This is a genomic window from Sphingomonas sanxanigenens DSM 19645 = NX02, from assembly GCF_000512205.2.
Classification (GTDB): domain Bacteria; phylum Pseudomonadota; class Alphaproteobacteria; order Sphingomonadales; family Sphingomonadaceae; genus Sphingomonas_D; species Sphingomonas_D sanxanigenens.
Map to the genome: position 1 here is coordinate 3566033 of NZ_CP006644.1, position 115343 is coordinate 3681375.

The 115343-nt window shown below is 66.2% G+C and carries 96 protein-coding genes, 1 tRNA gene, 1 pseudogene and 1 other annotated feature (2 of these 99 running past the window's edge); of the genes and pseudogenes, 46 read left to right on the forward strand and 52 right to left on the reverse strand.

The features are described from left to right. A protein-coding gene (locus tag NX02_RS16290) for a TetR/AcrR family transcriptional regulator (protein WP_025293267.1) crosses the window boundary here: on the forward strand, positions 1-185 show its 3' portion. It extends 460 nt beyond the left edge of the window; only the last 185 of its 645 coding nucleotides appear in the window; its start codon lies beyond the left edge, outside the window; the stop codon is at positions 183-185. A 65-nt stretch (positions 186-250) separates the two neighbouring features. Here NX02_RS16290 and NX02_RS16295 read toward each other — a convergent pair whose 3' ends face one another. Beyond that, a complete protein-coding gene (locus NX02_RS16295; protein ID WP_025293268.1) occupies positions 251-1570 on the reverse strand; it encodes an AtzE family amidohydrolase in 1320 nt (439 codons plus the stop codon). Beyond that, positions 1567-1746, reverse strand: coding sequence for a hypothetical protein (locus tag NX02_RS16300; RefSeq protein WP_025293269.1), 180 nt, complete (start codon positions 1744-1746; stop codon positions 1567-1569). Before NX02_RS16300 ends, NX02_RS16295 begins: the two co-directional genes overlap by 4 nt. A gap of 98 nt (positions 1747-1844) precedes the next feature. On the opposite strand from NX02_RS16300, the gene NX02_RS16305 reads away from it, so the two are divergent. Continuing rightward, on the forward strand, positions 1845-2510 hold the full coding sequence (locus NX02_RS16305; protein WP_211258221.1) for a riboflavin synthase subunit alpha: 666 nt from the start codon (positions 1845-1847) through the stop codon (positions 2508-2510). A gap of 3 nt (positions 2511-2513) precedes the next feature. Here the strand turns inward: NX02_RS16305 and NX02_RS16310 are convergent, their stop codons facing one another. The 11 genes from NX02_RS16310 to NX02_RS16360 form a co-directional block, all read right to left on the reverse strand. Further along, positions 2514-3668 (reverse strand): MFS transporter, encoded by a 1155-nt coding sequence (locus NX02_RS16310; RefSeq protein ID WP_025293271.1) that lies wholly within the window; start codon positions 3666-3668, stop codon positions 2514-2516. Continuing rightward, on the reverse strand, positions 3665-4837 hold the full coding sequence (locus tag NX02_RS16315) for a lipid-transfer protein (RefSeq protein ID WP_025293272.1): 1173 nt from the start codon (positions 4835-4837) through the stop codon (positions 3665-3667). Before NX02_RS16315 ends, NX02_RS16310 begins: the two co-directional genes overlap by 4 nt. Beyond that, positions 4834-5232 carry a MaoC/PaaZ C-terminal domain-containing protein gene (locus NX02_RS16320; protein ID WP_025293273.1) on the reverse strand — a complete coding sequence of 133 codons (399 nt, stop codon included), beginning with the start codon at positions 5230-5232 and terminating at the stop codon, positions 4834-4836. Before NX02_RS16320 ends, NX02_RS16315 begins: the two co-directional genes overlap by 4 nt. Beyond that, complete coding sequence (locus NX02_RS16325) at positions 5229-6347, reverse strand: acyl-CoA dehydrogenase family protein (RefSeq protein ID WP_025293274.1); 1119 nt, start codon at positions 6345-6347, stop codon at positions 5229-5231. Before NX02_RS16325 ends, NX02_RS16320 begins: the two co-directional genes overlap by 4 nt. A gap of 13 nt (positions 6348-6360) precedes the next feature. Next, on the reverse strand, positions 6361-7293 hold the full coding sequence (locus NX02_RS16330; RefSeq protein ID WP_025293275.1) for a bifunctional MaoC family dehydratase N-terminal/OB-fold nucleic acid binding domain-containing protein: 933 nt from the start codon (positions 7291-7293) through the stop codon (positions 6361-6363). Then, positions 7293-8465: an acyl-CoA dehydrogenase family protein gene (locus NX02_RS16335; protein WP_025293276.1), complete on the reverse strand. Its 1173-nt coding sequence runs from the start codon at positions 8463-8465 to the stop codon at positions 7293-7295. Before NX02_RS16335 ends, NX02_RS16330 begins: the two co-directional genes overlap by 1 nt. A 139-nt stretch (positions 8466-8604) precedes the next feature. Beyond that, positions 8605-10422, reverse strand: a complete 1818-nt coding sequence (locus NX02_RS16340) for a long-chain-acyl-CoA synthetase (RefSeq protein WP_025293277.1) — start codon at positions 10420-10422, stop codon at positions 8605-8607. Continuing rightward, positions 10419-11267 carry an alpha/beta fold hydrolase gene (locus NX02_RS16345; protein ID WP_025293278.1) on the reverse strand — a complete coding sequence of 283 codons (849 nt, stop codon included), beginning with the start codon at positions 11265-11267 and terminating at the stop codon, positions 10419-10421. The genes NX02_RS16340 and NX02_RS16345 overlap by 4 nt, the downstream gene beginning before the upstream one ends. Beyond that, complete coding sequence (locus NX02_RS16350) at positions 11264-12070, reverse strand: hypothetical protein (RefSeq protein ID WP_025293279.1); 807 nt, start codon at positions 12068-12070, stop codon at positions 11264-11266. The genes NX02_RS16345 and NX02_RS16350 overlap by 4 nt, the downstream gene beginning before the upstream one ends. Continuing rightward, entirely contained in the window at positions 12067-13866 is a 1800-nt protein-coding gene (locus tag NX02_RS16355) for an acyclic terpene utilization AtuA family protein (protein WP_025293280.1), read from the reverse strand. The genes NX02_RS16350 and NX02_RS16355 overlap by 4 nt, the downstream gene beginning before the upstream one ends. A 133-nt stretch (positions 13867-13999) precedes the next feature. Further along, positions 14000-14842, reverse strand: coding sequence for a helix-turn-helix transcriptional regulator (locus NX02_RS16360; RefSeq protein WP_025293281.1), 843 nt, complete (start codon positions 14840-14842; stop codon positions 14000-14002). Between the two features lie 292 nt (positions 14843-15134). Here NX02_RS16360 and NX02_RS16365 point away from each other — a divergent pair, with 292 nt between their 5' ends. From NX02_RS16365 to NX02_RS16375, 3 genes are all read left to right on the forward strand, one after another. Continuing rightward, positions 15135-17555 (forward strand): TonB-dependent receptor, encoded by a 2421-nt coding sequence (locus tag NX02_RS16365; RefSeq protein ID WP_025293282.1) that lies wholly within the window; start codon positions 15135-15137, stop codon positions 17553-17555. Between the two features lie 11 nt (positions 17556-17566). Continuing rightward, a complete protein-coding gene (locus NX02_RS16370; protein ID WP_025293283.1) occupies positions 17567-18373 on the forward strand; it encodes an SDR family NAD(P)-dependent oxidoreductase in 807 nt (268 codons plus the stop codon). A gap of 329 nt (positions 18374-18702) precedes the next feature. Then, positions 18703-21072 (forward strand): TonB-dependent receptor, encoded by a 2370-nt coding sequence (locus NX02_RS16375; protein WP_025293284.1) that lies wholly within the window; start codon positions 18703-18705, stop codon positions 21070-21072. On the opposite strand, the gene NX02_RS16380 is transcribed toward NX02_RS16375, so the two are convergent. After that, entirely contained in the window at positions 21042-21902 is an 861-nt protein-coding gene (locus NX02_RS16380; protein WP_025293285.1) for a sugar phosphate isomerase/epimerase family protein, read from the reverse strand. The two genes, NX02_RS16375 and NX02_RS16380, sit on opposite strands and share 31 nt — an antisense overlap. Then, positions 21899-22927, reverse strand: coding sequence for an alpha/beta fold hydrolase (locus NX02_RS16385; RefSeq protein WP_245648614.1), 1029 nt, complete (start codon positions 22925-22927; stop codon positions 21899-21901). Before NX02_RS16385 ends, NX02_RS16380 begins: the two co-directional genes overlap by 4 nt. A gap of 133 nt (positions 22928-23060) precedes the next feature. Between NX02_RS16385 and NX02_RS16390 the strand changes: the two genes are divergently transcribed. Then, complete coding sequence (locus NX02_RS16390; protein ID WP_053000661.1) at positions 23061-25079, forward strand: 3-hydroxyacyl-CoA dehydrogenase NAD-binding domain-containing protein; 2019 nt, start codon at positions 23061-23063, stop codon at positions 25077-25079. Between the two features lie 16 nt (positions 25080-25095). Then, on the forward strand, positions 25096-25650 hold the full coding sequence (locus tag NX02_RS16395; RefSeq protein ID WP_025293288.1) for a carboxymuconolactone decarboxylase family protein: 555 nt from the start codon (positions 25096-25098) through the stop codon (positions 25648-25650). Between the two features lie 189 nt (positions 25651-25839). On the opposite strand, the gene NX02_RS16400 is transcribed toward NX02_RS16395, so the two are convergent. After that, positions 25840-26805, reverse strand: a complete 966-nt coding sequence (locus tag NX02_RS16400; RefSeq protein ID WP_025293289.1) for an alpha/beta hydrolase — start codon at positions 26803-26805, stop codon at positions 25840-25842. A gap of 4 nt (positions 26806-26809) precedes the next feature. Next, positions 26810-27667 (reverse strand): LysR family transcriptional regulator, encoded by an 858-nt coding sequence (locus NX02_RS16405; RefSeq protein WP_025293290.1) that lies wholly within the window; start codon positions 27665-27667, stop codon positions 26810-26812. Positions 27668-27783: 116 nt separating this feature from the next. On the opposite strand from NX02_RS16405, the gene NX02_RS16410 reads away from it, so the two are divergent. From NX02_RS16410 to NX02_RS16430, 5 genes are all read left to right on the forward strand, one after another. After that, positions 27784-28857 (forward strand): 3-ketosteroid-9-alpha-monooxygenase, oxygenase component, encoded by a 1074-nt coding sequence (locus NX02_RS16410; protein WP_025293291.1) that lies wholly within the window; start codon positions 27784-27786, stop codon positions 28855-28857. An 872-nt stretch (positions 28858-29729) separates the two neighbouring features. After that, complete coding sequence (locus NX02_RS16415) at positions 29730-30392, forward strand: (2Fe-2S)-binding protein (protein ID WP_025293292.1); 663 nt, start codon at positions 29730-29732, stop codon at positions 30390-30392. Further along, a complete protein-coding gene (locus NX02_RS16420) occupies positions 30392-31408 on the forward strand; it encodes an FAD binding domain-containing protein (RefSeq protein WP_025293293.1) in 1017 nt (338 codons plus the stop codon). The genes NX02_RS16415 and NX02_RS16420 overlap by 1 nt, the downstream gene beginning before the upstream one ends. Beyond that, positions 31408-33579, forward strand: coding sequence for a xanthine dehydrogenase family protein molybdopterin-binding subunit (locus NX02_RS16425; protein ID WP_025293294.1), 2172 nt, complete (start codon positions 31408-31410; stop codon positions 33577-33579). Before NX02_RS16420 ends, NX02_RS16425 begins: the two co-directional genes overlap by 1 nt. Before the next feature lie 192 nt (positions 33580-33771). Then, positions 33772-35169 carry an MFS transporter gene (locus NX02_RS16430; protein WP_025293295.1) on the forward strand — a complete coding sequence of 466 codons (1398 nt, stop codon included), beginning with the start codon at positions 33772-33774 and terminating at the stop codon, positions 35167-35169. Here the strand turns inward: NX02_RS16430 and NX02_RS33615 are convergent. Genes NX02_RS33615 through NX02_RS16445 form a run of 3 tightly spaced genes read right to left on the reverse strand, consistent with a single transcriptional unit; the run spans position 35138 to position 39837 of the window. Beyond that, positions 35138-36127 carry a phospholipase C/P1 nuclease family protein gene (locus NX02_RS33615; RefSeq protein WP_025293296.1) on the reverse strand — a complete coding sequence of 330 codons (990 nt, stop codon included), beginning with the start codon at positions 36125-36127 and terminating at the stop codon, positions 35138-35140. The genes NX02_RS16430 and NX02_RS33615 overlap by 32 nt on opposite strands. Positions 36128-36142: 15 nt before the next feature. Beyond that, positions 36143-37318 carry a YdcF family protein gene (locus NX02_RS16440; RefSeq protein WP_025293297.1) on the reverse strand — a complete coding sequence of 392 codons (1176 nt, stop codon included), beginning with the start codon at positions 37316-37318 and terminating at the stop codon, positions 36143-36145. Further along, on the reverse strand, positions 37318-39837 hold the full coding sequence (locus tag NX02_RS16445; RefSeq protein ID WP_025293298.1) for a TonB-dependent receptor: 2520 nt from the start codon (positions 39835-39837) through the stop codon (positions 37318-37320). Before NX02_RS16445 ends, NX02_RS16440 begins: the two co-directional genes overlap by 1 nt. Before the next feature lie 117 nt (positions 39838-39954). Between NX02_RS16445 and NX02_RS16450 the strand changes: the two genes are divergently transcribed. Next, positions 39955-41067: an ROK family transcriptional regulator gene (locus NX02_RS16450; RefSeq protein WP_025293299.1), complete on the forward strand. Its 1113-nt coding sequence runs from the start codon at positions 39955-39957 to the stop codon at positions 41065-41067. Positions 41068-41232: 165 nt separating this feature from the next. Here the strand turns inward: NX02_RS16450 and NX02_RS16455 are convergent, their stop codons facing one another. The 4 genes from NX02_RS16455 to NX02_RS16470 all read right to left on the reverse strand — a co-directional run bounded on the left by NX02_RS16455 (position 41233) and on the right by NX02_RS16470 (position 45880). Beyond that, positions 41233-42063 carry a nuclear transport factor 2 family protein gene (locus NX02_RS16455; protein ID WP_025293300.1) on the reverse strand — a complete coding sequence of 277 codons (831 nt, stop codon included), beginning with the start codon at positions 42061-42063 and terminating at the stop codon, positions 41233-41235. Continuing rightward, complete coding sequence (locus tag NX02_RS16460) at positions 42060-43742, reverse strand: GMC oxidoreductase (RefSeq protein ID WP_025293301.1); 1683 nt, start codon at positions 43740-43742, stop codon at positions 42060-42062. The genes NX02_RS16455 and NX02_RS16460 overlap by 4 nt, the downstream gene beginning before the upstream one ends. Next, positions 43739-44380 carry a gluconate 2-dehydrogenase subunit 3 family protein gene (locus NX02_RS16465; protein WP_025293302.1) on the reverse strand — a complete coding sequence of 214 codons (642 nt, stop codon included), beginning with the start codon at positions 44378-44380 and terminating at the stop codon, positions 43739-43741. Before NX02_RS16465 ends, NX02_RS16460 begins: the two co-directional genes overlap by 4 nt. An 84-nt stretch (positions 44381-44464) precedes the next feature. Continuing rightward, the gene (locus NX02_RS16470) at positions 44465-45880 is read right to left on the reverse strand and encodes an MFS transporter (protein ID WP_245648615.1); all 1416 of its coding nucleotides are present in this window, start codon (positions 45878-45880) and stop codon (positions 44465-44467) included. Positions 45881-46186: 306 nt separating this feature from the next. On the opposite strand from NX02_RS16470, the gene NX02_RS16475 reads away from it, so the two are divergent. After that, on the forward strand, positions 46187-47107 hold the full coding sequence (locus NX02_RS16475; protein WP_245648616.1) for a ThuA domain-containing protein: 921 nt from the start codon (positions 46187-46189) through the stop codon (positions 47105-47107). A gap of 37 nt (positions 47108-47144) precedes the next feature. Here NX02_RS16475 and NX02_RS16480 read toward each other — a convergent pair whose 3' ends face one another. Beyond that, a complete protein-coding gene (locus NX02_RS16480; protein WP_158014045.1) occupies positions 47145-47522 on the reverse strand; it encodes a DoxX family protein in 378 nt (125 codons plus the stop codon). A gap of 219 nt (positions 47523-47741) precedes the next feature. On the opposite strand from NX02_RS16480, the gene NX02_RS16485 reads away from it, so the two are divergent. From NX02_RS16485 to NX02_RS16500, 4 genes are all read left to right on the forward strand, one after another. Continuing rightward, entirely contained in the window at positions 47742-48968 is a 1227-nt protein-coding gene (locus NX02_RS16485; protein ID WP_025293306.1) for an MFS transporter, read from the forward strand. 2 nt (positions 48969-48970) lie between these two features. Further along, on the forward strand, positions 48971-49981 hold the full coding sequence (locus tag NX02_RS16490) for a sugar phosphate isomerase/epimerase family protein (protein WP_025293307.1): 1011 nt from the start codon (positions 48971-48973) through the stop codon (positions 49979-49981). A gap of 14 nt (positions 49982-49995) precedes the next feature. Then, a complete protein-coding gene (locus NX02_RS16495; protein ID WP_025293308.1) occupies positions 49996-50388 on the forward strand; it encodes a C-glycoside deglycosidase beta subunit domain-containing protein in 393 nt (130 codons plus the stop codon). A 330-nt stretch (positions 50389-50718) separates the two neighbouring features. Then, positions 50719-51219, forward strand: a complete 501-nt coding sequence (locus NX02_RS16500; RefSeq protein ID WP_245648617.1) for a hypothetical protein — start codon at positions 50719-50721, stop codon at positions 51217-51219. 15 nt (positions 51220-51234) lie between these two features. On the opposite strand, the gene NX02_RS16505 is transcribed toward NX02_RS16500, so the two are convergent. Further along, on the reverse strand, positions 51235-51909 hold the full coding sequence (locus tag NX02_RS16505) for a TetR/AcrR family transcriptional regulator (RefSeq protein WP_245648618.1): 675 nt from the start codon (positions 51907-51909) through the stop codon (positions 51235-51237). Positions 51910-52037: 128 nt separating this feature from the next. On the opposite strand from NX02_RS16505, the gene NX02_RS16510 reads away from it, so the two are divergent. The 13 genes from NX02_RS16510 to dld all read left to right on the forward strand — a co-directional run bounded on the left by NX02_RS16510 (position 52038) and on the right by dld (position 67763). Beyond that, positions 52038-53165: an LLM class flavin-dependent oxidoreductase gene (locus NX02_RS16510; protein WP_025293310.1), complete on the forward strand. Its 1128-nt coding sequence runs from the start codon at positions 52038-52040 to the stop codon at positions 53163-53165. A gap of 52 nt (positions 53166-53217) precedes the next feature. After that, entirely contained in the window at positions 53218-53811 is a 594-nt protein-coding gene (locus NX02_RS16515; RefSeq protein WP_039996642.1) for an NADPH-dependent FMN reductase, read from the forward strand. Further along, the gene (locus tag NX02_RS16520) at positions 53808-56198 is read left to right on the forward strand and encodes a glycoside hydrolase family 3 protein (protein ID WP_245648619.1); all 2391 of its coding nucleotides are present in this window, start codon (positions 53808-53810) and stop codon (positions 56196-56198) included. Before NX02_RS16515 ends, NX02_RS16520 begins: the two co-directional genes overlap by 4 nt. Then, the gene (locus tag NX02_RS16525) at positions 56195-57097 is read left to right on the forward strand and encodes a VOC family protein (protein ID WP_025293313.1); all 903 of its coding nucleotides are present in this window, start codon (positions 56195-56197) and stop codon (positions 57095-57097) included. The genes NX02_RS16520 and NX02_RS16525 overlap by 4 nt, the downstream gene beginning before the upstream one ends. A gap of 3 nt (positions 57098-57100) precedes the next feature. Then, a complete protein-coding gene (locus tag NX02_RS16530) occupies positions 57101-58258 on the forward strand; it encodes an alpha/beta hydrolase family protein (protein WP_025293314.1) in 1158 nt (385 codons plus the stop codon). Further along, entirely contained in the window at positions 58255-59034 is a 780-nt protein-coding gene (locus NX02_RS16535) for a cyclase family protein (protein WP_025293315.1), read from the forward strand. The genes NX02_RS16530 and NX02_RS16535 overlap by 4 nt, the downstream gene beginning before the upstream one ends. Positions 59035-59044: 10 nt before the next feature. Next, positions 59045-60016, forward strand: coding sequence for a fumarylacetoacetate hydrolase family protein (locus tag NX02_RS16540; RefSeq protein ID WP_025293316.1), 972 nt, complete (start codon positions 59045-59047; stop codon positions 60014-60016). Positions 60017-60072: 56 nt separating this feature from the next. Beyond that, entirely contained in the window at positions 60073-60426 is a 354-nt protein-coding gene (locus NX02_RS32520) for a hypothetical protein (protein WP_158014046.1), read from the forward strand. 180 nt (positions 60427-60606) lie between these two features. After that, complete coding sequence (locus NX02_RS16545) at positions 60607-62802, forward strand: TonB-dependent receptor (protein WP_245648620.1); 2196 nt, start codon at positions 60607-60609, stop codon at positions 62800-62802. A 31-nt stretch (positions 62803-62833) separates the two neighbouring features. Beyond that, a complete protein-coding gene (locus NX02_RS16550; protein WP_025293318.1) occupies positions 62834-63601 on the forward strand; it encodes a TIM barrel protein in 768 nt (255 codons plus the stop codon). 25 nt (positions 63602-63626) lie between these two features. Then, a complete protein-coding gene (locus NX02_RS16555; protein ID WP_025293319.1) occupies positions 63627-64982 on the forward strand; it encodes an MFS transporter in 1356 nt (451 codons plus the stop codon). Between the two features lie 318 nt (positions 64983-65300). Then, on the forward strand, positions 65301-66029 hold the full coding sequence (locus tag NX02_RS16560) for a FadR/GntR family transcriptional regulator (RefSeq protein ID WP_025293320.1): 729 nt from the start codon (positions 65301-65303) through the stop codon (positions 66027-66029). A 12-nt stretch (positions 66030-66041) separates the two neighbouring features. Continuing rightward, the gene (dld, locus tag NX02_RS16565) at positions 66042-67763 is read left to right on the forward strand and encodes a D-lactate dehydrogenase (protein ID WP_025293321.1); all 1722 of its coding nucleotides are present in this window, start codon (positions 66042-66044) and stop codon (positions 67761-67763) included. Positions 67764-67886: 123 nt separating this feature from the next. On the opposite strand, the gene NX02_RS33005 is transcribed toward dld, so the two are convergent. The 8 genes from NX02_RS33005 to NX02_RS16600 all read right to left on the reverse strand — a co-directional run bounded on the left by NX02_RS33005 (position 67887) and on the right by NX02_RS16600 (position 75305). After that, positions 67887-68198, reverse strand: a complete 312-nt coding sequence (locus NX02_RS33005; protein WP_162232689.1) for a hypothetical protein — start codon at positions 68196-68198, stop codon at positions 67887-67889. 24 nt (positions 68199-68222) lie between these two features. Continuing rightward, positions 68223-69119, reverse strand: coding sequence for an ROK family protein (locus tag NX02_RS16570; RefSeq protein ID WP_039996645.1), 897 nt, complete (start codon positions 69117-69119; stop codon positions 68223-68225). Positions 69120-69584: 465 nt separating this feature from the next. Next, positions 69585-71009: a glucuronate isomerase gene (gene uxaC / locus NX02_RS16575; protein WP_025293323.1), complete on the reverse strand. Its 1425-nt coding sequence runs from the start codon at positions 71007-71009 to the stop codon at positions 69585-69587. Positions 71010-71015: 6 nt separating this feature from the next. Continuing rightward, entirely contained in the window at positions 71016-71786 is a 771-nt protein-coding gene (locus tag NX02_RS16580) for an SDR family NAD(P)-dependent oxidoreductase (RefSeq protein WP_025293324.1), read from the reverse strand. Then, the gene (locus tag NX02_RS16585) at positions 71776-72996 is read right to left on the reverse strand and encodes a UxaA family hydrolase (protein ID WP_211258222.1); all 1221 of its coding nucleotides are present in this window, start codon (positions 72994-72996) and stop codon (positions 71776-71778) included. The genes NX02_RS16580 and NX02_RS16585 overlap by 11 nt, the downstream gene beginning before the upstream one ends. Next, on the reverse strand, positions 72989-73315 hold the full coding sequence (locus NX02_RS16590; RefSeq protein ID WP_025293326.1) for a UxaA family hydrolase: 327 nt from the start codon (positions 73313-73315) through the stop codon (positions 72989-72991). The genes NX02_RS16585 and NX02_RS16590 overlap by 8 nt, the downstream gene beginning before the upstream one ends. Then, positions 73312-73965 carry an RraA family protein gene (locus tag NX02_RS16595; RefSeq protein WP_025293327.1) on the reverse strand — a complete coding sequence of 218 codons (654 nt, stop codon included), beginning with the start codon at positions 73963-73965 and terminating at the stop codon, positions 73312-73314. The genes NX02_RS16590 and NX02_RS16595 overlap by 4 nt, the downstream gene beginning before the upstream one ends. Then, positions 73962-75305 (reverse strand): MFS transporter, encoded by a 1344-nt coding sequence (locus tag NX02_RS16600; RefSeq protein ID WP_342671260.1) that lies wholly within the window; start codon positions 75303-75305, stop codon positions 73962-73964. Before NX02_RS16600 ends, NX02_RS16595 begins: the two co-directional genes overlap by 4 nt. Positions 75306-75456: 151 nt before the next feature. Here NX02_RS16600 and NX02_RS16605 point away from each other — a divergent pair, with 151 nt between their 5' ends. From NX02_RS16605 to NX02_RS16615, 3 genes are all read left to right on the forward strand, one after another. Beyond that, a complete protein-coding gene (locus NX02_RS16605; RefSeq protein ID WP_025293329.1) occupies positions 75457-76188 on the forward strand; it encodes a FadR/GntR family transcriptional regulator in 732 nt (243 codons plus the stop codon). Positions 76189-76246: 58 nt separating this feature from the next. Further along, the gene (locus tag NX02_RS16610) at positions 76247-77371 is read left to right on the forward strand and encodes an enolase C-terminal domain-like protein (protein ID WP_025293330.1); all 1125 of its coding nucleotides are present in this window, start codon (positions 76247-76249) and stop codon (positions 77369-77371) included. A gap of 422 nt (positions 77372-77793) precedes the next feature. After that, positions 77794-78078 carry a hypothetical protein gene (locus NX02_RS16615; RefSeq protein WP_211258223.1) on the forward strand — a complete coding sequence of 95 codons (285 nt, stop codon included), beginning with the start codon at positions 77794-77796 and terminating at the stop codon, positions 78076-78078. 211 nt (positions 78079-78289) lie between these two features. Here NX02_RS16615 and NX02_RS16620 read toward each other — a convergent pair whose 3' ends face one another. The 3 genes from NX02_RS16620 to NX02_RS16630 all read right to left on the reverse strand — a co-directional run bounded on the left by NX02_RS16620 (position 78290) and on the right by NX02_RS16630 (position 83038). After that, complete coding sequence (locus NX02_RS16620) at positions 78290-79699, reverse strand: amidohydrolase family protein (RefSeq protein ID WP_025293332.1); 1410 nt, start codon at positions 79697-79699, stop codon at positions 78290-78292. Positions 79700-79732: 33 nt separating this feature from the next. Next, a complete protein-coding gene (locus tag NX02_RS16625; protein WP_084717853.1) occupies positions 79733-81571 on the reverse strand; it encodes a DUF885 domain-containing protein in 1839 nt (612 codons plus the stop codon). 108 nt (positions 81572-81679) lie between these two features. Then, on the reverse strand, positions 81680-83038 hold the full coding sequence (locus NX02_RS16630; protein ID WP_025293334.1) for an aspartate aminotransferase family protein: 1359 nt from the start codon (positions 83036-83038) through the stop codon (positions 81680-81682). A gap of 97 nt (positions 83039-83135) precedes the next feature. On the opposite strand from NX02_RS16630, the gene NX02_RS16635 reads away from it, so the two are divergent. Together NX02_RS16635 and NX02_RS16640 are read left to right on the forward strand one after the other, a co-directional pair. Then, positions 83136-84047 carry a LysR substrate-binding domain-containing protein gene (locus NX02_RS16635; protein ID WP_047099803.1) on the forward strand — a complete coding sequence of 304 codons (912 nt, stop codon included), beginning with the start codon at positions 83136-83138 and terminating at the stop codon, positions 84045-84047. A 54-nt stretch (positions 84048-84101) separates the two neighbouring features. Next, positions 84102-84502 (forward strand): annotated as a pseudogene (locus tag NX02_RS16640) (transposase); the annotation flags it as partial. Continuing rightward, positions 84383-84499: a sequence feature (AL1L pseudoknot), on the forward strand. Its footprint overlaps the pseudogene before it by 117 nt. A gap of 615 nt (positions 84503-85117) precedes the next feature. On the opposite strand, the gene NX02_RS16650 reads toward NX02_RS16640, so the two are convergent. From NX02_RS16650 to lon, 3 genes are all read right to left on the reverse strand, one after another. Further along, a tRNA-Val gene (locus NX02_RS16650) sits at positions 85118-85192 on the reverse strand. 124 nt (positions 85193-85316) lie between these two features. After that, entirely contained in the window at positions 85317-85589 is a 273-nt protein-coding gene (locus NX02_RS16655) for an HU family DNA-binding protein (protein ID WP_025293339.1), read from the reverse strand. Between the two features lie 153 nt (positions 85590-85742). Then, positions 85743-88148, reverse strand: a complete 2406-nt coding sequence (lon, locus tag NX02_RS16660) for an endopeptidase La (protein WP_025293340.1) — start codon at positions 88146-88148, stop codon at positions 85743-85745. 277 nt (positions 88149-88425) lie between these two features. On the opposite strand from lon, the gene NX02_RS16665 reads away from it, so the two are divergent. Continuing rightward, positions 88426-89892: an NCS1 family nucleobase:cation symporter-1 gene (locus NX02_RS16665; RefSeq protein ID WP_025293341.1), complete on the forward strand. Its 1467-nt coding sequence runs from the start codon at positions 88426-88428 to the stop codon at positions 89890-89892. Positions 89893-89932: 40 nt separating this feature from the next. On the opposite strand, the gene NX02_RS16670 is transcribed toward NX02_RS16665, so the two are convergent. Together NX02_RS16670 and NX02_RS16675 are read right to left on the reverse strand one after the other, a co-directional pair. Then, on the reverse strand, positions 89933-93214 hold the full coding sequence (locus NX02_RS16670) for a TonB-dependent receptor (protein WP_025293342.1): 3282 nt from the start codon (positions 93212-93214) through the stop codon (positions 89933-89935). Between the two features lie 26 nt (positions 93215-93240). Further along, positions 93241-94341, reverse strand: coding sequence for a purine-nucleoside phosphorylase (locus NX02_RS16675; protein ID WP_158014049.1), 1101 nt, complete (start codon positions 94339-94341; stop codon positions 93241-93243). 196 nt (positions 94342-94537) lie between these two features. On the opposite strand from NX02_RS16675, the gene NX02_RS16680 reads away from it, so the two are divergent. After that, complete coding sequence (locus NX02_RS16680; protein WP_425424009.1) at positions 94538-95476, forward strand: 5'-methylthioadenosine/S-adenosylhomocysteine nucleosidase; 939 nt, start codon at positions 94538-94540, stop codon at positions 95474-95476. A gap of 204 nt (positions 95477-95680) precedes the next feature. Here NX02_RS16680 and rtcA read toward each other — a convergent pair whose 3' ends face one another. The 3 genes from rtcA to NX02_RS16695 all read right to left on the reverse strand — a co-directional run bounded on the left by rtcA (position 95681) and on the right by NX02_RS16695 (position 100585). After that, entirely contained in the window at positions 95681-96694 is a 1014-nt protein-coding gene (gene rtcA / locus NX02_RS16685) for an RNA 3'-terminal phosphate cyclase (RefSeq protein WP_025293345.1), read from the reverse strand. A 533-nt stretch (positions 96695-97227) separates the two neighbouring features. Further along, positions 97228-98451 carry an RtcB family protein gene (locus NX02_RS16690; RefSeq protein WP_025293346.1) on the reverse strand — a complete coding sequence of 408 codons (1224 nt, stop codon included), beginning with the start codon at positions 98449-98451 and terminating at the stop codon, positions 97228-97230. Positions 98452-99031: 580 nt separating this feature from the next. Next, positions 99032-100585, reverse strand: coding sequence for a vWA domain-containing protein (locus NX02_RS16695; RefSeq protein ID WP_025293347.1), 1554 nt, complete (start codon positions 100583-100585; stop codon positions 99032-99034). A 249-nt stretch (positions 100586-100834) separates the two neighbouring features. On the opposite strand from NX02_RS16695, the gene rtcR reads away from it, so the two are divergent. Further along, a complete protein-coding gene (rtcR, locus tag NX02_RS16700) occupies positions 100835-102427 on the forward strand; it encodes an RNA repair transcriptional activator RtcR (RefSeq protein WP_025293348.1) in 1593 nt (530 codons plus the stop codon). A 51-nt stretch (positions 102428-102478) separates the two neighbouring features. Here the strand turns inward: rtcR and NX02_RS16705 are convergent, their stop codons facing one another. Beyond that, positions 102479-103357, reverse strand: a complete 879-nt coding sequence (locus NX02_RS16705) for a PASTA domain-containing protein (RefSeq protein ID WP_047099804.1) — start codon at positions 103355-103357, stop codon at positions 102479-102481. Positions 103358-103561: 204 nt separating this feature from the next. On the opposite strand from NX02_RS16705, the gene NX02_RS16710 reads away from it, so the two are divergent. The 6 genes from NX02_RS16710 (at position 103562) to NX02_RS32535 (ending at position 109657) form a co-directional block, all read left to right on the forward strand. Continuing rightward, on the forward strand, positions 103562-104179 hold the full coding sequence (locus tag NX02_RS16710; protein WP_047099805.1) for a hypothetical protein: 618 nt from the start codon (positions 103562-103564) through the stop codon (positions 104177-104179). Positions 104180-104303: 124 nt separating this feature from the next. Next, on the forward strand, positions 104304-104816 hold the full coding sequence (locus NX02_RS30785) for a hypothetical protein (protein WP_158014050.1): 513 nt from the start codon (positions 104304-104306) through the stop codon (positions 104814-104816). 345 nt (positions 104817-105161) lie between these two features. Then, positions 105162-105800 carry a hypothetical protein gene (locus tag NX02_RS16720; protein ID WP_158014051.1) on the forward strand — a complete coding sequence of 213 codons (639 nt, stop codon included), beginning with the start codon at positions 105162-105164 and terminating at the stop codon, positions 105798-105800. A gap of 44 nt (positions 105801-105844) precedes the next feature. Continuing rightward, on the forward strand, positions 105845-106711 hold the full coding sequence (locus tag NX02_RS16725; protein WP_025293353.1) for an IS5 family transposase: 867 nt from the start codon (positions 105845-105847) through the stop codon (positions 106709-106711). A gap of 274 nt (positions 106712-106985) precedes the next feature. After that, positions 106986-108716 carry a DUF3696 domain-containing protein gene (locus NX02_RS31645; protein ID WP_039996649.1) on the forward strand — a complete coding sequence of 577 codons (1731 nt, stop codon included), beginning with the start codon at positions 106986-106988 and terminating at the stop codon, positions 108714-108716. A gap of 53 nt (positions 108717-108769) precedes the next feature. Continuing rightward, positions 108770-109657: a hypothetical protein gene (locus NX02_RS32535; RefSeq protein ID WP_158014052.1), complete on the forward strand. Its 888-nt coding sequence runs from the start codon at positions 108770-108772 to the stop codon at positions 109655-109657. Here the strand turns inward: NX02_RS32535 and NX02_RS31650 are convergent. Beyond that, positions 109654-110420 (reverse strand): IS5 family transposase gene (locus NX02_RS31650; RefSeq protein WP_158014053.1). Its coding sequence is split into 2 segments (ribosomal slippage): positions 109654-110102 and positions 110102-110420, totalling 768 coding nucleotides; the frame shifts between segments, so codons are not numbered across the junction. The two genes, NX02_RS32535 and NX02_RS31650, sit on opposite strands and share 4 nt — an antisense overlap. Positions 110421-110437: 17 nt before the next feature. On the opposite strand from NX02_RS31650, the gene NX02_RS16745 reads away from it, so the two are divergent. Continuing rightward, a complete protein-coding gene (locus tag NX02_RS16745) occupies positions 110438-110824 on the forward strand; it encodes a hypothetical protein (protein ID WP_158014054.1) in 387 nt (128 codons plus the stop codon). Positions 110825-111339: 515 nt separating this feature from the next. On the opposite strand, the gene pobA is transcribed toward NX02_RS16745, so the two are convergent. The 5 genes in view from pobA to NX02_RS16770 are tightly spaced (at most 52 nt apart) and all read right to left on the reverse strand, a layout consistent with a single transcriptional unit that may run on beyond the window. After that, positions 111340-112509 carry a 4-hydroxybenzoate 3-monooxygenase gene (gene pobA / locus NX02_RS16750; RefSeq protein WP_025293358.1) on the reverse strand — a complete coding sequence of 390 codons (1170 nt, stop codon included), beginning with the start codon at positions 112507-112509 and terminating at the stop codon, positions 111340-111342. Between the two features lie 52 nt (positions 112510-112561). Beyond that, positions 112562-113509, reverse strand: coding sequence for a Gfo/Idh/MocA family oxidoreductase (locus tag NX02_RS16755; protein ID WP_025293359.1), 948 nt, complete (start codon positions 113507-113509; stop codon positions 112562-112564). Positions 113510-113513: 4 nt separating this feature from the next. Beyond that, positions 113514-114359: a class III extradiol dioxygenase subunit beta gene (locus tag NX02_RS16760; protein WP_025293360.1), complete on the reverse strand. Its 846-nt coding sequence runs from the start codon at positions 114357-114359 to the stop codon at positions 113514-113516. A gap of 1 nt (position 114360) precedes the next feature. Beyond that, the gene (gene ligA, locus NX02_RS16765) at positions 114361-114774 is read right to left on the reverse strand and encodes a protocatechuate 4,5-dioxygenase subunit alpha (protein WP_025293361.1); all 414 of its coding nucleotides are present in this window, start codon (positions 114772-114774) and stop codon (positions 114361-114363) included. After that, positions 114771-115343: the 3' portion of an amidohydrolase family protein gene (locus NX02_RS16770; RefSeq protein WP_025293362.1), read on the reverse strand. The gene runs 453 nt beyond the window's last position; only the last 573 of its 1026 coding nucleotides appear in the window; its start codon lies beyond the right edge, outside the window — the gene reads right to left on this strand; its stop codon occupies positions 114771-114773. The genes ligA and NX02_RS16770 overlap by 4 nt, the downstream gene beginning before the upstream one ends.

A 115343-nucleotide genomic window follows, 5' to 3' on the forward strand; every position in this document is an offset into this window, starting at 1 on the left:
TGTTCCGCGCCGGCATCGATCCGCTGCAGCTCTATGTCACCATCACCGCGCTCAGCCGCTTCCACCTCGCCAACGGCTATTCGCTGTCGGCGGTGCTCGATACGGACCTGCGCAGCGCCGAATGGCGACGCGGCTGGGCGGATTATGCCGCGGAACTGGTGCGGCGCTACGTCGCGGTTGTATGACGCCATGAAACAACAGCGTTCGCGCTGCGTAGCCGTGGAGCGAAGTCGCTATCCCGGACGGACGCTCACGCGATCCGCGCGGCGACCAGCCCCTTTTCTTCCAGCGCCGCCGCGAACGCCATCAACATTCGGTCTCCGCCCGGTGCCGCGATCAGTTGCACGCCCAGCGGCATGCCCGGCACATCGGCGAGCGGCGCGGAGATCACCGGCAGGCCGATATAGCTGATCGGCTGGGTGTAGAGCCCCAGATTGGCGCGGGCCGGGGCCGGCTTGCCGTCGATCGGGATCACCGGATCGTCGATCAGCGGCGCGGGGCCATAGACGACCGGCGCGATCAGCACGTCATGCTTCGCGAAGGCGGCAGCGGCGTGGCCGCGGAAGACGGTGCGGAACGCCTCCGCCTCGTCATAGGCGGCGCGGGGCAGCGCGGCGCCGGCGATCAGGCGGTCGCGCGTCGCCGCATCGAATTCCAGCGCGCGGGTTCGCAGCTCGGGGAGGTGAAACCGGCCGCCCTCGTAGCCGGTCATCAGGAAGGCACCCGATCGCGCCTGCGCGACCTGCGGCAGTTCCACCGTCTCCAGGCCGCCCAGTGCCGCCGCCAGGCGATCGAGCGCGACGCGCATCTCGGGCGCGAGGTTGCGCTGGAACCAGCCGCCCAGCATCGCGATCCGCGAAGGTGCGGTCGGCAGGTCGCCATCGCCGCGCAACACCGCGTCGACCGCCGCAAGATCCGCCGCCGAAGCCGCGAACGGGCCGATATCGTCGAGGCTGTCGACGAAGGGATAGGCACCCGCCATCGGCAGCGCGCCATGGCTGGGCTTCAGGCCATAGATGCCGCACAGGCTGGCCGGGATGCGGATCGAGCCATTGGTGTCCGACCCCAAGGTGAAGGGCAGCATGCCCGCCGCCACCGCCGCGGCCGAACCGCCCGACGAGCCGCCCGCGAAGCGCGCGGGATCGTGCGGGTTGCGGGTGATGCCCCAATGCGCATTGTCGGTGACGAAGCCATAGGCATATTCGTCCATGTTGAGCGTGGCGACCAGAACCGCGCCCGCTGCGGACAGCCGGCGGATCGCCTCCGCATCCTCCCCGGCCGGCGGCGCATCGCGGCGCATGCCGGCGCCGGCGGTGGTCGGCAGTCCGGCGACGTCGAACAGATCCTTCACGCCATAGGGCACGCCGGCGAGCGGCCCGGGATCGATGCCCGCCGCAACCTTGGCATCGACCTGCCGTGCCTCGACGATCGCGCGCTCGGCGAGCAGCCGCGTCGCCGCGTTGATCCCGTCATTGCGCGCCTCGATGCGCTTCAGCGCCTCGCCCGCGATGTCGACCGCGCGCATCTGCCGGCCGCGGACGGCGGCAGCGATCTGGAGAACCCCGGTCATCCGTTGCGCGCCTCGCGCAGCACCGCCCAATGGCCGGCGAGGAGCCGCGCGTTCATCGCGACGCCGGGCACGCAGCCGGCCGGCATCTCCATCGCCAGCGTTTCGGCGACCGCGGCGGCCACCGCCTCGTCACTCTCGGGCAGCGCAGGCGGGTCGGATGGCGGAGATGCGGTCATGAGGGCCCCGATCGATAAGTAATAATTTTCTGCATAACCCGAAGATTTCGCTTGGCCAAGCGCGCTTGTCCGCCCCGCGCCGCGCGCGTAGGGCGATCATGGATCTTCCACGCCGAACGGGTGAAATCGCGATGTATATGGGGCTGGTTCAGGGGGTGGCGCGCATCGCCCGTGCGGAAACGCTGCCGGGCAGGATCGCGCTGACGCTGGAATTCCCGGACGCGCTGACCGACGGGCTGGTGCTCGGCGCCAGCGTCGCGATCGAGGGCGTCTGCCTGTCGGTGACCGGGATCGACGGCACGTTCATCGGCTTCGACGCGACCAAGGGCACGCTGGAAAAGACCAACCTCGGCACGCTCGGCCGCGACCGCGTCAACATCGAACGCTCGGCGAAAATGGGCGACGAGATCGGCGGCCATATCGTCGCCGGACATGTGTCCGGCACCGCCGAGATCGTCGGCATCGACACCACGTCCGACGAGCATATGTGGATCAAGTTCCGCGTGCCGATGCCCTGGGCCAAATATGTGTTCGTCCACGGCTTCCTGGCGGTCAACGGCTGCAGCCTGACCGTGGCGGAGCAGGACGGCGACGTGTTCACCGTCAACCTGATCCCGGAGACGATCCGCCAGACGACCTTCGGCCTCTATCGCGCGGGCGACCGGGTGAATTTCGAGGTCGAGCACCAGACGATGGTGCTGGTGGAAACGATCGAGCGGACGATGACCGCGGCGGCGGAGCGGCTGTTTCCGAAGTTGGGCTGACGCTCAGGCCTTCGCCTGGGCCGGTCGCCGGCGGATCAGCACCGCCAGCATCGAGACCGCCGTCACCGTCGCCACCGCGCGGAAGGCGCCGTGGCGGCCGAGCACCTCGCTGATCGGTTCGATCACCAGCGGGTTGAGGAAGTCGCCGAGGAAGATCGCCGAATAGAACATCGCGATCGCCCGGTCGCGAACCTCGGGCGCGGCGACCGAGGTCAGCGTCGTGATCATGTGGGGCAGGAACAGGCCGGCGGCGAGACCGGCGATGACGCAGCCGAGCGATGCGATGGCAACGCCCTGCGAGAAGCCCAGGGTCGCGAGCCCGACCGTCCAGAGCCCGAAAACCAGCGCGAAGCAGGAACGCGAACTCAGCCGGCGGCGGACCGCGCCATAGCTGAACCCGCCGATCGCGGCGCCGACCGGCGCCAGCACCGCGACGCGGGCGACGCGCGAGGGTGCGGAAATGCCGATCTCGCCGAGCAGGAAGGACAATTGCGTGTTTGTCATCATCAGCACGATACCGAAGCCGACGATCGCGACATAGAAAGGCCACAGCGCCATCAGCCCTTGTCCAGCCGCGCGTGCGGCCGTCGCGGGCGGCACGACCACCGGTCGCCGGCCTGCCAGCGCCATCGCCAGCAGCAGCCAGCCGATCAGGTAGATCGCGAAGGGCAGCCGCCAGCCGCCGAGCATGCCGAGCTCGCCGCCGATGAGGATCCCTGCGATGCCGCCGATCGACCCCAGCGCACCCTTGATGCCGATCAGCCGCGCGCGCGGCTCGGGCGGATAGAGCGCGGCGATCAGCGCGGTCGAGGCGATGCCGATGAACGATGCCGCTATCCCCAACAGGAAGCGCGCACCGAGCATCAGCGTGGCGCCGTCGCTCCACAGCCCGGCCGAGCCGGTGAGGCCATAGAGCGCCAAGCCCATGATCAGCAGCCGCCACGTGCCGACCAGCCTGATCGCTGCGGCGCTGAGGAAGCCGCCGGCGATCAGCCCCAGCGCCGGCGCGGTCATCACCGCCTGCGACAGCGCGGGACCGCCGTCGCCGAAATGCGCCGCGAGCAGCGGCAGCACCGGGATCAGCACGACGAGGGTGAGCGCGGTCGTCGCCGAGCCGCTCATCAGCGCGAACAGCAGCAGGCGGTCGCGCAGCATCATGCGCTCCCCAGGATCAGCCCGCTGGTGGGCACGCCGGTGCCGGCGGTGACCAGCACCGGCCCATCGCCCGGCACCTGGTTGACCGAGGTTCCGCGCACCTGGCGCACCCCCTCGGCGATGCCGTTCATGCCGTGGATATAGGCCTCGCCCAACTGCCCGCCGTTGGTGTTGATCGGCAGCCGCCCGCCGATCTCGATCCCTTCATCCCTGATGAAATGCCGCGCCCGGCCGGGCGCGGCGAAGCCGAACGCCTCGATCTGCGGCAGCACGAAGGGCGAGAAATGGTCGTAGAGCGTCGCAGTGCGGATATCGCCCGGCGTCACCCCGGCCTGCGCATAGAGCTGTGCCGCGACCAGATCCATTTCGGGCAGGCGCGAGATATCGGCGCGGTAATAGCTCGTCATCATCTGCTGGTCGTCGGCGGCGCCCTGCGCGGCACTGCGGATGATGGCGGGCGGCTGGCGCAGCTTCGCGGCGCGCGCCGCGCTCGTCACCACCAGCGCGACGGCGCCATCCGATTCCTGGCAGCAATCGAGCAGGTGCAGCGGCTCGACGATCCAGCGCGAGGCCTGATGCTCGTCGAGCGTGATCGGCTGGCCATGAAACCAGGCGGCGGGATTGGTCGCCGCGTGGCGCCGGCAGGCGACCGAGACCCGCCCAAAATCCTCCGAGGTCGCGCCCGTTTCATGCATGTAGCGGCGGGCCGCCATCGCCACCCAGGATGCCGGCGAGACGAGGCCGAAGGGCACATAATAGCCGTAGTGCGCCGATTCCGCGTTGGGCACGGGCGGCGGCGTGTAGCCGCTGCCGAAGCGATATTGCGACCGCTCGTTCATCGCGCGGTAGCAGACGACCACCTCGGCGACCCCGGTCGCAACCGCCATCGCCGCCTGCATCACCGGCGCGCAGGCCCCGCCGCCGCCATAATGGATGCGGCTGAAGAATTTGAGCTGGCGGCCGCCGATGTTGCGAAAGACCTCGATCTCCGGATTGTTGTCCATCGTATAGGTCGAGAGGCCATCGACCTCTGCACGATCGATTCCCGCATCCGCGAGCGCGGCGGCGATCGCCTCCACCGCCAGCCGCAATTCGGATCGGCCGCTGTTCTTCGAGAATTCGGTGGCGCCGATGCCGACGATCGCGGCCTGCCCTGCCAGCGGATGCGTCATGCCGTTTCTCCCCGATCGAGCGTGACGGTGGCGGTGACATGCTCGCCGATCGCGTTGCGGCCGCTGACCGCGACGTCGATCCGGCCGTTCTCGACGCGGGCGACGTGGCCGCTCAGCCGCATCGTATCGCCGACGAAGTTGGGCGCGCCCAGCCGGATCTCGACCGCGGCGATCCGCGCGGCCGTGCCGCACCAGTCGGAGACATAGCGCTGGACGAGACCGTTGGTGGTCAGGATGTTCATGAAGATATCCGGCACGCCGGTCGCCTGCGCGGCGGCCTTGTCATGATGGACATTCTCGAAATCATTGGTGGCGATGGCGCCGGCGACGATCGCCGACGCGGTGATCGGCACGGCCAGTTCGGGGAGCGCCTGCCCCACGGTCACGTCCTTCATGCGAGCGGCTCCGTCTGTCCCGAGGCGACCGCGGCGCCGATCGCGGCGAGCATCGGGCTCGCACCGCCCAGCGCCTCGCCGATCTGCGTGGCGGCCAGGAAATAGCGGTGGATCGGATAGGTGATATCTGCGCCCATGCCGCCGTGCAGATGCTGCGCCGCATGGACGACGCGATGGCCACCGATCGCTGCCCAATATTTGGCGGTGGCGATGTCGGCGGGTTGCACGCTGCATTGGTCGATCTGCCACGCCGCGAGCAACGCGGTCGACCGCATCGCTTCCACGTCGATGAAGGCGTCGGCGGCGCGCTGCTGCACCGCCTGCATCGATCCCAGCAGCTTGCCGAACTGGATGCGGTTGCTGGAATAGTCAGCGGTCCGCCGCAGCGCCTCGCCAGCGAGGCCCACCTGCCGCAGCGCCAGCGCGACCTGCGCGCGCTGGACCAGTTCGGTGACGACCGATCCGCCCCCCACCAACGCATCGCCGGCGACCGGTGCACGATCGAGCGTGACCAGCGCCTGCGGTTCGCCGCTGGTCGAGCGCTGCGGTGCGACGGCAACGCCGGGGCCGCCCGGATCGACGAGGAACAGCGCCGGCCCGTCCGCGGTGGTGGCGGTCACCAGCAGCGCTTCGGCCTCGGCCCCATAGGGCACCGCATATTTGACGCCCGACAGCCGCCAGCCATTGCCGTCCGCATCGGCCGTCGCGCCCGGCTGCGCCGGATCGACGCCGCCGACCTCTTCGATCGCCACCGCGACGATCGCCTCGCCGGCGAGTATCCGCGGCAGCCACGCCCGTTGCGCAGCACTGCCATGCGCATCGAGCGCCCAGGCGGCAAGCACGACGGTCCCGGTGAGCGGCACCGGCGCCAAGGTCCGCCCCTGCTCTTCCAGCAGCAGGCCGAGCTCGATCATGCCGAGCCCCAGCCCGCCGCCCGCTTCGGACAAGGCGACGCCGAGCAGCCCGGCCTCGGCCAATGTGCGCCACAGCACCGCATCATAGGGCTGGCCGCTGTCGGCGAAGGCGCGGATCGCCTCGTCGCTGCAGGCATCGTCGAAGATGCGCGCGGCGAGATCGCGCAGGCTGCGCTGGTCGTCGCTGAGGGTAAAATCCATGGACGTATTTCCTTCAGGCCAGCCGGAAGGCGGGGAGGACATAGCCGGGCTCCACCTCGACGAAGTCGGCGACCACGGCGCGGCCGATCGCGACATCCTCGGGCGCAGCATCGCGCATGTTGGCGACGATGCGGACGCCCTCCTCGAGTTCGACCAGCACGATCGGCAGCGGATAATCGAACCCCGGCATGCGTGGCTGGTGCATGATGACGAAGCTGTGGATCGTGCCGCGTCCGCTCGCCTCGACGATGTCGAAGTCGAGGCTGCCGGTGTCCGGATCCATCGGCCCGGGCGGGTGGCGCAGGCGGCCGTTCCAGGACTGGAACAGCAGCTTGCGATCGTTGAGGCCGTTCCAGAAGAAGGCGTTGTCATGGGTGATCGCAGGGCGCGGATGCGGGAAGGCCGATGCCTGCCCCTCGGGCGCCGCAGGCTTCGGCTGCGCGAGATTGGGTTTGAACTTCAGCACCCGGAAGGTCATCCGCCCGACCGGCTCGTCACCAACGGTGAAGGCGAAATCGAGCGTGACGAAATGGCCGATGCCGAGCCCGGTGCGCTTCTCGTCCGAAACGTCGGCGACGACCGGCGTAGAGGTGACGACATCGCCCAGCCGCAGATAGCGCCGATACTCCTGCCGGACATTGGTGGCGACGACGCCGGTGTAACCGGCATCGTCGAACAGCGAGAGCACTGCCATGCCCTCCTCCGCGGTGCGCCCGCCGGGGCGGTAGGGCGCCATCGCCCAGACATCGAGCATCGCCGGCGGCGCGACGATGCCGGGATGGCCGGCGGCGCGCGCGGCATCCTCGTCGAGATAGATCGGGTTGGTCTCCCCCATCGCCTCGCACCAGCGGCGGATCATCGGCAGGTTGACCGCATCGCGCGCGGTCGCCGGGCGGGTGGCGGGCTTGCCGATCCAGCCCCGCGCCGCGTCGAGCAGGGGCGCCATCAGCGTGCCCCCCGCGGCATGCCGAGCCCGACCTGCGCCACCATGTCGCGCAGCACCTCGGCGGTGCCGCCGCCGAAGGTGTTGATCTGGCATTTGCGATATTCGCGCTCGATCCGCCCGCGCAGCACCGCGCCGGGCGAACCGTCGCGGACGAGGCCGGCGGGCCCCAGCACGTCGAGCAGCAGGCGCATCACCTTGATCATCCCCTCGGTGCCGAACACCTTGAGCCCCGAGGCGAGGTCGGCGCGGGTCGAGCCCTGCGCGACCTCCGCCGCCACCCGGTTGCCCATCACCCCGATCGCGCGCAGCAGCGCATAGGCTTCGCCGAGTGCCGACTGCACCCAGGGCACATCGACCAACCGGCCGGCACCCGAGCGCGTTTCTCGCGCCCATTCCACCACCTCGTCGAAGCAGCCATTGCCGGCATAGGTCAGCGCGGCGAGGCCGATGCGCTCATGATTGAGCTGCTCGGCGATCAGCCGCCAGCCGCCATCGACCGCACCGATCACCATGTCCGCGGGCACGCGGACATCCTCGTAATAGGTGACGTTGGTGCGGAACCCACCCACCGTCCAGATCGGCGAGACCGAGAAGCCGGGCAGCCGCGTGTCCATCATCAAGATGGTGATGCCCTTGTGCGGCGGTGCGTCGGGATCGGTGCGGGTGGCGAGGAAGATATAGTCGGCACCCTCGGCGCCGCTGGTGAAGATCTTCTGGCCGTTGACGACATAATCGTCGCCATCGCGCACCGCCCGGGTCCGCAGGCTGGCAAGGTCGGTCCCCGCGCCCGGCTCCGAATAGCCGATCGCGAAGATCAGTTCGCCGGTCGCGATGCGCGGCAATATGTCCCGTTTCTGCTTCTCGGTACCGAGCCGCATCAGCGCGGGGCCGACGGTGTTGACGGTGACGAAGGGGAACGGCGCATCGGCGAGCACCAGTTCCTCGAGCAGGATCTTCTGGGTCAGCGGATCGAGCCCGCGCCCGCCATAGTCGGTGGGCCAGCCGGGCGTGAGCCAGCCGTCCCGGCCCATCCGGCGGATCACCGCGCGATAGGTTTCGCCGGACTCGGCGTTGAGCGTGTCGGCGCGGACCTCGGGGGTCATGATCCCGTCGAGATAGGCGCGGAACTCGGCGCGAAGCGCTTTTTGCGCGGGGGTGAAATCGACGTGCATGGGGCGCTCCTAGCCCCGCCCCTCCAGGGACGAGGGTGGGGTGGTGGGGGTGGTGGGGGGAATGAGGGAGAGCTAAAGCCGGCGGATATGTGCTGGACGGACGGGCCCCACCCCGCCCCCTCCCCTGAAGGGGCGGGGCTCATGAGCGTGGCCCCGCGAACGGCGCTATGCCGAGCCGCGCCAGCACCATCTCATCCAGCGGCACATAGGCGCCTGCCTGCGGGTCGGCGACGAACAGCGGATCCCCGCCACACCGCGCCGGATCATACCCCTCCCGCTGCAGTTCGATCTTCCGCAGCTTGAAGGTCGTGGTCATGTCCGCGCTCGCCGTCAGCCGCACGAACAGCGGCACCGCGTAGGGCGCCAGGTGCGCGGTCGCAAAGGCGTGGAAGGCGGCACCGTCGAAGCTGCCGCCCCCGTCGTAGGTGAGCGCCGCCATGCCCGCGCGTCCCTCCGCCCCCGGAACCGCGACGCCATAGACGTTGATCACCGACGGCCCGGCGAAGCCCGAAAGCACGGTCTCGACTTCCTGCGTCGAGACATTCTCGCTCTTCCAGCGGAACGTGTCGCCGGCGCGGTCGACGAAGAAGAAATAATCATCCTCGTCGAAGCGCACGAGATCGCCCGAGCGGAACCAGCGGTCGCCCGGCTTGAACAGGTCGCGGATCAGCTTGGCCTCGGTCGCCTCCGCCGAGGTATAGCCTTCGAAGAAGCCGGCGACGCCGGTGCCGTCGAGCACCTCCGCCACCAGTTCGCCCACCTCGTGCGGCCCGGCCTCGACGACGCTGCCATCGGCGGCGCGGACATGATCGCCCTGCCCCACATCCCATTTCAGCACGCGGATGTTGGTCGCTTGCGGATAGGGCAGCCGCCCGACCGATCCGGGCCGGTTGTCGACATTGGTGATGCCGTAATTGGCCTCGGTCGATCCCAGCCCCTCGATGATGTTGGAAACGCCGAAGCGCTCGCTGAAAGCGGCCCACACATCGGGTTTCAGGCCAGCGCCGCTCATCACCCGCAGGCTGTGGTCGCGGTCGTCGGGCGATGGCGGCGTCGCCATCAGGTAGCGGACGACCTCGCCGATATAATAGACCGCAGTGATGCCGTGGCGGCGGACATCCGCCCAGAAGCCCGAGCGGCTGAACTTGCGGCGCAGCACGAACGGCCGCCCGGCTGCCAGCGCGACCGAAGGCACGACCATGCCGCCCGCGCCGTGATAGAGCGGCAGCACGCAATAATGGACGTCGGCAGCCCCGAACTGCATCAGCCCGGCCATCATCTCGCCGGCGTTGAGAAAGCGCATGTGGCTCATCCGCGCCGCCTTCGGCAGCCCGGTCGTGCCCGAGGTGAAGATGAGATAGAGCGGATCCGCCATCACCACGCCGCGCCGCCACGCGCGCGGCGGATTCTCCGAGAATGCGGTGGCCATCGCCGCGTCGAGATCGCGCCAGCCATGGTCGCTGCGATCGGCGCCGGTTTCGGACTGCTCGAAGACCAGCCCCGGCAGCGCGGCGGGATCGACGCCATCGACGGTCGCGGCCAGCTCCGATCCGACGATCAGCGCCGTCGCCTCGACCTGGCGCAGCGCATGCCCCAGCACCGCCCCGGTGGCGCTGGTGTTGAGCAGGGTGGTGACGATCCCCGCCTTGGCGAGACCCAGCCAGATCATCACGAATTCGGGCCGGTTGAGCATCAGCAGCGCGACGACATCGCCTTTCGCGAGCCCGGCCGCGCGCGCGGCATGGGCGACGCGGTTGGCGCGCGCGTTCATCTCGGCGAAGCTGATCGCCTGATCTTCGAACAGGATGAACGGCGTGTCGGCGGCGTCGCCTGCGCGCTCCTCCAGCCGATCGGCGGTGGTATAGGCCATGTCGCGCGCGAAGCCGGCGACGCGCTGATAGCCGCGCATCAGCCGCCGCATCGATTCCTCGCGCGAGGGGACGACGAAGCTGCTCATGCCGCCTTCACCGCGAGGCGATCGAGGAAAGCCGTCAACGCGCCCAGAAAGGCATCATTGTCATCGCCCGCGACCATGTGGTGGGCGCCGGCGATCGGCACGACCTCGGCGTCGGGAAGCAGCGTGCGGAACCGCGCCGCGCCTTCCGCCGAGACGATTTCGCTCGCGGTACCGTGAACCAGCAGCAGCGGCTGCGCGACCGCGCGCGCCGCGGCGGACAGGCGCTGGTTGATCGCCTCCATATCCCACCCGTCCTGCGGCCGGACGAAATTGGGATCCCAATGCCAGTACCAGCGGCCGTCATGGCGGTGGCGCAGGTTGCGGGACAGACCGTCGAGCCTTTCGGGTCTTGGCCGGTGCGGCAGATAGTCGGCGATCGCGTCGGCCGCCTGATCGAGCGTATCGAACCCGCCGAGCGTACCCCGCATGAAGCCGACCACCTGCTCCCCACCCCGTTTCTCCATCCACGGCACGATATCGACGAGCACGATCGCCGAGGCGGGTGCACACGGCGCCTCGCCGACCGCGAGCAGGGATGCGAGCCCGCCGAGCGACGCGCCGACCAGCACCGGCGGCGTCGCGAAGCCGGCGATCACGCCGCGCAGATCGTCGGCGAAGCGATCGAGCGTATAGCCGCCATCGCTGGACCAGCCGCTGTCGCCATGCCCGCGCTGGTCGAGCGCGACCGCGCGATAGCCGCGTGCGCCCAGCGCCGCGACGGCATTGCGCCATGCGCCGCGGGTCTGGCCGCCGCCGTGCAGTATCAGCACCGGCATGCCACCCTCCGGCCCGGCGGCATCGGCGACCAGCGCGACGCCGTCGCTCGCCTCATACGTGATCGTCATGCCCACGCGGCGGATGCCTCCGCGGTGTCGGCGATGCGCACGCCGCGAATGCCGAGATGGACGCGCGCCTCGTCGGGCGTCATCGCGAGCACCTCCTCATAACGCATGAAGAAAAGCGGGTCGGACTGGCGGCCGACCGCCGCCCCGCGTTCGACCGCGTCGAGCACCGTCAGCCAGGTCTGCGGATAATGGAGCACCGCGCGGGTGAGGATGCGGGTGGAGCCGAGGATCGAGAAGGCCGAGAGTTCGCCGGCAAGCTCGGGGCTCAGGTGCACGAACAGGTTGGTGAGGCGCATGTAATAGGGCACGACCTCGCCGATGAAATCGAACCCGCCGCCGCCCAATATATGTTCCAGATCATGCTGCTGGCCGGCGCGCAGGTTGAAGTATTCATAGTCGTTCCTGGGCTTGAACGGCGGGACGATATCGACCTGCAGGTCATTATCGACCAGCTGGCGGTAGAAGATGTGGCCGACGGTGCCTGGGTCATAGTGCGCGAGATCGTCGCGGTCGAAGCTGGAGACATATTGCTCGTCGAACCATGCATCGAGCGCCGGGTTGGTCTCGCGCTCCTCCGCGATCAGGGTGTTGATATGCCCGATGTCCTGGATCTGGCGGAGCAGCAGCACGAGCTGGATCGAATCCGAAGGCGTCGGCACGTCGGCGCCGTTGCGCCGCAGCATGTGCGTCGCCACCCAGTCGCGCAGCCGCGCGTCATTGAGATATTTGGAGGAGCTGATCAGCGTGCTGCTGTCGGTCGACAGCGGCACGATGCCCTTCATGAGATAGCTGTAGTCGGTCATGCCAGAACCTCCGGCTGAACTGTGGCGGCGATCTGCCGCGGGACGGGGATGGGGAAGCGCATGATGAGTTGCGCCATGCCCTTGGCGGCGGGATCCAGCCCTGCGCCGGCGAGGATGCCCCCGCCAAGGGCATCGCGCACGACGAAGTTGAGCGCCGAGATGCCGGGCACCGCATAGCGATCCACCTTCGGCGGCTGCCCCTCCGGCGTCAGGTGACGATACCAGTCCCCCACCTGAGCGGCGCCCATCGCCGCCGCGATCCATGGCAGCCAGCTGGGTTCGCGCGCGATGATCGCGACGTTGAACAGGTCGCCCTTGTCGCCGCTGCGGCCCCAGGCGAGGCGGATGAGGTCGACCGCGATCAGGTCGGTGCCGTCCGGCGCGGCGCTGTCCACCGCCGGCTGCGCGGGGTCCGTCTCGGTGCCCTCGCCTGCCGCCACGCTCCAGCTGCGATCGCCCATCGTCACCCGCGCGTCCACCGCGCCGCGCGGGATGAGGAAGGCGAAGATGCCGGTCAGCGGCTGGACGTTGGTCGCGAGGTTGACGCCGGTGCCGACCGACATGGTCGAGATGCCCGAGGCCTGCTCGCGCGCGAACAGCCCCGCGCCTTCGACCATCGGATGATCGGCAGTGATCTTCAGGATGACTTCGCGCGCGTCCCGCACCCGCGCATGTGCGCCGAAGCTCGCCTCCTCGCCGATCACCACCACCGAGGTCGCGGTGAAATCGGGCAGGTTGGCGCCGCGCAGCAGGCTGCGCGCCCGCGCCAGCAGCGCCGCCCCCTGCCGCCGCGCCTTCGCGCCCGCCTGCTCGCCGACGATCGGCGTCAGCCCGACCGTGCGCCAGCCCTTGTCATAGGTGACGCTGGCCTTGAGGAAGGGGGTCGGCGGGCGCCCCTTCGCGCCCGAGACACGGACGCGGTCCGCCCCATCCGGCACCAGCCGCACGTCGCTGAAATCGCAGGAAACGTCGGCGACGATATAGTCCGCCGGGTCGCTGACCTCGTAGAGCAATTGTTCGGCGACGGTGCCGACCGAGACCAGCCCGCCCGTCCCCGCCGGCTTGGTGATGACGACGCTGCCATCGGCACGCACCTCGCCGATCGGAAAGCCGATACCCTCCCAATCCTCGACCGCCTCCCAGTCGGTGAAGGTACCGCCGGTCACCTGCGTGCTGCATTCGAGAAGGTGGCCGGCGAGCGTGCCGGCCGCCAGCAGATCATGATCGTCGCGGCCCCAGCCGAATTCGTGGATCAGCGGCCCCAGCACGATCGCGGAATCGACGACGCGGCCGGTGATGACGATGTCCGCCCCCGCCGCCAGCGCCTCGGCGATCGGGAAGGCACCGAGATAGGCGTTGCAGGTCAGCACATCGTCGGGAAAGCTGGCGCCGGTGAACATGTCGCGGTGGCGCGCCGCGCGCAGGTCACGCACGCGATCGATCAGATCGTCGCCGGATACCGCGGCGACCGTGAGCGAGAGCCCCTCGGCGGCGATCCGCGCCTCCACCGCGCGGGCGAGCCCGATCGGATCGAGCGCGCCGGCATTGGCGACGATGCGGATCTTCTGGTCCGCGATCTGATGCAGATACGGCCCGACATGGACGTTGAGGAAATCGGGCGGATAGCAGGTCGGCGTCGGCGACCGGCGCGCGCGGCCGAACATGCCCATGCTCGCCTCCGCCAGATAGTCGAAGATCAGATAGTCGAGCCCGCCCGCGGCAAGCAGTTGCGGCACGCCGAGCGCGCTGTCGGCGAAATAGGCCGATCCGCCGCCGATCCGCACCACGCGATCCATCCCGTTCCTCTCCCTCTCGTTCGCCGGCGTTGGTGCCGGTCGTCCCGATCGTCGGCATCCTATGGGGAAGGCGCCGACATGGAAGCGCGGCGGATGTTCCGATCCGCGCGCGCCTGTTCCGATCCGTCCGGCCTCAGCCGGCGCGGCCCTCGCTGCGGAAGCGCCCGGGGGTCGTGCCGGTGGCGCGGCGGAAAGCCAGGCTGAAGCTGCTCGGGGTGCTGAAGCCGAGATCGGCGGCGACCTGCTTCAGCGGCACTCCCGTATCGCGTAGCAAGGCCTCGGCGCGGATCAGCCGCACCTCCTCGATCCAGCGGTGCACCGATCGGCCGGTGGTGTTGCGGAAGATGCGCGCGAAGTGGCTGGGGCCGATGTCGATCGTTGCGGCGAGGTCGGCGATGCGCAGGCGCCGCCCGCCCGTCGATGCTACATATTCTTCGACGCGCCTGAGCTGCCAGGACGCCAGCCGCCCACGGTCGTCCTGAGCGCGCGGGGCGATGCGCAGGAAATAGCGCGCGAGATCGATCGTCATCGCCGCCGCCAGCGCATCGACCAGCAGGTCGGACGCGAAACCCGGCGCAAGCGCCTCCGCCGCCATCCGCTCCAGCCCGGCGCGCACGCGTACGTCCCGCACATCGCTGCACCGTGCCAGCAGCCGCGGATCGCCGCGGTCGAAGTCCCGCGGCAGCAGTCCCGCGGCGGTGGAGCAGACCGACAATCGCCGGTCGCCCCCCGCCCCGGTCGCGCTGATCGCCATCCCCGCGGGCACCACCATCATGCCGCCCAGCGGAAGGATCGCGCTGCGTCCGTCCGCGCCCCGATAGATACCGGCGGCGCCGCGCGGCAGGTTGGCGCACAGCGCGATCACATCCTGCCGTGGCCGGCCTGTGTCTCGCGACGGCGTATCATAGCGATAGGTGTAGACGTGGATGCGCGTTCGATCGGTGCGCAGTTCGGCGTCGGTACGCGCCCGTCCCATCCTCTGCTCCTTCATCCCGTCTGCCGCGGGTGGTTCTGGCCGTGGCCGAGTCGGCTCGGCGGTTGATCACCAGCATATTGCGTAGACCACCCGAGCGATACGCTACGCAAAAATCAGGTTCCAGCGTCAACGGGAAAACCGCATTGCGGCGCAATATATGCCATCTTGCGTATCACAATGCCAATTTTTTCTACGCGTTATCGTTGACTAAGCCGTTCTTCCGGCGCTATGCGTTGCCGAGAACAGCATAATCACCCGCGCAAAGCGGGAACGACCAGCAAGGGGAGGATCGATGTCGCACAACAAGACCCGCCTGGCGGCGCATGCCGCCGTCATTGCGCTCGCCGTGGGGGCGAGCAGTGCCCATGCCCAGACCGCGGCGGCCGACCCCGCGCCGGAGGCCGCGCCGCTCTCCGACCAGGGCATTCAGGATATCGTCGTCACCGCGCGCCGCCAATCGGAATCGCTGCAGAAGACGCCGATCTCGATCACCGCGCTCGACAGCGTGGCGCTGGAGAAGATCAACGTCCAGTCGGTCGAGAAGGTTGCGCAGATCGCGCCCAACCTCGTGATCAGCCAGCAATCCTCGTCGCTCTCCGCCACATCGATCAACATCCGCGGCATCGGCCAGACCGATCCGTCGCTGGGACTCGACACCGCGGTCGGCATCTATCTCGACGGCGTCTATGTCGCGCGCTCGGCCGGTTCGATCTTCGACCTCGTCGATCTCGAACGGATCGAGGTGCTGCGCGGCCCGCAGGGCACCCTGTTCGGCCGCAACACCACCGGCGGCGCGATCCAGCTCGTCTCGCGCAAGCCGGCGGACGCGTTCGGCTTCCTCGTGAAGGGCGGCTACGGCACGCGCGACAACTGGTATGGCCGCCTGCGGGTCGACTCCGGCGAATGGGGTGACAGCGGCATCTCGGTTTCGGGCAGCTATCTCCACCGCCAGCGCGACGGCTATTTCGACAATGCGCTGACCCCGGACAGCCAGGATCCGGGCTCGCTCAACGTCGATGCGTTCGCGGTCGGCATCCGTGGCGACTGGGGCGACTTCCAGCTCAGCTACGGCTTCGATTTCGACGATCGCACCGGCGCGCCGGGCTTTTTCCAGACCGTCGCGCTCAGCGCCGACGCCCGCACCTATTACAGCCGCTCGCCCAATTATGGCGGGCCCGCGCTGCAGTTCGTCGGCCCCGACACGCGGCTCTTTTCGGGGCTCCAGCAACCCGGCGGACCAGGCGACACCTACATCTCGCACACGCGCAGCCAGGGCCAGAACCTGACCCTCTCCTACGACTTCTCGGATGCGCTCACGCTGAAGTCGATCACCGGCTATCGCAAGCTGCTGCTGGAAAATGTGCTGGGGCTCAGCGGCCAGGGCGATCTCCAGGGACTGGTGCTGGATTTCGCCTCGCCGACGCTCACCTCGGTCGGCTCGGTTACGCCCTACAACGGCTTTAACAGCCCGCAGCGGCAGAAGCAGTTTTCGCAGGAGGTGCAAGCGCTCGGCAAGGTCGGCGACTTCAACTATGTGCTCGGCGCCTATTATTTCCGCGAGCGCGTGTCGGAACGCAACAACCAGTCGCTCACGCTGGTGCTTTCGCCTTTCGCACTGCCCTTCCTCGGTTTCCCGACTGCGGTGCAGGATGCGCTGGTCGCGCAGGGCGTCGACCTAATCGGCCTCAACCTCAACCCGGTCGCCGCCTATTCGCAGGTCTCCAAATCCTACGCGGCGTTCGGTCAGGTGAGTTGGAAGCCACAGGCGCTGGACGAGCGCTTCGAACTGACCGGCGGCATCCGCTATACCGAGGACAAGAAAAGCATCTTCCTGCAGAACACCTCAAATGGTGTTTCCTCGGTGGTCGGTCCGCCGCGCGGCAATGTGAAATACACCAACACGTCGTTCCTCGGCTCGGTCAGCTATCAGGTCACCCCGACCGCGCTGGTCTATGCGAAGGTTTCGACCGGCTACAAGTCCGGCGGCTTCAATCCGCGCGCGGATACGCTGAACACGTTCGATCCGGAGAAGCTGACCTCCTATGAGGCAGGCACCAAGCTGGACCTGTTCGACCGCCACCTGCGCATCAACGCGGCATTCTTCTACAGCAAATATGACGATCTCCAGGTGCCGCAGTTCGCCGCGGGCACCGGCGGCGCATCGACCCTGCTGGTCAATGCCGGCAGCGCCGACTTCAAGGGCGTCGAGCTGGAGGTCACCGCGGTGCCGACGCGCGGGCTGACGCTGTCGGGTTCGCTGGGCTACACCGATCCGAACTACAAGAGCTTCCTGTTCCGCAATCCCAACACCAACGAGATCACCGACGTCGCCGATACCGCGCGCTTCCCCAACGTCGCCAAGTTCAATTCGAACGTCGCCGTCGAATATGTGTTTCCGCCGATGGATGTCGGCAGTCTCTCGGCGCGCGCCTCCTATTCCTATCGCAGCCACGTCTATTTTTACCCGAATGACGAGGTGAACCCGTTCCAGCAGGATGTGGATTCGCCCGCAACCAACACCGTCGATGCGCGCATCGCGCTCAGCGACATCCCGATCGGCGGCCGCGCCAAGGCTGAAATCGCGGTGCTCGGCGAGAATCTGCTCAACGAGGACCAGGTGCTCTACGGCATCGATTTCGGGTCGCTCGGATTCGGCGGAAAATTCTACAGCGAGCCGCGCCGCTTCTTCGTCGAATTCAAGCTGAGCTATTGAGAGGCGGGACGATGGGCTTCGAAGGCAAGAGCGCCGTCATCACCGGTGCCGCCAGCGGCATCGGCCTCGGGCTGGCGCAGGAAGCCGCGAAACGCGGCATCCGCCTGGTGCTCGCCGATCGCGACGCGGCCGCGCTTGAGACGGCCGCCGATGCGCTCCCCGACGCGCTGGCGGTGCCCACCGACGTCACCGATGCGTCGGCGGTGGAGCGGCTGGCGGAGGTCGCGTTCGACCGGTTCGGCACCGTCGACCTGCTGTTCAACAACGCCGGCATCATGGCGACGGGGCTGAGCTGGGAGATCGCACCGGCACGATGGGACGCCTCCATCGCGGTCAATGTCGGTGGCGTGCTCAACGGCATCCGCGCCTTCGTGCCGCGCATGCTTGCCAAGGGCGCACCGGCGCGCATCGTCAACACCGCCTCGGTCGGCGGCTTCGGCCCGAGCCCACTGATGGCGCCCTACAGCGCGACCAAATTCGCGGTGGTCGCGCTGACCGAGGCGCTGAAGGGCGAACTCGACATGCTGGAGGCGCCGATCGCGGTCAGCCTGCTCGCCCCCGGCCCGGTCCGCTCGGCGATCTTCGACGATCCGTTCGGCGGCGAGATCCATCCGGCGACGCAAAGCTTCGTCGATACGCTGCGCGGCATGATCGGTCAGCATGGCATGGATCCGCAGCCCTTCGCCGAAGCGGTGTTCGACGCGATCGGCCGCGGCGAATATTGGATCGTACCGCAACCCGAGGCGCTCGACCCGATGCTGGAGCAGCGCCACAGGATGATCAGGGACCGCGCGGAACCGCACTTCGCACTCGGGTGAGGCAATAGACCCCGCTCATCGGCGGGCCCGACACGGTCCCTGTATTTCGGTATTGCGGAAGACCGGCAAGCGACCGAGATTGCGCATACGGAGTCGTCCCCGACGTCGCCCGATCGAGACCGACGACCCGAAGCGCGAACGCGTGTCCTGCCTCCGGGCAACCGAGCGACACTGCCCCTCGCCATCCCGCATTGCACAATATTTCGTGGCATATTTGCCTCAGTGCGTATTGATAGCGGTATAATTGCTACGCAAAGCATTGATCTTTGCGATCGTATCGCGCATGGAATGGCAAAAGCCATAATCAACCCGCAAAAGGGAGAGGATCTATGAAATCCATGCGCGCGCTCTGCGTGTCGACGGCAGCGCTCGCCTTCGCCATGGCCGGTCAGGGATGGGCCCAGACCACGCCCGAACCGGCCCCGGCTCAAGCGCAACCCGAAGCATCACCCGAAGATGCGGCGCCGCCCGGTTCCGGGCTCGAAGACATCATCGTGACCGCCGAGCGGCGCTCGGAAAACCTGCAGCGCACCCCGATCGCGATCACCGCGATGACGTCGGCCAGCCTGCAGGCCTCCGGCATCAACGATCTGCGCGGCGTCGTGCAGGCGGCGCCCAGCCTCTATTTCGCACCCTATCCCAGTTCCTCGACCACGCTGGTGCTGTTCATGCGCGGCCAGGGCATCGGCGATCCCAACATCATCACCAAGGATGGCGGCGTCGGTCTCTATGTCGACGGCATCTACCAGTCGCGCCCGCAGGCTTCGACCTTCGACCTTGCCGATGTCGAGCGCGTCGAGGTGCTGCGCGGTCCGCAGGGCACGCTCTACGGGCGCAACACCACCGGCGGCGCGGTCAACATCATCAGCAAGAAGCCGAGCGGCGAGTTCGGCATCCATGGCCTGCTCTCGGTCGGCAATTTTGACTACAAGCGTGCACTGGTGAACCTCGACCTGCCCGAATTCGCGGGGCTTAAGGTCAAGCTGACCGGCCTGTTCTCCGACCGCGACGGCTGGGCCGGCAATGCCCGCGAAACCGGTAGCACGCCCGATGCCAATGATTTCCAGTCGGATCGCAAATATGCGGTGCGCGGTGCGGTGCGCTGGGAACCGACGCCGGACATCACCCTGGACTATGCCGGCGACTATAGCGACCAGCGGACGACACCGGTCCGCTACGTCACCGAGAACGCGTTCGCGCCCTTCCTCTTCCCCGGCTACAATCCGGACCCGGAAAACAGCTACCGCCCGGTCTACCTGCCCTACAGCCACGTGAAGTCGGACGGGCAGACGCTGATCGCCGAATGGCGCGCCAGCGACACGCTGACCTTCCGTTCGCTCAGCGGGTATCGGCACATCAAGGTCGATACCTATCAGGATTATGTCGAATCCTTCCTCGCGCCCTTCTGGGCGTATGACCGGATCTCGTCCAAGACCTATACGCAGGAATTGCAGGCGGTCGGCAGCTTCGCCGACCAGTTCAAATATGTCTTCGGCCTCTATTATTTCCGCGAGACCGCCAACCATATCCTCGCCGCCGACATCGGCACCGGCGTCGCCGGCCAACTGGTGATGGTCGATCGCGACACCAACGCCAAGTCGATCTCCAAGGCGGCATTCGGCCAGGTGACGTGGACGCCGCTGTTCGCGGACGGCAAGTTCGATATCACCGTCGGCGGTCGCTATACCAGCGACAAGCGCACCGCGGATCGCATCCGCACGTCCAACCTGTTCATCGGCGAAACCTCGCCGCTGGTGTTCCGCGGCTTCAACGGCGACGGCATCGTCGTACCGCTGGGATCGGTGGTCGGCGCAACGCGGGTGAAGAACAACAAGTTCAACCCCGCGGTGACGGTCGCCTACCGCCCCTCACAGACCACCTCGCTCTATGCCAAGCTCGTCACCGGCTACAAGGCGGGCGGCTCCAACGAGGCCTCCCCCACCTTCACCCGCACCTTCGGGCCGGAATCGGTGACCAGCTATGAGGCGGGCTTCAAGTCAGACCTGTTCGATCGCCGCGTGCGCCTGAACGTCGCGGCGTTCCTCGCCAAGTACAAGGATCTGCAGCTCGACATCTCCGCCGACGCCGCCGATGCTTCGCTCTCCGACACGTTCAATGTCGGCCGCGCGACGGTGAAGGGCATCGAGACGGACATCACGATCATTCCTGTCGAGGGGCTGACGTTGCAGGCGAGCCACGCCTACACCACGTCCAAGATTCGCAACGTCGCGGCGCCCGCGGGCTCGATCTTCGATCCCGCGATCAACCCGGCCTCGCCGGTCGATGTGGGTGACGACATCACCGGCTATTTCGTACTGCCCTTCACCCCCAGGCATAGCGTCCGCCTTGCCGGCGACTGGGTGATCGCATCGATCGGCGACGGCGAACTCGCCGCGCACGTCGATTACACCTGGAAGGACAAGGTGTTCACCACCGCCGGCGATGGCCCGAGCGTGCCGGCCGGCCGCGACGCGCCGGTCAATGAGAGCTACGATATCGTCGACGCACGGCTGAGCTACACGATCGATCGCGGCGGCGGCCGCAACATCTCGATCGCGCTGTGGGGCAAGAACGTCTTCGACAAGCGCTATCCGGGCTTCGTGATCGGCTCCGGCTCGATCATCGCTGGCTATCAGAACCAGGCGATCTCCTATGGCGATCCCGCGACCTATGGGATCGACGTCGGCTTTTCCTTCTGAAGCAGCCCGAGGCGAGTGAGCCGCGCAAGCATCGCGCGCTCGCCCGCCGCGCCCGGTGCCGCCGGTTCCAGTTCGAGTTCGGCAAGGCCGGTGAAGCCCGCCTCCGCCAGCCCGGCGAAGATCGCGGGCCAGTCCAGCATACCCGCGCCGGGTTCGACCCGGCCGGGCACGTCGGCGATCTGCACCATGCCGATCAGCGCACCGGCCGCCGCGATCGCGGCGACCGGATCGTCGCCGTGCAGCGCGACATGGCCGAGGTCGAGATCGATCCGCACGAACGGATGGTTCGCGGCGCGCACGACGGTGAGCGCTTGGCACAGCCGCTCGATCAGCAGGCCCGGCGCGAAGGCCGGATGGGTCGCCTCGACGCACAGGGTCACGCCCACGCGCCCTGCCCGATCGGCGGCGCGCGCAAGATTTCCGGCCATCGCCTGATATTGCACCGCCAGATCCATCGCCGGCAGCCGCCCCGTCACGCAGGTGACCGCCCGGCTGCCGGTGCGCGCCGCCGCCGCGAGCGTCGCGTCCAGTGCGTCGAGCGCGCTGCCGTCGATCCATGCCGGCGCATCCCAGCGCAGCGGATCATGGACGAATCCGCCCATCTCGAGGCCATGGTCGGCAACCGCCGCGCCGATCCGCGCCTGCAACTCGGGCGCGCGCAGCGCCAGATAATTGTCGGCAACGCCCGCGAACCCCAGCGTGGCGAACAGCGCGATCTGCGCGAGCGGATCGGTGGCGCCGGCGATGCCGCGCAGCAGCGGCGCGTCCGGCGCGCGGACGCCGAGATGCCCGGCCAGGCGTGGCAGGCGGGGGAGGCGGGGCAGGCTCATCGCAGGCGGCCGAGGAAATCGAGCAGCGCCGCGTTGAACGCCTCGGGCTTTTCCTGTTGGACGAGATGGCCGGCACCCTCGATCGTGACGATGCCGGTCAGCCCCGGCACCCGCGCGCGCATCCGCACCTCCCAATCGGGGAAGAAGCCGAAGGAGGGATCGGCGCTGCCATAGAGGAACAGCGTCGGCACGGTCACGTCATGGTCCGCCCAGGCACGGCCGAGTTCCCAATTGGCGTCGGCGGTGCGGTAGGAATTGAGCCCGCCGATCATCCGCCGCATCGGGTCGGGATGGTCATAGCCGGCGACGAAGCGGGCGAATTCGCCCTCGCTCAGCCAGGGCCATGGCAGCGGGGGCGCGGCGGGCAAGGCGTCCAGATAGCCGGCGCCCTCCGACGGCAGGCCTTTCCAGGCCCAGAGATCGCCGTCGGCGCTGAGTGCATGAAAGCTGCGGCGCAGATAATCCGCCAGCGCGCCGCCCAGTTCGCGGTCGGCGGGCCCGACCGTCTGGAAGTAATGGAAATGGACGAAATGCTCCGCCGCCATCGCCGCATAGCGTTCGGTGGGGCGGCGGTCGGGTGACGCCATCGCCGGTTCGGGCGGCGCATCGCGCGGCCGCCGCTCGGCGCCGCCCAGCAGCGCGCGGCCGGCAAGATCATAGTCATAGGGGATGGTCGTGACGAGGCCGCGCACCCGTTCGGGCGCGCGTACCGCAAGGTTCCAGGCATATTGCGCGCCGAAATCCTGCCCGACGATCACTGCCCGTTCGGCGCCATAATGATCGAGCAGCGCGAGCAGCCAAGCCTGCATCCGGTCCGCCGCATAGAGTGCGGGATCGAGCGGCCGGTCGCTGCCGCCATAGCCGAGGCAGTCGATCGCCACCGCGCGCCAGCCCGCCTCGGCGATCGGCTGCATCTGGTGCCGCCATGAATAGGCCAGCCCCGGAAAGCCATGAATCATCAGCACCAGCGGCCCCGCGCCAGCCTCCACCGCACGCAGGCGCAGACCATCGCCGATATCAATCATGCGCTCTGATATGCCCGCATCCATCTCGCATTTCTCATCATTTATGATTAGAGATTCACGCTATACGCAGTCATGATGATAGACAATGACGCATGACGTAGCGTAGACAGCCCTCATGGGAGAGGCAGTGACGATGGTCCGCGACGGCGACGTCGCGGTGATCCGCATCGACGAGCCGCCGGTCAACGCGGCCACCGATGCGGTCTGCGCGGGGCTCGCGGCGGCGCTCGACGCGTTCGAAGCCGATGCGGCGAGCCGTGCGGCTGTGATCCTGTGCGGCGGCAAGGGCTTCATCGCCGGCGCCGACATCAAGGCGATGGATGCCGTCCCCGATGCGCCGCCCCTGCCCGATCTGATCGACCGTATCGAAGCGCTCGACAAGCCGATCCTCGCCGCGATCCACGGGCCGGCGCTGGGCGGCGGGCTGGAACTCGCACTCGCCTGCCATGGCCGCATCGCCGGCGCGGATGCGCGCTTCGGCCTGCCCGAGGTGAAGCTGGGGCTGATCCCCGGTGCCGGCGGCACCCAGCGCCTGCCGCGCCTCGCCGGTATCGGCATCACCATCGACCTTGCTGTGGACGGGCGCGAGATCGACGCCGCCACCGCGCTGTCGGTCGGGCTGATCGACGCGATCGCCGAAGGGCCATTGCGCGAAGCGGCCATCGCCCACGCCCGTACTCTGGCCGGCCAACCGCCGCGCCGTACCCGCGAACTGCCGATGCCGGCGGATGGCCATGCGCTGGTCGAGGCGGCGGCACCCAAGGTCGCAAAGAAGGCGCGCGGCCGTCGCGCGCCGCTGCTTGCGCTCGACGCGATCCGCTTCGGGCTCGACCATCCGTTCGACGAAGCGCTGGCCAATGAGAAGGCCGTCGCGATCGCCGCGTTGCGATCCGAGGAATCGCGCGCGCTACGCCACCTGTTCCTCGCCGAACGCCGGGTGCGCCGCGATGCCGCGGACGCGCCAACGCGGACGATCGCCACGGTCGGCGTCGTCGGGCTCGGCACGATGGGGCGCGGCATCGTTCAGGCGCTGGCGGCGGCCGGCGTGGAAACCATCGCGGTCGCGCGCGGCGATGCCTCATTGGCCAGGGCGCAGGCCGCGGTCGAGAAGGCGTGGGCAAAGCCTGGCAATACGCGGGCCGCGGCGCTGGTCCGCTGGTCGAGCGATCTCGCCGCGCTCGCCGACGCCGATCTGGTGATCGAATCGATCGGCGAGGCGATGGTCGACAAGACCGCGCTGTTCGCGGCGCTCGGCGGCATCGCCAAACCCGGCGCGATCCTCGCGAGCAACACCTCCTACCTCGATATCGATGCACTTGCGGCCGCCTCCGGCCGAGCCGCCGACGTCGCCGGGCTGCACTTCTTCAACCCGGCCCAGGTGATGCGGCTGGTGGAGGTCGTGGCCGGCGCGGCGACCGCGCCGGATGTCGTCGCGACCTTGATGGGCTTCGCGCGGCGGATCGGCAAGATCGCGATCCTGAGCGGCGTGTGCGACGGGTTCGTCGTCAACCGGTTGCTCGCGAAGCGCTCGCGCGAGGCCTATTTCCTGCTCGAGGAAGGCGCCAGCCCTTATGCGGTCGATCGCGTCATCGCCGGTTTCGGTTTCCCGATGGGCCCCTTCGCGCTGGGCGATCTCGCCGGCATCGACGTCCAGCGCGCCGCACGCATCGCCCGCGCCGATCGGCTGTCCCCGCGCGAACGTCGCGCCGACTTCGTCGACCAGCTGTTCGCCGCCGGCCGCCTCGGCCGCCGCGCGGGCAAGGGCTGGTATGCCTATGGCGAGGATGGCAGGCCAGCGCCCGATCCCGAGATCGAGAGCCTCGTCTCCGCGCATGGCGCCCGCCACGGCGTCGCCCGGCGCGCGATCGGCGAGGACGAAATCCGCGACCGGCTGATCCTCGCGATGGTCAACGAAGGCGCGAAGCTGATCGACGAGGGCATCGTGGCCGGGCCGGATGCGATCGACATCGCGCTGGTCCACGGCATCGGCTTCCCGGCTCATCTCGGCGGCCCCATGTGGTGGGCGGACCGGCAGGGCCTGACCGGCGTCGCCACCACAGTCACCCGCTTCGCCGCCGAGCAGGGCGATGAATATTGGCAGCCCGCGGCCGGGTTGCTCGACCGCGCGGCAACGAACCGCACCTTCTACTGACGAGAGGAGAGACCCCATGCGTATCGACGTACCGTCGGCTCAGGCGCACGATCCCTATGGCTACGCCACCGCGCATCTCGCGCCCGAGATCATGACGGCGGGCGGCGCGTTCAGCCACGCCGTCTATCGCCACTCCAAATTGTCGCTGCGCGAGTTCGAGGGCGCCCGCGCGCGCACCGCCGAACTCAATGGCTGCGTGATCTGCCAGCAATTCCGCGCCGCACGCGATCTGGGCGGCATGTTCTCCGGAACCGGCACCCGCGGCACCGTCGTCGACAACGGCCCCGCGCCCGACGAAGCCTATTATGCCGCCGTGCTCGACTGGCGCACATCGCCCCTGTTCAGCGACCGCGAGCGCCTCGCCATCGAGTTCGCCGAACGCTTCGGCACCGAGCCCAAATCGCTCGCCGAGGACGAGGACTTCTGGGCCAAGGCGCGCGCCGCCTTCTCCGACGCGGAGATTGCGGATCTCGCCAATTCGGTGGCGTGCTGGGTCGGGCTCGGCCGGGTGGCGCATGTGCTGGGGTTCGACGAGGTGTGCCTGCCGTTTACGGCCGAAGCGGCGGAATAAAGGGCTTCCGCTCCTCCTCCCCCGTTCGCCCCGAGCGCAGTCAAGGGGGCCGTCGAGCGAAGCCAAGACGGCTTTGGGGACACGCTCCGAGCGGGTCTCGGTTCTCGGCTGCGCTCGAACCACCCCTCGACTGCGCTCGGGGCGAACGGGAGAGGTTTTGGCCACGTCTCGCTCAGCACGTCGTTGGCCTCACAGTTCCGCCACGAACTCCACCATCAGCCGGCTGACATCCGCCGCCCGTTCGAGCTGGATCAGATGCCCCGCCCTGGGCAGCATCTCCACCCGCCGCACGTCGCTGTAGTGGCACGGGATCGCACCGATCGGATCCTCGCCGTGCCAGGCTTCCAGGTCGACGTCATTCTCGCTGCCGATGAAGAAAAAGGGCCGCCCGCTCGGCCGGTGGCGCCAGGCCGCGCGCTGTTCCCAGCGCAGGTCCATCGCGCGGTACCAGTTGAGCCCGCCGGTGAAGCCCGAGCGGCTATAGTCCGACAGCGCCCACTCGAACTCCCACTCCTCCAGCCAGGGCCAGGGCAAGGGCGGCGCCTCCGGCAGCGCGTCGATATAGGGCGTGCCGGGCGGATGCTTCCACACGTCGAGATAATGATAGTCGCCCGACAGCGCATAAAGCACCTTCTGCAGGAACGCGCGCGGCGCCGCGTCGAGCGCGTCATCGGCAGGGCCGACGGGCCGAAAATAATCGATGTGGACGAAATGGCCCTTCGCCCATTCCGCCGCCTCGGCAAGCGGTGCCTTGTCCGGCGTGTCGGGATAGAAGGGGTTCTCGAGCCCGATCACCGCGCGCACGCGCTCGGGGTGGAGGTAGGCGAGATCGTAGATCGCGAACACGCCGAAATCGAGACCCGCGAACACCGCCTGGTCGATCCCGAGATGGTCGAGCAGCCCCACGAGGTCGCCGGTGATGTGCGGCACGTCATAAAGCCGATGGTCGGCGGGCGCCTCGGTCTGGCCCATGCCGCGCAGGTCGGGCGCGATCACCCGCCAGCCGGCGGCGGCGAGCGCCGCGATCTGGTGCCGCCAGCTCAGCCAGATGTGCGGAAAGCCATGCGCCAGCACGATCGCCGGCCCCCGCCCCTGCTCCACCCAATGCATCGCGATGCCGTTGATGACGGCGCGGTGGTGCGTCCATTCGGCCATAGGATCATGCCTCTCCCTCCATGGCGCGCGCGACGATCTCCGCCGCCGCGTCGCGCAACGCCGCCACCGCCGGTTCGATCGCGAGATCGCTGCGGTGGACGACCCAAAGATCGGCGCCGGCCGCGCCCGGCGCAGCGTCTGCCATCCGTTCCAGCGCCGGATCGCGATCGCCGATCGCCGACCACAGCCAGGCGCTGCCGAGCCCGGCGCGGACCGCCTCATGCATCGCGCGCAGCCCGTCTACCTCCACCTCGGCGCGGCCTTCGACCGCCTGATTGAGCCGCGCCCAAGGCTGCGGATTGGCGAGCATCATCGCATGCCCCCAGACGATCGCACGCTGCGGATCGCTGCCGCGCCGACGATAGCGCGCCTGCGCGAACCCGACGACCTTGGCGCCTTCCAGACCGCCCGGTTTGGCCCGCGAAACCGCGAAACCGATGTCGGCAAGGCGCTGGTTGACCGCGGCGATCGCATCGCGCGCGCCGACCAGTTCCAGCGACACCGCCGGATGACGGCCAAGAAACGCCCCCATCGCCGGCAGCAGCAGCCCGGCGATGCCGGCGGTGCCGGCGATGCGCACCGGGCCGGTGATCCTGTCACCCTCGGGCGCGAGATCGCGGTCCAGCCGCGCCATCGCCCGCTCCATCGCGGCTGCCGCGCGCAGCACCGCGCGGCCGGCCTCGGTCGGGCGATAGCCGGTCGTCGTCTGTTCCCACAGCGAACGGCCGGTCGCGCGTTCGAGCCGCGCGAAGCGGCGCCCCACGGTCGTCCGGTCCATGTCGAGCTTGCGCGCGGCGGTGCTGTAATCGCCCGCGCGCACCGCGCTCTGGAACACGCGAACATCGTCCCACTCGATCGCCATGGCGTGCATCCTTGCACAGTCGGAGTGCAGCTTCCAGTCCGCGCTTCCATGATATGATGCCCACAAACGAGGCGCATGACGCCGATACGAACAGCCGACCACGAGGAGAGCGAGACATGGCGCAGACCGCCGATTACCGATTGGGGCCCAACACCTTCGCGCGCGGCTGGCACATGATCGCCGATGCCGCGACCCTGGGCAAGGATCCGCTGCCGGTGCGCTTCTTCGCCACGGACATGGTGCTCTATCGCGGCGAGAGCGGCACGCCGCACCTCGTCGATGCCTATTGCCCGCATATGGGCGCGCATCTCGGCCGCAACGAGACGAGCTATATCGTCCGCGACAATGAGCGGATCGAAGGCGAATCGATCCGCTGCCCGTTCCACGGCTGGCGCTTCGGGCCCGACGGCCGCTGCAACCAGATCCCCTATTCGGATCAGAAGCCGCCTGCCGCGGCGCGCATCCGCACCTGGCCGGTGGTCGAGCGCGCCGGCATCGTCTGGATGTGGCACGACATGGAAGGCAACGAACCCGACCATGAATTGCCGCCGTTCGAGGCGTGGGACAATCCCAACTGGGTGCGCTGGGCGATCGACGATCTCGGCGAACTGCCGCAGCATCCGATCGAGGTGGTCGACAACATGACCGACTTCGCCCACTTCGTGCCGATCCACGGATCGCGCGACATCGAATATTTCTACAACGAGTTCGACGATCATGTGCAGTGGCAGATGTTCGGCGCCGGCCACCGCACATTGGTGCAGGAGGGTGAAGGCCTGCTCGAACTCGACACCTGGTATACCGGGCCCGCGATCCTGCAGTCCTCGATGCGCGGCAGCTTCCCCACCCACATGCTGATCGCCCACACGCCGGTGGAGGATGGCAAGATCCACGTCTGGCACGCGCTGATGGTGGACATGGGCCGCCCCGCCACCGAGGACGACGTGCCGATGGCCCGCGCCTATCAGCAGGCCAGCCGCGAGGCGTTCGCGCAGGATTTCGAGATCTGGGCGAACAAGCGCGCCTGCTTCTCGCCGCTGATGGTCCGCGGCGACGGCCCCACCGACAAATGCCGGATCTGGTATCGCCAGTTCTACAATCCGATCGACGCGGCGCCCGAATTCCAGAAGCGCGTCAACGGCCGCCACACGGTGGTGGACAAGCGCGGCGAGGCGAAGCGGGTGGCGTAAATCCGGGGTGAACGGATTTCCGCCTCTCTCGGTTCGTCCCACGCCCGGTCGTGGGACGCCGGGACCGCAATCGCGCATCCGTTCGGTTGCGCGGGTGACCACCCCCGGCGATCGGATGGGCGGGAGCGAACGTCCCTTGGTCAGGGCCCGGCGGGACGCTGGCGCCTGAAGAAGCGCAGCGTCAGGCGCTGGCTGAACGTCGAGAGCGGCCCGATCCCGCCATCGCTCCCGCGCCGCACCCGATAGGGCAGGACGAGGCGTGGGTCGGCCGGAAGAACGGGATGGCACGGCGCGGATCTGGCCGCTGGGGCGCCAGGCGCGCACGCCCTACCCCGCCACGCTCGGGCGGAATGGCATGGCTCCGGTGCGCTCATCGTCCCCACCAACAGAACCTCGCTGCCTCTGGGCTGCCTCTGCCGTCGACATGCCCGCCATTCCCGCAGGAAAAGGCACGTTTTCTGCATATTTCGGCATTCTGTCCATCCGGCCGCGCCTTTATCCTGCCAATGTTGCCCCATAGGAGCCAAATTGCATGACAGTCGCGTACGGTTGGCAAGCGCAAAGCAAGCGACTTCGCTCAATTATCATCCCGATATGTCTGTCGATGACGACTATGATCTCCGGCTGAGATATTTGGTCGGGATATCGCCATGGTTTTTATGCGCCGTGGAGGAGACGCGGCCCCGCGTTCCAGGACGGCATTCGACTGCTTGACGTCGAAGCCGTGACGGACCGGGACTTCGCGGCTCGAACGAAAGTGGTCGGCCCGCTCCGTTTCATCCGACGTTCCGGACCATCTCAACGACGTTCGCACGATCGAGCATCCCGACTGCCAGGCCGACAGCCATGACAAGGCGCAGGAGAACCACCCCATGAGTCACGCCGACGACGACGCTCACGGCCACGCGGACGCGCGCTTGGATCAGCCCGGCGTAAGCCGCCGGGACGCCATGCGAGGCGCCGCCGTGATCGCTCTCGTGCCGCTGGCCCCTGCGGTCGCGCAGAACGGCGATGGGCCGGCCATCGCGGCCTCGGCCCCTGTCTCCGGCCATCGGCTCCGGCTCAACACCACCGTAAACGCGAAGCCCTTCGAAGGCGATATTGATCCCCGCTCGTCGCTGCTGGACCTGCTGCGTGAGCGGCTGGCGCTGACAGGCGCGAAGAAGGGGTGTGACCACGGCCAGTGCGGCGCCTGCACCGTGCACCTCGATGGACAGCGGGTCGCTTCGTGCCTGACGCTAGCGGCCAAGGTGCAGGGCCGGTCGGTGCGCACGATCGAAGGTCTCGCGGATGGAGAGAAACTGCATCCGATGCAGCAGGCCTTCATCGATCACGATGCGCTCCAGTGCGGCTATTGCACGCCCGGCCAGATCATGGCCGCTGTCGCCTTGGTGCAAGAAGGCAATGCCGGCTCAAGGGAACGGATACGCGAATATATGAGCGGCAACATCTGTCGCTGCGGAGCATATGTGGGGATCGTCGCGGCGATCGAGGATGCCGCGCCGAAGATGCGCCAGGGAACGGGAGCACGCTGATGCAGCCGTTCACCTATGCCAGTCCCCGCTCCGTCGCCGAAGCGGTCGCGGCGTTCGGCAAGGCCGGGCCCGGCGCGAGCTACATCGCGGGCGGCACATCCCTTTACGACATGATGAAGCTCGATATCGCCCGGCCACGCCATCTGATCGATGTCACCGGGATCGAGGGGCTCCGTTCGCTCGAGTCGGATGGCGCGGTGCTGCGTTTTGGATCTCTCGCGCAGATGAGCGCCGTCGCCGCCGACCCAATGCTGCTGCGCGACTATCCGGTGCTCGCGGAATCTCTGTGGAAAGCCGCGTCGCAGCAGTTGCGCAACATGGCGACAGTGGGCGGCAATCTTCTCCAGCGCACGCGCTGCATCTACTTCAGGAACGGCACCGGCAATCCGTCGGCGGTCGGGGTCTATCCCTGCAACAAGCGCGAACCCGGCAGCGGCTGCGCGGCGGTCGGCGGCATCGACCGGGGCCAGGCGGTGCTGGGTCAGAGCGAAGCGTGCACGGCTGTCAGTCCCGGAGACTGGCCGGTCGCGCTGACGGCGCTCGACGCATCGGTCGAATTGCTTGGCTTGGCCGGAGCGCGCACGCTCCCCATCGCGGAGCTTTACCGCCTTCCGGGGACCACGCCGCATCTCGAATTCACGCTCCGGCCGGACGAGATCGTCACCGCGATCATCGTACCGAAGACACCTGCCGGGCGGAGGTCGACCTATCACAAGATCCGCGATCGCGAGAGCTATGCCTTCGCCCTCGCTTCGGCCGCCGTGGCGCTCGAGCTGGATGGCGATCGCGTGCGGCGTGCCCATATCGCACTGGGCGGCGTCGCGACGCGGCCCTGGCGCGCCGATGCCGCCGAGCAGGTCCTTGCCGGGCAAAGACTGACTCCTGAAATCGCGCTGGCTGCGGGACATGCCGCATTGAGCGGTGCCCGCCCGGGCCGGCACAACGCCTTCAAAATCGAACTGGGCGCGCGAACCGTCGCCGATGCGCTGATGATCGCCGCGGAAAGGACCGCCTGATGCCAGCCGCTCCGTTTGACGATCGGGCGCGCTTCGACGCGCGCGACAAGGTGACTGGGCGTACCGCCTACAGCGCAGATGTTCAGCTTCCCAACATGCTCTACGCCATGGCGGTGCCGGCAACGATCGCGAAGGGTCGGGTCGTCGAGGTCGCCACCGCTGACGCGCTGCGCGTTCCCGGGGTCGTAAGGGTGCTGACCGCCGCCGATTTCGGCAAGCCGTCGCCGCCGCCGCCAGGCGCGCGCGGCCTGGGAGCCGCGCCGGCGACGCCGACGATCCTACCCGACATCGCCTATCGCGGCGCGCCGATCGCCCTGGTGGTCGCGGAATCGATCGAAGCTGCTGTCGAAGGCGCTGAGGCGGTCCGCGCGCAATACGCCGCGGCCGCGGCCTTCTCGTCGACGATCACCAGCCCTGGCCGGGTACACGAACCCGTGGAGCCGACCGAAGCGGGCAGCGCCAGTACCGCCATGAAGCGCGCGACGACACGCGTCGACGTCGAGTATGACTGCCCGGCGCAGCATCACAACGCGATCGAGCTGCTCTCGACCGTGGCCGTCTGGGCGGGCGGGCGGCTGACCATCTACGAGGCTGCACAAGGTGCGCAGGTCGTGAAGGCGAACGTGGCCAAGGCGCTCGCGCTCGATCCCGCCATCATCGATGTGAAGTCGATCTACATCGGGGGCGGCTTTGGCCAGAAAGGCACGCCGCAGCGGCAGGCTCCGCTGGTCGCACGTGCGGCCATGCTGCTCGGCCGGCCGGTCAAGCTGGTGATGCCGCGCGGGCAGGTGTTCCACAACGCGTCGTTCCGGCCGAGCAGCCGGCACCGGATCAGGATCGGAGCCGACCCGGCGGGCAAGATGATCGCGGTGGAATATGATGCCGAACACCAGCAGTCCCGCTTCGGCCAGTTTCCGCCCGAATATCATGAATCCCAGCCGCAGATGTACGGCATCGCCGACTATCACGGAACCGCGGCCAACGTCCGGATCGATACGCAAGGCCCGGGGTATATGCGCGCGCCATTCCCCCACCCCGCCTCCTTCGCGTTCGAAGGGGCCGTGGACGAACTGGCGTACAAGCTCGGCAAGGATCCGGTCGCCTTCCGCCTGGAGCATGATGCGACCGTTGATCCCATCAACGGCAATCCCCTGTCGTCGCGCTTCCTCAACGAATGCATCACGGAAGGCGCGCGGCGCTTCGGCTGGGACCGGCGTCGCGCGGAACCGGGTTCGATGGTGCTTCCCGACGGAACCCGCGTGGGCTTCGGCATAGGCTGCGGCGCCTATCCGGCGATCACCTCCGCAAATATCGCCAAGCTCAGAATCGCGGCCGACGGCACCACGCGGTTTGCCGTGTCCGCGCACGAGATGGGCCAGGGCATCCGCACCGTGATCGCGGCCGCCTTGCTGCGCGAACTCGACATCAATCCGGACAGGCTGGATCTTCAGATCGGCGACACGTCGATCGTTCCGCAGCACCTGACCGCCGGATCCTGGGGCACCGCAAGCGTGATGCCGGCCATCGATGCCGCGGCAGCGAAGATGAAGGCCGCATTCGCAGGGTTGATCGCCGGACGGCAGGTGAGCGGCAATATGCATCGCCAGCTTGCAGCCTTGAAACGGCCGTACATCGAGGTCGAGGTGACGACCCTCGCTCCGGGCCAGGACCCCAAGGTGCTCGATGGGCTCCGCAACTATGGCTACGCGCTTGCCGGACCCGAATATCCCAGGTTCACCACGTTCAGCTACATCGCCCATTTCGCCGAGGTACACGTCGAGCCGCGGACCTGCCGGGTACGCGTACCGCGCGTCGTCAGCGTGGTCGACTGCGGTCGGGTGATCTCCCCCCGGACGGCGGAAAGCCAGGTTCGCGGCGGCGTGATATGGGGGATCGGGTCGGCACTTCGGGAGGAAACCGATGTCGACGCCAGGTTCGGCGGCTGGTTGAACAACGACCTTGCCGATTACGTCGTGCCGGTGAACGCCGATGTCGGCGAGATCGAGGTCGCATTCATCGATCGGCCGGATCCGCTGATCAACGCCACGGGCGCCAAGGGACTGGGCGAGGTGTCGATGGTCGGCGCATCAGGCGCGATCGCGAACGCCGTCTTCCACGCCACGGGCAAGCGCATTCGCCGCATGCCCATTCGCATCGAGCATCTCCTGTAACTCCGCCGGCGGAGCGCGTCGGGCGGAGGGCAATGAGATCGATGGACGCCGGTGAGTTGTCCCTGGACAGGAGCACCGTTCGTCCAGCGACATGGCAAGATCGTCGATCATGTCGTCCGCAGCGTCGGGGGCTCGACGGAACGGGATCGGCTGTGCGATCACCCCATTCCCGATCGGTCGCGCGAAGTTGCAGTGAACACTCCACCCCGCCTGGCGATAGCCATCCAGGAACTCCGCATCCTCGCCTATGCCTCGGGTAATTTCGGCAAGGCGATGATCTTTGCCGGCGCAGACCTGACCATCCTCTATCTGCTCACCGATCTGATGGGGCTGTCGGCTACCACCGCGGGAAGCCTGATGCTGGTCGCGCTGGGCGGCGATCTGCTGTTCGATCTGCTCGCGGCACGGCTGGTGATCCGCCTGCGATCGCGCGGCAAGGGCTATCGCTGGATGGTCGGCGCGGCGGCGATCCCCTGCACCGCGGCCTTCGCCCTGATCTACGCGATGCCCGCGCTGGGCGTGCGCCAGATCCTGGCGCTGGCAGTCGCGCTGCTGATGTTCCGCGGCGCCTATGCCGTGATCGACGTGCCGCACAATGCGCTGATGGCGCAGGTGACGAGCACCAGCGAGGCGCGCGGGCGCGTCTCGGGCTATCGGTTGCTGTTCAGTTCGGCGAGTTCGCTCGTCCTCGCGACGATCCTGACGCCGCTGGTGCAGCAGGCCGGCAGCAGCCAGGCTTTCGACCGGCTGGCGTCGACCGGCGTGATCGTGGGCGGCCTGTGCGCGGCAACCCTCATCCTGTGCGCCGCGACATCCCCCGGGGGCACCCGCCGGACCACGCCATCGACCGACGGGATCGATATTCCCCGGCGCGATCCGATGGTGCTCGCCATGGGCCTGCTCGCCTGCCTCACCGGCTTTGCAGCGCCGGCGTTTGGCCGGATGCTGCTGTTCATCGGCACCTATGTCGTCGATCGCCCCGCGCTGGTGCCCACCTTGCTGCTGGCTCTCGCCGTCGGCCAGTTCGCCGGCGTGCTGGCCTGGACCGCGCTCACCCACCGCTTCGGCAAGAGCGTGCTGCTGGCGATGGGCCATGGCGTCAGCGCGGTCGGGATGCTGCTCTTCGCGCTCGCCCTGTCGTCACCGGCCCTGCTCACCGGCGGCGCGCTCATCATCGGCTTCGGCCTCGCCAGCGTCTTCATGCTGCCCTGGGGGCTGCTCGCCGATGCCGTCGATGTCGTCGAATGGCGGCAGGGGCGGCGCTTCGAAACCGGCCTGTTCGCTTATTATCTGGTCGTGGTGAAGGCGAGCGGCGCGGCCTCGACCGTGCTGATCGGCTGGACGCTGGGCGGCCTCGGCTATGTCCCCGGCCAGGGGCAGTCGGCGGCGGTCCAGGCCGGGATGCTGGCGCTGGCGCTCGGCGTGCCGCTGGCCGGCGCCGGCGCCACGATCCTGCTGATGCGCCGCTTCGACCTCGGCCATCGTCGCCACGCCCGGCTGCGCGCCGCGCTGGGCTGGCGGCAGGCCCGGGCGATGGATGCGACCGGTGCGGTACCGGTCAATCCGGGGCGGAGCCCGTTTCCGGGTTGAAGCGCGGATTGGCGAAGTCGATCGGCGATGGCACGATTTTGGCGGGCGGCGTCGCGCTTTCCGCCCAGGCCCGGCACAGCATGTCGCGCAGCATCGCCGCGCCCGCCGCCGTCCGCTCATGGATCAGCGCGCGCACATCCTTGTCGTCGAACCGCGCGAAGCCATCGCGCTTCTCGAGCATATAGACGGTCTCCATCCGGTCGCCTGCCTCGTCGAGGAAGGCCAGCACCGCATCGAACATGTCACCGCTGCGATGGCCGGGCGCGCCGATGCGTGGCTGGATGTCGGCGGCGGTCAGCTTCATCCCATCGACGAAAGCGCTTTCGAACCTGCCGTGGATGGTGCGGTCGCGGGTATAGCCGTTGGGGTTGTCGCCGCGCCAGCCATCGGAATTGACCGAGTCATGCAGCGGCTGTGCGCCATCGCCGATATAATGGCCGAGGCGGATCGTCTGGAACGCGCAATGCCGTTCGGGCACCGAGGCGTCGCCGCCTTCGGCCCGCGCCTTGCGGATCTGCCGCATGCACACGATGAGGCGGTCATAGGCCTCCATCGCCGCGTAGGGCAGCGTGCCGGTCCAGCGCACATTGGTGCGCGCCGCGGTCTCCGGGTCGCTCGCCTTGATCGCTTCGTGATGCTTGAACAGCGCGATGATGAACTCGTAGCGCGAACGCGGGATCGGCTTCAGGAAGCGGAACTGCTCGCGGAACCAGCCATGATTGGGGTCTTCCTCCATCTTGGAGAAATTTTCCGCGTCGCCGCGCCAGGTGTCGGGCAGCGTGGCGGAGGCGGCGATGTAATCGACCTGATCGCGCAGGAAGACCGGGCCGTCATCGGGGATCGCCGCGATCGCCGCGCGGTCGATCACCGCATGGGCGGTCTGGCCCCAGGCCAGCGCGCACTCCGGGCGGAGGAGCAGGACGCTGGCGGCGGCGACGGCAAGCGGTAGGAATCGCATCGGCTTCTCCTGCATTCAGGGATCGAGGGGATCGCGCGGATCGACGCGCGCGGAACGGACCGAGGGGCGGAACGGCAGTTCGGTCGGGGTGAGGCGGGCACCGACCTGGCCGGGCTGATAGCCCAGTTCGCGATCGTTGCGGGCAACGAAGCGCGGATCGGCGATCGCGGCGCTCTGGTGCGGGTTGCAGACGATCAGCGCATCGCGCTCCAGCGGCGCGCCGATCGCCATCAGCAGGCGCGCAGCGTTGCGCAGGTTGGTGGTCGTGTGGCGCGCATAGGGTTCGATCAGGATCGCATCGGCGGGGATGCCATAGCGCTCGATCAGCGCCCGGCGCATTTCCTCGGCCTCGGCGAACCGCGTCGTGCGCGGATGGGCGCGGCCGCCGGTGACGATGAGGAAGGGCGCCTCGCCGGCAGCGAAGCGGTTGGCGGCAAGCCGCAGATGATATTTGCCGAACGGGCTGAGCGGCATGCCATCCACTTCCGGCCCGACCCCGGTGACGATCAACGCGGTGTAGCGATAGCGGCTCCAGTCCAGCGCCGCGGCCCGCGCCACCGCCGCCGCATTGGCACCGCCGGCGAGCGGCTCGAACCCGATCGCGTCGGTGCGATCGCTGACGTCGAGCAGCGCCAGCGCATAGTCGATGCTCGGGTCGAACGCCTGCGCGGAGCCGTCGCGCGGCGCGTGCGACAGCCAGTCGGCGGCCTGCAGCCGGGCCTGACGCTCCAGCGGATCGATCGTGCCCGCCCCGTCGATGTCGGGATAGGCGGGAAGCGCGGCCAGCGCATAGGTGCGCACGATGGCGTTGACGCCCTCGATCTCGCGCCGGGCCTGCGCCGCGGCGCCATCGTCGAAGGCGGGCAGGCCGTCGATCGCGGCCACCGCGCGGGCGATCGCCTCGGCCTCGGCCGCCGTCCACACCCGCGCCTGGGCGATGCAGCCCGCGTCCGCCGCGCAGGCGGCCGCCCGCTGTGCCCGGGCGGCGAGCAGCGCCGCGATGCCAGGCCCCCGCGCCAGCGCTTCGTGCTTGCCGGGGCTGCGGCCCAGCGCGTCGAACAGCGGGAAAAGCCGCCGGGAAAGCGTGTCGGTTACTGCGTCGCGCGCCGCCCCGGCCGAAGCCGGGACGGACAGGCATGTCATCGCCGCCGCCGTGGCGAAGGCCGCCATGCGGCTCAGGCGACGCGTCATCACCAGGATTTGCTGATCACGAGGCGGAAGTTCCGGCCGAAGATCGGCCGGCCGTAGATCGCCTCCGCGCTTCCCTGCCCGCTCAGCGAGTCGGTGCGGGTATTGCCTTCCGTCAGGCCGTGCGCGTTGAACAGATTGTCGCCCACCACCTGCGCCTGCCAGCTGCCGCGCCGCACCGTCACGCCCGCGCCGATCGTGCCATAGGCCGGCAGCGCGGTGTTGTTGTAGAGATCGACATAGCGCTTGCCCATATAGGTGTAGCGCCCATAGACCGAGATGTCCGTATCCCCGGTCTCGAAATCGAAGCTCGGGCGGATGTTGCCGTAGATCTTCGGCTGGCGGACGATCTGGTTGCCCTCTGCCTGTTCCGGATCGGCACCAGTCGCGCTTTCGAAATTCTTGTATTTCGGGTCGCTGACGGTCAGCGCGCCGTTCAGCCTGAACCAGGGCGTCACCTGCAGCGCGCCGTCGAATTCGATGCCCTTCACTTGCGCCTCGCCGATGAACGGCACGTTCACGTCGTTGCGGCCCGTGGTCGGGTCGAATGCGAGGAAAGACGCGTTCAGCGGATCGAAATTGGTATAGAAGCCCGTCACATACAGGTAGGAGCGGCCCCAGGCGAGCTTGAGTCCCGCCTCGAACTGGTCGGCGACCGTGGTGATGATCGTCGGGTTGATGCTCATCACCGTCTGCACGTTGGGCGGCGTTTCGAGGTGCGAGGCGCGACCATAGACGCCGACATGGCTGCTGAAGTCGTAATTGGCGCCGATCGTCCAGTTGGTGACGTTCGGCTTGAGCTTCTGGTTGAGGATCACGCCGGTGAAGGCACGGGTGGCGTCGTCGGCAAGCGTCGATGCGTCGCCCAGATTGGCCTGCTCGGTCAGCGCGGCCCAGCCTTCATAGCTGTAGCGCTCGTGGCGGATGCCGCCGTCGATGCGCAGCCCCGGCACGACCTCCCATGTATCATTGGCAAACAGCGCGAACATCTTTGCATCGCTGTCGCCTTGGTTGAGCGTGGCGGCATAGTTGAGCACGCCATTGTCGGTCACGCGGCCGATCTCCGTCCCCGCGCCGTTATAGGCGACCAGATCCAGCGTGCGCGGCTTGCCCGCCACCTCGATCAGGTAATTCTGGTAGAGGGTGCGGCTGTCCTCGCCATAGAGGCTGCCATAGACACCCAGCTTGATGTCGTGGCTGCCGAAGCCGGTCTCGAACTTCCGCGCGACCGACAGGTTGACCTGGCCCGAATAGAATTTCGAATGGATGTCGCGATACTGGCCCTGCATCACCAGCCCCGAGGCCGCATAGGGATCATAAGCGGTGTTGGTGCCCGCCAGCGTGTATGCGAAATGGTCGACCGCGCCGAAGGCGGCGGTGGCGCGAGCAAGATATGCGGCGGCGAAGGCGTTGCCGTCGGCCGGGTTGGTGGTGGAGTAGAACGCGGTGAAATCCAGCTTGCCCTGAGTGTAGCCGGCCTTGGCCGACACCAGCCAGCCGTCGAAATCCGCCTCGTACTGCGCGCCGAAATTGAACATCTGCATATGGCGGCCGTCGGACAGGTCGCTGTTGCGGCTCTGGATGGTGCCGGCACCGTCGCGATATTTCAGGTTGACGTTGCGCAGCGTCGGCGAATTCATCGTGCCGTTGAAATAGTCGATATAGGGATCGAGGGAGACGCTGGGATCGCGCGGGTCGGCGATCGGGATCGGCAGATAGAAGACGTTGTGATCGTTGACATAATTGAAGTTGAACTTGATCGTTCCATTCTCCAGGTCATGCCTGATATTGGCACGGATCTGGCCGCCCCGGTCGTTGGCGAAGCCATTGTCGCGATAGCCGTCATGGTGGCGCAGGAAGCCGCCGATCGCATAATAGGTATCCTTGCCCAGCGGCCCGGCCTGATAGGCATCGAGACGATAGAGGCCGGTATCGCCCAGCGTGAGCTGGGCCTTGCCGCGCGGCGTGTCATTGCCGGTCACGGTGATCGCGTTGATGATCGCGCCGGAGTAGCTGGCATAGACCGGCGCCGGACCGCCGCGGACGACCTCGACGCGTTCGGTCATCAGATCCTGCTTCAGGATCGCGTCGCCGCGGAAGAACACGCCGTCATTCTCGTGGAACAGCGGCAGCCCGTCCTGCTGGAAGCTCACGAAGCCGCCATCGTTCGGCAGACCGCGGATGCGGTAGATGTTCTGCACCTCGCCGCCGGTGATCTCGGTCTGGAAGCCGGGCAGCTGCCCGATCAGGTCGGCGAAGTTCACCGGCGCGATCTTCTCCACATCCTCGGCCGAGACGGTGTTGATCGCATAGGATACGTCGAAGCGACGCTGCGCGCGGGTCGACCCCGTCACGATGATGTCACCGCTGCCCTCGTCAGCGGCAGCACCCTCTTCAAGCGCATCCGCAGAAGGTGTGGCATCGTTGGCAGCTGCCTGGTTGGCCTGGGCGTGAGCCGGGCTGGCAATGGCGGCGCACAGCGCCGCGACCGCCGTGCCGGCGGCGAAACAGGTCTTGAGCATTTTTTGACGTCCCCTTTGTCTGGCGGGAGCGCCCCTGGCCACGCAATATGACGCTTTTAATTATTATTGTGAAAATAAATAGGATTCGGTAGCGCCAGGGGCGAGACCGGAGGCGCCGTGAAAATCCCGAACTTCGACAAGGACCAGCGCCGCGTACTCCAGCTGCTGCGGCGCACCGGGCCCTTGTCGCGCTCCGCGCTGGCGGCCGAATTGGAAACCAGCCCGGCCGCGCTGACCCGTCTGTCGCGCGGCCTGATCGACATCGGCCTCGTCGAGGAACTGCCCGAAAGCGAGAGCCATGGCCGGGGCCGGCCCGCGGTGCCGCTCAGGCTGGCGGCGGGCGGCGGCTATGCGGTCGGCGCCACCGCGCACAAGGGGCTGCTCGATATCGCGCTGGTCGATTTCACCGGCACCACCATCGCCATCCACCATGAGGCGATCGACGCGATCACCCCCAAGGTCTTCGCCCGCAAGGTCCGCGCGCTCACCCATCGCATGGTCGAGCGCCACGACCTGCTCGGCCGGCGGATGCTCGGCATCGGCATCGCGGTGCCGGGCCCGTCGCTGTCGGCGGCCGGCGACCGGTGGAGCGTGGTCGACGTGCTGCCGGACTGGCGCGACGTGCCGCTGCGCGACCTGTTCCTCGACGAGTTCGACTGGCCGCTGTGGATCGAGAACGATGCCAATGCCGCGGCGATCGCCGAATTCTATCTCGGCGGGTTGGTGCGCGAATTCTCGACCGTGGTGGTGCTGCTGCTCGGCTTCGGCATCGGTGCCGGCGTCATCGTCGACGGCCGGCTGGTCCGCGGCCAGTTCGGCGTGGCGGGCGAGATCGGCTGCCTGTTCCCCGGCCACCTCCCCCGCCCCAGCCCGCTCGACCTCCTCGCCATGCTGCGCGCCGACGGCTGCCACCTGACCTCGGTCACGGACATCGACGCCGATGCCGCAGATCAGGCGCCGACGATCGCCGCCTGGCTCGACCGCGCGGCAGAGCAGCTCAGGACCGTCTGCAATACGGCATTCGTCTGGCTCGATCCGGGCGCGATCGTCCTCGCCGGAACCCTGCCGCCGGCGATCCTGGAGGGGCTCGCCGACCGGCTGCACCGCGCAGAGCTTGTCACCACGGTCCTCGATCGGCGGCCGCCGTTGCGCGTGTCTGCGCTCCGGGGGTCACCGATCACGCTCGGGGCCGCGCTCCTGCCGATCCATGCGCTGGCGGCACCGGGCTGAGCGAAAGGATGGTCGCCCGCCTATCCAACGGAAAGAAACATATCTTCGGAAGACGCGGCGGCGCGCCGCGCGTGAAGGCGACTGGATGGTCCGGCGGAAACGGCACGCCGGCACGCGCTGCCCCGGCGGTGCCGGGAAGCGTCTTCACCAGCGACCTCGTCGCGATCAGAACATCGGATGCGGATTGAGCGACCGATCGGGTACCGGCTGGAAGACGTCCCAATGCTCGACGATCTTGCCATCCGCAAAACGGAAAAGCTCGACCACCGAAGCGCCGCGGTCGTCGCGCGACAATTTGCCTCGATAGTGCACCGCGGCCAGATCGCCGTCGACGAGGACGCGCTGGACGGCGAAGGACGCGTCCGGGTTCGCGAACAGCGCTTTCAACGCTGCGATCGTGGCATCTCGCCCCTGCCCCAGCCGCTGGTTGTGCTGGATCATGGTCTTGGTGGCGAAACGGGTATAGGCCCGGTCCGGCTGTTTCTTGTTGAAAAGCAGATCGAGGAAGGCGGCAAAGCGTTGACGGTTGCGCGACGCGGTCCCGGGTTCGGGCCGCGCGGCCGGCCGGGTTGGGGCACCCATCGGATTGCTTCCTGCCGCGATCGGCTGCAGCACATCCCAATGCTCGACGATCCGGCCCTTCTGCAGCCGATAGATGTCGGCCACGGCGGCACCGGGCGTGGCCGGATCACCCTGCCCGAACAGATGGACGAGCGCGAGATCGCCATCGACAAGCAGATGCCGCACCTCGAAACGCGATCCGGCACGGGCAAACATCGGCGCCAGCGCATCGACCGCGGCTTGCCGGCCATCGGGCAGGCCGGGGTTGTGCTGGATGTAATCCGGCTCGACATGCGCGGCGAATGCGCCGGCGACGTCGCGGTCGCGGTAGAAGCGCTCCACGAACGCGGTTATGGTGACGCGATTGTCCTCGGTTGATGCAGGTGATGCGGCGATGAGGCAGATCGCGGCAGCAACCGGGGCCCACCGCCTCACAGCGCGCCCTCCCGCAACAGCGATACCGCGTGATCGCAGGCGCGCGCGGTGAGTGCCATGTAGGTGAGCGACGGGTTCTGACAGGCGGACGAACTCATCTGGGCGCCATCGGTGACAAACAGGTTGGGAATCTCGTGCGCCTGGCTCCATTTGTTGAGCACCGAGGTGGCCGGATCATGGCCCATGCGCGCGCCCCCCATTTCGTGGATCGCCGATCCGCCGACGCCGGGCTGGTCGAAGCCCATAATCACATGGCCGCCCGCCGCTTCCATCATCGCCGCCGCTTCCGCCTTGGCATCGGCCAGCGCCAATCGCTCATTCTCGCCATGCTCGAAATGGATGTTGAGCTGCGGCAGCCCTTGCGGATCAAGCCTGGCTGGATCGAGGGTCAGCCGGTTGCTCGCGCGCGGCAGGCTCTCGGCGAAGCCGACGAACACCATCCGCCAAGGCCCGGTCTTGCGGTTCCGTTCCTTATAGGCCTTGCCGATACCGGCGGCGCGTTTCGCCGCGGTCCACCCGCTTTGCAACGCGCCCCCCTGAAAGCTGTAGCCGCGGGTAAAGGCGGCGTCGCGGCGATCGAGGTTGCGGAAGCGCGGGATGACGACGCCGGTCGGCCGGTTGCCGAAGGTCGTGCGATCGTCGAAGCCGGGAATGATCGCCATCGTCGACAGGGTCGAGGCATGGTCCATGATGTGCGTGCCGAGCACGCCACTGCCGTTGGCGAGACCGTTGGGAAAGGCCTCCGATCGCGAACGCAGCAGGATGTGGACGCTATTGAACGCGCCGGCATTGAGGAACACGATCCGCGCGCCATGGCGCTGACGCGCGCCCGTCTTGACGTCGATCGTGCGCACGCCGGTCACCCGCTTCGTCGCCGGATCATAGTCGACCGCCTCGACCAGCGCGTCGGTGATCAGCGTGAGATTGCCGGTCTTCTGCGCGGCGGGGAGGGTCGAACTCTGCGTGCTGAAATAGGCGCCATAGGAGCAGCCCCGCGCGCAGATCGAGCGGAACTGGCATGGCGCCCGCCCCTCCTTGGGCTGGGTGAGATTCGCCGTCCGTCCCACCGTCAGCCTCCGGTCGGGCCAGCGCGCCGAAATCACCTCGCGGACATGCTGCTCGACGACATTGAGCGCCATTGCCGGCTGGAACTTGCCATCGGGCAATGAGGCCAGCCCCTCCGCCGCGCCGGACACGCCGATGAACTCCTCGACATAGTCATACCACGGCGCGACGTCGGCATAGCGGATGGGCCAGTCGGTGCCATGGCCGTCCTGGCGGTTGGCGTCGAAATCATAGTCCGACCAGCGATAGCTCTGCCGGCCCCAGGTCAGTGACCGTCCGCCGAGTTGATAGCTGCGCCACCAGTTGAATTGCTTGCCTTCCGCCACCGCATAGGGATTTTCCCGATCGTTGACGAAATGGTTCTGGGTGAATTCGGTGAAGTGGCGGTTGAGCCGCTGCACCGCGTAATCCGCGGCATAGAGCCGGGCATCGCCCTCGCCGCGGAATTCCATTTCCCATGGCGCCTTGGTCTCGGTTTCATAGCCGGTGCCATGCTCGATCATGCGCCCGCGCTCGATCATCAGCACCTTGAGGCCTTTTTCGGTGAGTTCCTTCGCGGCCCACCCGCCGGTGATGCCCGAACCCACCACGATCGCGTCGAAATCCATGCTCATCCGAAATCCACCGCTGTCCAATCGCTCGACCAGGACCGGTTGTCGGCCGGCAAGGGCAGGTTCGGTTCCCACCGCCCCGGCACCAGTTCATATTGCAGTTCGCGGCTCGCCCCGATTTCGGACGTGTAATAGCCGGTCAGGATCAGCGCCTTGATCTTGCGCCAGGGATGGTCCTTCGCGTCCGCGCCGAAGGCGTCGGCATCATAGGCCTCCAGCACCGCGAACTGGCGGTCCTTCGCGAGCGACAAGAAGTCGCCGCGGCCAAGGCGATTGAGATCATGCGACACGGCATCGAGCAGCACCAGCCCTCCCCGTTTCCGGTCGCCGCCGGCGTTCGAAGCCGTATCTTCCAGACCGTGGATCAGTGCCATTTCGACGAAGGCGGGCACACCCGCCACCACCGCGCCGGCGGTATCGGTATTGGGCACGACGAGATCCGCGAGCCGCGTCAGCAGCAGCTTTTCCGACGCGGCCGCGCCATCCCCCTGCGCCGCGCGCGCGCGATCCCAGATGGCCAGCGGCGTGCCGGCCAGCACGCCCAGCACCAGAGCGCCGCCGAGGATCTGTCGCCTGTCGGGCCCGCCCGCGGGCGAATCTTCAACCGGCGATTGCGACACGTTGCCGCCTTGCGCTGCCATAACCTCTCCCGGCGACGGATCGCCTTGCCCGTTAACGAACTATAATTCTATTTCTGACATGGATCGGCGCCGCTGGCAACGGCTTCATGCGGCGGGCACGCTCGCAGGCGCGGATTCCCTGATACGCAGCCGTCGCGGAATCGCAAAGGCGCTGACGGCCACCCCAAGCAGACCGAGCACGATGCAGCCGCCCGATACGATGAAGGCCTGGATCGACGCCGCACCATCCCCACCCGTTGCTGCCTGGACCGCGAAGAACAATGTACCGATCGCCGCCGCGCCGATCGCGGCGCCAAGCTGTTGCGTCGCCTTGAGCAGGCCGGAGGCCGAGCCGGCATGGCCGACATCGACTTCGGACAAGGTGCAGGGCGGCAGCGGCCCGCCCGCCAGCCCCATGCCGAGCCCCATCATCAGCAGCGGCGGTGCCAGCATGAGCGGGTGCGTCAGCGTGGCGCCGGCGTACTGCATCAGGATCAGCAACCCGACCAGCGCCGCCGCCATCAGCAAAGCCCCCCAACTGACGATCACCGGGCCGAAGCGCGGCAGCGCCTTGCGCGAGAGCATGCCGATCGCGAAGGAGGCGCCGAACGCATAGGGCACATGCGCCAGCCCGACCGCGGCGGCGCTGAAGCCGAGGCCGCGCTGCAACGCCAGGGTGAGCGTGAACAGCAGGCCGCCCGTCGCCACCTGGAACAGCAATATCGTCACCAGCCCGGCGCTGAACGCACGGGCGCGGAACAGGTCCGGCACGATCAGCGCCGATCCGTCGCGCCGCATCCGGGCGATGCTGTATCGCGCCAGCAGCAGTGCGACCGGCACACTCGCGGCCATCATGGCGAACCCCCAGACCGGCCAGCCATAGAGCGGCCCCTGGATCAGCGGGAAGATCAACAGGAACAGCAGCAGCATCACCAGCACCGTTCCCACCATGTCGAGGCGCGGACGGCGGGCCGATCGGCCATCGGGCAGGATCCGCACGGCGCAGACGATCGCGACAATCCCCACCGGCACGTTGACGAGAAAGATCGGCCGCCATTCGAGACCGAACAGGTTGGCGCTGATCAGCACGCCGCCGATCACCGGCCCCAGCACCGCAGCCAGCCCGCCGAGAACGCCGAACAGCCCCAGCGGCGCCATCCTTTCATGGGGGGCGTACATGATCTGGGTCAGCGACATCACCTGCGGCAGCATGATCGCCGCCGATCCGCCTTGCAGCAGCCGCGCCGCGATCAACTGGTCGGGGTCCGCGGCGATGCCGCACAACAACGAGGTGAGCGTGAAGCCGGAAACGCCGATCAGGAAGGCACGCTTGTAGCCGAAAATGTCGCCAAGGCGCCCGCCGGTGATCAGCAGCAGCGCGAACAGCGTGGAATAGCCGGCGACCATCCATTGCACCTGCGCGTCGCTGGCGCCGAACCGCCCCTGCAAGGTCGGGATTGCGACGTTGATGATCGTCATGTCGACCAGATCGAGCACCATCGCGGTTGCGACGATCGCCAAGGCCAGCGTCCGCCGCCGGCCTGACAGTGCCGCCGATGCAACCGGATCCCCCCTATCCACGCCCATAGTGTCACCCACCCCTCCGCCCGCCCACCAATAAGCGAACGATGATTCTAATAATGGTGGATCGTCGATCCTGATCTTGCCGTCAACCCGTCGACAGGCATTGACACCATTGGCCTCCCCAAAATACGAACAAATATTATAATTTTGTTCGAGTCCATGCTCGGACCGATGGGAGAGTGATGCATGAAGAGGGTGCGGTGGACATGCGCAGGCATGGTGCTGGCTTTGGCAACGGGCGCGATGGCGCAAGTTATCGTTCAATCCCCGTATCGCCCGCCCGAGACGGTGCAGCCGATCGCGGTACCGATCGCGCCATCGAAAGAGCGGCTCAAGCTGCTCATCATCACCGGTCGCAGCAGCTACGAGCATGACTGGACGGGGGTGAACAACCTGCTGCGCAAGCAGCTGCAGGAGACCGGCCGGTTCGACGTGCGCGTCGTCGAGGATTTCGACAATGGCACGCTTGAAACCCTGAAGCCCTATGACGTCGTCCTGCTCAACTATCTGGGGCGCTGGAACTATGCCGACCCCGACGAGAAGCGCTGGAGTCCCGCGGCCGAGAAGGCCTTGTTCGACTATGTCAGCGCGGGCGGCGGCATCGTCGTCTACCACGCCTCGTTCAACATGGGCTCACCGAGCTGGCCCGAATTCGAGAAGCTCGCCGGCGGTGTGATGCGCCCTCAGGCGAAGAGCCGGCGTTCGCCGCCGGGCGGCTTCATGGTCCACGTCGTCGATCGCGGCCATCCGGTGACAAAGGGCATGCGCGAATATTTCTGGACGTTCAACGACGACATGTACACGAACATGCGGTTCGATCCGTCGGTGAAGATCCATGTGCTGGCGACCGCGCACGACGCCGCGGCGAGCTATGCCCCGGAGAAGGCCGGGCCCAAATATCCCGCTTATGCCTACACGGCCGACAAGCTTGGCAAGATGCAGGGCATGGACGCCGACCATCCGCAGGTATGGACCGCGGATTATGGCAAGGGCCGGGTCTTCGCGATCCCACTGGGCCACGGCCCCGACACGCTGCAGTATCAGGGCGTGCGCGGCCTCATCGCGCGCGGTGCCGAATGGGCCGCGACCGGCAAGGTGACCATCCCGGTGGAGACCGACGTCCGCGATTTCCCGATCGAACGCGAAGCGCCCGCCGGGAAATAGGCCAATGCGGGAGCGCGGCGTCCCCGCGCTCCCCGGCTCAGTTGCGCAGGCGAACCGCGGCGACCAGGCCCAGTAACGCGATCAGCAGCAGGTTCTGCCCGATCGCGCCACCCAGGTCACCGCGCAGCGCGTGGAAAAGGATCGCGACACATTGGTTGGCGATCAGCGCCACCGCGGCGCCGCCGATCCAACGGTCGCGGCCCGGCAACAGGCCGGGCAGCAGGAGCAGGGCTGCGCACAGCATCTCGCTGGCGCCCACGACGCGCGCCACCGGCGGCGCCAGCCCCGCCACCCACGCATGATGGCGTGCGAGATCGGCCATCGGCGCGGTCATCTTCATGAAACCGACGAAACCGAAAAATGCCGCCAGAGCGATCTGCGCAGCCCACGCGCCCCCCACCCGAATTCGTCGCATATCCTCTCCCTCCATTTTTTAGAATGATAGAACTTGTTCTGATATGGAGGGGCGAGCCGCGTCAATCATGATCTGTCCGCGCCAATTCCCCAGCGGCCGGGAAAATCGTCCCGCCAGTGCCGCAGCCGCATTGACAGCATTGAGCCCAATCAATAAACGAATATCAGTTCTAATTAGAGGCGACAGAGGAGTCGTCCGGCAGAGAGGAGCCCGCGCGCAGTGCGTTCACCGATCGATTTCGTCCGCCGGCTCTCGATGATGCCGCAGGGCGTCACCATCGTCATTGCCGGTTTCCTGCCCATTCTGGCCATCGTGTCGATGTTTCCGGCGATCCCCGCGATCATCGACCATTTCGCGGCGGACCCGGAAGCGCGCTGGAAGGTGCCGATGATGGTGTCGGCCCCCGGCCTGACCATCGCACTGGTCGCGCCCTTTGCGGGCTTTTTCGTCGACCGGTTCGGCCGTCGCCCGCTGCTGATCGGCGCGACGCTGCTTTACGGCATCGTCGGCACGGCCCCCTTCTTCCTCGACAGCCTCAACGCGCTGATCGCTTGCCGGCTGCTGCTCGGCGTGGCGGAAGCTGCGATCCTCACCACCGTCAACACGCTGATCGCCGACTATTGGGACGATCGCGGCCGCAAGGACTGGCTGTTCCTGCAGGGCATCGCCGGGCCATTCCTGGCGTCAGGCGTGATCCTGGTGGCGGGCGCCGCCTCATCGGTACGTTGGAACGGCATCTTCCTGGTCTACGCGGTCGCTTTTCCGATCTTCCTCGCGATGCTGCTCTGGCTGTTCGAGCCGCGCCGGCCTGAAAGCGAGGTTGCGATCACCGCCGGAGCCCGCGAACCGCGGGTGCGTACGCCCTTCCCCGCCGCGTCGGTAACGTTGATCGGTTCGGTCACGCTGGTCGCCTCGGCGCTCTATTATGTGTTCATCATCAGCGGATCGCTCGCCTGGCGCGAGATCGGCGTGATGGATCCGGCGCGCATCGGCCAGTTGACCGCCATTCCCAGCTTGTTCGTCATGCTGGGCGCGCTGGTCTTCCGCCTGATGGGCGGCAAGCCGCATGCGGTCCAGCTCGTCACGTTCTTCCTGCTGCTCGGTGTCGGCCTTGCCGGCATCGGCCTGGCATCGGACTGGCGCTGGATGGTGATCGCGCTGATGGTGCAACAGACCGGCGCGGGCATGGCCGTCCCCACCATCATCGCGTGGGCGCAGACCAGATTGCCGTTCGAGCATCGCGGTCGCGGCATGGGCGTATGGACCGCCTGCTTCTTCTTCGGCCAGTTCTCCAGCCCGTGGCTGGTGCACCAGGCTGAAAACCTCGTCGGATCCATGCAGGGCGCGTTCCTCGCAGCGGGTCTGGTAGGCGTCATCGCCGCCATCGTCATCGGCGCCGCGCGAACCCTGCGCGCGCCCGTTTCCCCCATCGCCGTCGCGGAGTGATTATGACAAGCGAGATCAAGCGGGGCGTCAGCCTCTACAGTTTCCAGCACGAGACCTTCCAGGGCAAGATGAGCCTGGAGGACTGCTTCCGGACCTGCGCCGAGATGGGCGCGCTGGGCGTCGAGATCATCGGCGAGCAGACTTTCTGGGGCTGGCCCGAGGTCGGCGTCGAGGATGCCAAGATCGACGAATGGCACGGTCTGGTCGCCAAATATGGCGCGACGCCGGTCAGCCATGACTTCATGCTCGATTACAAGCGCTACAAGGGCCGGCCGATGCCGTTCGAGGAGCAGGTGGCAAGCGTCCGCAAGGATATCGACTTCGGCGCGCGCCTCGGCATGAAATATATCCGCGCGCTGGTTTCGATCGCACCCGAAGTGCTGGTCGCCGCCGCCCCCTACGCCGAGGAGAAGGGCATCAAGATCCTGATCGAGGTCCACGCCCCGCTGCACTTCGACCATCCCTGGATCATCCGCCATGCCGAGGCCTTCGAAAAGTCGAGCTCGGATGCGCTGGGCTTCCTGCCCGACATGGGCATGTTCCTGTTCAAGTTTCCGCCGGTGTGGAAGGAGCGCTTCATCCGCAACGGCGTGCCGCAGCACATCGCCGACTATATCGAGACGGCCTATGAGGATCGCGTCCTCAGCGAATATGTGATCCTGAACGTGCGTGAGATGGGCGGTGAGGGTGCTGCGCTCGGCATGGCCGAGACGCTGCGCCACAATGCAGCGTTCGAACCCAAGCGAATGCTCGACTTCATGCCGCGCATCCATAACGTCCATGGCAAATTCTACCAGATGGACGAGGATCTGGTCGAACCGTCGATCCCCTATGACGAGATCGTTCGCGTGCTCAAGCAGGGCGGCTACACCGGCTACATCTGCTCGGAATATGAGGGCAATCGCTGGATCGAGGATGCCCACGAGGTCGATTCGGTCGAGCAGGTCCGTCGCCAGCAGGAAATGCTCAAGCGCCTGATCGGCGAACCCGCCCCCACCGCGCTCGCCGCCTGAAGGAGATACCGATCATGTTCGACAAGATGATGCTGTGCGACGAGGGCTTCGAGAATATCGTCGAGAATGGCGAAACCATCGGCTTCGCGCTCCTCGCGCGCCTGCCCTATTATCGTGGCCTCGGCCTTTCGATGATCGAGGATATCGGGCTCACCGTGGATGGCGTGCCCGTTGCGCGGGGCGACGTGCGCTTTTCGGTGCGTGGGCGGAGCTGGACGCTGGATGAGATGGAAACCGAATATGGTGACCGCTGGAACTTCGGCGAGAAGGCGAAGGTGACTGTGCTGCGTCCCGGCGGCCTGACGCCCGGCGCGCACAAGGTGGAGATCGCGGTGCGCATGCGCGTGTCCTACCTGCCGTTCGTGCCGACCACGAAGACCGGCCGCGAACTCCAGCTCGCCGCCTGACGCGTCGATCGATCGCGGCGGCGCGCGCCGCCGCGATCGACACCGCCGATCATCAACGGACCGGGCGGGCCAGCGTGACGCGCGCCGACCGCGGTCGTGCGGTCGATTGGGGAAACATCAGATGCGTAGCACACTCCGGTCATTTGCGATCGCCCGCATGGCGTTGGCGCCAAGTGGCGCAAGCCCGTCCACGGTCGCGCAGCCAGTGCCACCCCTCACCCTGCCGGTGACCGGAGAGGATATGTTCGCCGGCGGCGCCGCGCCGGTTCCCTGGCGTGCCAGCGCAGGGTACGGCATCAAGTGGCGGACGGATCGGGAACCGTCATGGGCATGAGCCAGGAAATCTGGGTCTCCCCCGCGGCGGTGCAGCTGCAGGAACAGGGGCCCGACTATCTCGACATCGTCGACGATCAGCCCTGGTCGGCGCAGTCCGGGTTCCACCGCGGCTTCTCATCCAGCTTCCGCATTCGCCCCGATCGGAAGCTGTGGTTCCACTTTCCCTTTCAGCTGCCGACGCAGGTAACCGTCCATCGCGCGCTGCTGCTGTGGGAAGCCGAGGGTGATGCCGCCATCAACTGGGTGTGCGTCCATCATGGCGGCATGCAGCGCCAGCATCTGTTCGAGCCGGGCACGGCGCTGAGCGGAACGCCGGTTCCGTTCGATCCGCCGGAACAATGGCGCCATTTCTATCCGGCGTCGCATCGGCTGCTCAGCGACCTGCCGATCGCTCCGGCGATCGACAGCCGGTTCGGCGTTCAGCTCTGCGTGCTGGCGCAGGGACCAGGAGTGGTCCGCTTCTACGGCGCCGGGTTGCGTATCCTCGCGCCCTGATCGCGCGCACCACGGTCAACGTGCGGGCGCGCGCAGGAAGGCAGCGCACATGATCGCCAGATCCTCCTTCAATTCCTCCCAATTGCCCTGGTTCGCGGCTTCCGGCGAGGATCCGAGGCCGAGGAAGCGCGCCAGCGTGTAGTAGATCATGCGAAACGCGTTGCCGACCAGCCGCTCATGGTCGGGTCGACCGAATTCGTCCGAGTAACGCAGCATCTGCGCCTGCGCTTCGGCGCTCAGCTTCTCGGCCGAACTGCGGCCAAGCGCCGACATCGAATCATCGTAAATCGCGCGAAACATGATCGGACGCAGCACCGGACTGTAATCCTTGAGCAGCTCGGCATAGGCATGGATGAAATAATAGGTGTAATCGTCGAGCGTGGCGGATTTGCCCGCGACTTCGGCCATCATCCTGTCCTGGTCCTCGCCGATCCGGGCGAGCACCCGGCCGTGGACGGCGCGGATCAAATCGTCCTTGCTGTCGAAGCGCAGGTAGATCGATCCGATCGAAACCTTGCCCGCCTTGCTCACCTCGGTCAGCGTGAAATCGTCGTTGCCGCGCTTCACCATCAGCTTTTCCGCGGCGGTCAGCATCCGTTCGTAGGAGGCGCGGCTGCGCCCCTGCTGGGGTTCGCGGCTTACTTCGGCTGCCGCCGAAATAGAATCGCTCTTCGTTTTCGCTGTTGACACCGGCGGCATATCAATCCTATCACCAATAAGAACGATGGTTCTAATTATGCTATCATTCTGGAAGCATCGAGAGCCAATGTAAACAAGCCGGCCACCGCAGCGCCAATGAGCGCGATTTGGAGGGGACAATGCGTTTTTCGGTGTTTCTCAACGCGCGGTCGATGGCGCCCAGCGAGGATCGCAAACTGATCCAGGACCTCACGGCGCATGCCACCAGGGCCGCCGCACTGGGTTTCGACGCGATCTTTATGCCCGACCATCATTTCAACGGCTATATGCCGATCGCGTCCGACAGCTACATGTATGCGGCCTATCTCGCTGCGCGTCTGCCGCAGATGCATTTCGGTTTCTCCGTGACTTCGGTGCCGCTCCATCATCCGGTCCGCTTTGTCGAGAGGATCAACATCCTCGATCAACTCACCGATGGCAAACTGCTGATCGGTGTCGGCAGTGGAACGACGCCGGAAGAGATGATCGGCTTCGGCGTCAACTATCGCGAGTCCGGCGCGATTTCGGAAAACAACCTCGCGATCGCCGAACAACTCTGGGCGAAGCGGATGGACGATCCCGCGGTGGAGATCGATAATGGGCCGCACAAGGGCCGCGTGCTGCAGCGGATCGCGCCGGCACCCTATACGCCCCGCCATGCCAGGTTGATGCCTGTCGCGATGAAGGAAGCGAGCGCGCGCCGCGCCGCCGAAAATGGCTGGCCGGCCTTCATCCCCGCTTTCACCCCGCCGCAGATCGGCGGCACCGAACCGATGAAGCATGTCGCCAAATTCTTCGGCATCTATCGCCGGATGCTCGAAGAGGCGGGCCATGCGCCCGAGGTGGTCGCCGATGCGCTCGGCTGGACGACGCATACCTACCAGGTCGTCCATGTCGCCGAGACCGACGCGCAGGCGCGCGCGGAGCTGGAGGTCATCCTGCGATCCTATCAGGACGCGATCGAGCGCGAGAACGAGTATAACCGCCGCGCGGAATCGGACGATGCCAACAAGAAGACCGATCGCACGCCCAACGCGCTGACCGACGACTGGATCGGCACCTGGTGTCTCTACGGATCGCCCGAGACGGTGATCGAGCATCTGGCGCCCTATGCGGAGCTCGGGATCGGCAACATCCTGTGTGGCACCACCACCGGGCCGCTGACCGAGGAGCGGCTGCGGCTGGGCGACCAGACGCTGCGGCTTCTGTCTGAAAAGGTGATGCCAGCGTTCAAGCCGGCGATCCCGTCGTCGGTGGCCGCGGAATAGATCCGAACGGGCAAGCGGCCCTCGAGACGGCCGCCCCGAGCATGAGGAGAGAATGATGGCCAGTTCCCCTGCCGCCACGCGCCGGCGCATCGTCGGACTGGGCGGGACGTTCCGGCAGGCGTCGTCGAGCGAAAGGATCGTCCGTGCGATCCTCGCCGAGTGCGCGGCACTGGGCGCGGAGACGATCATGTTCGACGGGCCCGCGCTCGCGCGGCTGCCGCACTACAATCCCGAGCATCCTGACCGCACGCCGGAAGAAGCCGCGCTTGTCGAGGCGATGCGAGGTGCGGACGGGATCGTGATCGGCAGCCCCGGCTATCATGGCGGCTATTCGGGTCTGGTGAAGAACGCGATCGACCTGCTGGAAGATCTGCGGCCGGACGCGCGCACCTATTTCGACGGGCGTCCGGTCGGCCTTGCGGTCACCGCCGCCGGCTGGCAGGCGTGCGGCACGACGTTGTCGGCGCTGCGCGATGTGATCCACGCGATGCGCGGCTGGCCGACGCCGGTCGGGATCGCGATCAATTCGGTGGAGCAGCGGCCGTTCGGGCCCGACGGCATGATCGTCGACGAGACGGTCGCCCGCGCCATACGCGCGCAGGCCGAACAGATCATGCGCTTCACGATGATGGAGGCCGCAGCGTGATTTCGGGACTTTCGATCGAACAGCGCGTGGCGATGAGCGCCGGCGCGACGATGTGGACGACCGTCGGCTATCCCGACGCCGGCATCCCGTCGCTGGCGATGGCCGATGGCCCGATGGGCATTGCCAGCGGCCGTGTCGACGAGCGCGATGTCGCGCTGCTCTGCCCCTGCCCCACCGCGCTCGGCGCCAGCTGGGATGTCGACCTGTGCGAACGCGTCGGCACGCTGGTGGGCGGTGAAGCGATCCGCATGGGCGTCGACATGGTGCTGGCGCCCAACGTCAACCTTGCGCGCAGCCCGCTGTCCGGTCGCGCGTTCGAATATTATTCGGAAGAGCCGGTGCTGGCCGGCATCATCGGCGCGGCGTGGGTGACGGGGCTGCAGGCGACGGGCACCGCCGCGGTCGTCAAGCACCTCGTCTGCAACGACAGCGAGACGGATCGCGACCGGATGAACGCGGTTGTCGACGAACGCACGTTGCGCGAGATCTATCTGCTGCCGTTCGAACTCTGCGCGGACGCCGGCGCGGGCGGCATGCTCACCGCCTATAACCGCCTCAACGGTGACTGGTGCGCCGAGCAGCACCATGTGATCACGACGATCGTGAAGCAGGAATGGCGGTTTCCGGGCGTCATGATGAGCGACTGGTTCGGCACGCATTCGACCGTCGCGACGCTGCGTGCCGGCCTCGATCTCGAAATGCCCGGCCCGGCCCGCTTCCTGGGGTTCAAGGCGGCCGAGGCGGTCGCGCAAGGCCTCGTCGATGCCGACCGCGCGACCGATGCCGCGGCGCGGGTCGCCGCTGCGGCGGCCCGCTTCACGGGCGGCAAGCGCAGTCCGATCACCGGAGCGGCAGCGGATGCGCTGCTTGTCGAGGCTGCCGCGGCCGGCTTCGTGCTGCTCAAGAATGAGGCGCAGTTGCTGCCGCTGGTGCCGGGTCGCACCCCGCATATCGCCATTATCGGCCCCAATGCGGCGGCGCCCTGCTATCAGGGCGGCACCTTCGCCAAGATCGCGGTCGCGCCCGATGCTGCGCGGCCGTTGGAAGCGATCGTGGCGCGCTACGCCGGTCATGCCCGGATCGACTATGAGCCCGGCGTCGACCCGCAGCCGCGCCTGCCGTCGATGCCGGTGCGCCCCGCGCGTAATATTGGCGACGGTCGCGACAGCGGCATGACCATCGATTACTTTGACGGCCAGTCGCCCGATGCGCGGCTGATCGCCAGCGAGACCCGCGACACCAATTCGCTGGTCTGGTTCGCGGGCGTGCATGACGATGTCGCAGCGCTCGACCGGCCGGCGCGGATCGTCGCGCGCGGTATCTTCCGTGCGGAGGCGGGCGGCAGTCATATCTTCTACCTCGGGGCGACCGGTCCGGTGCGGATGCGCATCGATGGCCGCGACATCCTTCAGGCGACCGAACCGGTCGCCTCGTCCGACGTCATGGGCAAGCTGAAGAGCGGCGATGCCAACAGCGTCTCCGTGGATCTCGACGCGGGCGCGGAGATTCTGGTCGAGGTCGAGTTCGATTACGCTCCCGCGCGCGTGCACGGCCTGTGGTACGGCATTCGCCGCCCGGACACGCCCGAGGCGATGCTCGCGCGCGCCGTCGCGCTGGCCGGAGAGGCGGACGCGGTCGTGCTGATCGTCGGCGAAACCTCCGACGCCAGCGTCGAGAGCAAGGATCGCCCGCACACGCGGCTGGCCGACGAACAGGTCCGGCTGATCGAGGCAGTCACCGCCGCCAATCCGCGCACCGCGATCGTCGCCAATGTCGGCCACGCCTTCGATTGCGCGTGGGAGGATCGGGCGGCGGCTTTGCTCGTCGCCTGGTATCCCGGCGAGGGCTTCGGCGCAGCGATCGCGGCGGTGCTGGCGGGAGATCGCGAACCGGGCGGACGGATGCCGGTGTCGATCGCGCGCACCGAGACAGACTATCCGGCGTTCTCGCTGACGCCGGACGCCGCAGGCGACCTCCATTATCGCGAAGGTACGCGCATCGGTTATCGCGGCATGGCGAATCCGCGCCACACGCTGGGCGCGGGCTTCGGCTATGCCGACATCGCTCTCCTCGACGCCCGTGTCGTGCCCGCCGAGGGCGACAGCATCGCCATCGCCGCGACGGTGGAGAACCGCGGCGAACGCGCCGGCAGCGACGTGATCCAGGTCTACCGGCGCGCGCCCGAACTGGCGCTCGCTGGGTTCGCCAAGGTCCATCTCGCGCCCGGCGAGCGGCGCGACGTCCGCATCGTCATCGCGCGGCGCCGTCTCCAGACGTGGGACGACGGTTGGCGCGACATCGCCGACCCGCAGCTGTTCGCCGGCCGGTCCGCCGACGACATCGCCTTCGACCTCCCCCTCACTCCCGTTCCGGAGCAGATCCTATGAGCCGCGTCACCGAAATCCGCCATGTCGGTTATGGCGTGCCCGATCTGGCCGCCGAACGCGCCTTCTACGCGGACCAATGGAAGCTGGTGGAAGCCGGCGAGGAGGCCGGCATGGTCCATTTCGCGGCCGAGGGCGGCGAGGAGCTGTATGTCGTCCGGCTGCGGCAAAGCGCTGAGAAGCGCATCGACGTGATCGCGCTCGCGGCGGACGATCGCGCGGCGGTCGACGGGCTGCACGGCCGGGTCGTGGCGTCGGGGTGCCGGATCATCTTCGCGCCGCGGGATCTGGAGACGCCGGGCGGCGGCTATGGCTTCCGCTTCTTCTCGCCGGACGGGCTGCCGTTCGAGATTTCCAGCGACGTCGCGCGCCGCACCCCGCGCCAGTTGTCGCGGTGGGAAGGGGTGCCGCAGAAGATCAGCCATATCGTGCTGCATTCGCCGGATCACCAGGCGCTGGTGCGCTGGTTCGTCGACGTGCTGGGCTTCAGGGTGAGCGACTGGCTGGGCGATTTCATGTGCTTCCTGCGCTGCAATTCGGCGCATCACCGCCTTGCGATCCTGCCGGGGCCGCCCTGCCTCAACCATGTCGCCTATGACATGCTGAGCGTGGACGACATGATGGCCGGGATCGCCCGCCTGAAGCAGAAGGGCACCGACATCCGCTGGGGGCCAGGCCGCCACACCGCGGGCAACAACACCTTCAGCTATTTCACGACGCCGGCGGGGTTCGCGGTCGAATATACGTCCGAGCTGGAAGAGGTGGATTTCGAAGGCCATGCGGCGAAGGTCCACATCCCCGGGCCCAGGGTGATGGACCAGTGGGGCATCGGCGTCGGCGGTCCGCAGACGATGCCGCATCCCGAGCCCGACAAGGGGCTGTTCCAGGCGGTGGAGGCCTGAGCGGTGGCGCTGTTCGAATATTTCCCGAACTATATCTGGAACCTCTCGGTCGCGATCGCGATGGAGAGCGGTGGGCAGATCGGCGAGATCGTCGACATGTGCCAGCCGATCCGCGACGCCGCCGCCGGCGGCGCGGACGCCGGCACGCCGATGTTCATGAAGGCGTGGGCGGCGATGGGCGACAAGCTGCTCGACCTTGCCGGCGAAGACGAAGCGAAGGGCCGCGCCTTCTCCGCGTCGAACAAGCTGGAGCGCGCAGCCCTCTATCTCTTCACCGCGGAGCGGATGCAGGGCCATGGCCATCCCGGCCGGCAGGAAACCTATGCCAGGGCCCGTGACGCCTTCGACCGCTCGACGGCGCTTGGCAGGCTCAACCGCGCGCGTGTCGAGATCCCGCTGGCGACCGGCACCATGCCCGCGCTCTACACGCGCGCGCCGGGCGACGGCGCCAGGCCGGTGGTCGTGTTCTGCAACGGCCTCGATAGCTGCAAGGAGCTGCTCTACTGGACGCGGCTGCCGCACGAACTCGCGCGGCGCGGCATCTCGACCTTGTGCGTCGACCAGCCCGGCAGCGGCGAGGCGCTGCGGCTGCAGGGCCTGCCGGTCGATCCGCACAGCGAGCATTGGGCGTCGAAGGCGATCGACTGGCTGGAGGCGCAGCCCGACGCCGATCCTGCGCGCATCGGCATGACCGGGATTTCGCTGGGCGGCCATTTCGCGCCGCGCGCGGTCGCCTATGAACCGCGCTTCGCGAGCGGGGCGGTGTGGGGCGCCAACCACAATTGGCGCGAGGTGCAGGACAGGCGGATGGCGCGCGAGGGGGAGAACCCGGTGCCGCATTACTGGGCGCATGTGCACTGGGCATTCGGCGCTAAGGATCAGGACGACTTCCTGGCGAAGTCCGAGGCGATGAACCTCAACGGCCATATCGACCGCATCGAGGTGCCGTTCCTTGTCACCCACGGCGCCAACGACCGCCAGATCAGCGTTGCCTATGCCGACGATCTTTACGACCAGCTCGTCAACAGCCCGCGCCGCGAGAAGATGATCTTCACGGCGCGCGAGGGCGGGGTCGAGCATGTCGGTGCCGACAACATGGCCTATGGCCGCGACCTCCTCGCCGACTGGTTCGCCGAGACGCTGGGCGGGCAGACGGCATGACCCGCCGCTTCGTCGACCTGTCGATCACGCTGTGCAACGACGTGGTGAGCGATCCGCCTTTCCTGAAGCCGGAGATCACCTACCAGACGCACATGGATACCGCGCCCGAGCTCGGCATCTTCTTCCCCGGGGTGACGGCGCAGGATACGCCGGACGGCGCTGGGTTCGCGGCATCCGAATGGGTCAGGCTGACCACCCACAGCGGCACCCATCTCGACGCGCCCTATCATTTCCACCCGACCATGAACGGCGGCGAACGCTCGATCACCATTGACGAGGTCCCGCTCGACTGGTGCTTCCGCCCGGGCGTGAAGCTGGACTTCCGCCACTATGCGGACGGCTATGTCGTGACGGCACAGGACGTCGAAGACGAACTCGCCCGCATCGGCCATGTGCTCGAGCCGCTCGACATCGTGCTGGTGAACACGGCAGCGGGCAAGGCGCTGGGCCGGCCCGACTATGTCGATGTCGGGTGCGGCATGGGCTATGAGGCGACGATGTACCTGACGAGCCGCGGCGTGCGCGTGACCGGCACCGACGCGTGGAGCTGGGACGCGCCGTTCGCCCACACCGCGGCGAAGGTGAAGGAGACCGGCGACACCTCGCTGATCTGGGAAGGCCACAAGGCCGGCCGCGACATCGGCTATTGCCACCTCGAGAAGCTGCACAACCTGGAGGCGCTGCCGCCGCATGGCTTCACGGTCAGCTGCTTCCCGCACAAGATCAAGGGGGCGTCGGCCGGCTGGACGCGCGCGGTCGCGATTATCGAGGACTAGGAGAGAATAGATGCGGCTCGCGACGCGCGCGAAGGGGCCGCCCGACGGCCAGCTGATCCTCGTCTCGGCGGACGGCAGCCGTGCGCTGCCCGCCACCGGCATCGCCGCGACGCTGCAATATGCTCTCGAGGAGTGGGACGGCGTCGAAGCGGACCTGCGCCGCCTCGATGCGCGGCTGGCCGCGGGCGAAGGCGAGGTGCTGAACGCGACCGACCTGCTCGCGCCGCTGCCCCGCGCCTGGCAATGGCTCGACGGCTCCGCCTTCCCGACGCATGGCGAACTCATGCAGCAGGCGTTCGGCCTGCCGGCGATCGAGACCGACAGGCCGCTGATGTACCAGGGGATGTCGCATCGCTTTCTGTCTGGCCATGAGGATGTGCCGCTGCCCGACGAAGCGGACGGCATCGACTTCGAGGGCGAGTTCGGCGTGATCACCGATTTCGTGCCGATGGGCACGTGTGCCGCCGATGCGCTCAAGCATGTCAGGCTCGTCATCCTCATCAACGACTGGTCGCTGCGCGCGATCGCGCCCGTCGAGATGAAGACCGGCTTCGGCTGGGTGCAGGCCAAGCCGGCATGCAGCGTCGCGCCCTTCGCGGTGACGCCCGATGCGCTGGGCGATGCATGGGCCGATGGTCGCATCCACCTGCCGCTCGCGGTGACACTGAATGGGGCGTGGTTCGGCCATCCCCATGGCCGCGAGATGGAGGTGGGTTTCCACGACCTCATCGCCCATGCCGCGCGCACCCGCGACCTCGTCGCCGGCACGATCATCGGCTCGGGCACAATCTCCAACGCCGATCATGCGACCGTCGGCTCCGCCTGCATCTCCGAACGCCGCGCGATCGAGACGATCGCGCAGGGCAAGCCCGCCACCGCCTTCATGCGCTTCGGCGACCGCGTCCGCATCCATGCTCCGGCAAACGGCGGCTCCCCGTTCGGCGTCATCGATCAGCGCGTGGTGAGCGGCCGTTCCGCCTGATCCCTGCGACCGTGGGCCAGCAGGTTCAGACGTGTTTCGAAAGCAGAGCGACGCGAATGCCAACCACGACCTTCCCCTTCCCTATCGGTGCGGCATCCGCTTTCGACCGGTCGGATCGTCACTGGTGGGCGTTTCGCACGACCGGTTCGATTCGGCGCGCTCCCGGCCCGCAGAACCCGCTACGCGCGGCGCTGACCTCCTGCACGCTGCTCGGCGATGCCTCGGCGCGCATCACCGACCGAAAATTTGCGTTTTGCACCGCAGCATCTGCGACGCAGATATGGCGAATTTGCGCCAGAAACATCCCACAGATAACTGAGAAAACGGGATTATTCCGGGCATATGGCCTGCTCGATAACCGGAATGATGATTCTAATAATCTTATTGACGCTGCCGAACACCGATATTAAAACCATCATTGTAATTCGTAAAAAGGCTCCCGCGAAGGGGCCGGATGGGGAGGATTGACGATGCGCTTTCGTGCCATTCACGCTGCTCTGCTGAGCACGGCGACTCTGGCCGTGACGGGTACGGCCCATGCCCAGGACGCGGCCGCGCCTGCAAGTACCGCAGACGACGCGCCCGCGAGCATGAGTCTCGCCGACATCGTCGTGACGGCGCAGAAGCGCGCGACAAACATCCAGGACACGCCGATCGCGATGCGGGCGTTCGATGGCGATGCGGTGCTGAAGGCCGGCGTCAGCGATGTGAACGGACTTGCCCGGCTCGCGCCCGATCTCGGCATCACCAACGATACGCAATATACCAAGATCACCGTGCGCGGCATCTCGAGTCAGGATCATAGCGAGACCGCCGATCCTGCGCTGACGATCAATATCGATGGCGAATATATCAACCGGCCGATCGCGCTGAATGCGAGCTTCTTCGATTTGGAGCGGATCGAGGTGCTGCGCGGGCCGCAGGGCACGCTCTATGGGCGCAACGCAACCGCGGGCGCGCTCAACATTGTCGCGGCAAAGCCGAAGCTCGGCGACTTCCAGGGCTATGCCAGCGGCAGCTATGGCAATTTCAACGCCTTCACCGGCGAGGCCGCCGTCAACGTGCCGCTGGGCGAGAAGGTGGCGGTGCGGGTCAGCGGCATGCACAACCAGCATGACGGCTATTTCAACAACGAACCGGCCGGCCGCGGCAGCGCGGGCAATACCGATGCCGTCCGCGCGTCGATCTATGCCGAACCGCTCGCCGGTGTCCGCGTCTATCTTGCCGGTGAATATGTCAACGTCGATACGACCGGCATCGCCCAATATGGCATCGTCGTCGCCAACAATGGCGTGCTCGCCAACCCGGCTTTCGCCAGCGGGATCGTCGACGTCATTCCCTCGACCCCTGCCCTCGAGGGCGGCGGCGTGCCGCTGCGCCTGCGGTTCGATCCGCCGAAATCCTCGTTTCCGCTCGGCAGCCTCGGCTTTACGCGGATCGAGCAATATGCCGTTCGCGGCCGCGTCGACGTTGATGTCGGCTCCATCGGCACGTTGAGCTATATTGGCGGCTACCGTGATGTAAATTCGGACGTGAACCAGCCGCTCAACGGCTTCGCGCCGACCACCTTCGTCCAGATGTATCAGAAGGACTCCGAAACGCAGAGCCATGAAATCCGCCTGTCCGGCGGAGAGGAGGGCGGATTTGTCTATCAGGTCGGCGGGTTCTACTTCAACGAAGACCAGTATATGGCGCAGGGCCTGTTTCTTCCGCTCGCGGCGGGCGGCAGCTTCCTGAACTATTTCTATCGGCCTTATGTCAAGAACAAGTCCGTGGCCGGATTTGCGCAGGCGACGATGCCGCTGATCGAGGACACGCTGAGCGTCACCGCCGGCATCCGCTACACCAAGGACAAGAAATCAGCGCTTTTCATCAACTACGGCCCTCAGTTCGGCCGCGGATCCGCCCCGCCGGCGCAGGATGACACGACACGGCCGGGCCGCGTCGAATTCAATCCGACGCCGCTCGACGACGATCAGGTCACCTGGACGGTCGGCCTCGACTATAATCCAAGCCGCGATCATCTGATCTACGGCAAGGTCAGCACCGGCTACAAGGCGGGCGGGTTCGACAATGTCGGTTCGTTCGGCGCGGAAAAACTGACCGCCTACGAGATCGGGTCGAAGAACAGCTTTGCTGGCCGGACGATCCAGTTCAACGCTGCCGCATTCTATTATGACTATAAGGATCAGCAGATCCCGATCTTTCTCGACACCAGCGTGGGCTCCCAGGTCGTGAACGCCGGCAAGTCGCGGATCTGGGGCATCGAGACCGACACCACCATCCTGCTTTCGCCGAACGACCGCTTCACGGCAACGGTCAACTATCTCGACGCAAAGCTCACCCAGTTCGAGGCGGCGCGGCTGGGCCTGAGCGGAACGATCGCGGACAGCGACCCGTCCACGCCGGGGCTGCAGCCGTTCGACCTCAGCGGCAATCGCCCGGTCCAGTCACCGAAATGGACGATCGCGTTGGGCTATGACCACGACTTCTACTTCGGCGACCATAAGCTGACGGCGAGCCTGTTCAGCCGGTTCAAATCGGCCTATTTCCTGCAGCCGAGCAATTCCCTGGCCGAGAAGCAGGAGGCGTTCACGCAGACCGACTTCACGCTCGAATATTCGGCGCCGGGGGATCGATTCAGCGTGCAGGGCTTCGTTCGCAATATCGAAAACTACAAGCCCTATGCATTCGCCGGATATGTCAACGCCGGCGGGCAGCTTCTGATCAACTATATCTATGGCACGCCGCGCACCTATGGCGTGCGCGGAACCTTCCGGTTCTGATGCGCCGGGCGCCCCAAAGCGAGGATCAAGAATGACGATTTCAGCGTGCGTCGAATGGCTGTTCAAGGATGAGCATGCGGAACTGCCCGATCGCATCCGCGCTGCGAAGGCGGCGGGGCTCGGCGGCGTGGAATTCCATCTGTGGCGCGACAAGCCGATCGACGCGATCAAGGTCGCGCTCGACGAGACCGGCCTGCCGTTGACGAGCTTCTGCGTCGATCCGCGGCGCAGCCTCGTCGATCCCGCCCAGCATGATGAATTCCTCGGCGCGGTCACCGACACGATCGAGACCGCGAAGCGGCTGGGCCGCCCGCCGCTGATCGTCGCATCGGGTTTCATCCGCGAGGGCGTGGATCTCGCGGAACAGCGGGCAGAGGCGGTGAAGGTCCTCCGCAAGGCCGCGGCACTGGCCGAGGCGGCAGGCATCACCCTTCTCCTCGAACCACTCAACACGATCGTCTCGCACCCCGGCATGTATCTTTCGAGCACCACGCTGGCGCTCGACATCATCGAGGAGGTTGGCAGCGACCATCTTCGCCTGCTCTACGACGTCTTCCATTCGCACGTGATGGGCGAGGATATGGAAGCGGTGCTGCGCGGCCGCATCCATCTCGTCCACCATATCCAGTTCGCCGACGACCCCGGCCGCAGCGAGCCGGGCACGGGCACGATCGACTGGCCCGCCACCGTCGCGACCTTGCGTGGGCTGGGCTATCAGGGCGCTTTCGGCCTCGAATATCTGCCGACGCTCCCCAGCGCGGAATCGATCGCGCAGACGCGCGCAGCCACCGGGCTCTGACGGCGTAGACGGAAAGGACGACGCGATGGCGACGGCAAGCGCGACGAACCTGGCCCCGGCTGCCGTCTCGCCCGACCGGCCGGACCGCATCCAGGCCTGGGAGAAGGTGAGCTATGGCCTCGGCGATTTCGCCTGCGGCCTGAGCTGGAACGCGGTGGGCGCGTTCCTCCTTTATTTCTACACCAATGTCGCGCTGCTGCCGGCCGCCGCCGTCGGCACGCTGTTCCTGCTTTCCCGCCTGCTCGATGCCGGCATCGACCTGAGCGTCGGCCTGATGGTCGATCGCACGCGGTCGCGCTGGGGCCGCACCCGCCCCTACTTCCTGTTCGCCGCGCTGCCCTTCTCGATCCTGCTGGTGCTGACCTTCACCACGATCGACGCCTCGGTCGGTGCCAAGCTGGCCTATGCCTATGTGACCTTCACCCTGCTGGGCATTCTCTATTCCTTCCTCGCCGTCCCCTTCTCGGCGCTGATGCCGATGATGACGTCCGACCATGGCGATCGCATGCAGTTGGGCAGCGCGCGTGCGATCGGCACATCGGCGTCGGTGATCCTCGCCACCGTGGCGACGATGCCGCTGGTCGCGTTGCTGGGTGACGGCGACGAGCGGCGGGGTTTCCTGTATGTGGCGGCAATCTTCGCCGTCCTGACCTTCGCCGCGCTGATCAACCTCGTGTTCAGCTGCCGGGAGCGCCACCATGACGCGGCGCCCGCCGCCGGCGCGGTCTGGCCGGCGATCGGCGAGATGCTTCGCAACCGTGCGTGGCTCGTCACCTTCCTGTTCTGCACGCTGAACTTCCTGCGCTTCGGCGTGGTGATTTCGGTCACCGCCTTCTTCGCGATAGAGGTCATGCGCGCGCCCTGGATGATCGGCATATTGCTGCCTGCCGTTTCGGGCACGCTGATCTTCAGCGCGATGATCGCACCGATGCTGTTCAGGCGAACCGGGATCCGCAAGGGCTGCATCGCCGCGCTCGTGATCGCCATCGCGCTGCACGCGGTGCTGCCGCTGGTCGAGGCGCATCACCTGCTGTTCCTTGCCGTCTTCCTCGTCGCGGCGGTTCTGATCAGCCTGACGATGACGGCGATCTTCACGATGGCGGCTGACGCGGTCGACTATCATGAGTGGCAGTTCGGCAGCCGCAACGAAGGGCTGCTCTCGTCGGGCATCAGCCTGTCGACCAAGGTCGGCATGGCGATCGGCACCGCGCTTGTCGCCTATACGCTGGCGATCGCGGGCTATGATCCCAACGCGGTGACCGACGGCGCACGCGCAGCGATCCGCTGGTCCTATTACGGCGCCCCCATCCTCATCATGCTCCTGCAGATCGGCACGATGATCTTCTGGCCGATGGACCGGTTCCAGCGCCCGTCACGCTGATCCGGCCGGCGCGACAGCGTCACCGATAGCGATATCAGCGCCCCTCCCCTCGCTAAGGGTTAACGTCATCGCGGCTCCGGCCGCGATTGACACGTCTGCATAAAATATTACTATTCAATCCGCATGGATGTCTCGGGAGGGCAGATCGAGCGAGAAGATTGAAAAGACCTTGGCTTGCGTCAAGAAGGCAAGTTGATGACGGGCGCCGCCAGGGTGGCGCCTTTGCGCAATGCGTGAATGTTTTATGGCTGATCTCGCGGCGAGCGGCCGAGTCGCAGGACAGGCAGCGCGTTTCAGCTTCGCGCAGAAGGATGGTTTATGAGTTCGTTCGGAAGCTTCCAGAAATTCAGTGAAGGAACGCTTTCCAGCCACGACCAGGTTGCGCGCGCGCTGGGTGCGCAGATCATCAACGGTGTTTACCCCCCGGGCTCGAAGATCCCCGGCGAGGCTGAAATCCTTCAGCGCTTCGGCGTGTCGCGCACGGTGCTGCGCGAGGTGCTGAAGACCCTGACCGCCAAGGGGCTGATCGTTTCCAAGACACGCGTCGGCACAAAGGTGCTCGATCCCAGTCACTGGAACCTCTTCGATGCCGACGTGCTTTCCTGGAAGATGTCTCAGGGGCTGGACGAGGCATTCCACGGCGATCTGACGGAGATCCGGCTGGCACTGGAACCGCGCGCCGCCGCGCTCGCCGCTCGCCGGCGTGATCCCGCCGCAATCAAGGAACTGCGCGACGCGATCGAGGCAATGCGCAACGCCACGGAATCGCGGCGCCATTTCGCCGAGGCGGATTTGTTCTTCCACAAGGCGATCGGTGCGGCTTCCGGCAATGTGCTGCTGCGATCGATCGCCGCGGTGATCGAGACCGCGCTCGTCGCCTCCTTCACCATGACCTCGCCGATCCACGATGCCGACCTGCACGAGCATAATGTCCACAGCCACGAACTGATCGTCGATGCGATCGAAGCCGGCGACGAGGAAGGTGCGGCGGAGGCGATGCGCAGGGTGATCAAGACGCTCGCGCACTGGCGCGCGCAGGCAGACTGAGCGCGAACGCGAATGCCGCGGCAAACGGCGCGGCGGCCGGCCGTCCCTGAGCAACACTCCTTCGTCGAGCAGCTTCGCGCGACGATCGGCCGCGACCGGGTGCTGACCGGCGCGGCGCGCACCCGCCGCTACCGGATGGGTTTCCGTTTCGGCGAGGGCGCGGCGCTCGCGGTCGTGCGGCCGCGCAGCCTGGTCGAGATGTGGCGCGCGCTGCAGCTTTGCATCGCGCATGAGAAGATCGTGATCATGCAGGCGGCCAATACCGGCCTCACCGGCGGATCGACGCCTTCGGGCGACGATTATGACCGCGACGTGGTGATCATCAGCACAACCGCCATGTCGAAAATCCATGTGATCGACGAGGGTCGGCAGGTGATCTGCCTTGCCGGCGCGACGCTCTATGAACTCGAGGCCGCGCTGAAGCCTTATGGGCGCGAACCGCATTCGGTCATCGGTTCCTCCTGCATCGGCGCTTCGGTGCTGGGCGGAGTGTGCAACAACAGCGGCGGCGCGCTTGTCCGCCGCGGGCCGGCGTTCACCGAACTCGCGCTGTTTGCGCAACGCCAGGCGGATGGCGCGCTGCGGCTGGTCAATCATCTCGGCGTCGACCTGGGCGACGGCCCCGAGGACATGCTGGAGCGGCTCGATCGCGGTGCGTTCGGTGCGGTGGACATCATCGGCGACGCGGGCCGCGCCTCCGACCATGATTATGCCACGCGCGTGCGCGACATCGCCGCCGACACGCCGGCGCGGTTCAACGCCGATCCGCAATGCCTGTTCGAGGCTTCGGGCAGCGCGGGCAAGCTGGCGGTGTTCGCGGTGCGGCTGGATAGCTTCCCGAAGGATGAGGACAGCCGCGTCTTCTATATCGGCACCAATGATCCGGTCGAACTCGGCGATATCCGCCGGGCGATGCTGGAGCGGTTCGCCGAATTGCCGATCGCGGCCGAATATATGCACCGCGACTGCTTCGACATCGCCAACGAATATGGGAAAAGCACCTTCTTCGCGATCAACCTGCTCGGCACCGAGCGGCTGCCGATGCTTTACACGATCGGCGCGAAGCTGAGCGCGATCGCCAGCCGCATCGGCATCGGCGCGGACCGTCTGGGGCCGCGGCTCATCCACGGCCTCGCCCGGCTGCTGCCGCGGCATCTGCCCCGCCGGCTCACCGACTATCGCGACCGCTATGAGCATCATCTGATCCTGCGCATGGGCGGTGCCGGGATCGCCGAGGCCGAAGCCTATCTGGGCACGATATTCCCTTCGGCGCGTGGCGACTTCTTCACCTGCTCGCCTGCCGAGGGAGAGAAAGCCTTCCTCCACCGCTTCGCTGCGGCGGGCGCCGCGATCCAGTATCGCAAGGTCCACGCCGATGCCGTGGCGGGCATCATCGCGCTCGACATCGCCCTGCCGCGCAACAGCGTGAACTGGGTGGAAACATTACCGCCGGCGATCGCCGCCCAGATCGTCCACAGCCTCTATTACGGCCATTTTTTCTGTCACGTGTTCCATCAGGATTATGTGCTGAAGAAGGGCGCCGATGTGCACGCGCTTGAACAGGCGATGCTCGATCTGCTCGACGCGCGCGGCGCGGAATATCCGGCGGAGCATGGCGTGGGGCACCTCTATGAGGCAAAGCCGGCGCTGCGGGAATTCTACCGGGCGCTGGACCCGTGCAACAGCTTCAATCCCGGGATCGGGCACAGTTCGAAGCGTGCTCACTGGCACTGAGGCCACCGCCCCGAACCCGCCCCACCCATGGCTGCGAAGCTCAAACGCAATCGGTACGCAGAAAATCGCGGCCGTTTACGAAGTAGCGGTGCTCGATGCCAGTTCCCAGGCTCGGTCCGCCGATTAAGGGGGCCGCCGATTGAAGGTGCGGTTGGCTGCGGCCAGGAACAGTGAGAAATTAAGCATCAGCTTGAAGTTGAGCGGCCTGAAGGAGTTGATGGCGCTGCCGCCATCGGGGTTGACGGCGAAGCCGAACAGCATCGTTTTCAACCGGCTAGACGGCACGGGCAGAGGCCGAATCTTCCTTAAAAGGCCCCTGTGGCTGCGGCGGTCGGCGTCAGCGCGATGCCGATCGCCCGGTACGACGAGATGCCGTTGGAGGAGGCATTTGGCAAACGCCCGGCAGCCAAAATCCGGCAGGAGATCGTTTTCCAATCGATCGGTTGCCGTATCCCGCGGCTACGCGGCGTCGCGCGCCGCCTTCTCCGCCAGCAGATTGGCGCCGATGAGCCCCGATGGCTCGCGGCAGGCCGGCGGCACGATCCGCGCCGCCATGTCTTCCGCGCTCGTTGCGCCACCGAAATAGCCCGCGAGGCGTTCGGCGGTGCCGGCGTGGATCATCGGCAAGAGCGTTTCCTGCTTCATCACGCCGCCGCCCAGTACGATCCGCTCGGGCGCCATCATCAGGAACAGCGTCATGCAGAGCTGGGCGAGATAATCGGCCTCGACCGCGCGGAACGGATGATCGTCGGGCAGATCCTGCGCGGCATCGCCCCAGGCCGCGGCGATGGCGGGGCCGCTCGCCAGCCCTTCCAGACAATCGCCATGAAACGGGCAGATGCCCGCGAACCCGTCATGCAACGGGTGGCGCCGCGGCAGGATATGGCCCGCCTCGGGATGGCCGAGGCCGTGCACGGGATGCCCCTCGCTGACCAGCCCGACGCCGATGCCGGTGCCCACGGTGACATAGGCGAGCTGCTTCACGCCCGGCCCCGCCGCGGCGACCTCGGCGATCGCGGCGGCGTTGACGTCGGTTTCGATCGCGATCGGCACGTCGAGGATCGCGCGGGTGCGACCGAGCATGTCCGTCCCTTCCCAATGTGGCTTGGGGGTGGCGAGGATCTGCCCGAAGCGCGGCGAGGCGGGGTTGAGGTCCACCGGGCCGAAGCTGGCGATGCCGATGCCGCCGAGTGGCCCGTAGCGCGCCGCCTGCGCGAAGAATTCGCCGACTTCGGCAAAGGTGCTGTCGGGATCGCGGGTGCGGACCGTCGCCGTCTCGATCGAGCCGCCGCGCGCGTCGCCGATGCCGCACACGAACTTGGTGCCGCCCGCTTCGATGGCGCCGAACAGGGTCATGGTCGCTCTCCCGGGAGATTGTGTCGCACGTGCCGATGTTGGTCTGTCCGGACCGGCGCGCGCGGGCACGCCGCCGGTCCCGGATCAGCATCCTCGATCGCCGGCAACCTGTCCGATGCGGTCAAGGACCATGACGCCATAGCATGGTCTCTCGCAGACAGCGGTCAGTCGATCGACGATCGGAGCCACGCTCTCCAGCCGAGCGACTGCAGCGGCCGTCGGCGGCCGGGCTGAAACACGGAGCCGATCCAAGCGCAGACCGATTTCCCTGTGGATCCCCTTCCTTCTTTGGCTTGCATGTTCCCCACTATGGCACTTTACGCTCGATAAAGTGCCATGGCGGACACGATGCGCGTTGACGGCACGGTGCCTCGGTGGACCCGACGAAGTGGGCGAAGGCGCCGGAAGATAAGCCCTCTCTGGCCGAAGTGCAGGAGAGCGCCGTTGGCGCCGCCATCGGCCCATTCAGAGCCGATATGCCGCCTTGACCAGATTATAGGCGAGATCCTCCGCCACCGCGAACGCCTCGTCCTGGTCGATCCGGTGTTCGGCAACCAGCTTCGCGAGGAAACCGCAGTCGATGCGGCGGCTGAGGTCATGTCGTGCGGGGACCGAGAAGAAGGCGCGGGTGTCGTCGTTGAAGCCGACCGTGTTGTAGAAGCCGCCGGTTTCGGTCACTTGCTCGCGGAAGCGCTTCATGCCTTCGGGGCTGTCGTGGAACCACCAGGCTGGGCCGATCCGCAGCGCCGGATAATGACCCGCGAGCGGTGCGATCTCGCGCGAATAGGTGGTCTCGTCGAGCGTGAAGAGGATGATCGTCAGCGCCCGCTCGTTGCCAAAGGCGTTGAGCAGGGGCTTGAGCGCGCGGACATATTCGGTGGAGGATGGCCAGTCGTCGCCCTTCGCCTCGCCAAAGCTGTCGGTCACCGCCGGGTTCTGGCCACGCAGCGCGCCGGGGTGGATCTGCATCACCAGCCCGTCGTCGAGGCTCATCCGCGCCATCTCGGTCAGCATCTGGCCCCGGAAGCGCTCGGCGTCTGCGGCACTTGCCTGTCCGGCGGCGATGCGGCCGTAAAGCGCGGCGGCCTCTTCCTGCGGCAGATTTTCGGTATGCGCGGTCGGGTGGCCATGATCGGTCGACGTCGCGCCGCCCTGCTCGATGAAATAGCGGCGGCGGTTGCGCAGCGCGGCAAGATAACCGTCCCAGTTGCCCACATCCTCACCCGTGATCCGGCCCAGTTCGGGCAGATCCTCGGCGAAACGGGGATGTTCTGGATCGGTGACATTGTCCGGCCGGAAGGCGGTGACGACGCGACCGCCCCACCCGCTCGCCCGGATCGCGCGGTGGTGGCGGAGATCGTCGAGCGGGTTCTCGGTCGTCGCCAGCGCCTCGATGCGGAAGCGTTCGAACAGCGCGCGCGGCAGGAACTCGGGCCGCTTCAGCTGCGCGTCGATCTGGTCGTAGATGCGGTCGGCATTGGTCGGCGAGAGACGCTCGGTGACGCCCAATATGTCGTGGAAGGCATAATCGAGCCACATCCGGCTCGGCGTGCCGCGCAGCAGGTGGAAATTCTCGGCGAAGCGGCGCCAGATCCTGCGCGTATCGGTCTCCGTCCAGCCGCCGTCGATCCGCGGCACGCCCAGTTCCTCCAGCGGCACGCCCTGGCTGTAGAGCATCCGGAAGATGTAGTGATCGGGGATGATGAACAGGCTCGCCGGATCGGGAAAGGGCTGGTTCTCGGCGAACCAGGACGGATCGGTGTGCCCGTGCGGGCTGATGATCGGCAGATCCCGGACCGACCGGTAGAGCGCGCGCGCGATCGCGCGGGTTTCGGGGTCGGCAGGAAGCAGGCGATCGGGATGCGGCGCGAGCGGCGCTTCGGTGGTCATGTCGTTTCAGAATCCCTGGGAGGCGCCGCCGTCGACGGGCAGCAGGACACCGGTGATGAACTTGGCGGCGGGCGAGCAGAGGTAGACTGCGGCCAGCCCGATATCCTCGGGCTCGCCGAAGCGGTTCATCGGCGTGCGCTGGAGGATGCGGTTGGAGCGCGCCGGATCGCCGTCGAGCGCCTTGCGGAGCATCGGCGATTCGATCCAGCCGGGGGCGATGGCGTTGACGCGTACCCCCTGCCCCGCCACCTCGACCGACAGCGCGCGCACCATGCCGAGATAGGCGGATTTGGCCGCCGAGTAGGCGATCACCCCCGGCATGCCGATGATCGAGGTCATCGACGCGGTGAACAATATGCTGCCGTGCCCCGCCGTCAGCATGCCGGGCAGCACCGCGCGGGTCAGCGCGTGCGCGGCGAGGACATGCGTGTCGAGCATGGTCGAGAATTCCTCGACCTCGGTATCGACCGCGAGCTTCTTGAAGTTGATCCCGGCATTGTTGAGCAGGATCGAGACCTTGCCGGTCTTCGCGATGACCCGCTCGACCAGCGTCGGCAGCGTATCGAAGGCGGTGACGTCCGCGGTTTCCCAATGCGCGCCCGCGCCCAGTTCTTCGGCGGCGGCCTGCACCAGCGCGGCGCGTCGGCCGACCAGAACCACCTCGGCACCCGCGGCGTGCAGCGCCCGCGCCATGCCGAGGCCCAGCCCCGAACCGCCGCCGGTGATGAGGGCGACCTCGCCCTCCAGCCGGAATGCCTGCGTGGGATCAAGCGGCACTGCGGCACCCCCGCTCGAGATCCGGCGCGTCCTGATGCTTGTACATCACGAGATACTCCCTGTGGCCCAGTTCCTCGGGCTTGCTCGGCGTTCCCGACGCCACGTCGGCGACCATCGCGCCGAGTTCGTCGGCGCATCGATCCAATGTCATCTCGCCGGCGAGCACGCGGCCGGCGTCGAAATCCATGTCCTCGATCATGCGGGCATAGGTGCGGCTGTTGCCCGTCACCTTGATCAGCGGCGAGACCGGCGATCCGATCACGCTGCCGCGCCCGGTGACGAACAGCACGATCTGGCTGCCGCCGGAGATCAGGTCCATGATCCCCTCGGTGTCGTTGGGGTTGGTGTAGCCGAACTGCATGAAATGGGGATCGGGCACCGAATCCATGATCCACATGCCCGGCCAGGGCGGGGTTTCCCCCACCTTGATCACGCCCTGGATCGGGCGCGATCCGCTCTTGGCGAAGGCACCCATGCTCTTCTCCTCGATCGTCGTCAGTCCGCCGGCGAAATTGCCCGGCGACACCGAATATTGCCGGACGTCGCGACAATAATGCTCGGCCTTGTCATAGGCGGCCTTGAGTTCGGCGCGGGCACGATCGTCGACGGCGCGGGCGAGGATGATCTCCTCCAGCCCGATCATCTCGACGATCTCCTCGCAGATCGCCGAGCCGCCGGCGTCGACGACGCGATCGAACAGCCGTCCCACCACCGGATTGCCGACCAGCCCGCTCGTGCCGTCCGACCCGCCGCATTCGGCACCCAGTGTCAGGTCGGCGAAGCCCATCGGCACGCGCGGCGTCTCCGCATGGATCCGCGCGCGCAGGGCGCGGACGATCGCCTTGCCCCTGCTCGTCGATGAACGTGTGCCGCCGACCTCCTGAATGAAGAACGCGTCCGCAGGTCGCCCGCTTTTCTCCACCGCCTCGGCGATCCGCGCCGGCTGGGTATATTCGCAGCCCAGCCCCACCGAGAGCACCGCACCGACATTGGGGTGCCGGGCGAGCGACAGCACCAGCCGGATCGCATATTGATTGTCGTAGCAACCGGGAAAGCCGATCACCTGCACATCCTCTTCGCCCGCCGCGATGGCGTGGGCGACATGCGCCGCGCACTGGACGGTGTAGATCACCAGCACGAGGTTGCGCACGCCCTTGCGTCCGTCGGGCCGCAGCCAGCCCGTCCATTCCCGGTCGAACGGTTCAATCATAGGCCATGTCCTTGGCGGCCCCCGTCACCGCGTCGAACCCGCCCGAGCGCTCGTCGAAACCGCTTTTGCAGTTGTGGAGATGCACCCAACTGCCGGCGGCGATGGCGGTGCTGGCGCGACCGATCGGGATGCCGAACTTCACCACCGCATCGCCTGCGGCGACGGCGGCAAGCGCGATCTTGTGGCCATGCGCGATCGCCTCGAGCGCACTGATGGCCTCGCCTGCGTCACCCCGCAGCGCAACAGTGTCGCCGGCGGCGGCATCGTCGAGCATGGTCGCGACATTGTCGGCCGCATGGATGCGGAACGCGATCGTCACAGGATGCCATATTTCGCGAAGGCGGCGGTGCTCGACATGCCGCCTTCGATCTCCTTGCGGACGAGCTTTTCGCCGCGCACCTTTTCCAGGGAGCGCTCGACCACCTCGGCCTCATGCTGCCGCGGGATCACGATCACGCCGTCGAGATCGCCGAACACCAGATCGCCCGGCTGCACCGTCACCGGCCCCACCTCGATGCGGCAGCGATAATCGACCACCTTGGTCCGCACGCCCGAATCCTGCGCGAAGCGGCCGCGGCTGAACACCGGCCAATCCTGATCGAGCACCTGCGGCGTATCGCGGTGATAGCCGTTGACCACCGCGCCATTGGCGCCGCGCATCCGGGCCGTCGCGGTCAGGATCTCGCCCCAATAGGCACAGCGCATCGCGCCGCCGCTGGCGAGATAAATCTCGCCGGGCTCCATCTGGTCGAGTGCTTCGGTCAGCTTCCCGAAGGGCTCGGCCTGTTCGCCGTAGACGTCGATCATCAGCACCGGCATCGCGCGGCCGACCAGCTTCATCTCGGTGCGGATCGGCTGGATCGGCTGCGGCAGGAACTGGTGATAGCATCCCAGCGTGTCGAGAATGTCGCCCACGACGGGGGTGTAGAGTTCCGCCCGGAACAGGTCGAAAAGGTCGCGGTCGTTCATTGCGGCTCCATCATCATGGTCGGGTTCGAATGCGCGGCGGGCGGGCGCGGCCCGCGCAGGATGAGCGCCATCAGCAGCACCGCCAGCGGATAGGCGGTCGCGGCACCGATGAAGAGCAGCATGTAGTTGCCGCCGGTGGCATCGAGGATGCGCCCGATCGCCATCGCGACGAACATCCCCATCACCCCGGCGGCAAAGCCGCCGATGCCGATCACCGAGCTGACGGCGGTGGCGGGAACGGTGTCCGAGACGATCGTGTAGAGATTGGCGGACAACCCCTGATGCCCTGCGGCGGCGAGCGCGATCAGCAGCACCGCGGGCCACATCGACGCGGCGCCGGAAACGAGCGCGACGGGCACCGTGCAGGATGCCATGCACAGCATCGCCACGATGCGCGCGCGTAGCACGGGCATGCCGCCCCCGATCAGCCGCGACGAAATCCAGCCACCGGCGATGCTGCCGATGTCGGCGATCAGATAGATCGTCACCAGCGGCGCGATCGAGGCCATCATGTCGATGCCGAAGCGCTGATGGAGGAAACCGGGCACCCAGTTGAGGTAGAACCACCAGACCGGGCTGGTGAGCAGCATGCCCAGCGCATAGGCCCACGTGCCGCGGTAGCGGAACAGCGCGATCCAGCGCGGGCGCGCCACCGTGGCCGGCGTTTCCCCGGCACGGATATAGGCAAGCTCCTCGGCGGAGAGGCGCTTCTGGCGTTCGGGCCGTTCGTAGAAGCGCAGCCAGGCGGCCAGCCAGAGCAGCCCCAGCGCGCCGGCGATCAGGAAGGCGACGCGCCAGCCGAAGGCGGCGACGATGAAGGGCAGGCTGATCGGGGTGACGATGGCGCCGACATTGCTCCCCGCGTTGAACAGCCCGGTCGCCAGCGCGCGTTCGCGCGGCGGAAACCATTCGCGCACGGCCTTGATCGACGCCGGAAAATTGCCGCCCTCGCTCAAGCCCAGCGCGCCGCGCGCGATCTTGAACCCGATCACGCTCGCCATCAGCCCGTGCAGCGCTGCGCTGATGCTCCACCCCGCCACCGCGATGGTCAGCCCGCGCCGCACGCCGATCCAATCCATCAGCCGTCCGCCGAACAGATAGCCACAGGCATAAAGCAGCGAAAAGACCGCGACGATGTCGCCATAGTCGGTCTCCGACCAGCCGAGCTCACCATCGAGTACGGGCTTGAGCAATCCGAATATCTGGCGATCCATGTAACAGATCGTCGTGGACGCGAAGAGCAATCCGCAGACCAGCCAGCGATAGCGCCCGGCCGGTACTGCAGAACTGATTGCGCTCGCCGAAGGCTGAACCGAGATCATTTCCCCTCGCTTCCACATCGATCCGTCTGCCGCGGATGTTAGATCCTGTAAGACAGGTTACTATCAGTACCGCGAGCCACGGCGCAAGTGGCTTTTTGTTGCTGCGGCCAACGCGGCTTGCCCGCCGGCGCGTATCGTCGTTAGACCAGCGTCGCGAAAGGAGACGCGGGTGGAAGAAGGCGGCATCGAAGCTGGCGGGAAGGCTGCCGGCCTGGTCGAGCAGGTCATCGACTATCTGCGTGACCATGTCGCGAGCGAGCAATTGCGCCCTGGCGCGCGCCTGCCGAGCGAGACCACCATCAGCGTCACGCTGGGGGTCAGCCGCCCCGTCGTGCGCGAAGCAATGCGCACTTTGGCGGCGACGGGGCTGGTCGAGCTCGCGGTCGGCAAGCGCGCGACGATCGTGCCGGTCGATGGCGAGATGCTGTCGCGGGTGCTGGGCAATGCGGTGTTGATCGGCCAGGCCGAAACGCAGGACATTCTGGAGATGCGGCGCGGCATCGAGATCGCGATGGTCGCGCTCGCGGCCGAGCGGCGCAGCGATACGGATGTCGTCGAACTGCGCGCGATCGTGGACGAGATGGCGGACTGCCTTGCCGACGGCCCGCGCTATTCGCACCTCGATCTCCAGCTCCACAAGACGCTGGCACGCGCAACCGCCAATCCGCTCTACCCGCTGCTCATCGAGGCGCTCCGCCAGCTCATCGAGGCGTCGATGCTCGCCGGCATCGAGCGTTGGGCGGCCACGCCCGAACTGAAGCATGTTCAGGATCTGCATGAAGCGATCGTGCGCGAGGTCGGCGCGCGCAATCCCTCCGGCGCGGCATCGGCGATGGCGCAGCATTTCGACGACGCGCTGGCCGCTATCCTGGCACCGAGGTTGGGCAGGGCAGAAACATAGCGCTTGCCCTGCTTTTGTCGGCCTCTTATCCTGTAATACAGGTTTAGAGGAGAATGATGTGCGCGTCGAGACGTTCGAGACCTGGATCTGCCGTCGTCCCAAGGGGCTGTTCGACGAGGAGCGCGAAGGTGCCGCGCCGATGCCGTGGAGCTATGGCGTCGGTCGCATCACCACGTCGGACGGGATCGAGGGGATCGCAACCTTCTGGGCAGCGCGATCGGGTGCCGTGACCGACGCCTATCTCGCCGATGTGATCGCACCCGTCATCCTCGGGCGCAGCATCCATGATCGCGAGAAGATCTGGCACGATTTCTGGAACATCGACCGCCACGGCGCCTTCTTCCCGGTCTTCCTGCCGGGGCCCATCGACGTCGCGTTGTGGGACGCGGCGGCGCGCACCGCGGGGCTGCCGCTGCACCGCTATCTGGGCAGCTATCGCACCAGCCAGCCGGTCTATGCCAGCAGCCTCTGGCTGCCTGCCGTCGACGATTATGTGCGCGAGGCGCTGCACTACAAGGAGCGCGGCTTCAAGGCGTACAAGGTCCACCCCTGCGGCCCGAGCCGGATCGACATGGAGATCCATGCCGCAGTGCGCGCGGCGGTCGGGCCGGAGATGGTGCTGATGACCGATCCTGTTGCCGAATATACGCTGCCCGAAGCGATCCGGGTCGCGCGCCATCTCGAGGAACTGGATTATTACTGGTTCGAGGAACCGTTCCGCGATTATGAGCTGGACAAATACGCCAAGCTCGCCGCCGCGGTCGATATCCCGATCGTCGGCACGGAAACGACACGGGGCGGCCCGTGGGGCGTGGCACAGGCGATCAAGGCCGACGCGCTGGACATGGTCCGCGCCGACGTGTCGTGGAAGGGCGGGATCACCGGCACGCTCAAGGTCTGCCACCTTGCCGAGGCGCATGGCATCAATTGCGAACTGCACACCACGACGATGGGACCGATGGACGTCGCCAACCTCCACGTCGCCTGCGCGGTCCGCAACTCGGAATATTTCGAACTGTTCGTGCCGGAAGACAGCTTCCAGATCCCGATGAAACAGAGCCTGCGCGATCTGATGGACGCGGACGGCAACATTCATGTGCCCGAAGGCCCCGGGCTCGGCATCGATATCGACTGGGATCTGGTCGATGCGAACTGCGTCTCGCACCGGCGCTTCAGCGCCTGATCTCCGCTCGCCCCCGATGCGCGCTTTCTGTCGCATGTTCTCGCACCGAGACGGGCATGCTCTCGGCGTCTGGCAGCATCGGAGTAGCCTATAACAGATCCGACGGCCCATCGGGACCAGAGCGCTGACCGGGCGCCGCGCCCATCGACAAGAGCCATTCGCTGAAGAATCCCGCTCCACGATGCCGGAAAAGCCGACGAGCGGCATCGGCTCGGCGGGTATTGGCCGCCTTCCATCGGTCACGCCATGTTCGCGCAATCTTCATCGGCTGTGTTGGGACATGCAAGGTCGTCGGGCGCAAAGCGAGCCATTCGAATCGCTGCCGGACCATCAAACCGATTTGGAAGCGATCAATAGATATGATGCAGCATATATTCTCGAGTAAACGTGCCGCCCTGTTGCCCGCAGGCGTTGTCGCCCTGATGAGCTTGAGCTTTGCGGGATGCGCGGCAAACGCGGCGAGCAAGGGTGAGAAGCGTCGGGAGGACGCGCGCACCTGCGAAAGCTTCGGCGCGCAATACGGCACGCCTGCCTACACCGATTGCATGCTCGATCAGCAGCGCCGGCGCGATACCAAGAAACTCGAATCGCTCGAAGAGACCCGCATGCTGTCCCAACTCGCCAAAGACGGGCAGATCATGGCGGAGCGGGCCCGCTTGCAGCGCTGCGCGCGCGATCCTGACCGGCGTGAGTGCGGGCGGAGATAGCCGATCGTGTCCCGGGTGGTGGTGTAGCTCGTCGGTAGCGAAGCTGACCGGCTGCGCGCTTGCGAACAGCGCTGTAGCAGCCGGTCAGCTTTGCGGGTGGCCATCGGTGATCTTCGGATAGGTTTGGGTTGCGACACTCGAACCGCGCCGATGCTGAGCAGATGCCCGCCATCGCCGCTGCGGATGGTGCGTCTCGATCGGCCCGCGCCGTTCACTTCGCCTCGGGCAGCGGCACTTCCTCATGCGCCGGCTTGTAGATGCGGCCGTCCTGAAGCATCAGCCGGCCGTTGACGAAGGCGGTGCGCACCTTGCGCAGCGCCGCCAGATCCTCGTCGGGATTGCCATCCACGACGATGATGTCGGCCAGCTTTCCAGCCTCGATCGTGCCGAGCCGGTCGCCCATCCGCAGGATCTCGGCGCCGGTACGCGTCGCCGCGACCAGAGCTTCGGCCTTGGTGAAGCCGAGCTCGGTGAAGCTCTGCAGTTCGTTGATATAGGCACCGGGCATGAAATCCGGCCAGTTGACGATCAGGTCGAGCCCGATCCCCATCTTCACCCCCGCGCGGCGCATCTTGCGCGCCATCGCCATGATCGTCGCCTCGTTGAGCTCGAAGCGACGCGAGGTAGAGCCGAAATAGCCGCCCGACGTGCGCGAGATGAGGCGATAGGGAATGAGCGTGGGTACCGAGGCGATGCCGCGCTTGACCATCAATGCCACCGCGGTGTCGCTGCGCGGCAGCGGATGCTCGATCGAATCCACCCCCGCCTTGATTGCCATGTCGATATATTGGGTCTCCGCATCCACCGTTACCGGAAGGCCCAGTGAATGCGCCTCGTCCACCGCGGCGGTGACCTCTTCCTGCGAATATTCGCTGGCCAGCTTGATCAGGTCGGCGCCCTGCGCGAACTGGATGCGCACCGCCTCCCGCCATGCATCGGGGCCGTGGACGGTGCGCGCCATCGCATTGGGATTGTTGTCGTTGGCCAGCGCCGCGGCATGGCCACCGGTCTGGGTGATCAACTGCCCGGCCGCGAAGATGCGTGGCCCCTGGATCTCACCCGTCGCCTGCAGCCGCTTGAGCAGGAACGGCCCGTCGCCATGCGAGGCGACGTCGCGCACACTGGTGACGCCGGATTGCAGGTGGATCGCCATGCGGCGCAGCCCGCGCATCGCCGATTCCGCGCCGCTGGTGTCGCCCTTGGAGAACAGGCTGGTGAGGTCGCCGAGGTCGAGATAGGTCAGATGCGTGTGCAGGTCGATCAGCCCCGGCATCACCGTCTTGCCGGTGACGTCATAAACGGTGGCGTCCTGCGGCCAGTTGCGCTCGCCAGGCTTGAGCACCGCGACGATGATCTTGCCCTGCACCACCACCGTCGCTGGCCGTGCCGGCGCGCCGGTGCCGTCGAACAACCGCCCGCCCACCAGCACGAACGCGCCCTTCGGCGCGTTATGATCCGCCGGCACGGGAATGCGCAGCACATCGTCCGAGGTCGGCACCGATTGCGGCAGCCAGGCATCACGCTTGTGCAGCGGCCGCGCCTCGGGTCCGCCATCCTGCGCGAGCGCCGGTGTCGCCACCAGCGCGGTGGCGAGCAGCAGCCGGGATATCCGTGCGATCATCTGTTCCTTCCCCTCTGTTCGGTTATCGTGGCGTCAGCCCGCCTTGCGAACGGCGATCCACTGGTCGACGCGGCGCTCCAGCAGGTCGAGCGGCATCTGTCCCTGCCCCAGGATCGTGTCGTGAAAGCCCCGGATGTCGAAGCGATCGCCCAGCACCGCCTCCGCTTTGCGGCGTAGCGCGAGAATGCGGATCATGCCGATCTTGTAGCCGGTCGCCTGCCCCGGCATCACGATATAGCGCTGCACTTCGGAGCGGATCTGGTTCGCCGCCGCCGGCGAATTCTCGGTGAAATAGGCAACCGCCTCTTCCTCGGTCCAGCCCTTGGCGTGCAGGCCTGTATCGACGACGAGGCGGATCGCCCGCCAGATCTCGGTCGTCAGCCGCCCGAAGTCAGAATAGGGATCCTTGTACGCGCCCACTTCCTTGCCGAACCGCTCGGTATAGAGCCCCCACCCTTCCTGAAACGCATTTATGTAGAGGAACCGACGGAAATTCGGGATATCGGTGAGTTCCTGCGCGATCGCGAAGTTCATGTGGTGGCCGGGCAGCGCCTCATGATAGGCGATCACCTCGAGCTGCGGGATCGGCATCGCCCGCATGTCCGCCAGATGCGCGTAGAACACGCCCGGACGAGATCCATCGGGCGACGACATCAGATAATGCTGCGCGCCGCCCGGCACCTCGCGATAGGATTCGACCCGCTTCACCACGACGTCCGCCTTGGGCAGGATGCCGAAATAGTCGGGCAGCTTCGTCTTCATGAAGGCGATGTGCGCGGTTGCCGCGTCGATATAGGCCTGCCGGCCCGCATCCGTGTTCGGATAATAGAAGCGATCGTCTTCGCGCATGAAGGTGAAGAATTGCTGCAGCGTACCGGTGAAGCCGACCTTCTGCTTGATCGCCTCCATCTCCCCCCTGATGCGCTTGACCTCGTCGAGCCCGATCTGGTGCACCTGATCCGCGGTCAGATCGGTGGTGGTCGAACTCGCCAGCATCATCGCATAATAAGCTTGGCCGTTCGGGTTCTTGCCGACGCCGGTGGCGACGGCATCCGCCTTGGGCAGTTCGGATTCGAACCAGGCGATGAGTGCCTCATAGGCGGGCTGCCAGCTTTCGGTCAGCGCCTTGGCGGCGGCGGTGCGATAGGCGTCCGCCTTCGCGCCATCGATCTTGCCGGCCTTGACCAGCCCGTCGATCTTGGTCTCGACATCCGTCCAGACCGCGCTCTTGCCCTCGGTGGTGAACGGCGCGCCGGTGATGAGCGCCCGCGCCTGCGGGATCATCGCCGCATAGGCGAAGCGCGGCACGCGCGATCCCGCCGCGGCGTTGCGCTTCGCGATCTCCAGCAATTGCAGTTCGGCGCGCGCGATCCCGCCGATCCGCGCGATATAGGCATCGATGTCGGCCGGCTCGTCGACCTTGTGGATCGACATGAGAAATTGCGGCAGCCGCGTGTGCGACCCGAACAGTTGGTCGAACAAATAGACGTTGCGGCGAAACTTCGCCGCCGCCGCGGCCTCCTCATATTGATAGATCCACAGATCGTAGGAGAGTTGCGCATCGACCGGCAGCACCGCGCGATCGAAGCCGGCCTTGAGCTGCTCCACCGACCGGCGTTGCCAATCGAGCTGCCGGTCCGCGGCCTCCTCGCTCAGATCGTCGATCTTGTCATAGTCGGTCTTGTCGCCCTGATAGGAACGGGAAATCGGGCTGAAAGCGAGCTGCTCCCGGTATCTGGCATCGAACCAGGCATTGATCCGCGCCCGTTCCGCGTCCTGAGACGGCGCGGCGGGGGCCGCCAGCGCGGTCGGCAAGGCCATCGACGCGGCGGCCGCCCCGACCCCGACGAACATCGCTTCTCTTCTGTTCATGCGTAAATCTTCCTTGAGGTTGGAGCGATCGAGGCCATCCGAACGCGATGCGCTATCCTCACCCCCGCGCCGCCGGCTCCGAAAGCCGGGCCGACGCGGAGGCAGGTGTCAGTTTGCGAGCAGGCCCGCGGCGAGACAGTCGGTGATCGCCTCGTCGATGATGGCTACGCCCTTGTCGAGTTCCGCGTGCGAGATGGTCAGCGGCGGCGCCATCCGCATCACGCCGCCCATGCCGGGAAGCTGGACTATGTTGATGTTGAGCCCCAGTTCGAAGCAGCGCCGCGAGACGGCTGCACCGAATCTGACGGCCGGCGCCTTGGTCACGCGGTCCTTGACGAACTCGATCCCCGCGAACAGCCCGCGGCCGCGCACGTCGCCGATGCATTCGTGCCGTTCCTGCAGTTCCAGCAGGCCGCGGTTGAGATGCGCGCCCTTTTCCGCCGCGCGGCTCGTCATCTGGTCGCGCAGGATGATCTCGATCGCCTTCAGGCCGATCCGTGCCGGGAAGGGATCGGAGACGTGGGTGGTGTAGAACAGGAAATTGCGATCGTGGCAGAATTGCTCGATCTCGGGCGAGGTGATCGTCGCCGCGAGCGGCAGGCCGGCCCCCAGCGTCTTCGACAAGGTCATGATGTCGGGCGTGATCCCGTGATGCTCGCACGCGAACATCCTGCCGGTACGGCCGAGACCGGTCTGCGCCTCGTCGGCGATCAGCAGCATGCCGCGTTCCCGGCATTTCTCGTGCAGGCGGATGAGATAGCCCGGCGGCGGCTCGATCATGCCACCCGAACTCAGGATCGGTTCGACGATGACCGCGGCAAGCGCGCCGACGCTCTGGCGATCGATCAACGCGAACGCGTAGTCGAGCATGTCGAGTTCGAATGTGTCGCCCGCCCAGTCCGGCCGGCGGTAGACGTAGGGCGTGGGCAGCGCCATCACGCCCGGAATCGGTGGCCCATAGCCGCGGCGCTTGGCCGAGAAGGTGGTCGGGAAGGCAGCGCCGGTCATGCCGTGCCAGGCGAGGTCGAACGCCAGGATCTCGTAACCGCCGGTATAAAGCTTGGCGAGCCGGATCGCCGCCTCGTTCGATTCCGCGCCGGTACTGAGCAGAATCGCCTTGCTGAGCTTCGGCCCGAGCAGGTCCGCCAGCACCTCGGCCAATTGCACGACCGACCGGGTGAGGAGGCCCGAGAAGAGGTGCACGGGCTCGCTCGCCGCCGCCTTCATCGTCGCGACGATCTCGGGATGATTGTGACCGAGGATCGCGCTCATCTGGCCGGAGGTGAAGTCCAGCATCGCGCGACCGCGCTCGTCATAGACATAGCTGCCTGCCACGCGCTCGATCAGACAAGGCAGGAAGGGTGCGCCGTAGCGGATCAGATTGCGCGACAAATCCTCGACGGAGAAACGGGCACCATCAGAAAAACTATTGGCGGTCAGGGAATCGAACTTGCCGTCGCCTTGCATCGGAATATGCTCTCCAAGCCAACTCTTGGGACATTAGAGGAGCAGAGGATGGCGAGGCGCAACGGAGTAATCTTCAGGCTGAGGCAGATATCTTCTCATGCAAAGAGAACTTCCCAACCTCGATTGGCTCCGGGTGTTCGCGGCGACGGCGACCACTGAGAGCTTCGCCCTGGCCGCGCTCGAATTGCGGGTCACTCCCGGTGCGGTCAGCCAACGGATCAAGGCGCTCGAGGCGTTTCTCGGCGTCAGCCTGTTTCAGCGCCATGCGCGGGGCGTGAGCCTGACGGAGGCGGGCAAGCGCTATGCACAGCGCGTGCTCCTGCCACTCGAACAGCTCACCGTGGCGACGCGCGAGGTAATCTCCGCTGAAACCGTCAAGTCGGTGCGCGTCACCATCTTGCCCGCGCTCGCGCAGCTCTGGCTCGGTCCACGCATGGACGATTTCCACCGCCGGCATGCCAGCGCAACGGTGGAAATCTGGGCGGACGCCACCGTTATCGATCTGCGCACCTCCAATTTCGATGTCGCGATCCGCTATGGCAAGCCGCCCTTCTTCGGCTGCGACCATGTCGAGATCCTTACCGACGAGCTCGTGCCGGTCGCCGCGCCGTCGCTGATCGAGACCGCCGAACTGAACCCCGATGGCCTGCCCGAAGGCGTGCCGCTGATGCTCGATACATATTGGCCGAGTGACTTCGACGACTGGCTGCGCCACACTGGTTGCGCGCGCCCCGCCAGCATCATGACGCAGACCTTCTCGCTCTATTCGATGAGCGTGGAAGCCACGCTCAACGGCCGCGGCTTCATGATCGGCCACACCTCATTACTCTCTGATCTGATCGCGCAGGGCAAGCTGCAGCCGCTATCTCCCCAACGGGCGCCAGCCAGCAACCAATTCTACATGCTTAGCAAATCCGGGCTCGACGTGTCGGAGACGACCATGTCGTTCATGGACTGGGTTTCAATCCAGGCGGGGCAGACGCTGGAACGAATGGCACGGCTATTCTAAGTGAACCGCCCCGGGTTTGCCGGAGGCCCTAACTCCTGAGAGGAAGGGTCTACGATGAGCAAGACGACGAACAAGTTTGCACCGGAGGTTCGCGAGCGGGCAGTCCGCATGGTGCTGGACCACGAAGCCGACCATCCGTCCCGCTGGGCGGCGATCACATCCATTGCAGAGAAGATCGGCTGTTCGGGGCACACGCTGCTGGAATGGGTAAAGAAGACCGAGGTGAACAGCGGCAAGCGCGCCGGCGTTCCCACCGAGTTGGCTGACCGCCTCAAGGCGCTGGAGCGCGAGAACCGTGAGCTGCGCCAGGCCAACGAGATCCTGCGCAAGGCTTCCGCATATTTTGCCCAGGCGGAGCTCGACCGCCCGTTCAAGCGATGACCGCCTTCATTGACGACCATCGTGACGAGTATGGGGTCGAGCCGATCTGCCGGGTTCTGCCGATCGCCCCATCCCCGGCACTGGCCCGCGTCGGCAACTTCGCCGCATTTCTCGAACAGCCATTCGACGACGCCATCAGCTACGCCGCGCTTCGCAAGGCAGAGACTGTCGGTCGTCCCATTGGGTCACCGGAATGGCTCGACGACATGGAGGCGAGAACCGGGCTGCAACTCAAACCCAGGAAACGAGGTCCGAAGCCGAAGGCCGTATAGCGCAGCGCTGTCTTTCAGCGCAGTTCGGCAGGGGTGCGCGGGAATGATCACAGGATGAACCGATGAAGCCCTCCGCTTCTGACCCGCGGTCACTCAGCGCCACGGTTACAGAGCGGACGGATCAGGCCATATCCGTCCACGCTCCGCCGGGGAGGACATCTCTATCTCCCGACGCGGCGCACCCGCCAAACCGAATGCAGCGCTCGACCAAAGGCTGGCCGGCGGTGACGCGGCCGCGGCCGCCACCGACGGCATCATCGCCGACCTCGAAAAGCGTCCCTCGGCCGCCTTCTACCGCAGTCTGAGCGCGCAAGGCGGCAGCCTTGCATCGATCGACGCGGCCGACCATCCTCGCAGCGAAGCCAGCAATCCACGAAAAAAGCCGGGAAGTTCGTCACTTCCCGGCTTGATTTCTCGTGGTGGGCGCGGCTGGGATTGAACCAGCGACCCCTGCGGTGTGAACACAGTGCTCTACCACTGAGCTACGCGCCCTCACCACGACATGTATCCGAAGGTTCTCCGGAAACAGGAAGGCGGCGCATAAGCTGCTGCCGCCGGTCTGTCTACCCCTTCTTTTAACGGGGCATGCCGCCGGGCGAACCGGCAGCGGAAAGGATCAGTTGACCAGATCCTTCAGGCCCTTGCCGGCCTTGAACTTCGGCTGGCTGGACGCCTTGATCGTCATCGTCTCGCCCGTACGCGGATTGCGGCCGGTGGAGGCCTTGCGTTTGGAAACCGAGAAGGTGCCGAATCCCACGAGACGAACCTCGTCGCCCTTCTTCAGCGCGCTGCCGATCGATTCGAAAACCGCTTCGACAGCCTTGCTCGCGTCACTCTTGCTGAGACCCGACACGTCAGCGACCGCGCCGATGAGCTCTTGCTTGTTCATGCCCCGTGAACCCCTTTGAATGAACGACCTTATTCAGGAATCAGGCTTCAAGCCGGCGCGCAGTAAGGAGGCTGAACGCCGGCCTGTAAAGGATAAAGCGGCCCGAAATGACCAAAATGCGTCAGTTCGAAGACGTGTGCCGCGCAACCGCAATCAATGCTTCACCGCATCTCCATCGGTCGGTGCCGGGGCGATTCCGGCGGGCGGCAGCGCCGCCAGTTCATCGGCCTCGGTCCACACGATCGGATCGAGCGGTTGGGTCAGCGCGAGGCGCAAAACCTCGTCGACATGCTTCACCGGTACGATCTTCAGACCCTCGCGGATGTTCGCGGGGATTTCCACCAGATCCTTCTCGTTCTCGATCGGGATCAGCACGGTCTCGATGCCGCCGCGCAGCGCCGCGAGCAGCTTTTCCTTCAGACCGCCGATCGGCAGCACGCGACCGCGCAGCGTCACCTCGCCCGTCATCGCCACCTCGCGCCGCACCGGGATGCCGGTGAGCGTGGAGATTATCGACGTGACGATGCCGATGCCGGCCGAAGGGCCGTCCTTGGGCACCGCGCCCTCGGGCAGATGGATGTGGATATCCTTGCGGCCGAACACGCTGGGCTTGACGCCATAGCTGGGGCTGCGCGCCTTCACGAAGGAATAGGCGGCCTGCACCGACTCCTTCATTACGTCGCCCAGCTTGCCGGTCGTCGAGACGCCGCCCTTGCCGGGCACCGTCACCGACTCGATCGTCAGCAGCTCGCCGCCCACCTCGGTCCAGGCCAGGCCGGTGACGGCACCGATCTGATGCTCCTCCTCGCCCAGGCCGTGACGGAACTTACGGATGCCGGCGAACTCGGAGAGATTGTCCGGCGTCACCGTCACGCTCTCCGCCTTGCCCTCGAGAATGCGGCGCAGCGCCTTGCGGGCCAGCTTCGCGATCTCGCGCTCCAGCGTGCGAACGCCGGCCTCGCGGGTGTAGAACTGGATGAGCGCGCGCAGACCCTCGTCGGTCAGGATGAACTCGCTATCCTTCAGGCCGTGCGCCTCTACCTGCTTCGGCAGCAGGTGTCGCTTGGCGATCTCGACCTTCTCATCCTCGGTATAGCCCTCGAGCCGGATGATCTCCATGCGGTCGAGCAGCGGCTGCGGCAGGTTCAGCGAGTTCGCTGTGGTCACGAACATCACGTCCGACAGGTCGTAATCGACCTCCAGATAATGATCCTGGAACTTGCTGTTCTGTTCCGGGTCGAGCACCTCGAGCAGCGCCGATGCCGGATCGCCGCGGAAATCCTGGCCGAGCTTGTCGATCTCGTCGAGCAGGAACAGCGGATTGCTGGTGCCGGCCTTCTTGAGGTTCGACACGATCTTGCCCGGCAGCGAGCCGATATAGGTCCGCCTGTGGCCGCGGATCTCGGCCTCGTCGCGGACGCCGCCCAGCGACTGGCGCACGAACTCGCGCCCGCACGCCTTGGCGATCGAGCGGCCGAGCGAGGTCTTGCCGACGCCCGGAGGGCCGACGAGGCACAGGATCGGCCCCTTGAGCTTGTTGGTGCGCGCCTGCACCGCGAGATATTCGACGATCCGGTCCTTGACCTTGTCGAGCGCGTAATGATCCTCGTTGAGGATCGCCTCGGCAGCCGGAATGTCCTTCTTCAGCTTGGACTTCTTGCCCCAGGGGAGGCCCAGCAGCACATCCAGATAGTTGCGCACCACCGTCGCCTCGGCGGACATCGGCGCCATCGTCTTGAGCTTCTTGAGCTCGGCGGTGGCCTTGGCCTGCGCTTCCTTGCTGAGCTTGAGCTTGGCGATCTTCGCGGTGAGCTCGGCGATCTCGTCGCCCTCGCCTTCCTCGCCCTCATTGCCCAGCTCGCGCTGGATCGCCTTGAGCTGCTCGTTGAGATAATATTCGCGCTGCGTCTTCTCCATCTGGCGCTTGACGCGGCTGCGGATCTTCTTCTCGACCTGGAGCACGCCCAGTTCGCCTTCCATGAAGGCGAACACCATCTCCAGACGGCGCGCCGGATCGCGCTCGATCAGCAGCGCCTGCTTGTCGCTGACCTTGATCGAGAGATTGGCGGCCACCGCATCGGCGAGCCGCGCGGCGCTGTCGATCTCGCCGAGCTGCCCCGCGGTCTCGGCGGGCAGCTTCTTGTTCAGCTTGGCGTAATTCTCGAACTGGTCGATCACCGAGCGCATCAGCGCCGACGCCTCGGCGCCATGCGCTTCCTGCTCGTCGATGATGGCGACGCTGCCGTTCAAATGCTCGCCGGCGCCATCCAGCGCCTCGAGCGTGGCACGCTGGCGCCCTTCGACGAGCACGCGCACGGTGCCGTCCGGCAACTTCAGAAGCTGCAGTACGGTGGCGATCACGCCCATATCGTACAGGTCTTCGCGGCCAGGATCGTCTTCCGACGGATCGAGCTGCGCGACCAGGAAGATCTCCTTGTTCGCCGTCATCGCGCTCTCGAGCGCGGCGACGGATTTGTCGCGACCGACGAACAACGGGACGATCATCTGCGGAAACACGACGATGTCGCGCAACGGCAGAACAGGAAAACTCTGGGTCATCTGCACTCCGAACGGGCACCCCGGAAGGCGGCGCCCCACGCACCTTATATGGTGTGGCGGTGCAATCCATCAATTCCTGCTTAAAATACCTGCATAGCGATGCATCCATTTGTGATCCGTCCCCGCCCAACGGCGTCGCGAAAACGAACCGTATCCGTAACGACAAGCCGGTTGACGCCTTTTGCCAGCGCGCCACACTGCGCAAAGGGGAGAAGGATGCCGACAGGCGCGGGCGCAACGCCGCAGGCATCCGCCGCGGCGAAGGGGGAATGCGGCGATGGCGCAGCGGGTTTCATTCGAAGACGGGGTAGAGCCGGGGCTGTGGAACCCCGATCTCGCGCCCACCGGCGCGGCCGAGCGCACCTGGCGCTGGTATCATTTCGCGGCGCTCTGGATCGGCATGATCGTCGCGGTGCCGAGTTGGATGCTGGCCGCAGGCCTGATCGAACAGGGCATGTCCGCCGCACAGGCGGCGCTCACCGTGCTGCTCGGCAATGTCGTGATCCTCGTGCCGCTGCTGCTGATCGGCCACGCCGGCGCGCGCTATGGGGTTCCCTACGCGGTGCTCGCGCGGGCCTCTTTCGGGACGCGCGGCGCGCGGCTGCCGGCACTGGCCCGCGCGCTCGTCGCCTGCGGCTGGTACGGCATCCAGACCTGGATCGGCGGAGAGGCGCTGCTGACCCTGCTCGGCATCTTCGTCGGCGCCGACCTGAAGGGGGCGCCGCTGGCCTTCCTCGATATCGGCATCGGCCAACTGCTCGCCTTCCTCGCCTTCTGGGCACTGCAACTCGTCTTCGTCACCAAGGGGCTGACGACGATCCGGCGGCTGGAGACCTGGACGGCACCGTTCAAGATCCTGATCTGCGGCGCGCTGGTCTGGTGGGCGGTGGATGCCGCGGGCGGCCTCGGCCCGATCTTCGCAGCGCCATCGCAATTCGCGGCGGGCGGCCCGCGGGCCGGCCAGTTCTGGATGGTGTTCTGGCCATCGCTTACCGCGATGATCGGCTTCTGGGGCACGCTGGCGCTCAACATCCCGGACTTCACCCGCTTCGCACGCACCCAGCGCGACCAGATGATCGGCCAGGCGCTCGGACTGCCGCCGACGATGGGGTTGATCGCGCTCGCCAGCGTCATCACCACCTCGGCCACCGTCGTCATCTATGGCAGCGCGGTGTGGGATCCGGTGGAATTGTCGGGACGGCTTGCCGGGCCGTTCGTGCTGCTGGGGCTGATCGTGATCAGCATCGACACGATCTCGTGCAACATCGCCGCCAACCTGGTCTGTTCGGCCTATGATTTCTCGTCGCTGGCGCCGGCGCGCATCTCCTACCGGCTCGGCGGCTTCATCACCGCGGCGATCGGCGTGCTGATCATGCCCTGGAAGCTGCTGGCGACGACCGGCGGCTACATCTTCGTCTGGCTGACCGGCTATGGTGCGTTGCTCGGGCCGATCGCCGGCATCCTCATCGCCGACTATTGGCTGGTCCGGCGCGGAGCGCTGGTGGTCGACGACCTTTATCGCGGCACCGGCCGCTACGCCTATCGCGGCGGCTGGAACCCGGCGGCGGTCATCGCCTTCGCGCTCGGCGTGCTGCCGAACCTGCCAGGCTTCCTCGCCACCGCGATGCCGGGCAGCTTCGGCTGGATCGGCGGCGGGTGGACGGCGATCTATGCCTATGCCTGGTTTACCGGGCTGCTGCTGGCGATGCTGAGCTATACCGCGATGATGCGACGCGCCGGCTGAGCCGCGGCAGGGGCATGGTGCTCCTGCCGCGCCCTCGCCTTCAGAACTCCACCTTCGCGCCGATGCGCAGCCCCCACAGCGAGAAGCGTGCCTGATTATCGACCGCCGGGTTGGAGAAGCCCGAATAGCGGTATTGCGCGCACGGATTGCCGCCGCCCGGCACGCAGGCCACGTTCACCACCTGCGTAAGATAGGGGAACGCCACCTGCCGCAGCGCGCCCCAATCCTTGTCGATCAGGTTCAGCACATTCTCGATGTCCGCGAACAGCTTGAAGCGCGCGCCGCGCACGAGCGGCACCGGCACCTCCTGATCGACATGGACGTCGATCTTGAACCAGTTGGGCGCCCGCTGGCTGTTCTTCGGCAGGATCGAGCCACGATATTTCTCGAGACCGTTCGCGGCGATGAAGGCGTCCAGCGCCGCCTTCGTGCCCGGCGCGTCGTAGGTCACGAGCGGGTCGTTGGTCTGCGGCACATAGAGCAGGTAGCGATTGGCATTGCCAGCGGTGCCGAACACCGAGCTGTGCCCGGCGAGCAGGGTCGGATCGTTCATCGTCAGGCTGTACGGAATGCCCGAGCGCAGTTCGCCGAACAGGCTGAAGCGCGTCTTGTAGTCGCCGAAAAAGGCCTTGTCGAAATCGACGTAGAATTTCCAGCTGTTGCGGATCTCGTAGATCGAGGTGCCATAGGCCGCAACATTGGGATCGACCATGGCGTTCTGGCCATAGGTGCCCGAGGCGGTGGTACCGTTCATCGCGCTGACATCGGTCACGTCCTGGAAGGTGAAGCTGCCGCCGACCGACAGGCCCCAGTCCCACGCCTTGTCGATGCGCGCGACTGCGACCAGCGAATGACCCTTGTCGACATTGGTCAGGAACAGATCGGTGTTGGCGCCAGCGGTTGTCGAGGCATAGCGCGGCCGCCCGTCGGGCGTCGTGCCGATCTGGCGAAGGCGCAGATCATAATAGATCGGCGCATTGTTGACGAAGCCGTAATAGACATCGCCACCGACATTCCAGCCGCCGCCGAGGAAGCGCGTGTCGGGGGCATAGTCCACCGACAGGCTGGTCTTCCAGGTCGACTGCAGCTTGAAGTCGGGATCCATCGCATTGACGTTCGCCAGCGCGAGCGATCCGGTGTTGTTGGCGAGATAGTCGGTGACAAGCGGGTTGAAAGTGCGCCCGTCGACATTGTTCAGCGCCGCATCGCAGATCGCCGCGGTCGGGAGGCTGCAGCTGCCGTCGAGATTGCGGTTGATCGTGATCGAATTGCCGAACACGCCCGCGACCGAGAAGCTGTTGCCCAGGAACACGTCGGGCGATCCCCCGCCGAACAGGCCGATGCCGCCACGCACCCGCAATTCGGGCGTCGGCGTCCAGGTGAAGGAGGCGCGGGGCTGCACGATCAGCTTGCCGCTGATCACGTGGGTGTTGGCGAAGCCGTAACGCTCGAGGAAGAAGCGGTTGAGCGGCGGCCCCTCATTCATGTCATAGGTGTCGGCGCGCACGCCGATCGTCGCACTGAAATCGGCGCTTGGGTCCCAGTTCGCCTGCGCGCCGAAAGTGTACTGGTCATATTTGAAGCTGGCGAGCACGTCGTTGAGGTCGCCGGTGATCGATCCGGCCAGGGTCAGCGTGCTGGCGCGGCGGTTCTGCAGGTCCGCGACGGAGTCGAAATAATAGGTGCCGAGCGCGTTCTGGGTGAAGGCGTTGGCGACGTCGAGATGGCTCCACGCGGCGGTCAGCTTGGCGGAGATATCGCCATATTCCCAGCGCACGGCGATGTCGGCGCCATATTGCTTGGTGCGCACGAAGTTGAAGTGGCGGAAGCGATCGGGCCCGAAGAACAGGCGCGACGCGGCCGGGCCGGCGGTGGTACTGCCCACGGAGCAGGCGATCGCATTGGTGTTGGGCAGGCCGTTCTGCTGCGTCGTCGACGAGGGATCGAGGCAGACCGAGAACTCGCTGAACGGAAACTCGCCGAACGGCACCGGCACCAGATCATATTTGCGATAATTGCCGCGGATCTCGGTATGGAAATTGTCCGACCAGTCCGAATTGAGCTGGCCGACGAAGGAATCCACGGTTTCCGGCCGCAGATAATTGTTCGAACTCAGCGTCAATGCGGGCGAACCGACATTGGTGGAGGAAAAGCCCGAGACCGCGCCGACCGTCCCCTCGTTGTGGATATAGGTCATCGACAGGCGGTGACCGTCCACCACGTTCCAGTCGATCTTGGCGGTATATTTCTCGTCGGTCTCCTTGGTGGAAGCGAAGACGCCGCCGGTGTCATAATCATAGACCGAATTGGCGATCGAACCGATATTGTCGATCTGCGCCTGGGTGAGGTTTGGCACGACATTGGCGAAACCGCCGACGCCGATCGAGGTCGGCTGCGATTCTTCCAGCCGCTCGTAGGAGAAGGCGAAGAACAGTTTGTCCTTGATGATCGGGCCCGAGAGGAAGGCGCCCCAGTTCTTGCTGTCGAAATCCAGCCGGACGCGGCCGGAGGGGTTGGTGAGGCCGGGCTTGGTGCGGCTGCCGGTCAGATTGTCGTCGGTATAGGTGAAGAAGGCGGAGCCGGTGAATGTGTTGCCGCCGGAGCGCAGCACGAGGTTGATCGCACCGCCCTGGAAGTCACCCTCGGTAATGTCATAGGGCGCGATCTTGACCGAAAGCTGCTCGATCGCGTCGAGCGGTACCGGGCCGCGCGCGGTCGGCAGGCCGCCGACATTGAGCCCGAAATTGTCCGAGAAGCGCAGGCCGTCGACCGAGAATTTGTTGAGACGCGCGTTCTGGCCGGCGATCATCACGCCGCGGCTCTGCCCCGGATCGATCGTCGCGAAGGGATCGCGGCGGACGATGTCGCGGATGTCGCGCGCGACCGAGGCGACTCCCTCGATCTTCTCGCGGTCGAGCACCGTCGACGGCCCCGGCGAGATCTCGGTCGCGCCGCTCGACGCGGCAGTGACGACGATGTCGCCGCCCGAATTGTCGAGCGCGATCGGCAGGCGCAGCGGCTGGCCGGCGACCAGCGAGATGTCGGTGACCTTGGTCTCGGCATAGCCATCGGCCACGACGGTGACGGTGAACGGTCCGCCGATGCGCAGGCCGGACGCGGCGAAGCCGCCGTCGCTCCCCGTCGTCACCTTCGAGGTCGTGCCGGATGGCACGTGGGTTATGCTGACGGCGGCACCGGCGACGGCCACGCCATCCGCGGTGACGACGCCGCGGATCGACGATGTCGTCTCCTGGGCATAAGCGGGCGCCGCAATCGCGGATGCCGTGGCGACGATGGCAGTGGTAAGAAGCAGATTGCGCATGAAAGACCCCCTTTGTTGCGCGTTTGCTATTTGCCCGGCCGGCTTTGCGACGTGCCGGGCAGCGTTCCCCTGTATCTGTCCCAATCCTTGTCGATCGCCTCGACCACCGGCATGCCGATGAGGAAGGCGGTGTCGAGCGACGCCTGCAGCGCCGACAGCCCGCTGGATTCGGCAACGAGGCTGTCGGCCGCGCCGATACCGGGCGGCGGCGCCGAGTAATTGCTGCCGGTGCGCAGCACGAGCAGGCGTTCGGGATCGACGCGGCCGAGACGCCCGGCCATCGCCAGCGCGCCGGCGACGCCGCTATCCTCCATCGCCGTCATCGCGAAGCGTTCGCCGCCATCGGTCCAGTAGGCGACCCATTTGTCGACATGGTCGTTGAGCAGCTTGCCGTGCCAGAAGGTCTGGCCGCTCGCCTCCGCCCCCTTCAGCACGAAAGGCGGCTTCTGCGCCGCAGGCTGGTGACGATAGGCACTGCGGATTTCGCGCAGCGCCGACGTATCCGGTATCTTGATGCCGCTGGTCAGCGCGAACGCCCAGTCGCGCAGCCCCTTGTTGAGCGGGAACAGATTGTAGCGCGCGTCGCCGCGCGGCGCTTCATAAGGCGTCTTGCGGTCGCGCGGAAACATGCCGGTCGTCCAGCCCGCCGGCGCCTCGCGCGGGTCGACCGCATAGCCATAATCGGTATCGACGACGTCGCCAATCCACGCCGCCGATCCCACCGAAGCCACCTCCGGATTGACCCCGGCGATCGCGGCGACCAGCCAATAGGCGTGGCTGAGATCGAACCGCGCGTCGAGTGCCAGCGCCATCGTCGATGCCGCGGCGCGATTGGTGCCGATACCGGTCGACAGCAGCAGCGCCTTGCGCGCCGGATCGTAGCGCAGATGGCGGAAACCCGCGGGAAACGGCAGCACCTCGGGCATCACCGCGGCCCAGGCCTGATATTCGCCCGCCCGATCGCCGACATCCTCGCCGATCTCGAACGCGGTGACGATGACGGTGCGGATCTCGATCGGCGCGACAGCGCGGCCGACCATGTCCGCAGACGCGTTCTGCGCCTGCGCCGGGAGCACCGGTCCGCACGCCAGCAACGCGCAGCCCATGGCACCAACCAAAAGCTTCAATACGGCCTCCGCCCTGTTGTGAGGCCTCTCCCAACCCCCTTGTCCCCCCGGAGGTTGACGCAGACGCTAACACAATGGAAACGGCCCGCAAGCCCCGCCATCGCTGCGCCATTCCGGGTTGCGCTCTCCTGCGCCATCCTCATTATGCTGCGGCGCATGACGCGATGACGCGGCGCAGCATGAAAGGGGAATGACGATGAAGACGATGCGCCGTGCCGCGCTGTGGCTGACGATGATCTGCGGGCTGGCCGCCGCCCCCGCCGATGCCGCGAGCGAAGCCTTGGACACGACGCCGCGCACCGCCATCATCTCCGCCTTTGCCCCCGAATGGGCGTCGCTGATCGGGCTGATCGAGCAGCCGGTGCAGCGCGACGTCAACGGCGTCGCGATCGTCACCGGCACGATGGCGGGCAAGCCGGTGCTGCTGATGGAAAGCGGGGTCTCGATGGTCAACGCCGCGATGAACGCGCAGATGCTGATCGATCGCTTCGCGGTCAGCCGCATCGTGTTTTCGGGCATCGCCGGTGGTGCGGACCCCGCGCTGGCGGTGGGCGATGTCGCGGTGCCTGCTTTATGGTCGCAGAATCTGGAAGTGGTGATGGCACGCGAGACCGCCAGCGGCTTCCTGCTGTCGCCGGGGGCAGAGGCGAGCGATCGCCCGCCCTTCGGCATGATGTTCCCGCGCGGCATTCGCCTGGGGAGCGATCCCACCCGCTACGAAGCCTTCGCCGCGGATCCCGAACTGGTCGCCATCGCCGCGCGCATCGCCCCCGCCGTCGCGCTGAAGCGCTGCGTCGCGGCGCCAGCCGCGCATTGCCTGCCCGGCACGCCGCGCATCGTCGTCGGCGGCACCGGCGTCAGCAGCCCCGCCTTCGTCGACAACGCCGCCTACCGCACCTATCTTCACAAAAACTATGATGCGCGGGTGATCGACATGGAGACCGCGGCAGTCGCGCAGGTCGCGCACGCCAACCGCATCCCGTTCATCGGCTTCCGCAGCCTCTCCGACCTCGCCGGCGGCGATGCCGGGCCCAACAGCATGACGATTTTCATGTCGCTCGCGGCGGAAAACAGCGCGTCGGTGGTGCGCACCTTCGTCGCCGCCTTGCCCGCCGAAGCGCAGCAAACACGGTGAAAAGGAACAAACGTCATCACCCGGAAAACGGTTCCCGTTCATCTGGGAGCAAAGTTTACACGCAGTGATTGCAATTTACGCATTCAGAATCGATCAGTGCGCATTTGCCACTGAGAGCGCTATCAGCCACATAGAGCAGGCCTTTCAGGCATCCTCTCCTATAAACTTTCAAGGCCGGCCCTTCGGGGCTGGCCCTTTTTTTGCTCAACGCACCTCCACTAGCACGCCGCCACCTGCGCGATAGGCGAAGACGGTGCGCCGGCCGGTGAACCGCGCGATGATGTCGGCGGCGGTCAGGCTGTGCTGGCTCGGCTTCACCGTCGTGAACGCGCCCTCCCCCGCCAGCGCGAACGGCAGCAGCAACTGATCCGCCAGATAGGGCCCTGCAAAGGCATCCGCGCGCAGATATCCTGCCATCCGCTGCGCCGCCGTCTTCGCAAGCGATTCCGCGGAAAGCCCGAGCTTGCCGAAGCCGGTGACGATCTCCGCGCCGTGTTCGAACCGCGCCTCGAGCATCAGCGCATTGCCCGGCCCCTGTTCCTCGGGCAGCTGGCGCACGCCGAACGCCGCCTCCGGCCAGTCGAGCAGCGGCCGCGCGGCCCGCAGCTCGCGCTCGGCGATGCCGTGCGGCAGACCCGCGAACAGGGCGGTGGCCGATACCGCAACCAGCGCGCCGCGATCGACGCACGCGACCGCGCGAAGCCGCGCGGGCACGATCTCCACCTCCACCACGCCACCCCCGCGCGGATAGAAGCCGTGGCGGACGAGCCGCACGCCGACGGTCGCGCCCATCCGCGCGAGCACCGGCAGGAAGCAGCGTTCGATGAAGTCGAACGGCGGTGCCGCCATGTTGTGCGTGCCGCCCTCCAGCACCAGCCGCGACGGCGCATCGGCCGCGAGCAGCGGCATCAGCACGGTCTGCAGCACCAGCCCGGTGCTCCCGGCGCTGCCCACCGCGAAGCGATAGTCGCCGCCGCGGATCGCACCCGGCCGGAACTCGATCGCGGTCGAACCGAGTTCGAGCCCGTCGCAGCTGGCGTTGCCGATCGTGCAGGCGGCGGTCACCGCCATCAGATGCTGCCGCATCAGCCCCGGCTTCTCGCGCTTGCCGCGGATGTTGGTGATCCGGAAGGGCTGGCCGGTGATCAGCGACAATGCACACGCATTGCGCAAAATCTGGCCACCGCCCTCGCCTTCGGATCCGTCGATGATGATCATGATATTTTCCCTGCCCTCGCCCCTGGGGGCGAGGGATACGAAGCCTTGGCGCGGCAGGCGCCTAGGCGCAGTTGGGAGCGGGGGAGCGCGCCTATGGCGCGCGCGGCGCAAAGCGCCGCTCTCCCCTCTCCCAGCTCCGACCAGGGCCCGCCAAGCGGCGGACCCAAGTCTGCGCAACCCTCTCCCCTCCCGGGGCGAGGAAGGTTAGGTGAAACGGGGCGGCATGCCCCCCGGCATGCCGCTTTTTCCCGTTTACCTCCACGGCCGCTTGCGCGACCGGTGAAACGGGGCGGCATGCCCCCGGCATGTCGCTTTTTCCCGTTTACCTCCACGGCCGCTTGCGCGACCGGTGAAACGGGGCGGCATGCCCCCGGCATGTCGCTTTTTCCCGTTTACCTCCACGGCCGCTTGCGCGACCGGTGAAACGGGGCGGCATGCCCCCGGCATGTCGCTTTTTCCCGTTTACCTCCACGGCCGCTTGCGCGACCGGTGAAACGGGGCGGCATGCCCCCGGCATGTCGCTTTTTCCCGTTTCACCCCTTCACGCACACCACCTGCTTGAGCGTGTGGACGATCTCCACGAGATCGGCCTGCGCCGCCATCACCGCCTCGATCGGCTTGTACGCCTTCGGCGTCTCGTCGATCACGCTGTCGTCCTTGCGGCACTCCACGCCTTCGGTGTCGGCGATATGCTCGGCGAGCGTCACCAGCTTCTTGGCCTGGGTGCGCGACATCACGCGCCCCGCGCCATGGCTGCAGCTGTCGAACGCCTCGGCATTGCCGAGCCCGCGCACGATGAACGACTTCGCGCCCATCGAACCCGGGATGATGCCCAGCACGCCCTTGGCCGCGCGCACCGCGCCCTTGCGGGTCACGAGCACATTCTCGCCGAAATGCTTTTCCCGCGTCACATAATTGTGATGGCAGTTGACCGCTTCCAGCTCGGCTTCGAACGGCTTCGCGATCCGGCTGCGCAGCGCCCGGATCACATTGGCCATCATCATCCGGCGGTTCACCGCCGCATAGTCCTGCGCCCAGCCGACCGCCTCGACATACTCGTCGAAATGATCGGTCCCTTCCGGGAAATAGGCGAGGTCCTGATCCGGCAGGTTGATGAACCATTTGCGCATGTCCTGCTTCGCCAGCTCGATGAAGTAGCTGCCGATCGCATTGCCCACGCCGCGCGAGCCCGAATGCAGCATCACCCACACGCGCTGGTCCTGGTCCAGGCACAGCTCGATGAAATGATTGCCGGTGCCGAGCGTCCCGAGATGCACGAGGTTGTTCGTGTTCTTCAGTCGCGGATGCTTCGCCACGATCTGGCCGAAGCGCGCCGCGAGCGTCGCCCACGCCTCAACCACCGCCGGCGGCGGATCGCCCCACGAGCCATGATCGCGCTTGCCGCGACCCACCGAGCGCCCGTGCGGCACCGCCTGTTCGATCGCCGAGCGGATGCCCTCCAGATTATCCGGCAGGTCGCTGGCGACCAGCGAGGTGCGCGCCGCCATCATGCCGCAGCCGATGTCGACGCCCACCGCCGCCGGAATCACCGCGCCCTTGGTCGGGATCACCGAACCCACGGTCGCGCCGATACCGACATGCACGTCCGGCATCGCCGCGACATGCCTGAACACGAACGGCATCGCCGCCGCGCGCGAAAGCTGCGCGCGCGCCTTGTCGTCGACGGGCACGCCGCGGGTCCACATCTTCACCGGCACGCCGCCCGCGGCGTGCTGCACGTCATACGTCTGGGTCATTACGACCTCCTTCATTGCGGTGCCGGCGACGAGGGTTCGGCGAGACGTTTCCCTGAGCTACCCGGTTGCCCGGGGGCGGAGTCGGACCGCCGACCTTCCGCCGTGGGGCGGACGCTCTGACCTGTAGTCCCGCCAGCATTCGCCGGCTGTGTTGTTGCGAAATCATGGCGACGAGGATTTCGACGGACGCCTACCCGCTCTATCCGCTGAGCTACGGGCCGATTGGCCGGCCCGGCGGGATTCGAACCCGCGACCTGGGGATACCGAGTCCATGTAGTCCGTCAGGCATTCGCCATGCCGTTCAAATCAAATCATCATGCGGGCGACGAGTTGGTCGTGAAACATCAAACTCATGCGTTTACCAATTCCGCCACAGGCACGAAGCCCGGCCGGACTCGAACCGGCAAGATCCTTACGGACCGTGAGTTCCCAATGTAGTTCCACAGGCATTCGCCCTCATGATCCCCCGCAGCCGGGAAAGGCCGTGGCGACGAGGTTGGGTGGAAAAACGGACCTTTCGGTCCATCGTCCAATTCGATGTAGTCCCACCCGCATTCGCCACGGCCTTCCGTTCAGTTCGTCAAACCTCCACTTGCTTGACCAGCTCGACCCAATCCCGCGTCTCGCCCGTGGCGAAGCGTGCGATCGTGTCGAACACCGCGTCGGAGAAGCCCCCGACGTTGAGGATGTCCACCCGGCCCGAGGCCTGCGTGGTGCCGTAAGGCTGGACGTCGACGCAGACGAGCCTGGCCTGGCGGTTGCGCCGCTTGAGCGCGTCCCACTCGGTCATCGTCGCCGTCGCGCCGGAGCGGCCCTTGCTCGCATCGACCCAGGACGCATTGTCCGAGACGATCACGACCAGGTCCACCGCCGCTGCTTCCGCGTTCAGCATCGCCAGCGGGGCCGACACCGTGGTGCCGCCGCCGCCGACTGCCGCCAGCCGCGCCGCGTTGACCGCGACCCGCGCATGCGGATCGAGATCGAGCGGCACCACCCGCGTTTCGAACGGCATCACCCGCGCCTGCCGGTTGGTGCGCAGCATCGCCGCCGCGACCAGCGCCGCGATATCGATGCAGCGAACCTTGGACGACGCGCCCTTGCGGTAGCCGGTCACCGGCGACTGCATCGAGCCCGAGACGTCCGGGCAGATCACGATGTTGCCCTCGACCCGCGGCACCGCCTTCAGTGCCTTTTCCAGCGCCGCCTCGAGCGCGCCCCGCACGCGCAGCGGCACCCGATCGTCGACCTGGCCCAGCGCCACCATCAACTGGTAGGGCAGCGGGCGAACCCGGGCGATCGCGTCCGCATCGGCAAGCCGCGCGGCGACGAGATCGACCGTTCCCTCCACGTCGAACGCGCCGTTGCGCGCCAGCGTGTTGAGGTTCATCCGCAGCGCCTGCCAGCCCATCGTGCCGGCAAGCTCGGACCACTGCTCCGCGGTCAGCGGAAAGGCGGTCAGCCATTCGAACGGCACCGGCGGCAACGGGCCCGAGGGATCCTGCTTCCAGGCCTCGAACGCCGCGATTTCCGCCGGCAGCGCGGCAACGTCATGGGGCTTGCCGATCAGCCAGCCATAGAAGGCACGTCGCGCCGCATCCGCGGGCTTGGGGTGAACCATGCGGACGATATCCGCGAGGCTCGGATCCTTGCCCGTCGCCGCCGCCATCAGGCTGCGCATCGACGCCTGCTCCAGCCACTGCTGGACCAGCCGCTTCGGCCGCGTGCCGAGCGACGCGCGCCCGACCTGCCCCGACCGCATGATCTGCACGAAGCTGCGCAGCATGCGGCCATTGTCGATGACGCGCGCGAACACGCGCACCGCGAGATCGGGCTCGGCGACCGTCAGCCACGCCGCGAGCAGCGCCGGCATATCCTTCATCGTCCCCGTCTTGCGGGCATAGACCGCCGCCTGCGCCGCGAAATACGGATCGACCGCCTTGGCCGCGGCCAGCACGTCGGCCAGCTGCGCGCCGGCGTCGCCATAGAAATTGTCGGCGAGGGTGCCGGTCGCGGCGAGCTGCGCGAGCTTCGCCTCCGGCTCATAGGCATAGGCCGGCGCGCCCTCATGATTGATGGCATTCGCACGCGGCAGGAACTTCGCCACCGCCGACGCGAAAAGAGACCTGTTCGCCATTCTGCCTTCCTCCTTGGGGCGGCCGGCGCATTCCGGCCGCCCTGTTCCGTTTCCGCTGCCGGCCACACGCCGACGCCAACATCATCGCAGGAGGCGTGCCAATTCGCCGACAAGCGCGCCGGATTTTCTTTAATACACTGATTTTAAACGGATAAATTTCTCCAGAGCAATGAACCAGTGGACCACGCCCGATCGGCAGACGACAAAATTCCTATCGATTCCGATAAGAGTTTATCCTAATCGATAAGCATGAAACCCGTCACCGTCATCGGATTCCTCGGCTCGACGCTCGATGCCGCCAAGTTCGGCCCCTCGCGCTGGAACCGCTGGCGACCGTCGGTGGGCATCGCCATGCACGAGGATCTGCGCGTCGATCGCTTCCTCCTGCTCCACGGCGCGCAGCATCGCCGCCTCGCCGATCAGGTGGCGGAGGATGTGCGCGCCGTCTCGCCCGAAACGACGGTGGAGCTCCGCCAGCTCGACTTCGCCGACGCGTGGGATTTCGAGGAGGTCTACGGCAAGCTGCTCGACTTCGCGCGCGCCGAGCCCTTCGATCCGGAGGCCGAGGACTATCTGATCCACATCACCACCGGCACGCACGTCGCGCAGATCTGCCTCTTCCTGCTGACCGAGGCGCGCTACCTGCCCGGCCGGCTGCTGCAGACCCAGCCCAATCGCGGCGGCGGCGGCGGCAGCAGCCCGGCGGGCCGCTGGACGGCGATCGACCTCGACCTTTCGCGCTATGACAGCATCGCCACGCGCTTCGCGATGGCCTCCGCGGAAAGCCAGTCCTTCCTCAAGTCGGGGATCGACACGCGCAACGCCGGCTTCAACCGGATGATCGACGAGATCGAGCAGGTGGCGCTGCGCTCGCGCGCGCCGGTGCTGCTGATGGGGCCGACGGGCGCGGGCAAGAGCCAGCTCGCGCGCCGGATCTACGAACTCAAGCGGCTGAAGCACCAGGTCGCCGGGCCGTTCGTCGAGGTCAATTGCGCGACCTTGAAGGGCGACGGTGCGATGTCCGCGCTGTTCGGCCACCGCAAGGGCGCCTTCACCGGCGCGGTCGCCGACCGCCCCGGCCTGCTGCGCGCCGCCGACACCGGCATGTTGTTCCTCGACGAGATCGGCGAACTTGGGCTGGACGAGCAGGCGATGATCCTGCGCGCGATCGAGGACAAGCGCTTCCTGCCGGTCGGCGCCGACAAGGAGGCCGCGTCCGACTTCCAGCTCATCGCCGGTACCAACCGCGATCTCGGCCAGGCGGTGGCGGCCGGCGGCTTCCGCGACGATCTCTACGCGCGGCTCAACCTGTGGACCTTCAGCCTCCCCGGCCTCGCCGAGCGGCGCGAGGATATCGAACCCAATCTCGATTATGAACTCGATCGCTTCGCCGAGCGCGAGGGCAATCGCGTGTCGTTCAACAAGGAGGCGCGCACCCGCTACCTCGCCTTCGCGACCAGCGGCGAGGCGCGCTGGCCGGGCAATTTTCGCGACCTGATGGCCAGCGTGACGCGCATGGCGACCCTGTCCCCCGGCGGACGGATCGATGTCGACTGCGTGGATCTGGAGATCGGCCGGCTGCGTCGGCTGTGGTCGGCGGAAAGCGGCGACGACGGCCTCGCTACGCTGCTGCCGCCCGCGGCGCTCGCCGACATCGACCCGTTCGATCGCGTCCAGCTCGCTTATGTCATCGCGGCCTGCCGCCGGTCACGCTCGCTGTCCGAAGCCGGCCGCACCCTGTTCAGCGCTTCGCTCGCCCGGCGCAGTTCCGCCAACGACGCGGATCGGCTGCGCAAATATCTGGCGCGGTTCGCGCTGAGCTGGGCGGATGTCGCGCAGTGAAACAGGCCGGTTGAAGAGGGGCGGATCGGAAAGGTCGGGGCCGCCCCGCCATCATCCCCCTCCGCACGTCACTCCATAGCCCGAAACCTCGGGCATCGCCGCATCCCCCACCGTCGTGACCGACAATCTTCCCGCCGCCCCGCGATAGGCGAAGCCGCAATAGCCGAAGCCTGTGCCGGAACAGTCCTCCGCCTCGATCACGCCGTGGCGGATGAGGTCCGCAGCGCGCGGGTCGGTCGGCACCATGTCGGCGCGCACCGGCGTCCAGCCCGCCCTGCCCAGCGCCGCGCGCGCCTTGTCGATCGGCATGCCATAGATATTGGGCACCGCACCCTTCCCCCGGCACACCCTTTCCTCGGGCGCCGGCGCGGTCACCGTCGCCCCGCCGTTCGCGCCCACCGCGAGGTCGGCGACCGGCTGCGAAAGGAAGTCGCCGTTCCAGATGCGCAGGGCGCCGCCCTCGACGGGCTCGGCATGGCCGACGGCCGCCGTGTTGCCGTCGGCGCCGTGGACGATCGCACGCAGCGTCGTGCCTTCGAACAGCGCGATATTGCCCGCGTCCAGCAGGCAGGATCCGCTGGTGCCCTGTTCCACCCGGCCGACGAAGCTGACCGCCTGGTAACGGCCGATCGACTGTTCGGCGGTGACCTTCCAGCCCTTGTTCGCGACCATCCGGCCGGCGGCGCTGCGCGGCGCCTGCAACAGATGGCTGCAATCGCCCTCGCCCGCATCCGCCGGCGCCCGCGGCAGCACCGCCAGCGGCGCGATGCGCACGGCGGCGACGCTGGAGGTGAAGGCCGCCGCCGCGCCGCCGCCACCCTGCACCGCATTGCCGCCACCCGCGGTACGATTGCCCTGCGCCGCGACGCCGCCGGCAACGGTGCCGCCCAGCAGCAGCAAGGCGATGGCGGATAGACTTGGCTTCAACATACAAACGCTCCTCGAACGACCCGTGTTGGCGCCCCCATGTCATTGATTCCCCGTTGGAAACGTGATCGGGATCACGATCCGGCGGCGATCGCGACGAGTTGAGCGCGCGCCCCACCCCCGCCGATTTGCTCCGATCCGGAGGAGATCGCGCTGGTGCCCCCGGGCGACCCGGAACATCTCAGGAACGCAATTCAGGAGGCAAGGATGACGGGTTTGGAAAAAGGCGGAGCGTTCGCGCTGGCATGTGCCCTGATAGTTTCGATCGCCGGCTGCGCCGCGGCACCCGCAAGGCCGGCCGGCGCGCCCTTCCCGCCGGATGTCGAGTCGGATGCCGAGCGTCTCGTCAAGGACACGCCGGCGCTTGTCGCCCCGCCGCTTTGGCCGGATGAGGCCGCAGCCGGTTACAGGCGCCGCATCCGCCTGCTGCTGCTCGGCACCATCGGGCCGGAGCGGCTCTCGATCGAGTTCGCGGAACGGACATCGGGCCGGATCGAGGGGCATGTCGTCCGCGCCCGTCGATCGAGAGGGAAAGGCAGGATGCCATGGCGCATCATCATCGATGAACGGTTCGAGGTCAGCCGGCGGGAAATGGCGCAACTGGACGCGTTGATCGCAAAATCGAACCTGTGGGAATTCCACCCCGAGTTCTGGACCAGCGAGGATATCTGCGTGGACGGCGAGATCATGGTCCTCGAACGGCGCACGCCCGCGGCATACAGCTATTCCGAGGGCAACACCTATTGCACGACGCCCGACAAGGTGAATGCCGTGTGGCTCAAGATGATCGAGATCGCCGGCGGGGATCGCCTGCTGGGCCGGTAGCAGGCCGGCGCGAGGCCGAGATGCGACAGCCAGAGCGACGCCGCCATCGCGTTGATGAAAGGGCATCGACCTGCGGCGGGGCGTTGCGCATGATGGCGCGATGCATCGACGGGAGGGCAGCGGCATGACCATCAAGGCGATCGAGGGCGCGGCCATCCTGGCGGCCCTCGCTTTCACCCCCGCGGCCACGCCGCTGGCGGCGCAGGCGCAGACCAATGCCGTCGCCCATCGTTGGGAGAGCTATGCCAACGCCCGCTATGGCTATGCGATCTGCTACCCCGCCGACCTGCTGGTCCCCGAGCCGGAGGCCGACAATGGCGACGGCCGCGCGTTCCAGGGCAAGGACGGCGCCAGCCTGCGCGTCTTCGGCCATTACAACGCCGCCGAACAGACGATGGCCGAGGCGATGGCCGGCGACGCCTTGGGCCTCGCCCATGACGGCGCCGTGATCAGTTACCGCGCCAGCCGGCCCGGCTGGTATGTGCTGTCGGGCAGGATCGGCGACACCATCGTCTACCGCCGCACCATCGCCGCCGGCGACCGCCGCATGACCTTCGTGCTGCGCTACCCCGCCAGCCAGGCGGCGCTGTGGAACCCGATCACCGCCCGCCTCGGCCGCTGCTTCGCGGCGGGATAAAGCGGTGAGCCTTATACAAGACCCGTCCGCCCTGAGGAGCGGCTGAGCCCCTCGTCTTCGCTCGGGATAAACTTGCCCTACGGGCAAGTCGAAGACGCGTATCGAAGGGTCAAGCTCGGAGCAGGTCCTTCGATACGGGCCCCTTCGACGCCGCCTGCGGCGTCGCTCAGGACAGGCTTCCCCAGGCTCAGTCCCTGCTCAGGACGAACGGTTCGGACCAATCGCTCGCTGCTCCAGCCCTCACGCGCGCAACCTCCTCCGATACGGAGCGGATTGCGATGGTGTCGTTCGATGCCGACCGGCAAATGCCTGTGCAGGTTGAGAATATCGGGCAGAGGACGAAGCGTGGCACGGGTGATCAAGCGTTTTGCAGGCGGACACCACAAGCCGCGCCGCATCCGGAGGGAATTGGCCGCGATCCTGCTGCCGCTGTGGCTCGCCGGCTGCGCAACGCTGTCCCCGCCCCTGCTGGGCGGCCGCGCATCGCGCGATTACGAACGGACACTGTCCGACTTCGGTGAACCCATGATTTGGCGGAAGGCCGACGGCAAAGGCTTCAAGCGCAGACTACGCTTCATCATCATGCCCCAGCTTCTGAAGATCAGGCTCTCCATCCGCATCGAAGAGCCGATCAGGGGCAAGCCCTATGGCGAACTCGTCGTGCTCCGCCGGATGGGAGAAAGCCACTTCTACTGGTCGCTCGACGAGCGCCGCCGGTTCCGGATCAGCCCCGACGATCTCGAGGAACTGAACGACCTGATGGTCGCGTCCGAACTCTGGACCTACGAACGGCAGACATGGCGCGATCCTGCGGATGAGGATGACTATATGTGCATCCACGGCGTGGACCTTCTCTTCGAACGCCGCCTCGACGACACATACTATACGGCAAGCGGCAACGGCTCCTGCGAAGTCCCTGGCGAAGTCCGCGCCGTGCTCTACAAGGCCATGGAGATGGCGGGCGGGCCGGCGTTTCATTTCTAGAGGCTGTTATGGACTTATGAGTCCGAAAGGATTCGAAGGCTTAGATGGAGATTGTCCGCAAGCCCTATCCGTCTGATGTTTGCGATGAAGAATGGTCGCTGGTCGTACCGTATCTAACGCTCCAGCGTGAGAACGCGGGGCAGCGCGAACACAGCCTGCGCGAAGTGTTCAACGGCCTGCGCTATATCGTGAAGACAGGAGCGCTGTGGCGCTGGATGCCGAACGACCTGCCGCCCTGGGCGGCGGTGTATCAACAGACGCAACGCTGGCTGGCGGTGGGCTGTTTCGAGGCGCTGATGGATGATCTGCGTGCCGTCCTGCGCCTAGCTGCGGGACGAGTTGCCGAACCCAGCGCCGCGATCATCGACAGCCGGACGCTGCGCTCCACGCCCGAGAGCGGCGAGCGGGCCGGCTATGATGGAGGCAAGCGCAAGAAGGGGTCGAAACTCCACATGGCGGTCGACACGCTGGGGCATCTGCTCGCGCTGCATGTGACGCCGGCCAGCGCAGAGGACCGCGGCGAGATCGAACGGCTCGCGCGCACCGTGCAGGCCGTCACCGGCGACAACGTCGATATCGCCTATGTGGATCAGGGCTATACCGGCGTGCGCGCTGCCAATGCCGCGGCCGCCCACGGCATCACGCTGGAAGTCATCAAGCTGCCCGAGGCAAAACGGGGCTTCGTTCTTCTGCCGCGCCGCTGGGCGGAGCCTGCCAAGAAGGTTCCGACGATGCAAAGCATCGTTGGGAGGCAGGCGGAGGGCGTCGAGCGATCATTCGCCTGGGCAACCCGTTTCCGCCGCCTCGTGAAAGACTATGAACGATACGCGCACACCTTCGCGGGACTGCACGTCGTCGCTTTCGCATGCATCATGATGAAGCAAGCCGCTGTCATCTCCGCTGGTTCATAACAGCCTCTAGGCAAACGGCTGGCCGCATAGCCTGGCCGGCTTCCGATTTTTTAGCCATAAGAGGCGCGAAGGCTGGCGCGACACGGTGTTACAACCGCTCGGTTGTGACACCCTCGACTGATGCGAAGTCCGCGAGTATCAAGCAAGCCGTGTATCCCGGTTACCACGCTTGATCGCCGCAAGCGGCTTGCAGGAGCATCCGCTTTTGCGACACTCTTCATCGGTCGTTTGTTGCCCGGATTGCGCAGAGACGTTGTTCTGAAGAGGTAGTGAAATGCGCCTAACCTATCGCCTGAAGAACTTCAAAGCATTCAAAGATACGGGCGCTATGAATATAGCACCAATTACAGTCTTATGTGGAGCGAATAGTAGCGGCAAGAGCTCAGTATTAAAGTCTCTGTTGCTAATCAAGCAATCTTCTGTGGAACGTCGTTCCGGACTAGCCAAAGAGGTTCAGTCGCCTCCGCTCCTTCTCAATGGCGAATGGACAAGACTCGGATCATATTCCGATATGGTTCACCTAAAAAATCGGAAGTCGAGTGTTGAGTTTAACTGGAGCGCCGTTGGAGATATTAGAGAAATAGACAAAGAGCTTGGCCCACGATTTAGACGGACCGGAGGGTATCGTGGTGACCGTGAAATCAGAGTACATATCTCTTCGACATTTGCGTCCGACTCAGCGTTAAGTGAGGAGTTGGCGACTTACCTAGCCTCTACTCAGATGACGATTGGTGAGTTAGCGATCGGATTATCAGGCAGCAATTCCCAATCAATGAGATCAGGCATTTATCGGATTCGGATAAATGACGTATCAAAACTATTAAACAGATATGAAAGTAGCTTTAAGCGCTACACAATTTATGAGAATGTTGAGCTGGGGAAGCTACTCGTAAAATCAAGCCATTCAATAGAAACTGGCAACGTGCGAGTACGGCTAGCAGGACCATTTGTTTTAGACCTAGAACCAGTCTTTGACGGCTCTTGGGAGCCGTTCCTAGCTCGACTACTCTCAATCGCTTTATCAGACAGGACGGGGAAGCGGGGCCCTGTGCCAAGCTGGTTTATCGATCTACAAGCGGCAGTTAAGGATTTCGGCGCTGCGCGTGATGATGACAATCTCAAGTCGAAGGCGGCACTATCTGCACGCGTAAATAAGGTTCTTAGCCTAGCTCGATACCTTCTTTTGGATGTTCAAGCGGCATTTCTCCTTGGAAGGATTAGCGTATCTCCACTTTGGAGACAAATTCGGTATCTCGGTCCATTGCGCCATCAGCCGCAGCGATATTATCAATTTGATGATACCGGCGGCATTGACATTGGGGTCAGCGGAGAGTTTACTGTACAAGTCTTGGCTCTAGAAGCTGACAATGTGGTATCCTCTAATCCGATAGCCTCTAACGCCGATGGCGAAGTGACCTTATTAAACCGTCAAGATTTTAGTTTAATAGACCTTACTAATTATTGGTTGGACCTGATGGGTTTGCCATCTGTTACGCCGGCAACGCTTCGCCAATCTCTGTACGAGATGAAAGTCGGCAAGCTTGAGGTGGCGCTTCCAGACGTGGGGTTTGGGGTAAGTCAAGTTTTGCCTATAATAGTTGAGGCGCTTCGCGCCATGCCGGGTGAAACCGTTATTCTCGAGCAGCCCGAGATACACCTTCATCCGCGCGTACAGGCTGTCCTGGCGGACTTTCTAATAGCGCGTTCCAATGATGGCATCAGATTTATAGTAGAGACTCACAGCGACCATTTGGTAAAGCGCCTCGCAAGGCGGATTGCAGAAGGGTCTATTTCCAAAATATCAGAGAGGATTGCTGTATTCTTTGTGGCAGGTGGCGCGGAGGAAGGCTCCGCACCTTCACAGATATTGATTAACGAGTACGGCGAGATCCAGAACTGGCCGCCGGGCTTCTTTGACCAAAACGAGGATCTGTACTGGACAGCAGCCAGCCTCAGGCGAAGGCGCAGTCTTAAGAAAAAGCTGCGGGAGGTAGCGCCAGAGTGAGACCGTATTTGGACCCCAGCTTCTTCCTATTTTCGGACGCTGAATGGGTGAACATGAGCTTTGTCGACCGCTTCGCGGACGTTGTCGATTTTATGCTGAGGGTTCGTGAGAGAGAAAGTCAAATAAGCCTTATTGGCCATTCTCTGAGACTACATATGAGTGAAGATATTCTTGAACATATTCACACATCAAATCCTAGCTTAAATAAACCACCGCGCCCCCATTATTTTAATCAGTATAAAAGTATTGTACTACCTGAACTCATGAGACGGGCAACAATCTGTTCTGACGAATCGTGCCCGCCAATTGATACTTCTGTAGCTCAAGCAATCCCAACCGACGATCAATCCTTGACAGACCTATTGTTTGCCGATCATCTCAACATGTGCCTTTCCTGTTCAAAAAATGATAGCAAGTGTGTGCTGCGAGGCGCGCGGTGTTCTATAGCAAACGATAACCATGTATTCGAATTCTCGGCTTACCTGAATGACGCGAGTATAGACGCGTTAATTGACCCCATAGAAGTTCTTCCCGTGGGTGACGAGGACAACCGACTGGCGAGGCTTGAGCAGGCTATTGCCTCCTTCGTTGCAGTTAGTGGGTTATCAGATGCTCAATGGCGAGGCAGAACAATCGCGAAGGTTGAGATTGGCGACGAGTTCTGGGCCACTTACCGTCAGGCGCAGTTCCACCTGAATCGGGTGTATGCGAAGCGTCTATGCAGCGTGCTCTCCCAAGTGGCAACTGGCTTAAACATTGACACAAATGCGCATGGGATGACCCCGGAGAAATTCACTCACGGCGGCAAAGCGATTGGAAAGTGGAACGCCTACATCTTTAAAATGGGACCCAGCGCGCAAGACCAGAGATGCTCCAGACTATATTATGGCTTTAGCGGCGGATCGCTCGTTCTGTACCGATACGAGCCCGATGCTCACTAGGCCGTAGACTCATAAGTGCGAAGCCACAGTCGCATTGAAGCGAGCTGGACCATGGCAAGGAAGTTGGCGGCGAGCTTGTCGTAGCGGGTGGCAACGCGGCGGAAGTGCTTCAGCTTGGAGAAGAACCGCTCGATCAGGTTGCGCTCGCGATAGAGCCGCTTGCTGAAGCAGGGTTTCCACTTCCGGTTGGATTTCGCCGGGATGTTCGGCGTGGCTCCTTGCTCTTCGATCAGTGCACGGATGCGGTCAGCGTCATAGGCCTTGTCGGCCAGCAGTATCGTATGCGGCCCAAGATGGTCGAGCAGCCTGTCCGCCACCTGCCCGTCATGCGTCTGTCCCGCCGTCAGGCCGAGCCGGATCGGGAGCCCTTGTGCGTCAACGACCGCGTGGATTTTGGTGGTGAGGCCGCCTCGGGAGCGACCGAGACAATGATCTCGATCCCCCCTTTTGCCGTCGCGGCTTGCTGGTGGGCGCGAACGGAGGTGCTGTCGATCATCTGTATGTCGCCATCGTGCGCGGCGGCGATGGCATCCATCATCCGATCCCATACTCCGGCCTTCCGCCATCGCACGAAGCGGTTGTAACAGGTGGTGCGCGGGCCATAGCGCTCGGGCAGGTCACGCCATGGAGCGCCGGAGCGCAGCACCCAGAAGATACCGTTCAACACCCGGCGATCATCGACGCGCGGCACACCTCGCGGCTTGTTGGGCAACAGCGGCTCGATCACGCGCCACTCGAAGTCAGTCAGGTCATATCGGCTCATGCTGGCGCTGAATCACATTGCGCAGCCCACTGAAAGCGGTTTTGCTAAACGACAAATTGGGGGTGCATGTGTCGGAAAATCACTTTGACATCGTATTGGAAGAGCTGACGGACCGAGCTGTTGGCAGACTGCTCAAGACTGACACCTATGATGCCCCGGCATTTGACGCCTTGGAGGACCATATCTGGCAAAAGGCTGAGGAGCTTCAGAGCGAGCCAGCAATCTCGAAGCAGCTCCTCCTCACCATTCGATCGGCTATCGGCGCCATACGAAGCCGGGCAGAGTATCTCCCGGCCGTTCGAGAACAGCTTCACCGCGCGAACGACTTCGATGTACTGCTTGATCGGCTGATCGCGGGGGAACGGCGCGCCGACAGAATGCCAGGCATCCCTCGCATCATCTGACCGCCTTTATGGGTTCACGGCCTAACATGGAGTCACCCTCGCTTGGCCCTTCGACTGCGATCTGAGCAAACCTCGGTCTGAGGGCAATCTAATAGGCAGCGTGGCCAAAGGTTCGCATAGCCATTTTCAGTTTATTAAAACCGCTTTTCACAGCAATTAAGAGTCTTGGTGTCATAGCTGGTAGGTTATGGCACCCCATACCGATCAGCGATTTTCAGCGAGTTTACGGGTTTCAGAAACTCATATCAGGACGTAGGCTTCTGAGATCAGTGACCAAGTGCTTCAATGACCTAAAGCAGTAGCGCTGTTGCCGACGTTATCCTGCCGCTGGCCGCAGGTATCAACGAAAGCGGCCGGTCAGTACGCAGCCGGCGGACGACTAAACCTGATTCGGAAGCAGCCGTCCTCTCGTTGACGAACCACGATATGCCCGCGTCCCGAGAAGTTTACGACAGGATGCCATCTGCGATGGAACGCGTGGATTCGCTCTCAAGATCCGGGATAGCTTCTGCCCCCTACAACGGCAACCCCACATAATTCTCCGCAATTGCCGTCTGCATCGCCTCCGAACTCGCGACATAGTCCAGCTCAGCGGTCTGCATGCGATGCTCGAACGCGCCGTCCTCGGGGAAGCGGTGCATCAGTTTGGTCAGGAACCAACTGAACCGTTCCGCCTTCCAGATCCGCGCCAGCGCTTTCGCCTGATACTGCTCCAGCCCGCGATCATCGCCGCGCGCATAATGCGCGATCAGTGCGTCGGAGAGATAGGCAACGTCGGATGCGGCGAGGTTCAGGCCCTTGGCGCCGGTCGGCGGCACGATGTGCGCGGAGTCGCCCGCCAGAAACAGGCGGCCGTGGCGCATCGTCTCGAACACATAGGAACGCAGCGGCGCGATCGACATTTCCAGCGCGGGGCCGCGGGTCACGCCATTGTCGCTGATCGGGTCGAAGCGCGCGGCCAGTTCGTCCCACAGCCGGTCCTCGCTCCAGTCCTCGACGCGGTCGGTCAGCGGCACCTGGATATAATAGCGACTGCGCGTCGCCGAGCGCATCGAGGCGAGCGCGAAGCCGCGATCGGTGTTGGCGTAGATCAGTTCGGGGTGGCAGGGCGGCACGTCCGCCAATATGCCGAGCCAGCCGAACGGATATTCGCGCTCATATTCGCGCACCGCATGCGCGGGGATCGCCTTGCGCGAGGGGCCGTGGAAGCCGTCGCAGCCGGCGATGAAGTCGGCCTCGATCCGGTGGGTCTCGCCATCCTTGCTGTAGGTCAGCGACGGGGCGGCGCCGTCGACATCGTGGAGCGCGACATCCTTCGCCTCGAACACGATCGGCAGGCCGCGGTCGGGGGCGGCGTCCATCAGGTCGCGGGTCACCTCGGTCTGGCCATAGACGGTGACATGCTTGCCGGTCAGCGCGGCGATGTCGATGCGAACGATATGGTTGGTGCTGGCGAGGTTGAAGCCGCCCTCGATCAGCCCTTCCGCCTTCAACCGCGCGTCCACCCCCAGCCGCGTCATCAGGTCGGTGGTGATCGTCTCCAGCACGCCCGCGCGGATCCGGCCCAACACATAGTCCCGCGACTGGCGCTCGACGACGACGCAGTCGATCCCCTCCGCGCGCAGCAGATGGCCGAGCAGCAGGCCGGACGGCCCAGCCCCGACGATCGCGACCTTGGTCTTCATGATATCCCCTCAATAGGTCTTGCGGCCCCCGGCGCCTGCCGGGGCCGGTGCGTCAGCGCGCGGCTTCGAGCTGCTTTTCCAGCGCGTCGAGCACGCGGTAGCAGGGCATCACCTGCGCCACGCTCGAATTGGGTTCGCGGCCCTCGCGGATCGCGGCGATGAATTCGCGGTCCTGCAGCTCGATGCCGTTGTTGGAGACCGCAACGCCGCTGAGGTCGATCGGCTCTTCCTTGCCGGTCACCAGATCGTCGTAGCGCGCGATCCAAGTGCCGGTGTCGCCGATGTAGCGGAAGAAGGTGCCCAGCGGCCCATCATTGTTGAACGACAGCGAGAGCGTGCAGATCGCGCCGCTTTCCGCCTTGAGCTGGATCGACATGTCCATCGCGATGCCGAGTTCGGGGTGGTGCGGCCCCTCGATCGCATTGGCCTGCACGATCGGTCCCGCCTGATAGGCGAACAGATCCACCGTGTGCGCGGCATGGTGCCACAGCAGGTGATCGGTCCATGAGCGCGGCTCGCCCTTGGCGTTGATGTTCTTGCGGCGGAAGAAATAGGTCTGGACGTCCATCTGCTGGATGTTCAGCTCACCCGCGACGATCTTGTTATGAACATATTGGTGCGACGGGTTGAACCGCCGGGTATGGCCGACCATCGCGACGAGGCCGGTCTCCTGGCTCTTCTTCAGCACCGCCTCGCCATCGGCCAGGCTGTCGCACAGCGGGATTTCCACCTGCACATGCTTGCCCGCCTCAAGGCACTGCAGCGCCTGCGCGGCGTGGAGCTGGGTGGGCGTGCACAGGATCACCGCGTCCAGCCCGGGCTGGTCCAGCGCCTCGGCCAATTCGGTGGTGGCATGGCCGATGCCATATTTGGCGGCGACCGCCTGGGTCGGCTCCAGATTGCGGCCGACGACCGAGATCACTTCGACGCCGTCGATCTTCTTCAGGCCGTCGAGATGCTTTTCTCCGAAGGCGCCGGCGCCGGCGAGTGCGATTTTCACGGGATCAGTCTCCAACGGGTTCGAGGACGACGTGCCCGACCGCGGTGTTGCTCGCGGGCACATGATAATGGCGGTGAAGCGCGCGCGTGGTCTTGCCCAGCGCGCCGCGCATGATCAGCCACATCACCATCTCGATCCCCTCCGAACCGGTCTCGCGGAGATATTCGATGTGGGGGATGTGGCGCAGATCCTGGGTGTCGCCTTCCAGCCGGTCGAGGAAGCGATTGTCCCAGTCGCGGTTGATCAGGCCCGCGCGCGTGCCCTGGAGCTGGTGGCTCATGCCGCCGGTGCCCCAGATCTGCACGTTGAGATCCTCGCCATAGCTGGCGACCGCGCGCGCGATCGCCTCGCCCAGCGCCCAGCAGCGATTGCCCGAGGGCGGCGGATAGGTGACGACGTTGACCGCGAGCGGGATCACCGCCGCCGGCCATTCCTCCGGCTGGCCGAACATCAGCGACAGCGGCACGGTCAGCCCGTGGTCGACCTCCATCTCGTTGATGATGGTCATGTCGAACTCGTCGAGGATGCAGCTCTGCGCGATGTGCCAGGCGAGGTCGGGATGGCCCTTCACATTGGGCACCGGGCGCGGCCCCCAGCCCTCGTCGGCCGGCTTGAACTCCTCGCCGCAGCCGATCGCGAAGGTCGGGATGATCTTCATGTCGAACGCGGAGGCATGGTCGTTATAGACCAGGATCACGACGTCCGGCTTCTGCTCGCGTTCCCACGCGCGCGTCCAGTCGTAGCCGGCGAGCGCCGGCTTCCAATAGGGTTCCTCGGTCTTGCCGAGGTCGATCGCGGCGCCGAGCGCCGGAATGTGGCTGGAGGCCACGCCGGCCGTGATGCGTGCCATCTTACTTGCGATCCTTCAGCGAGCGGAGCCCTTCGGGGGAGCGGCCGCCGGCGATCATCATCGCCTGATAATCCTCAAGGCTCATGCCGCTCATCGTGCTGACCGCCTGCAGGAAGCTCTGCCCGTCGGTCGAGAAGACCTTGGAGAGGAAATAGATGTTGCCGCCGAGATCGAGCAGCCTGTTGTAGTCGCGATCGAGCACCGCCTGCTTCTGCGCGTCGGTCAGCTTCCATTCGTTCAGATAGGCGCGCTCGTCCGCCTTCCAGCGTTCGCGGTTCTCCGCCTTCATCAGGCTCATCGCGAACTGGTTGAGGTGATAGCCCTGCCGCGCGCGCTTCGCGGTGAACACGCGCGTGCCCGGAATATCGTCGAACTCCGCCAGATAGGCGTGGATGTCGATCGGGCCGCCGGTCACAATCCGCGCGCCTTCAGCTTCGCGTCCAGCCGCGGGAAGACGCGGCGGGCATTGCCCTCGAAGATCGCGCCCCGTTCCTCCTCTGAGATTTCCAGCGCGTCGACATAGCGCTTGGTGTCGTCGAAATAAAAGCCGGTGGTCGGATCGATGCCGCGCACCGCGCCCACCATCTCCGAACCGAACAGGATGTTCTTGTTCGCGATCACGTCGGCGAGCAGGTCGACGCCCGGCTGGTGGTAGACGCAGGTGTCGAAGAAGATGTTGTTCATCAGGTGCGTGTCGAGCGCCGGCTTCTTGAGCATGTCCGCCAGCCCGCGATAGCGACCCCAATGATAGGGCACCGCCCCGCCGCCGTGCGGGATGATGAAGCACAAGGTCGGGAAGTCGGCGAACAGGTCTCCCTCCAGAAGCTGCATGAAGGCGATCGTGTCCGCGGCGATATAATAGCCGCCGGTCGCGTGCATCGCCGGGTTGCAGCTTCCCGAGACGTGGATCATCGCCGGCACGTCCAGCTCCACCATCTTCTCGTAGAACGGGTACCAGTAGCGGTCGGTCAGCGGCGGGTGCTG

Coding starts and splice junctions, on each gene's coding strand:
- NX02_RS16295 (WP_025293268.1), bottom strand. CDS start 1,570: ATGACCGGGGTTCTCCAGATCGCTGCCGCCGTCCGCGGCCGGCAGATG.
- NX02_RS16300 (WP_025293269.1), bottom strand. CDS start 1,746: ATGACCGCATCTCCGCCATCCGACCCGCCTGCGCTGCCCGAGAGTGAC.
- NX02_RS16305 (WP_211258221.1), top strand. CDS start 1,845: ATGGATCTTCCACGCCGAACGGGTGAAATCGCGATGTATATGGGGCTG.
- NX02_RS16310 (WP_025293271.1), bottom strand. CDS start 3,668: ATGATGCTGCGCGACCGCCTGCTGCTGTTCGCGCTGATGAGCGGCTCG.
- NX02_RS16315 (WP_025293272.1), bottom strand. CDS start 4,837: ATGACGCATCCGCTGGCAGGGCAGGCCGCGATCGTCGGCATCGGCGCC.
- NX02_RS16320 (WP_025293273.1), bottom strand. CDS start 5,232: ATGAAGGACGTGACCGTGGGGCAGGCGCTCCCCGAACTGGCCGTGCCG.
- NX02_RS16325 (WP_025293274.1), bottom strand. CDS start 6,347: ATGGATTTTACCCTCAGCGACGACCAGCGCAGCCTGCGCGATCTCGCC.
- NX02_RS16330 (WP_025293275.1), bottom strand. CDS start 7,293: ATGGCGCCCCTGCTCGACGCGGCGCGGGGCTGGATCGGCAAGCCCGCC.
- NX02_RS16335 (WP_025293276.1), bottom strand. CDS start 8,465: ATGCACGTCGATTTCACCCCCGCGCAAAAAGCGCTTCGCGCCGAGTTC.
- NX02_RS16340 (WP_025293277.1), bottom strand. CDS start 10,422: ATGAGCAGCTTCGTCGTCCCCTCGCGCGAGGAATCGATGCGGCGGCTG.
- NX02_RS16345 (WP_025293278.1), bottom strand. CDS start 11,267: ATGACGATCACGTATGAGGCGAGCGACGGCGTCGCGCTGGTCGCCGAT.
- NX02_RS16350 (WP_025293279.1), bottom strand. CDS start 12,070: ATGACCGACTACAGCTATCTCATGAAGGGCATCGTGCCGCTGTCGACC.
- NX02_RS16355 (WP_025293280.1), bottom strand. CDS start 13,866: ATGGATCGCGTGGTGCGGATCGGCGGCGGATCGGCCTATTTCGCCGAC.
- NX02_RS16360 (WP_025293281.1), bottom strand. CDS start 14,842: ATGGGACGGGCGCGTACCGACGCCGAACTGCGCACCGATCGAACGCGC.
- NX02_RS16365 (WP_025293282.1), top strand. CDS start 15,135: ATGTCGCACAACAAGACCCGCCTGGCGGCGCATGCCGCCGTCATTGCG.
- NX02_RS16370 (WP_025293283.1), top strand. CDS start 17,567: ATGGGCTTCGAAGGCAAGAGCGCCGTCATCACCGGTGCCGCCAGCGGC.
- NX02_RS16375 (WP_025293284.1), top strand. CDS start 18,703: ATGAAATCCATGCGCGCGCTCTGCGTGTCGACGGCAGCGCTCGCCTTC.
- NX02_RS16380 (WP_025293285.1), bottom strand. CDS start 21,902: ATGAGCCTGCCCCGCCTCCCCCGCCTGCCACGCCTGGCCGGGCATCTC.
- NX02_RS16385 (WP_245648614.1), bottom strand. CDS start 22,927: ATGATTGATATCGGCGATGGTCTGCGCCTGCGTGCGGTGGAGGCTGGC.
- NX02_RS16390 (WP_053000661.1), top strand. CDS start 23,061: ATGGTCCGCGACGGCGACGTCGCGGTGATCCGCATCGACGAGCCGCCG.
- NX02_RS16395 (WP_025293288.1), top strand. CDS start 25,096: ATGCGTATCGACGTACCGTCGGCTCAGGCGCACGATCCCTATGGCTAC.
- NX02_RS16400 (WP_025293289.1), bottom strand. CDS start 26,805: ATGGCCGAATGGACGCACCACCGCGCCGTCATCAACGGCATCGCGATG.
- NX02_RS16405 (WP_025293290.1), bottom strand. CDS start 27,667: ATGGCGATCGAGTGGGACGATGTTCGCGTGTTCCAGAGCGCGGTGCGC.
- NX02_RS16410 (WP_025293291.1), top strand. CDS start 27,784: ATGGCGCAGACCGCCGATTACCGATTGGGGCCCAACACCTTCGCGCGC.
- NX02_RS16415 (WP_025293292.1), top strand. CDS start 29,730: ATGAGTCACGCCGACGACGACGCTCACGGCCACGCGGACGCGCGCTTG.
- NX02_RS16420 (WP_025293293.1), top strand. CDS start 30,392: ATGCAGCCGTTCACCTATGCCAGTCCCCGCTCCGTCGCCGAAGCGGTC.
- NX02_RS16425 (WP_025293294.1), top strand. CDS start 31,408: ATGCCAGCCGCTCCGTTTGACGATCGGGCGCGCTTCGACGCGCGCGAC.
- NX02_RS33615 (WP_025293296.1), bottom strand. CDS start 36,127: ATGCGATTCCTACCGCTTGCCGTCGCCGCCGCCAGCGTCCTGCTCCTC.
- NX02_RS16440 (WP_025293297.1), bottom strand. CDS start 37,318: ATGACGCGTCGCCTGAGCCGCATGGCGGCCTTCGCCACGGCGGCGGCG.
- NX02_RS16445 (WP_025293298.1), bottom strand. CDS start 39,837: ATGCTCAAGACCTGTTTCGCCGCCGGCACGGCGGTCGCGGCGCTGTGC.
- NX02_RS16460 (WP_025293301.1), bottom strand. CDS start 43,742: ATGAGCATGGATTTCGACGCGATCGTGGTGGGTTCGGGCATCACCGGC.
- NX02_RS16465 (WP_025293302.1), bottom strand. CDS start 44,380: ATGGCAGCGCAAGGCGGCAACGTGTCGCAATCGCCGGTTGAAGATTCG.
- NX02_RS16475 (WP_245648616.1), top strand. CDS start 46,187: ATGGCGCAAGTTATCGTTCAATCCCCGTATCGCCCGCCCGAGACGGTG.
- NX02_RS16480 (WP_158014045.1), bottom strand. CDS start 47,522: ATGCGACGAATTCGGGTGGGGGGCGCGTGGGCTGCGCAGATCGCTCTG.
- NX02_RS16490 (WP_025293307.1), top strand. CDS start 48,971: ATGACAAGCGAGATCAAGCGGGGCGTCAGCCTCTACAGTTTCCAGCAC.
- NX02_RS16495 (WP_025293308.1), top strand. CDS start 49,996: ATGTTCGACAAGATGATGCTGTGCGACGAGGGCTTCGAGAATATCGTC.
- NX02_RS16500 (WP_245648617.1), top strand. CDS start 50,719: ATGAGCCAGGAAATCTGGGTCTCCCCCGCGGCGGTGCAGCTGCAGGAA.
- NX02_RS16510 (WP_025293310.1), top strand. CDS start 52,038: ATGCGTTTTTCGGTGTTTCTCAACGCGCGGTCGATGGCGCCCAGCGAG.
- NX02_RS16515 (WP_039996642.1), top strand. CDS start 53,218: ATGATGGCCAGTTCCCCTGCCGCCACGCGCCGGCGCATCGTCGGACTG.
- NX02_RS16525 (WP_025293313.1), top strand. CDS start 56,195: ATGAGCCGCGTCACCGAAATCCGCCATGTCGGTTATGGCGTGCCCGAT.
- NX02_RS16535 (WP_025293315.1), top strand. CDS start 58,255: ATGACCCGCCGCTTCGTCGACCTGTCGATCACGCTGTGCAACGACGTG.
- NX02_RS16540 (WP_025293316.1), top strand. CDS start 59,045: ATGCGGCTCGCGACGCGCGCGAAGGGGCCGCCCGACGGCCAGCTGATC.
- NX02_RS32520 (WP_158014046.1), top strand. CDS start 60,073: ATGCCAACCACGACCTTCCCCTTCCCTATCGGTGCGGCATCCGCTTTC.
- NX02_RS16545 (WP_245648620.1), top strand. CDS start 60,607: ATGAGTCTCGCCGACATCGTCGTGACGGCGCAGAAGCGCGCGACAAAC.
- NX02_RS16550 (WP_025293318.1), top strand. CDS start 62,834: ATGACGATTTCAGCGTGCGTCGAATGGCTGTTCAAGGATGAGCATGCG.
- NX02_RS16555 (WP_025293319.1), top strand. CDS start 63,627: ATGGCGACGGCAAGCGCGACGAACCTGGCCCCGGCTGCCGTCTCGCCC.
- NX02_RS16560 (WP_025293320.1), top strand. CDS start 65,301: ATGAGTTCGTTCGGAAGCTTCCAGAAATTCAGTGAAGGAACGCTTTCC.
- dld (WP_025293321.1), top strand. CDS start 66,042: ATGCCGCGGCAAACGGCGCGGCGGCCGGCCGTCCCTGAGCAACACTCC.
- NX02_RS16570 (WP_039996645.1), bottom strand. CDS start 69,119: ATGACCCTGTTCGGCGCCATCGAAGCGGGCGGCACCAAGTTCGTGTGC.
- uxaC (WP_025293323.1), bottom strand. CDS start 71,009: ATGACCACCGAAGCGCCGCTCGCGCCGCATCCCGATCGCCTGCTTCCT.
- NX02_RS16585 (WP_211258222.1), bottom strand. CDS start 72,996: ATGATTGAACCGTTCGACCGGGAATGGACGGGCTGGCTGCGGCCCGAC.
- NX02_RS16595 (WP_025293327.1), bottom strand. CDS start 73,965: ATGAACGACCGCGACCTTTTCGACCTGTTCCGGGCGGAACTCTACACC.
- NX02_RS16600 (WP_342671260.1), bottom strand. CDS start 75,305: ATGTGGAAGCGAGGGGAAATGATCTCGGTTCAGCCTTCGGCGAGCGCA.
- NX02_RS16615 (WP_211258223.1), top strand. CDS start 77,794: ATGAGCTTGAGCTTTGCGGGATGCGCGGCAAACGCGGCGAGCAAGGGT.
- NX02_RS16620 (WP_025293332.1), bottom strand. CDS start 79,699: ATGATCGCACGGATATCCCGGCTGCTGCTCGCCACCGCGCTGGTGGCG.
- NX02_RS16625 (WP_084717853.1), bottom strand. CDS start 81,571: ATGAACAGAAGAGAAGCGATGTTCGTCGGGGTCGGGGCGGCCGCCGCG.
- NX02_RS16630 (WP_025293334.1), bottom strand. CDS start 83,038: ATGCAAGGCGACGGCAAGTTCGATTCCCTGACCGCCAATAGTTTTTCT.
- NX02_RS16635 (WP_047099803.1), top strand. CDS start 83,136: ATGCAAAGAGAACTTCCCAACCTCGATTGGCTCCGGGTGTTCGCGGCG.
- NX02_RS16655 (WP_025293339.1), bottom strand. CDS start 85,589: ATGAACAAGCAAGAGCTCATCGGCGCGGTCGCTGACGTGTCGGGTCTC.
- lon (WP_025293340.1), bottom strand. CDS start 88,148: ATGACCCAGAGTTTTCCTGTTCTGCCGTTGCGCGACATCGTCGTGTTT.
- NX02_RS16665 (WP_025293341.1), top strand. CDS start 88,426: ATGGCGCAGCGGGTTTCATTCGAAGACGGGGTAGAGCCGGGGCTGTGG.
- NX02_RS16670 (WP_025293342.1), bottom strand. CDS start 93,214: ATGCGCAATCTGCTTCTTACCACTGCCATCGTCGCCACGGCATCCGCG.
- NX02_RS16680 (WP_425424009.1), top strand. CDS start 94,538: ATGAAGACGATGCGCCGTGCCGCGCTGTGGCTGACGATGATCTGCGGG.
- rtcA (WP_025293345.1), bottom strand. CDS start 96,694: ATGATCATCATCGACGGATCCGAAGGCGAGGGCGGTGGCCAGATTTTG.
- NX02_RS16690 (WP_025293346.1), bottom strand. CDS start 98,451: ATGACCCAGACGTATGACGTGCAGCACGCCGCGGGCGGCGTGCCGGTG.
- NX02_RS16695 (WP_025293347.1), bottom strand. CDS start 100,585: ATGGCGAACAGGTCTCTTTTCGCGTCGGCGGTGGCGAAGTTCCTGCCG.
- rtcR (WP_025293348.1), top strand. CDS start 100,835: ATGAAACCCGTCACCGTCATCGGATTCCTCGGCTCGACGCTCGATGCC.
- NX02_RS16705 (WP_047099804.1), bottom strand. CDS start 103,357: ATGTTGAAGCCAAGTCTATCCGCCATCGCCTTGCTGCTGCTGGGCGGC.
- NX02_RS16710 (WP_047099805.1), top strand. CDS start 103,562: ATGACGGGTTTGGAAAAAGGCGGAGCGTTCGCGCTGGCATGTGCCCTG.
- NX02_RS30785 (WP_158014050.1), top strand. CDS start 104,304: ATGACCATCAAGGCGATCGAGGGCGCGGCCATCCTGGCGGCCCTCGCT.
- NX02_RS16725 (WP_025293353.1), top strand. CDS start 105,845: ATGGAGATTGTCCGCAAGCCCTATCCGTCTGATGTTTGCGATGAAGAA.
- NX02_RS31645 (WP_039996649.1), top strand. CDS start 106,986: ATGCGCCTAACCTATCGCCTGAAGAACTTCAAAGCATTCAAAGATACG.
- NX02_RS32535 (WP_158014052.1), top strand. CDS start 108,770: ATGAGCTTTGTCGACCGCTTCGCGGACGTTGTCGATTTTATGCTGAGG.
- pobA (WP_025293358.1), bottom strand. CDS start 112,509: ATGAAGACCAAGGTCGCGATCGTCGGGGCTGGGCCGTCCGGCCTGCTG.
- NX02_RS16760 (WP_025293360.1), bottom strand. CDS start 114,359: ATGGCACGCATCACGGCCGGCGTGGCCTCCAGCCACATTCCGGCGCTC.